General features: G+C 70.9%; 102 protein-coding genes and 1 CRISPR repeat array (1 of these 103 cut by a window edge). Of the genes, 63 read left to right on the top strand and 39 right to left on the bottom strand.

The window, feature by feature from the left end:
* Positions 1-43: 43 nt before the first annotated feature.
* The 4 genes from TSO352_RS01805 to TSO352_RS01820 are packed head-to-tail and all read left to right on the top strand — an operon-like array spanning position 44 to position 3,560.
* Positions 44-1,435 (top strand): GntP family permease, encoded by a 1,392-nt coding sequence (locus TSO352_RS01805; RefSeq protein WP_109105683.1) that lies wholly within the window; start codon positions 44-46, stop codon positions 1,433-1,435.
* Positions 1,435-2,094, top strand: coding sequence for a 3-oxoacid CoA-transferase subunit A (locus tag TSO352_RS01810; protein ID WP_109105684.1), 660 nt, complete (start codon positions 1,435-1,437; stop codon positions 2,092-2,094). Before TSO352_RS01805 ends, TSO352_RS01810 begins: the two co-directional genes overlap by 1 nt.
* Positions 2,095-2,111: 17 nt before the next feature.
* The gene (locus tag TSO352_RS01815) at positions 2,112-2,765 is read left to right on the top strand and encodes a 3-oxoacid CoA-transferase subunit B (RefSeq protein WP_109105685.1); all 654 of its coding nucleotides are present in this window, start codon (positions 2,112-2,114) and stop codon (positions 2,763-2,765) included.
* 6 nt (positions 2,766-2,771) lie between these two features.
* On the top strand, positions 2,772-3,560 hold the full coding sequence (locus TSO352_RS01820) for a 3-hydroxybutyrate dehydrogenase (RefSeq protein ID WP_109105686.1): 789 nt from the start codon (positions 2,772-2,774) through the stop codon (positions 3,558-3,560).
* Between the two features lie 78 nt (positions 3,561-3,638).
* On the opposite strand, the gene TSO352_RS01825 is transcribed toward TSO352_RS01820, so the two are convergent.
* The 4 genes from TSO352_RS01825 to dnaE all read right to left on the bottom strand — a co-directional run bounded on the left by TSO352_RS01825 (position 3,639) and on the right by dnaE (position 12,695).
* Positions 3,639-4,952, bottom strand: a complete 1,314-nt coding sequence (locus tag TSO352_RS01825; protein ID WP_109105687.1) for a hypothetical protein — start codon at positions 4,950-4,952, stop codon at positions 3,639-3,641.
* Positions 4,953-5,449: 497 nt separating this feature from the next.
* Complete coding sequence (locus TSO352_RS01830) at positions 5,450-6,403, bottom strand: heparan-alpha-glucosaminide N-acetyltransferase (RefSeq protein ID WP_109105688.1); 954 nt, start codon at positions 6,401-6,403, stop codon at positions 5,450-5,452.
* Complete coding sequence (locus TSO352_RS01835) at positions 6,400-7,308, bottom strand: hypothetical protein (protein ID WP_109105689.1); 909 nt, start codon at positions 7,306-7,308, stop codon at positions 6,400-6,402. The genes TSO352_RS01830 and TSO352_RS01835 overlap by 4 nt, the downstream gene beginning before the upstream one ends.
* Positions 7,309-7,778: 470 nt before the next feature.
* A CRISPR array of direct repeats spans positions 7,779-8,942; the repeat unit is 37 nt; unit sequence GCTTCAATGAGGCCCAGGCATTACTGCCCGGGAAGAC.
* A 261-nt stretch (positions 8,943-9,203) separates the two neighbouring features.
* Positions 9,204-12,695: a DNA polymerase III subunit alpha gene (dnaE, locus tag TSO352_RS01840; RefSeq protein WP_109105690.1), complete on the bottom strand. Its 3,492-nt coding sequence runs from the start codon at positions 12,693-12,695 to the stop codon at positions 9,204-9,206.
* Positions 12,696-13,006: 311 nt separating this feature from the next.
* Here dnaE and TSO352_RS01845 point away from each other — a divergent pair, with 311 nt between their 5' ends.
* The 7 genes from TSO352_RS01845 (at position 13,007) to TSO352_RS01875 (ending at position 20,519) form a co-directional block, all read left to right on the top strand.
* Positions 13,007-13,594, top strand: coding sequence for a hypothetical protein (locus TSO352_RS01845; RefSeq protein WP_247871844.1), 588 nt, complete (start codon positions 13,007-13,009; stop codon positions 13,592-13,594).
* A 118-nt stretch (positions 13,595-13,712) separates the two neighbouring features.
* The gene (locus TSO352_RS01850) at positions 13,713-14,594 is read left to right on the top strand and encodes an EamA family transporter (RefSeq protein ID WP_109105692.1); all 882 of its coding nucleotides are present in this window, start codon (positions 13,713-13,715) and stop codon (positions 14,592-14,594) included.
* 193 nt (positions 14,595-14,787) lie between these two features.
* A complete protein-coding gene (locus TSO352_RS01855) occupies positions 14,788-17,010 on the top strand; it encodes a hybrid sensor histidine kinase/response regulator (RefSeq protein ID WP_247871845.1) in 2,223 nt (740 codons plus the stop codon).
* Between the two features lie 81 nt (positions 17,011-17,091).
* A complete protein-coding gene (locus tag TSO352_RS01860; protein WP_109105693.1) occupies positions 17,092-17,406 on the top strand; it encodes a DUF2892 domain-containing protein in 315 nt (104 codons plus the stop codon).
* Between the two features lie 192 nt (positions 17,407-17,598).
* A complete protein-coding gene (ggt, locus tag TSO352_RS01865; RefSeq protein WP_109105694.1) occupies positions 17,599-19,386 on the top strand; it encodes a gamma-glutamyltransferase in 1,788 nt (595 codons plus the stop codon).
* Positions 19,387-19,576: 190 nt separating this feature from the next.
* A complete protein-coding gene (locus TSO352_RS01870; protein ID WP_109105695.1) occupies positions 19,577-19,972 on the top strand; it encodes a hypothetical protein in 396 nt (131 codons plus the stop codon).
* Between the two features lie 139 nt (positions 19,973-20,111).
* The gene (locus TSO352_RS01875) at positions 20,112-20,519 is read left to right on the top strand and encodes a hypothetical protein (RefSeq protein WP_109105696.1); all 408 of its coding nucleotides are present in this window, start codon (positions 20,112-20,114) and stop codon (positions 20,517-20,519) included.
* A gap of 22 nt (positions 20,520-20,541) precedes the next feature.
* On the opposite strand, the gene TSO352_RS01880 is transcribed toward TSO352_RS01875, so the two are convergent.
* Positions 20,542-21,603 carry an HD domain-containing phosphohydrolase gene (locus tag TSO352_RS01880; protein WP_109105697.1) on the bottom strand — a complete coding sequence of 354 codons (1,062 nt, stop codon included), beginning with the start codon at positions 21,601-21,603 and terminating at the stop codon, positions 20,542-20,544.
* Positions 21,600-22,070: a response regulator gene (locus TSO352_RS01885; protein WP_109105698.1), complete on the bottom strand. Its 471-nt coding sequence runs from the start codon at positions 22,068-22,070 to the stop codon at positions 21,600-21,602. The genes TSO352_RS01880 and TSO352_RS01885 overlap by 4 nt, the downstream gene beginning before the upstream one ends.
* A 282-nt stretch (positions 22,071-22,352) precedes the next feature.
* Between TSO352_RS01885 and TSO352_RS01890 the strand changes: the two genes are divergently transcribed.
* The 4 genes from TSO352_RS01890 to TSO352_RS01905 all read left to right on the top strand — a co-directional run bounded on the left by TSO352_RS01890 (position 22,353) and on the right by TSO352_RS01905 (position 30,816).
* On the top strand, positions 22,353-23,084 hold the full coding sequence (locus TSO352_RS01890; protein ID WP_109105699.1) for a response regulator transcription factor: 732 nt from the start codon (positions 22,353-22,355) through the stop codon (positions 23,082-23,084).
* Between the two features lie 226 nt (positions 23,085-23,310).
* Positions 23,311-25,107 carry a PAS domain-containing protein gene (locus tag TSO352_RS01895; RefSeq protein WP_158284506.1) on the top strand — a complete coding sequence of 599 codons (1,797 nt, stop codon included), beginning with the start codon at positions 23,311-23,313 and terminating at the stop codon, positions 25,105-25,107.
* Complete coding sequence (locus tag TSO352_RS01900; RefSeq protein ID WP_247871846.1) at positions 25,104-28,544, top strand: PAS domain S-box protein; 3,441 nt, start codon at positions 25,104-25,106, stop codon at positions 28,542-28,544. The genes TSO352_RS01895 and TSO352_RS01900 overlap by 4 nt, the downstream gene beginning before the upstream one ends.
* A 202-nt stretch (positions 28,545-28,746) precedes the next feature.
* A complete protein-coding gene (locus tag TSO352_RS01905) occupies positions 28,747-30,816 on the top strand; it encodes a methyl-accepting chemotaxis protein (protein WP_109105701.1) in 2,070 nt (689 codons plus the stop codon).
* Between the two features lie 22 nt (positions 30,817-30,838).
* Here TSO352_RS01905 and TSO352_RS01910 read toward each other — a convergent pair whose 3' ends face one another.
* Together TSO352_RS01910 and TSO352_RS01915 are read right to left on the bottom strand one after the other, a co-directional pair.
* A complete protein-coding gene (locus TSO352_RS01910; protein WP_109105702.1) occupies positions 30,839-31,549 on the bottom strand; it encodes a ChrR family anti-sigma-E factor in 711 nt (236 codons plus the stop codon).
* Positions 31,546-32,184: a sigma-70 family RNA polymerase sigma factor gene (locus tag TSO352_RS01915; RefSeq protein ID WP_109105703.1), complete on the bottom strand. Its 639-nt coding sequence runs from the start codon at positions 32,182-32,184 to the stop codon at positions 31,546-31,548. Before TSO352_RS01915 ends, TSO352_RS01910 begins: the two co-directional genes overlap by 4 nt.
* 193 nt (positions 32,185-32,377) lie before the next feature.
* On the opposite strand from TSO352_RS01915, the gene TSO352_RS01920 reads away from it, so the two are divergent.
* The 4 genes from TSO352_RS01920 to TSO352_RS01935 are packed head-to-tail and all read left to right on the top strand — an operon-like array spanning position 32,378 to position 36,506.
* Positions 32,378-33,796 carry an FAD-dependent oxidoreductase gene (locus TSO352_RS01920; protein WP_109105704.1) on the top strand — a complete coding sequence of 473 codons (1,419 nt, stop codon included), beginning with the start codon at positions 32,378-32,380 and terminating at the stop codon, positions 33,794-33,796.
* Positions 33,796-34,623, top strand: a complete 828-nt coding sequence (locus tag TSO352_RS01925) for a DUF1365 domain-containing protein (RefSeq protein ID WP_109105705.1) — start codon at positions 33,796-33,798, stop codon at positions 34,621-34,623. The genes TSO352_RS01920 and TSO352_RS01925 overlap by 1 nt, the downstream gene beginning before the upstream one ends.
* Before the next feature lie 25 nt (positions 34,624-34,648).
* Positions 34,649-35,884 (top strand): cyclopropane-fatty-acyl-phospholipid synthase family protein, encoded by a 1,236-nt coding sequence (locus tag TSO352_RS01930; protein ID WP_109105706.1) that lies wholly within the window; start codon positions 34,649-34,651, stop codon positions 35,882-35,884.
* Between the two features lie 16 nt (positions 35,885-35,900).
* Positions 35,901-36,506 (top strand): DUF3833 domain-containing protein, encoded by a 606-nt coding sequence (locus tag TSO352_RS01935; RefSeq protein ID WP_109105707.1) that lies wholly within the window; start codon positions 35,901-35,903, stop codon positions 36,504-36,506.
* On the opposite strand, the gene TSO352_RS01940 is transcribed toward TSO352_RS01935, so the two are convergent.
* The 3 genes from TSO352_RS01940 to TSO352_RS01950 all read right to left on the bottom strand — a co-directional run bounded on the left by TSO352_RS01940 (position 36,457) and on the right by TSO352_RS01950 (position 38,006).
* Positions 36,457-36,918 (bottom strand): nuclear transport factor 2 family protein, encoded by a 462-nt coding sequence (locus TSO352_RS01940; protein WP_109105708.1) that lies wholly within the window; start codon positions 36,916-36,918, stop codon positions 36,457-36,459. The genes TSO352_RS01935 and TSO352_RS01940 overlap by 50 nt on opposite strands.
* Complete coding sequence (locus tag TSO352_RS01945; RefSeq protein WP_109105709.1) at positions 36,915-37,676, bottom strand: SDR family NAD(P)-dependent oxidoreductase; 762 nt, start codon at positions 37,674-37,676, stop codon at positions 36,915-36,917. The genes TSO352_RS01940 and TSO352_RS01945 overlap by 4 nt, the downstream gene beginning before the upstream one ends.
* A gap of 75 nt (positions 37,677-37,751) precedes the next feature.
* Entirely contained in the window at positions 37,752-38,006 is a 255-nt protein-coding gene (locus tag TSO352_RS01950; RefSeq protein WP_109105710.1) for a hypothetical protein, read from the bottom strand.
* 434 nt (positions 38,007-38,440) lie between these two features.
* Here TSO352_RS01950 and exbB point away from each other — a divergent pair, with 434 nt between their 5' ends.
* The 4 genes from exbB to TSO352_RS01970 all read left to right on the top strand — a co-directional run bounded on the left by exbB (position 38,441) and on the right by TSO352_RS01970 (position 41,849).
* Entirely contained in the window at positions 38,441-39,250 is an 810-nt protein-coding gene (gene exbB / locus TSO352_RS01955; RefSeq protein ID WP_109106623.1) for a tonB-system energizer ExbB, read from the top strand.
* Between the two features lie 5 nt (positions 39,251-39,255).
* Positions 39,256-39,684 (top strand): TonB system transport protein ExbD, encoded by a 429-nt coding sequence (exbD, locus tag TSO352_RS01960; RefSeq protein WP_109105711.1) that lies wholly within the window; start codon positions 39,256-39,258, stop codon positions 39,682-39,684.
* Positions 39,681-40,556, top strand: coding sequence for an energy transducer TonB (locus tag TSO352_RS01965; RefSeq protein ID WP_109105712.1), 876 nt, complete (start codon positions 39,681-39,683; stop codon positions 40,554-40,556). Before exbD ends, TSO352_RS01965 begins: the two co-directional genes overlap by 4 nt.
* A 69-nt stretch (positions 40,557-40,625) precedes the next feature.
* Positions 40,626-41,849 carry a PepSY-associated TM helix domain-containing protein gene (locus TSO352_RS01970; protein ID WP_109106624.1) on the top strand — a complete coding sequence of 408 codons (1,224 nt, stop codon included), beginning with the start codon at positions 40,626-40,628 and terminating at the stop codon, positions 41,847-41,849.
* Between the two features lie 34 nt (positions 41,850-41,883).
* Here TSO352_RS01970 and TSO352_RS01975 read toward each other — a convergent pair whose 3' ends face one another.
* The 4 genes from TSO352_RS01975 to TSO352_RS01990 form a co-directional block, all read right to left on the bottom strand.
* On the bottom strand, positions 41,884-42,357 hold the full coding sequence (locus TSO352_RS01975) for a hypothetical protein (RefSeq protein ID WP_109105713.1): 474 nt from the start codon (positions 42,355-42,357) through the stop codon (positions 41,884-41,886).
* A 120-nt stretch (positions 42,358-42,477) separates the two neighbouring features.
* A complete protein-coding gene (locus TSO352_RS01980; RefSeq protein WP_109106625.1) occupies positions 42,478-43,254 on the bottom strand; it encodes a phosphatase PAP2 family protein in 777 nt (258 codons plus the stop codon).
* Between the two features lie 25 nt (positions 43,255-43,279).
* A complete protein-coding gene (locus TSO352_RS01985; protein ID WP_109105714.1) occupies positions 43,280-44,248 on the bottom strand; it encodes a D-2-hydroxyacid dehydrogenase family protein in 969 nt (322 codons plus the stop codon).
* A 12-nt stretch (positions 44,249-44,260) separates the two neighbouring features.
* A complete protein-coding gene (locus TSO352_RS01990) occupies positions 44,261-45,241 on the bottom strand; it encodes a phosphoribosylaminoimidazolesuccinocarboxamide synthase (RefSeq protein WP_109105715.1) in 981 nt (326 codons plus the stop codon).
* A 132-nt stretch (positions 45,242-45,373) separates the two neighbouring features.
* Here TSO352_RS01990 and TSO352_RS01995 point away from each other — a divergent pair, with 132 nt between their 5' ends.
* Positions 45,374-46,147, top strand: coding sequence for a 4'-phosphopantetheinyl transferase superfamily protein (locus TSO352_RS01995; RefSeq protein ID WP_109105716.1), 774 nt, complete (start codon positions 45,374-45,376; stop codon positions 46,145-46,147).
* Between the two features lie 217 nt (positions 46,148-46,364).
* Here the strand turns inward: TSO352_RS01995 and TSO352_RS02000 are convergent, their stop codons facing one another.
* Positions 46,365-48,254 carry an FHA domain-containing protein gene (locus TSO352_RS02000; protein ID WP_109105717.1) on the bottom strand — a complete coding sequence of 630 codons (1,890 nt, stop codon included), beginning with the start codon at positions 48,252-48,254 and terminating at the stop codon, positions 46,365-46,367.
* Between the two features lie 144 nt (positions 48,255-48,398).
* Between TSO352_RS02000 and TSO352_RS02005 the strand changes: the two genes are divergently transcribed.
* The 4 genes from TSO352_RS02005 to TSO352_RS02020 all read left to right on the top strand — a co-directional run bounded on the left by TSO352_RS02005 (position 48,399) and on the right by TSO352_RS02020 (position 52,188).
* Positions 48,399-49,880 carry a D-alanyl-D-alanine carboxypeptidase gene (locus TSO352_RS02005; RefSeq protein ID WP_109105718.1) on the top strand — a complete coding sequence of 494 codons (1,482 nt, stop codon included), beginning with the start codon at positions 48,399-48,401 and terminating at the stop codon, positions 49,878-49,880.
* A gap of 131 nt (positions 49,881-50,011) precedes the next feature.
* On the top strand, positions 50,012-50,662 hold the full coding sequence (locus TSO352_RS02010) for a chemotaxis protein (protein WP_109105719.1): 651 nt from the start codon (positions 50,012-50,014) through the stop codon (positions 50,660-50,662).
* Between the two features lie 70 nt (positions 50,663-50,732).
* Positions 50,733-51,713, top strand: a complete 981-nt coding sequence (locus TSO352_RS02015; protein ID WP_109105720.1) for an endonuclease/exonuclease/phosphatase family protein — start codon at positions 50,733-50,735, stop codon at positions 51,711-51,713.
* A 103-nt stretch (positions 51,714-51,816) separates the two neighbouring features.
* Positions 51,817-52,188, top strand: coding sequence for a hypothetical protein (locus tag TSO352_RS02020; protein ID WP_109105721.1), 372 nt, complete (start codon positions 51,817-51,819; stop codon positions 52,186-52,188).
* Between the two features lie 81 nt (positions 52,189-52,269).
* Here TSO352_RS02020 and TSO352_RS02025 read toward each other — a convergent pair whose 3' ends face one another.
* The 3 genes from TSO352_RS02025 to TSO352_RS02035 form a co-directional block, all read right to left on the bottom strand.
* Positions 52,270-52,872, bottom strand: coding sequence for a hypothetical protein (locus tag TSO352_RS02025; protein WP_109105722.1), 603 nt, complete (start codon positions 52,870-52,872; stop codon positions 52,270-52,272).
* A gap of 81 nt (positions 52,873-52,953) precedes the next feature.
* Complete coding sequence (locus TSO352_RS02030; protein WP_109105723.1) at positions 52,954-53,184, bottom strand: hypothetical protein; 231 nt, start codon at positions 53,182-53,184, stop codon at positions 52,954-52,956.
* A 205-nt stretch (positions 53,185-53,389) separates the two neighbouring features.
* A complete protein-coding gene (locus TSO352_RS02035) occupies positions 53,390-54,391 on the bottom strand; it encodes a LysR family transcriptional regulator (RefSeq protein WP_109105724.1) in 1,002 nt (333 codons plus the stop codon).
* A gap of 168 nt (positions 54,392-54,559) precedes the next feature.
* Here TSO352_RS02035 and TSO352_RS02040 point away from each other — a divergent pair, with 168 nt between their 5' ends.
* Positions 54,560-55,732: a mandelate racemase/muconate lactonizing enzyme family protein gene (locus tag TSO352_RS02040; protein WP_109105725.1), complete on the top strand. Its 1,173-nt coding sequence runs from the start codon at positions 54,560-54,562 to the stop codon at positions 55,730-55,732.
* Positions 55,733-56,327: 595 nt separating this feature from the next.
* Positions 56,328-56,894, top strand: a complete 567-nt coding sequence (locus TSO352_RS02050) for a carbonic anhydrase (RefSeq protein WP_109105727.1) — start codon at positions 56,328-56,330, stop codon at positions 56,892-56,894.
* A gap of 45 nt (positions 56,895-56,939) precedes the next feature.
* Here the strand turns inward: TSO352_RS02050 and nadC are convergent, their stop codons facing one another.
* The 3 genes from nadC to nadA are packed head-to-tail and all read right to left on the bottom strand — an operon-like array spanning position 56,940 to position 60,475.
* On the bottom strand, positions 56,940-57,773 hold the full coding sequence (gene nadC / locus TSO352_RS02055) for a carboxylating nicotinate-nucleotide diphosphorylase (RefSeq protein ID WP_109105728.1): 834 nt from the start codon (positions 57,771-57,773) through the stop codon (positions 56,940-56,942).
* Positions 57,758-59,410: an L-aspartate oxidase gene (locus TSO352_RS02060; RefSeq protein WP_109105729.1), complete on the bottom strand. Its 1,653-nt coding sequence runs from the start codon at positions 59,408-59,410 to the stop codon at positions 57,758-57,760. The genes nadC and TSO352_RS02060 overlap by 16 nt, the downstream gene beginning before the upstream one ends.
* Before the next feature lie 54 nt (positions 59,411-59,464).
* Positions 59,465-60,475 carry a quinolinate synthase NadA gene (gene nadA, locus TSO352_RS02065; protein ID WP_109106626.1) on the bottom strand — a complete coding sequence of 337 codons (1,011 nt, stop codon included), beginning with the start codon at positions 60,473-60,475 and terminating at the stop codon, positions 59,465-59,467.
* A gap of 202 nt (positions 60,476-60,677) precedes the next feature.
* Here nadA and TSO352_RS33385 point away from each other — a divergent pair, with 202 nt between their 5' ends.
* From TSO352_RS33385 to TSO352_RS02130, 14 genes are all read left to right on the top strand, one after another.
* Positions 60,678-60,854 carry a hypothetical protein gene (locus tag TSO352_RS33385; protein ID WP_199231458.1) on the top strand — a complete coding sequence of 59 codons (177 nt, stop codon included), beginning with the start codon at positions 60,678-60,680 and terminating at the stop codon, positions 60,852-60,854.
* 98 nt (positions 60,855-60,952) lie between these two features.
* Positions 60,953-61,579 (top strand): molecular chaperone TorD family protein, encoded by a 627-nt coding sequence (locus tag TSO352_RS02070; RefSeq protein WP_109105730.1) that lies wholly within the window; start codon positions 60,953-60,955, stop codon positions 61,577-61,579.
* A complete protein-coding gene (locus tag TSO352_RS02075) occupies positions 61,576-61,773 on the top strand; it encodes a twin-arginine translocation signal domain-containing protein (protein ID WP_109105731.1) in 198 nt (65 codons plus the stop codon). The genes TSO352_RS02070 and TSO352_RS02075 overlap by 4 nt, the downstream gene beginning before the upstream one ends.
* Before the next feature lie 65 nt (positions 61,774-61,838).
* On the top strand, positions 61,839-64,736 hold the full coding sequence (locus TSO352_RS02080) for a formate dehydrogenase subunit alpha (protein ID WP_109105732.1): 2,898 nt from the start codon (positions 61,839-61,841) through the stop codon (positions 64,734-64,736).
* A gap of 23 nt (positions 64,737-64,759) precedes the next feature.
* A complete protein-coding gene (gene fdh3B / locus TSO352_RS02085) occupies positions 64,760-65,395 on the top strand; it encodes a formate dehydrogenase FDH3 subunit beta (RefSeq protein ID WP_109105733.1) in 636 nt (211 codons plus the stop codon).
* A gap of 173 nt (positions 65,396-65,568) precedes the next feature.
* The gene (locus tag TSO352_RS02090) at positions 65,569-66,567 is read left to right on the top strand and encodes a formate dehydrogenase subunit gamma (protein WP_247871847.1); all 999 of its coding nucleotides are present in this window, start codon (positions 65,569-65,571) and stop codon (positions 66,565-66,567) included.
* A 194-nt stretch (positions 66,568-66,761) separates the two neighbouring features.
* On the top strand, positions 66,762-68,282 hold the full coding sequence (gene adh, locus TSO352_RS02095; RefSeq protein WP_109105734.1) for an aldehyde dehydrogenase: 1,521 nt from the start codon (positions 66,762-66,764) through the stop codon (positions 68,280-68,282).
* A 91-nt stretch (positions 68,283-68,373) separates the two neighbouring features.
* Entirely contained in the window at positions 68,374-68,751 is a 378-nt protein-coding gene (locus TSO352_RS02100) for a DUF779 domain-containing protein (protein ID WP_109105735.1), read from the top strand.
* 121 nt (positions 68,752-68,872) lie between these two features.
* Positions 68,873-70,081 carry a nitric oxide-sensing protein NosP gene (gene nosP / locus TSO352_RS02105; RefSeq protein WP_247871848.1) on the top strand — a complete coding sequence of 403 codons (1,209 nt, stop codon included), beginning with the start codon at positions 68,873-68,875 and terminating at the stop codon, positions 70,079-70,081.
* A gap of 3 nt (positions 70,082-70,084) precedes the next feature.
* Positions 70,085-71,923 carry a NahK/ErcS family hybrid sensor histidine kinase/response regulator gene (locus tag TSO352_RS02110; protein WP_109105737.1) on the top strand — a complete coding sequence of 613 codons (1,839 nt, stop codon included), beginning with the start codon at positions 70,085-70,087 and terminating at the stop codon, positions 71,921-71,923.
* A gap of 44 nt (positions 71,924-71,967) precedes the next feature.
* Positions 71,968-72,687 carry a Fe-S cluster assembly protein HesB gene (locus TSO352_RS02115; RefSeq protein ID WP_109105738.1) on the top strand — a complete coding sequence of 240 codons (720 nt, stop codon included), beginning with the start codon at positions 71,968-71,970 and terminating at the stop codon, positions 72,685-72,687.
* Positions 72,688-72,782: 95 nt separating this feature from the next.
* Complete coding sequence (locus TSO352_RS02120) at positions 72,783-73,016, top strand: DUF2281 domain-containing protein (RefSeq protein WP_109105739.1); 234 nt, start codon at positions 72,783-72,785, stop codon at positions 73,014-73,016.
* Positions 73,013-73,375, top strand: coding sequence for a type II toxin-antitoxin system PemK/MazF family toxin (locus tag TSO352_RS02125; RefSeq protein WP_109105740.1), 363 nt, complete (start codon positions 73,013-73,015; stop codon positions 73,373-73,375). The genes TSO352_RS02120 and TSO352_RS02125 overlap by 4 nt, the downstream gene beginning before the upstream one ends.
* 171 nt (positions 73,376-73,546) lie before the next feature.
* Positions 73,547-73,732, top strand: a complete 186-nt coding sequence (locus TSO352_RS02130; protein ID WP_109105741.1) for a hypothetical protein — start codon at positions 73,547-73,549, stop codon at positions 73,730-73,732.
* A 63-nt stretch (positions 73,733-73,795) separates the two neighbouring features.
* On the opposite strand, the gene TSO352_RS02135 is transcribed toward TSO352_RS02130, so the two are convergent.
* The 5 genes from TSO352_RS02135 to cobA all read right to left on the bottom strand — a co-directional run bounded on the left by TSO352_RS02135 (position 73,796) and on the right by cobA (position 80,691).
* Positions 73,796-75,304 (bottom strand): acetyl-CoA hydrolase/transferase family protein, encoded by a 1,509-nt coding sequence (locus TSO352_RS02135; RefSeq protein WP_109105742.1) that lies wholly within the window; start codon positions 75,302-75,304, stop codon positions 73,796-73,798.
* Positions 75,305-75,504: 200 nt separating this feature from the next.
* Entirely contained in the window at positions 75,505-77,550 is a 2,046-nt protein-coding gene (locus TSO352_RS02140; protein ID WP_109105743.1) for a GGDEF domain-containing phosphodiesterase, read from the bottom strand.
* A 354-nt stretch (positions 77,551-77,904) separates the two neighbouring features.
* Entirely contained in the window at positions 77,905-78,555 is a 651-nt protein-coding gene (gene bluB / locus TSO352_RS02145; RefSeq protein WP_109105744.1) for a 5,6-dimethylbenzimidazole synthase, read from the bottom strand.
* Positions 78,556-78,575: 20 nt separating this feature from the next.
* The gene (locus TSO352_RS02150; protein ID WP_109105745.1) at positions 78,576-79,901 is read right to left on the bottom strand and encodes a cobyrinate a,c-diamide synthase; all 1,326 of its coding nucleotides are present in this window, start codon (positions 79,899-79,901) and stop codon (positions 78,576-78,578) included.
* Positions 79,894-80,691 (bottom strand): uroporphyrinogen-III C-methyltransferase, encoded by a 798-nt coding sequence (cobA, locus tag TSO352_RS02155; RefSeq protein WP_109105746.1) that lies wholly within the window; start codon positions 80,689-80,691, stop codon positions 79,894-79,896. Before cobA ends, TSO352_RS02150 begins: the two co-directional genes overlap by 8 nt.
* Between cobA and TSO352_RS02160 the strand changes: the two genes are divergently transcribed.
* On the top strand, positions 80,690-81,901 hold the full coding sequence (locus tag TSO352_RS02160) for a cobalt-precorrin-5B (C(1))-methyltransferase (protein ID WP_247871849.1): 1,212 nt from the start codon (positions 80,690-80,692) through the stop codon (positions 81,899-81,901). The two genes, cobA and TSO352_RS02160, sit on opposite strands and share 2 nt — an antisense overlap.
* 125 nt (positions 81,902-82,026) lie before the next feature.
* Here the strand turns inward: TSO352_RS02160 and cobM are convergent, their stop codons facing one another.
* The 3 genes from cobM to cbiE are packed head-to-tail and all read right to left on the bottom strand — an operon-like array spanning position 82,027 to position 84,475.
* Positions 82,027-82,788, bottom strand: a complete 762-nt coding sequence (gene cobM, locus TSO352_RS02170; RefSeq protein ID WP_109105748.1) for a precorrin-4 C(11)-methyltransferase — start codon at positions 82,786-82,788, stop codon at positions 82,027-82,029.
* Complete coding sequence (locus tag TSO352_RS02175; RefSeq protein ID WP_109105749.1) at positions 82,785-83,249, bottom strand: cobalamin biosynthesis protein; 465 nt, start codon at positions 83,247-83,249, stop codon at positions 82,785-82,787. The genes cobM and TSO352_RS02175 overlap by 4 nt, the downstream gene beginning before the upstream one ends.
* Positions 83,237-84,475, bottom strand: a complete 1,239-nt coding sequence (cbiE, locus tag TSO352_RS02180; protein ID WP_109105750.1) for a precorrin-6y C5,15-methyltransferase (decarboxylating) subunit CbiE — start codon at positions 84,473-84,475, stop codon at positions 83,237-83,239. The genes TSO352_RS02175 and cbiE overlap by 13 nt, the downstream gene beginning before the upstream one ends.
* Here cbiE and TSO352_RS02185 point away from each other — a divergent pair.
* Positions 84,474-85,259, top strand: a complete 786-nt coding sequence (locus TSO352_RS02185; RefSeq protein WP_109105751.1) for a cobalt-precorrin-6A reductase — start codon at positions 84,474-84,476, stop codon at positions 85,257-85,259. The genes cbiE and TSO352_RS02185 overlap by 2 nt on opposite strands.
* 164 nt (positions 85,260-85,423) lie before the next feature.
* On the opposite strand, the gene cobJ is transcribed toward TSO352_RS02185, so the two are convergent.
* Genes cobJ through cobN form a run of 5 tightly spaced genes read right to left on the bottom strand, consistent with a single transcriptional unit; the run spans position 85,424 to position 92,354 of the window.
* Positions 85,424-86,188, bottom strand: a complete 765-nt coding sequence (gene cobJ, locus TSO352_RS02190; protein WP_247871850.1) for a precorrin-3B C(17)-methyltransferase — start codon at positions 86,186-86,188, stop codon at positions 85,424-85,426.
* A 20-nt stretch (positions 86,189-86,208) separates the two neighbouring features.
* Positions 86,209-86,949, bottom strand: a complete 741-nt coding sequence (locus TSO352_RS02195) for a precorrin-2 C(20)-methyltransferase (protein ID WP_109105753.1) — start codon at positions 86,947-86,949, stop codon at positions 86,209-86,211.
* Entirely contained in the window at positions 86,946-87,584 is a 639-nt protein-coding gene (locus TSO352_RS02200; protein WP_109105754.1) for a precorrin-8X methylmutase, read from the bottom strand. Before TSO352_RS02200 ends, TSO352_RS02195 begins: the two co-directional genes overlap by 4 nt.
* Positions 87,577-88,965, bottom strand: a complete 1,389-nt coding sequence (gene cobG / locus TSO352_RS02205) for a precorrin-3B synthase (RefSeq protein ID WP_109105755.1) — start codon at positions 88,963-88,965, stop codon at positions 87,577-87,579. Before cobG ends, TSO352_RS02200 begins: the two co-directional genes overlap by 8 nt.
* Entirely contained in the window at positions 88,962-92,354 is a 3,393-nt protein-coding gene (cobN, locus tag TSO352_RS02210) for a cobaltochelatase subunit CobN (RefSeq protein ID WP_109105756.1), read from the bottom strand. Before cobN ends, cobG begins: the two co-directional genes overlap by 4 nt.
* 253 nt (positions 92,355-92,607) lie before the next feature.
* Between cobN and TSO352_RS02215 the strand changes: the two genes are divergently transcribed.
* The 5 genes from TSO352_RS02215 to egtB all read left to right on the top strand — a co-directional run bounded on the left by TSO352_RS02215 (position 92,608) and on the right by egtB (position 99,210).
* Positions 92,608-93,216, top strand: coding sequence for a hypothetical protein (locus TSO352_RS02215; RefSeq protein WP_109105757.1), 609 nt, complete (start codon positions 92,608-92,610; stop codon positions 93,214-93,216).
* Positions 93,217-93,264: 48 nt separating this feature from the next.
* Positions 93,265-95,433: a ribonuclease R gene (gene rnr, locus TSO352_RS02220; RefSeq protein ID WP_109105758.1), complete on the top strand. Its 2,169-nt coding sequence runs from the start codon at positions 93,265-93,267 to the stop codon at positions 95,431-95,433.
* Between the two features lie 259 nt (positions 95,434-95,692).
* Positions 95,693-97,351: a S41 family peptidase gene (locus tag TSO352_RS02225; protein WP_109105759.1), complete on the top strand. Its 1,659-nt coding sequence runs from the start codon at positions 95,693-95,695 to the stop codon at positions 97,349-97,351.
* Between the two features lie 148 nt (positions 97,352-97,499).
* Entirely contained in the window at positions 97,500-97,667 is a 168-nt protein-coding gene (gene rpmG, locus TSO352_RS02230) for a 50S ribosomal protein L33 (protein ID WP_109105760.1), read from the top strand.
* A 250-nt stretch (positions 97,668-97,917) separates the two neighbouring features.
* Positions 97,918-99,210: an ergothioneine biosynthesis protein EgtB gene (gene egtB, locus TSO352_RS02235; RefSeq protein WP_109105761.1), complete on the top strand. Its 1,293-nt coding sequence runs from the start codon at positions 97,918-97,920 to the stop codon at positions 99,208-99,210.
* A 4-nt stretch (positions 99,211-99,214) separates the two neighbouring features.
* Here the strand turns inward: egtB and TSO352_RS02240 are convergent, their stop codons facing one another.
* Together TSO352_RS02240 and TSO352_RS02245 are read right to left on the bottom strand one after the other, a co-directional pair.
* A complete protein-coding gene (locus tag TSO352_RS02240; RefSeq protein ID WP_109105762.1) occupies positions 99,215-100,540 on the bottom strand; it encodes a DNA polymerase III subunit epsilon in 1,326 nt (441 codons plus the stop codon).
* A gap of 112 nt (positions 100,541-100,652) precedes the next feature.
* Positions 100,653-100,838: a hypothetical protein gene (locus tag TSO352_RS02245; protein ID WP_109105763.1), complete on the bottom strand. Its 186-nt coding sequence runs from the start codon at positions 100,836-100,838 to the stop codon at positions 100,653-100,655.
* Between the two features lie 375 nt (positions 100,839-101,213).
* Between TSO352_RS02245 and TSO352_RS02250 the strand changes: the two genes are divergently transcribed.
* From TSO352_RS02250 to TSO352_RS02290, 9 genes are all read left to right on the top strand, one after another.
* On the top strand, positions 101,214-101,663 hold the full coding sequence (locus TSO352_RS02250; protein ID WP_109105764.1) for a hypothetical protein: 450 nt from the start codon (positions 101,214-101,216) through the stop codon (positions 101,661-101,663).
* 121 nt (positions 101,664-101,784) lie between these two features.
* Entirely contained in the window at positions 101,785-102,138 is a 354-nt protein-coding gene (locus TSO352_RS02255; protein WP_109105765.1) for a CidA/LrgA family protein, read from the top strand.
* Entirely contained in the window at positions 102,135-102,857 is a 723-nt protein-coding gene (locus TSO352_RS02260; protein WP_109105766.1) for an LrgB family protein, read from the top strand. Before TSO352_RS02255 ends, TSO352_RS02260 begins: the two co-directional genes overlap by 4 nt.
* A gap of 449 nt (positions 102,858-103,306) precedes the next feature.
* The gene (leuA, locus tag TSO352_RS02265) at positions 103,307-104,974 is read left to right on the top strand and encodes a 2-isopropylmalate synthase (protein ID WP_199231512.1); all 1,668 of its coding nucleotides are present in this window, start codon (positions 103,307-103,309) and stop codon (positions 104,972-104,974) included.
* A 153-nt stretch (positions 104,975-105,127) separates the two neighbouring features.
* Positions 105,128-106,114 (top strand): ADP-glyceromanno-heptose 6-epimerase, encoded by a 987-nt coding sequence (rfaD, locus tag TSO352_RS02270; protein WP_109105768.1) that lies wholly within the window; start codon positions 105,128-105,130, stop codon positions 106,112-106,114.
* An 11-nt stretch (positions 106,115-106,125) separates the two neighbouring features.
* Entirely contained in the window at positions 106,126-106,935 is an 810-nt protein-coding gene (lgt, locus tag TSO352_RS02275; protein WP_109105769.1) for a prolipoprotein diacylglyceryl transferase, read from the top strand.
* Positions 106,936-106,942: 7 nt separating this feature from the next.
* Positions 106,943-108,070, top strand: coding sequence for an SAM-dependent methyltransferase (locus TSO352_RS02280; protein WP_109105770.1), 1,128 nt, complete (start codon positions 106,943-106,945; stop codon positions 108,068-108,070).
* Between the two features lie 84 nt (positions 108,071-108,154).
* Positions 108,155-108,922, top strand: coding sequence for a peptidoglycan editing factor PgeF (pgeF, locus tag TSO352_RS02285; RefSeq protein ID WP_109105771.1), 768 nt, complete (start codon positions 108,155-108,157; stop codon positions 108,920-108,922).
* A 204-nt stretch (positions 108,923-109,126) separates the two neighbouring features.
* Positions 109,127-110,065 carry a ribose-phosphate pyrophosphokinase gene (locus TSO352_RS02290; RefSeq protein ID WP_109105772.1) on the top strand — a complete coding sequence of 313 codons (939 nt, stop codon included), beginning with the start codon at positions 109,127-109,129 and terminating at the stop codon, positions 110,063-110,065.
* Between the two features lie 75 nt (positions 110,066-110,140).
* Here TSO352_RS02290 and TSO352_RS02295 read toward each other — a convergent pair whose 3' ends face one another.
* Positions 110,141-110,341, bottom strand: a complete 201-nt coding sequence (locus TSO352_RS02295; RefSeq protein ID WP_109105773.1) for a helix-turn-helix transcriptional regulator — start codon at positions 110,339-110,341, stop codon at positions 110,141-110,143.
* 93 nt (positions 110,342-110,434) lie between these two features.
* Here TSO352_RS02295 and TSO352_RS02300 point away from each other — a divergent pair, with 93 nt between their 5' ends.
* Together TSO352_RS02300 and TSO352_RS02305 are read left to right on the top strand one after the other, a co-directional pair.
* A complete protein-coding gene (locus TSO352_RS02300) occupies positions 110,435-111,106 on the top strand; it encodes a LexA family transcriptional regulator (protein WP_109105774.1) in 672 nt (223 codons plus the stop codon).
* A gap of 121 nt (positions 111,107-111,227) precedes the next feature.
* A complete protein-coding gene (locus TSO352_RS02305) occupies positions 111,228-111,536 on the top strand; it encodes a hypothetical protein (protein WP_109105775.1) in 309 nt (102 codons plus the stop codon).
* Between the two features lie 4 nt (positions 111,537-111,540).
* On the opposite strand, the gene TSO352_RS02310 is transcribed toward TSO352_RS02305, so the two are convergent.
* On the bottom strand, positions 111,541-111,930 hold the full coding sequence (locus tag TSO352_RS02310) for a carboxymuconolactone decarboxylase family protein (RefSeq protein ID WP_109105776.1): 390 nt from the start codon (positions 111,928-111,930) through the stop codon (positions 111,541-111,543).
* Positions 111,931-112,227: 297 nt separating this feature from the next.
* On the opposite strand from TSO352_RS02310, the gene TSO352_RS02315 reads away from it, so the two are divergent.
* Positions 112,228-112,389, top strand: the 5' portion of a protein-coding gene (locus TSO352_RS02315) for a molecular chaperone TorD family protein (protein WP_247871851.1). It continues 588 nt past the right edge of the window; 162 of the gene's 750 nt are visible here — the first part of the coding sequence; it begins with the start codon at positions 112,228-112,230; its stop codon lies off the right edge, out of view.

Genomic DNA, 112,389 nt, shown 5'->3' on the forward strand with positions numbered 1-112,389 from the left:
CAAGACAACACCTCAAGAAAAACACCGAGGGAGCATCGTCCACATGAGTTTCCTGATCTGCGTGGGAGCGCTCGCGTTCCTGATGCTGGTCGCGTACCGCGGCTTCAGCGTCATCCTCTTCGCGCCGGTGGCGGCGCTGGGGGCCGTGCTATTGACCGACCCGTCCGCCGTGCCGCCGGTCTTCACCGGCCTGTTCATGGACAAGATGGTCGGCTTCGTGAAGCTGTACTTCCCGGTCTTCCTGCTGGGCGCCGTGTTCGGCAAGGTGATCGAGCTGTCCGGCTTCTCCAAGTCGATCGTCTCGGCCGTCATCAAGCTGGTCGGGCGCGAGCGGGCGGTGACCTCCATCGTGCTGGTCTGCCTGCTGCTGACCTACGGCGGCGTGTCGCTGTTCGTGGTGGTCTTCGCCGTCTACCCCTTCGCCGCCGAGATGTTCCGGCAGGGCGACATCCCCAAGCGCCTGATCCCCGGCGTCATCGCGCTGGGCGCCTTCACCGTCACCATGGACGCGCTGCCGGGCACGCCGCAGATCCAGAACATCATCCCCACGACCTTCTTCAAGACCGACGCCTACGCCGCCCCCTGGCTGGGGCTGATCGGCGCCGCCTTCATCCTGGTGGTCGGGCTGGCCTATCTGGAATGGCGCGTGCGGTCCGCCATCGCCCGCGGCGAGGGCTATGGCAGCGGCCACACCAACGAGCCGGAGACGGTCGCGGCCGAAGCCCTGCCGAACCCGCTGCTGGCGCTGTCGCCGCTGGTCGCGGTCGGCGTGCTGAACAAGCTGTTCACCCTGGCGATCCCCGGCATCTACGGCGCGACCAGCGAGGTGGCGCTGACCCCCGGCGCCAAGCCGCTGGTCACCCAGGTCTCCGGCGTCGCCGGCATCTGGGCGGTGGAAGGGGCGCTGCTCTGCGGCATCCTGATCGTGCTGGCCTTCGCCTGGAAACCGGTGTCGCAGCGCTTCGCCGAGGGCACCAAGGCCGCCATCGGCGGCTCGCTGCTCGCCTCGATGAACACGGCGTCGGAATACGGCTTCGGCGCGGTGATCGCGGCGCTGCCCGGCTTCCTGGTCATCCGCGACGCGCTGCAGTCGATCCCCAACCCGCTGGTGAACGAGGCGGTGACCGTCACGGCGCTGGCCGGCATCACCGGCTCGGCCTCGGGCGGCATGAGCATCGCGCTGGCCGCCATGGCCGACCAGTTCATCACCGCCGCCAACGCCGCCGGCATCCCGATGGAGGTGCTGCACCGCGTCGCCGCCATGGCCAGCGGCGGCATGGACACGCTGCCGCACAACGGCGCCGTCATCACCCTGCTGGGCGTCACCGGTTTGACCCACCGGCAATCCTACGGCGACATCTTCGCCGTCACCTGCATCAAGACCCTGGCGGTCTTCGTCGTGATCGCCGTCTACTACCTGACCGGAATCGTCTGATGAAGAACAAACTGATTTCCCTGGAGGACGCGGTCGCGCTCATTCCCGACGGCGCCTCGCTGCTGATCGGCGGCTTCATGGCCGTCGGTGGTCCCAACCGCCTGGTGGACGAGCTGATCCGCCAGGGCAAGCGCGACCTGACCATCATCGCCAACGACACGTCGCGCCCGACCTACGGGCTCGGCAAGCTGGTGGTGGAAAAGCTGGTGCGCAAGGTCGTCACCAGCCACATCGGCCTGAACGCCGACACCCAGAAGCAGATGATCGCCGGCGCGATCGAGGTGGAGCTGGTGCCGCAGGGCACGCTGGCCGAGCGCATCCGCGCCGGCGGCGTCGGGCTGGGCGGCGTCCTGACCCCCACCGGCGTCGGCACCATCGTGGAGGAGGGCAAGCGCACGGTCGAGATCGACGGCACCACCTATCTGTTGGAACTGCCGATCAAGGCCGACTTCGCGCTGGTGTCCGCCAAGCAGGCCGACCTGTACGGCAACCTGACCTACGCGCTGACCGCCCGCAACTTCAACCCGCTGATGGCGATGGCCGGCGCCACCGTGATCGCCGAGGCCGAGGACATCCTGCCGGTCGGCTGCATCCCGCCCGACGCCGTGATGACGCCGTCGGTGCTGGTCGACCACATCGTCACCACCGCAGCGCGCTGATTGGGGAGAACACAGTCATGGATGAAAAGACCCTGATCGCCAGGCGCGTCGCGCTGGAGCTGATGGACGGCGACCTCGTCAACCTGGGCATCGGCCTGCCGACGCTGGTCGCCCGCTACGTCCCCGCCGGCCGCCATGTGTTCTTCCAGTCGGAGAACGGCATCGTCGGCATGTCCGGCCCGATCACCGGGGCGGAGAACCACGACCTGACCGACGCCGGCGGCTCGCCGATCTCGGCGCTGCCGGGGGCGGCGTCCTTCGACAGCGCGCTGTCCTTCGGCCTGATCCGCGGCGGCCACCTGGACGTCACCGTGCTGGGCGGCCTGCAGGTCGACCGTGCCGGCCGTCTGGCCAACTGGATGGTGCCCGGCAAGATGGTGCCCGGCATGGGCGGCGCCATGGACCTCGTCACCGGCGCCCGCCGGGTGATCGTCGCCATGCAGCACAGCGCCAAGGGCGAACCGAAGATCGTCGAGCACTGCGCCCTGCCGCTGACCTCGGTCCGCCGGGTCGATCTGGTGGTAACCGACCTTGCGGTGATCGAGCCGACCGACGCCGGGCTCGTCTTGAAGGAAACCGCCCCCGGTGTCACGGTGGAGCAGGTCCTCGCCAACACCGGCTGCGAGCTGATCATCGCGCCGGACCTCCGTTCCATGCCGATCGAAGGATAAAGAACAATGACCAGTCTGAAGGGGAAGGCCGCGCTCGTCACTGGGTCCACCAGCGGGATCGGCCTTGGAATCGCACGGCAACTGGCGGCGCAGGGCGCCGACCTGATGCTGAACGGCTTCGGCGACGCCGCCCACATCGCCGAGCTGTGCCGGTCGCTGTCGACCGAATTCGGCGTGCGCGTCGCCCACAACGGCGCCGACATGTCGAAGCCGGCGGAGATCGAGGCGATGGTCGCCGCCGCCGAGGCGGCCTATGGCCGGGTCGACGTGCTGGTGAACAACGCCGGCATCCAGCATGTGGCGCCGGTCGACGCCTTCCCGGTGGAGCGCTGGGACGCGGTGATCGCCATCAACCTGTCGGCGGTGTTCCACGGCACCCGCGCCGTGCTGCCGGGCATGAAGGCGCGCGGCTGGGGCCGCGTCATCAACATCGCCTCGGTCCACGGGCTGGTGGCCTCGGTCAACAAGTCGGCCTACGTCGCCGCCAAGCACGGCGTCATCGGCCTGACCAAGGTGACGGCGCTGGAGCTGGCGGAGACCGCCATCACCTGCAACGCCATCTGCCCGGGCTGGGTGCTGACCCCGCTGGTGCAGAAGCAGATCGACGCGCTGGCGGCGACCCGCGGCGTCTCGGTGGAGGAGGCCGGCCGCGAGCTGCTGAGCGAGAAGCAGCCGTCCAAGTCCTTCGTCACCCCGGAGCAGTTGGGCGAACTGGCGGTGTTCCTGTGCTCCGACGCCGCCGGCAACATGCGCGGTGCGTCGCTGACCATGGACGGCGGCTGGACGGCGCAGTGAGCGTGGCGCTCTGATACCAAGACCGTGGGGCCGGCAGCGTGTGCCGGCCCCACGGTCTTGGCCCCTTGAAGGCCCCGATCAGCTCGCCGGCTGGATGGTCCGCGTCACCTGCGTCGGATCGATGCCGAAGAACTGGAAATAGTGCCAGACGTGGATCAGCGCCACGGCGTCCAGGAACGGCCCCGACGTGGTGACCGTGCTGGTCGGCAACGAATACTGGCTCCAGCCGCCGGTGCCCCCGGTGCCGCCCGTCTTGTTCCAATAGGTCAGCGGGAAGCTGCCGGTCAGCCCCTTGGTGTTCAGAAGCCGCGCCACCAGCGCCGCGGTGCCCAGCCCCTGGGCGGCGGTGGCGATGCCGCCGAAATAGGTCGCGATCTTGTTGGTCGACGAGCTTTCCTCGTTGGCCAGCTCCATCGTCTGGGTCTGCAGGGTGACCGGAACGCTCTTGGTGTTGAAGTCGTAGAAATAGGCTTGGCAGGCCGGGTTGGGGTAGGTGATGGTCGTGTAGCTGTCGATCAGGTCGATGACGTGCGCCCAGGCGCAGGGGACGACGTCCTGCACGTCGAAGATCGGCGTGTTCAGGGTCGTGACCTGGTTGCCGGTGTTGCTCGTGACCGGCGTCGGCCCGAAATGCAGGCCCCATTTCAGCGCGAACATGCCGTTGCCCGGGGTGGGGCCGGCGGTCGGCATGGCGCAGACGCTGCCGCCGTTCGTGGTCCAGCTGGTCAGGCTGGGCAGCAGCTGGTAGGCCAGCGTCGGCGACAGGGCGCCGCCCAGGCTGTGGCCGGTGAAGATGATCTTGCTGCCGGAATGGCCGCTGGCCGGCTTCAGCGCGGTCAGGTAGCCGGCGAGGTCGAGCGTGTCGCCGTTCTGGTCGACCATCTGGGTCAGCAGGTTGTAGATGCCGGTCGCCGTGCCCAGCGTGACCTGCTGGACCAGCGGGTTGGTGAGGCCGCCGACCGGAGGGGCGCTGAGGTCGGTCAGCGGGAAGTCGACCATCGCCTTCGGCCCGACCTTCGCATCCTCCAGCACCCAGTCGAAGGCCGACGCCGGGTTGGTGCCGGCCATCGCGACGACGTAGCTGTCCTGCGACGGGCTGTAGACGACGACCAGCGCGTTGTCGGCTTCGTTGTCGTCGTTGTTCTGGTAGACGGCGGGGCCCCAGGTGATTTCCCAATCCTGGCCGATCAGCTGGCTGCCCATGCTGTCGATCAGGCCGTTGACCGTCAGGGTCGGCGAACCGGGGCCGAGGGTCCAGGTCCAGCTTCCGCCCTTGCCGAAGGCCAGGGACAGGAACTGCGCCAGTTGCGGCGCCGTGCCGGTGACGTTGCTGGCCGCGTTGGACACCCAAGAGAACAGGAAGCTGGTCTGGGTCAGATCATAGCTGGGCATGGAACCCTCCCGGTTCAGATGCAAGGTCTCGCCCCTCCGTTTTGGAGGTGAAAAACCTATATGCGTCTCCCGCAGTGAGAGTGAGTCGCAAATTGAGTCTTTTTGCGACGGTAAACTTTGCAGAAATGCAACTGATGAAATAGATGGTTGGGGCAGTTGACGGGAGTGGCTGTGTTTTCCCGGAAACACTCTTTCGCCAGGCGCAGATCGGCGCATCTTTTCAATGAGCGGACTTGCGTGTATTGCAATTTTCTGTTGCGCGGTCCCGGCCAGGTGGGTGTAGGGCAATCGCGTGAAGGCGACGGCGATTTCTCGGAAGGAATGACGCAGGCGGATTGCACGGATCAGGCCGGATCAGAGATGCCAAGGCCCATCGGTACGGAGCGCGCGGCACCGAGCCGTTCCGTGACATCCGATCTCGATTCGTGCACTCCGTGTCGAGCCCTGTCCGTGCGGCCCGCGCGTCGCGTTCAGGCGATGGACCTGCGGGCGGGTGGTCAGGGCTTGCGGCAGGCCGCCACCGCCGCCTCCAGCCCCGCCTGTCCGCGCGGGTCCAAACGACCGGCCGGGCGATCGGCCGGCCGGTTGGCGACGAAGCCGTCCCACATCCCCGTCCGCATCAGTTCCGACTGCACGCAGCGGCAATTCGTCGTGCAGGTGGCGGGCGCCACGCCGGCGCTTTCGCAGCTCGCCACGCAGGACGCCAGGAAGTTCCGCACCACCGGCGGTTCCGCCGGGGCGGCGTGCGCCAGCAGCCACATCAGGCCGAACAGCAGCGGCTGGTGGATCAGGTAGACCGCCAGGCTGTGCCGCCCGGCCCAGGCCAGCCCGCGCCCGGCACGGCCGGACACCGCCACGCCCGTCCCGATTCCCGGCCACAGCCGCCCGAGGCCGATGCCGGCGAGCACGCCGCCGATCCAGGGCAGCAGCGGCACGAAGTCGTTGGAATCCGGCGCCACCGTCGTCAGGCCGATCCAGCGCAGCGCCGGGTTGTCGAAGACCGGGAAGGACAGGATCTGCCCCGCCAGCACCGCCGCGGCGGCCAGCACCAGGGTCAGCCACGCCGGCAGGCGGACAAAGGCGAGGCCGATCACGCTCGCCACCGCGATGTGGTGCAGCACGCCGAAGAAGATCGGGCTGTCGGGAAACAGCGCGTAGGACGCCGCCGACACCGCCGCGGCCCCCGCCGCCACCCGGCCGAGCCGGCGCAGGAAGCGCCCGCGGTCCAACCCGCCCTGTGTGGCGAGCACCAGCCCGAGCCCCGCCAGCAGCAGGAAGCTCGACAGGATCGCCGTGCGGGCGGCGAGCCACAGCGGGTCGCCCAGCAGGTCGAACCGGGCCAGCCCGAAGAAGCTGGCGTCCCAACTGGCGTGATAAGCCGCCATGGCGACCAGCGCCAGCCCGCGGGCGACGTCGATCGCCGGCCGGCGCGTGGAAACCGAAAGGCTCATTCCCGGAAGGTTCCTCTTGTGTCGTCGCTGGCGAGTCCCACGCCGAAAATCCAGCCCTCGCGCCGGCGCGCCGTGTCGTCGAGGCCGGGCGGGCTCCACGCCTGCGGCCGGGCGGCCAGCCAGCGCAGGCCCGCCGCCGACACCAGCGCGTCGCTGTCATGGTCGCTGACCGCCCCGGTCCGCTCCAGCGGCCGGGAGCCGAGTGGCACCAGCGCGCCGTCCAGATCGGCGGCGTCGCGGATCTTGCGCTGGCCGAAGCCGGTGTGTTTCAGGAACAGGCGGGGGTAGATCTCGACCATCACGCTCCGTCCCGGAGCCGGATCGTCGAAGGGCCAGACCGCCAGCCGCCCCGGCAGCGCCGCCCGCAAGGCGCGCAGCACCCGCATCCCGGCGAGCGCCCCCTTGCCCACCTGTTTGGAGCCGATCAGCTTGTAGGGGCTTTGCGGGTGGCCCAGCCCGTCGGCCCGGCAGGCCCATTCGGTCGCGCGGTGCGGGTCGTCGTACCAGTCCGGCTGCGGCCCGCCGCGCCAGAATCCGGCGCCATGGACGGCGTGTTCGACGAAGGGGGCGCCGCCGAAGTCCGGCTCGTCCGCGCAGGCCGCCTCCACCGCGTCCCACAGCTCGAAGGCGGTGGCGTCCCCGCCGGGAAAGCCGCGCCCGGCCACCGCGAAGGGCAGGGAAAAGGCGCAGTCGATGCCGACCAGCGCCGGCCCGCGCGCCAGCTCCGCCCGCAGCCAGTCGAACACGGCGGTCCGCGACCACCAGCCGGCGGCCGCCTCGACCAGCGTTGGCGCCTCATCACCCGGCCCGCACGCCGCCACGGCGACGCCGGCGTAGCGTTTGCCGCGTGCCCCCGACCAGTCGATGGCGATGAAACGGCTGAAACCGGGCGCGGGATCGGGCATGGGACCGAGGCTGGGGACGAGGATGGGCGATGGCGCCACCCTCACCATTAGCCGAGCACCCGGCACCCGGGCAACCGCCATTCCACCGAGCCCCGACCGGATGTGGGCCGCTCGGCGGAACCGCCAGAACGAAAGCAGGCCGACGTCGCAGCGATGATCAAGGAGCGTCAATGAGGCCCGGGCGTTTGGTGCCCGGGAAGACGGTCATCGAAAACGGGTTGGCCGTCGTCGTGTCACCGCTTCAATGAGGCCCAGGCATTACTGCCCGGGAAGACGGGGATGTCGACGACGGCTCCCATGGCTCACAGCCCTCCGCTTCAATGAGGCCCAGGCATTACTGCCCGGGAAGACGGCTAGGTCGTCCACAATCCTATCCTGCTCGAGTTCCGCTTCAATGAGGCCCAGGCATTAGAGTGCGGATCAGAACCGGTGTGGGGCTGAGGAAAACCAATGGCTTCAGCGCATCGGACCGGGGTTTTGATAGACACTCTTACTGCCCGGGAAGACCCGGAGAACGTCTTCCTTCATGCTGTCCGCGAATTTCTCGCTTCAATGAGGCCCAGGCATTACTGCCCGGGAAGACATGGCGGTGTCCTCAGGCGGAGGGGGTGGCAGCTTCGAGCTTCAATGAGGCCCAGGCATTACTGCCCGGGAAGACGCAAAGGATGCAGTGGATTGCACCGTTTCCGACCCCGAGCTTCAATGAGGCCCAGGCATTACTGCCCGGGAAGACGGCCTGATCCTGGCGCCTTCCTCGACTGCCGGGCGGCGTGCTTCAATGAGGCCCAGGCATTACTGCCCGGGAAGACTGTCCGGGCAATCGAACAGCGGGTCGCAAATGGACGCGCTTCAATGAGGCCCAGGCATTACTGCCCGGGAAGACCAGCAAACCCATCTGAAAGGCACTGCCGGCCAAAGACGGCTTCAATGAGGCCCAGGCATTACTGCCCGGGAAGACCCGGCTGCTCGATACGTGGACGCTGAACAACAATCTGGCTTCAATGAGGCCCAGGCATTACTGCCCGGGAAGACGTGTTCGCCGCCGCCGTCATGGCACATCTCCGGGGGTGAGCTTCAATGAGGCCCAGGCATTACTGCCCGGGAAGACCTTGGCGCAGCAGGATCTGCTCGACGGCTACGACCGCGCTTCAATGAGGCCCAGGCATTACTGCCCGGGAAGACGCCAGCATCGCCGATATCTGGCGCGGCCCAGGTCACCCCAAGCTTCAATGAGGCCCAGGCATTACTGCCCGGGAAGACCCCGCCGCCTGCACCCAGGCCGGCGGCTGCTCGATCGAGCTTCAATGAGGCCCAGGCATTACTGCCCGGGAAGACATGCGCTCGGCTCCCGCGACAAATCCTGGCAACCTGGCGCTTCAATGAGGCCCAGGCATTACTGCCCGGGAAGACCCAGTTGGTCGGGCGGTTCGGGGTCGATGCCTGCTCGGAGCTTCAATGAGGCCCAGGCATTACTGCCCGGGAAGACGGCCACGCCGGCGTGATCAAAGACCTGTCCGCCGCGATGCTTCAATGAGGCCCAGGCATTACTGCCCGGGAAGACGGCGTCGTTCTCCAGCCGGTAGCGGATTGCGGGCGCGCTTCAATGAGGCCCAGGCATTACTGCCCGGGAAGACAGGTCGTTTTCCAATCCCCTGTGCCGGAACGGGGAATCGGTGTGTTTTCGAGCGGTTCCCGATTCTGGCGGGTTGGTCAGGTTTTTCGATCCTGCTTCGTTCTGAACGATGTCAAAGATCCCAGCGAAATCAACGGCCGAGCCCGCGCGAGCGGTGCCGGAGGTTTCGGGTGTGCCGGACCGCTCGCATCGGCGGGCGGCGGTGCATGCTAGCACGCGTGCCGCTTGCGGTTCCATCGCGGTGTCGCAGCCGGGGGATGCCTCACAGCTCCGCCACCTCCACCACGCCCGGCACCGCCTTCAGGGCGGAGCGGCTTTGCGCGGTGATGGTGTAGCTGCCGGGCAACTCGATCTCGACCTCCTTCAGCGGGTCGATCTCGACCAGCAGGTTGATGCGGCTGCGGCCGCGCGACAGCCGTTCCAGCGTGGCGCGCAGCGGCTCGATCGGGGCCTCGTCGCGCAGCACCACGCGCAGGCCGGCGCTGACCGAGGCGACGGCCTCTTCCAGCGGCTTGATCTCCTGGCAGGTCAGGCGGACCTCTTCGCCGTTCAACTGGGCGTCGACGGTCATCAGCACCGGGCGGCCGGGTTCCAGCAGGTCGCGGTTGGCGGCCAGCACCTCGGAGAACAGCGTCACCTCATAACCGCCGGTGGCGTCCGACAGCTCGACGAAGGCGAAGCGGTTGCCGGACTTGGCGGTCTTCTCCTTCTTCGACACGACGATGCCGGCCATCTTGTAGCGGGTCGAGCCGCCCCGGGCGATGGCGGTCTGCAGCTCGGCGGAGCGCACCACCTTCATCCGGCCGAGCGGCCCGGAATAGGCGTCCAGCGGGTGGGCCGACAGGTAGAAGCCGATGGAGCCGAACTCGTGCTTCAGCTTCTCCAGCGGTTCCCAGTCCTTGACCTTGGGCAGGTCGGGTTCCGGCAGGCCGCCGCCACCGCCGCCGAACAGGTTGCCGATGCCGCTGTCGCGCTCCGCCGCCTCGGCCTGGGCGTAGCGGATGATGGTCTCCAGCGCGGCGTGGACCTGGGCGCGGTTGGGGTTCAGCCCGTCGAAGGCGCCGGCGCAGGCCAGGTTTTCCAACTGGCGCTTGTTGATGGTCTTGAGGTCGAGCCGGCGGGCGAAGTCGAACAGGCTCTTGTAGGGGCCGTTCTTCCGCCGCTCCTCCACCACCGCGCGCATGGCCGGCTGGCCGACGCCCTTGACCGCGGCGAGCGCGTAGCGCACCGCCTTGCTGCCGTCGGGCAGCAGCTCCACCCCGAAGATCGCGTCGGACCGGTTGATGTCCGGCGTCAGCAGCCGGACGCGCAGCCGCGCCAGCTCCTGCCGGAAGACGTTCAGCTTGTCGGTGTTGCCGAGGTCGAGCGTCATCGACGCCGCCATGAACTCCACCGGGTGGTTCGCCTTCAGGTAGGCGGTGTGGTAGGCGACCAGCGCGTAGGCGGCGGCGTGGGACTTGTTGAAGCCGTAGCCGGCGAACTTGTTGACCTGATCGAAGATCATGCTGGCGCGGTCGGGGTCGACGCCGCGCCCGGCGGCGCCCTCGATGAACTTGCCGCGCTCCTTGTCCATCTCCTCCTTGATCTTCTTGCCCATGGCGCGGCGCAGAAGATCGGCGCCGCCCAGCGAATAGCCGGACAGCACCTGGGCGATCTGCATGACCTGTTCCTGGTAGATCATGATCCCGAAGGTTTCCTTCAGGATGCCTTCCAGGCTGTCATGCATGTAGTCGGGCTTTTCCTCCCCGTTCTTGACCCGGATGTATTTCGGGATGTTGTCCATCGGGCCGGGGCGGTACAGCGACACCAGCGCGATGATGTCCTCCAGCCGGTTCGGCTTCATCCGGCGCAGCACGTCGCGCATGCCGGAGCTTTCCAGCTGGAACACGCCGGTCGCCTCGGCGCGGCTGAGAAGCTGGTAGCTCTTCTCGTCGTCCAGCGGGACGGTGGTCAGGTCGGGCTTCTCGGCGATCAGGTCGACCGCGGTCTTCAGCACGGTCAGCGTCTTCAGGCCGAGGAAGTCGAACTTCACCAGTCCGGCCTGCTCGACATACTTCATGTTGAACTGGGTGACCGGCATGTCCGACCGCGGGTCGCGGTACAGCGGCACCAGGTCGTGCAGCGGCCGGTCGGAGATCACCACGCCCGCCGCGTGGGTCGAGGCGTGGCGGTACAGCCCTTCCAGCCGCAGCGCGATGCCGATCAGGTGGCGGACGGTGTCGTCGCTGTCGCGCGCCTGCCGCAGCATCTCCTCGCTGTCCAGCGCCTGCTGCAGCGTGACCGGGTTGGCCGGGTTGTTCGGCACCATCTTGCAGATCTTGTCGACCTGCCCGTAGGGCATCTGCAGCACGCGGCCGACGTCGCGCAGCACGGCGCGCGCCTGCAGCTTGCCGAAGGTGATGATCTGGGCGACGCGGTCGTAGCCGTACTTGTTCTGGACGTAGCGGATGACCTCTTCGCGGCGGTCCTGGCAGAAGTCGATGTCGAAGTCGGGCATCGACACGCGTTCCGGGTTCAGGAAGCGTTCGAACAGCAGGCCGAAGCGCAGCGGGTCGAGGTCGGTGATGGTCAGCGCCCAGGCGACGACGGAGCCGGCGCCCGAACCGCGGCCCGGCCCGACCGGGATGTCCTGGTTCTTCGCCCATTTGATGAAGTCCGACACGATCAGGAAGTAGCCGGGGAACTTCATCGAGACGATGACGTCCAGCTCGAACTCCAGCCGGTCGAAGTAGGTCTTGCGGGTCTCATCCCGCTGTTCCGGCGTCATCTCGGGCGTGTAGACGACCTTTTCCAGCCGCATCTCCAGCCCGGCGCGCGACTGGGCGCGCAGCTCGTCATCCTCGGTCCGGCCGCCTTCGCAGGCGAACGGCGGCAGGATCGGCTTGATCGGCTTCAGCAGGAAGGAGCAGCGCCGGGCGATGGCCACCGTGTTGTCCACCGCCTCCGGCAGGTCGGCGAACAGCAGCCGCATCTCCTCCGCCGACTTGAAGCGGTGGTCGGGGGTCAGGCGGCGGCGGTCCTCCTGGCTGAGATAGGCGCCCTCGGCGATGCAGAGCAGCGCGTCGTGCGCCTCGTACATGTCCTCGGTGGCGAAATAGCAGTCGTTGGTGGCGACCAGCGGCAGGTCGTGGGCGTAGGCGAGGTCGATCAGCGCCGGCTCGATGGCGTTTTCCAGCGTGGCGAAATGGCCGCGCCCGCCCTCGTGCCGCTGCAGCTCGACATAGAGCCGGCCGGGGAACAGCGCCTTCAGCCGTTCCAGAACCTCCAGCGCCAGATCCGCCTGCCCCTCGCCCAGCAGCCGGCCGACCGATCCGCCGGGGCCGCCGGTCAGCGCGATCAGCCCGCCGGAATGACCCTCCAGCGCCTCCAGCGGCACCTGGGGGCCGGCCAGCGGGTCGGATTCCAGGAAGGCCTTGGACACCAGCTTCATCAGGTTGCGGTAGCCCTCGTCGTTCTGGCAGAGCAGGACGATCTGGTCGGGGGTGGACGCCGCCTTGCCGGGCAGGCCGGGCCGGGTCTGGGCCGGGCCGACGCGGGTGATGCCCAGCACGGTGCCGATGATCGGCTGGATTCCGGTGTCGGCGGCGGCCAGGGCGAACTCCAGCGCGCCGAACAGGTTGCCGGTGTCGGTGACCGCGACGGCCGGCATCTGCTGCTTGTGGCAGAGCTTGACCAGCTCCTTCACCTTGATGGCGCCTTCCGACAGCGAATAGGCGGAGTGGACGCGCAGGTGGATGAAGTCGGCGTGGGGCATGACGACCGTGGGGCATCGTGACGGGGCCCCCGGTTCTAGCACAGCCCGGGCGGTTCCCGCGACCGTGAGGTCGCCACTGCCCGCGACCGTGAGGTCGCCGCCGCCCGCGACCGTGAGGTCGCCGCCGCCAGCGACCGTCGCCCGACGGATGCGAACGTGGTATGCAGGACGCCGCAACGGGACGCCGTAACAGACGCCGTAACGAAACCAGGGATGGGGAGGACGCCGCGATGGATCGGCCGCACCTTGCACCCGTCGCCCGACCGCGGTTGGCCCTCCGGGGCCGCCGGACCGTCCGGGCGGCGACGCCTTTGACCCTGCTGACCGGCCTCGCGCTGGCGCTTGCCGCCTGCGAGACGGTGCCGCCGCCGCCCGCCGCCCCGCCCGCCGCCGCCGGGCTGGCGGACGGCCCGGCCAAGCCGTTCGGCACCGGCAAGGGCTGGACCGTCACCGTCCACACGCCGCCCGGCGGCAAGCCCTTTTGCGTGGCGGAACGCGGCCGGCCGGGGGAGGCGCCCGATGGTGCGCCCGCCGGCACGCCGCCGGGCACGCCGCGTCTGGCCTTCCGCGCCGGGGCGGCGGAGTCGGGCTTCATCCTGTCCGGCTTCACGCCGTCCGACAGCGGCGCGACCGTCAAGCCGGGCGAACGCTACGACCTGGTCGCCAGCCTCGACCAGGGGGCCCGCCTGACGCTGAGCGCCCGCGGCCTGCCGGACGGCAGCCTGTACGTCGCGGTGCCGACCAAGAGCTACCTGGACGAGTTCGAGGCGCTGGCCCGCGGCCGCCGCGTCGGCTTCCGCAGCACCGGGCTGGGCGAACTGGGCACGGCGCTGCTGTCCGGCACTTCCTGGGCGATCAACGCGTCCGACGAATGCCGGATCCTGCACGCCGATTCGTGACCACCCCGTCGCCGCCCCCGCCCGTGGGCGGCAACCCCGGCGCGCAGGCCAGCCACGCGATGGACGCGAGGTGGTGACGCATTGACCATTTCGGGGATGCCCGTTTAGCCTCTCCACCATGCGCGCTTCCCACATCCTGCTCGCCGTGGCGGTCGCCGCCGTCTGGGGCTTCAACTTCGTCGCGATCAAGGTCGGATTGCGCGATTTCCCGCCGCTGCTGTTCTCGTGCCTGCGCTTCGCGCTGGCGGCGCTGCCGCTGCTGGTGCTGGGCTGGCGGCAGGGGCCGCCGGTGCCCTGGCGCCTGGTGATCGGCATCGGCGTGATGCTGGGGGTGGTGAAGTTCCCGCTGCTGTTCCTGGGCATCGATGTCGGCATGCCGGCGGGGCTCGCCTCGCTGGTGCTGCAGGCGCAGGCCTTCTTCACCGCCATCTTCGCGGCCTTCGCGCTGGGTGACCGGCCGGGACCGCGCCAGATCCTGGGCATGCTGGTGGCGTTCGCCGGCGTCGGCCTGATCGCGACCGAGCTGCCGGCCGGCGAATCGTTGCTCGGCCTTGGCCTGACGCTGGCGGCGGCGGCGGCCTGGGGGGTGTCCAACATCCTGATGAAGCAGGCCAAGGCCCCCGACCTGTTCCGCCTGATGGTCTGGGTCAGCCTGATCCCGCCGCTGCCGCTGCTGATCCTGTCGGCGGCGCTGGAGGGGCCGGACCGCATCGTCCATGCCTTCACCACCCTGACGCTCGTCGGGGTCGGCTCGCTGCTCTACATCGCGGCGGCGGCGACCCTGTTCGGCTTCGCCGCCTGGGGTTTCCTGATGCGGCACTACCCGGCCAGCCTGGTGGCGCCCTTCTCGCTGCTGGTGCCGATCTTCGGCATGAGTTCCAGCGCGCTGTTCCTGGGCGAGACCTTCACCACCGCCAAGCTGGCCGGCGGCGTGCTGGTCTTCGCCGGCCTTGCCCTGTCGGTGCTGAAACTGCCGGCCCCGGCGCGGGTGCGGGCCTGAGCCGTCGTCCGGTAAAGGTCCTATTAACCTTGACGCTCTTGACGGGGCGTTGTGGCCTCCAGATCATCGCGGCCGAGCAGGCCCTTCAGATCGCCGGCACACCGTGAGACCAAGCGACAGCTCCGCACCTCCCCCAGACGCGCGGCCCGCCGCGCCGCCGGACGCGCAACCGGGCACCCCGCCGACGCGCTGGATGGCCGATCTGCGCGCCAGCCGGCCGCTGCGCATCCTGCTGTTCATCGGCATGGTGTCGGTCGCCGTCGTGCTGGCGGCGACCGTCCACTACATCGGCAGCATGCGCGCCCGCGAACTGGCGGGGGCCGAGCGCGAGCTGTCGACCCTGAACCTGTCGCTGGCGGAGCAGACGGCGCGCGCGATGCAGAGCGTCGATCTGGTGCTGACCAACATCATCGACCAGTTGAAGGCCGACCGGATCACCAGCGCGGAGGATTTCCGCCGCCGGCTGGCCGGCTCCGACACCCATCTGATGCTGAAGGCGCGGATCACCGGGGTGCCGCAGCTCGACGCGGTGACGATGATCGACGTCGACGGCCGCCTCGTCAATTTCTCGCGCTATTTCCCGATCCCGACGGTCGACGTGTCCGACCGCGACTATTTCGCCTATCTGCGCGACCACGACACCGACCAGCCCTTCATCAGCGAGCCGGTGCGCAACCGCGGCAACGGCAGTTGGACGATCTATCTGGCCCGCCGGGTCAGCGGGCCGGACGGCGCCTTCGCCGGCCTGGTGCTCGGCGCCATCGAACTGAGCTATTTCGAGGCGCTGTACAAGGCGCTGCAACCCGAGGCGGACGGCAGCATCAGCCTGTGGCGGCGCGACGGCATCCTGCTGTCCCGCTACCCGACGCTGCCCGGCGTCGGCGAGCCGCTGGGGCGACGCCACTTTCTGGAAGTGCTGTCGCAACGGAACAACGGGGTGTTCCTTGCTCCCGGCGGGCTGGACGACGGCGTCGCCCGGTTGGTGGCGACGCGGGCGCTGCCCGACTATCCGCTGGTCGTCAACGTGACGCGGACGCTGGACGGGGTGCTGGCCGGCTGGCGGTTGCAGGCGTGGTCGTTCGCCGCCGCGGGGCTGGTCGGGATCGCGGCGCTGCTGCTGGCGCTGTGGGCGCTGGCCCGCCAGTTCCGCGCCTACGAGGCGGCGACCCAGGCGATGGACGCCGCCCGCCGGGCGGTGGAGGGTCGCGAGCAGGCCGAGCACGCCCTGCGCCAGAGCCAGAAGATGGAGGCGATCGGCCAGTTGACCGGCGGCGTCGCCCACGACTTCAACAACCTGCTGCAGGCCATCGGCATCAACCTCCACGTCATCGAGAGCCGCAGCGACGACGAGCGTGTCGTCGGTCCGGCCCGGCTGGCCTTGCAGGCGGTGGAACGCGGCGCCACCCTGACCCAGCATCTGCTCGCCTTCTCGCGCCGGCAGCAGTTGCGGCCGGCGATGGTCGACGTCGACGAACTGGTCGGCCGGCTGTGCCGGCTGCTCGACCGCACGCTGGGCTCGTCGGTGCGGCTGGAGGTGCATGTCGATCCCGCCCTGTGGCCGGCGATGATCGACCCGACCCAGTTGGAGATGGCGCTGCTGAACCTGGCGCTGAACGCCCGCGACGCCATGCCCGGCGGCGGCACGCTGTGGATCCTGGCGGAAAACCGGACGAGCGGCGGCACCGATCCGGCCACCGGCCTCGCCGCCACCGGCTTGGCGCCGGGCGACTATGTCGCGGTGCGGGTGCGCGACACCGGCACCGGCATGCCGCCGGAGGTCGCGGCCCGCGCCTTCGAGCCCTTCTTCACCACCAAGGAGGTCGGGCGCGGCACCGGACTCGGCCTCAGCATGGTGCATGGGCTGGCCACCCAGTCCGGTGGCGGCGTCACGCTGGACAGCCGGCCGGGCAAGGGGACGACGGTGACGCTCTACCTGCCGCGCGCCCACCGCGGCAGCGGCGCGGAGGACGGCGCCGCCCAGGCCGCGGCCCAAGCCGGGGACGGCGAGCCGAACGCCGCGTTGTCCACCGATCCGGTGACCGGAGGCGGCTGCGTCATCCTGCTGGTGGAGGACGAGGAGCTGGTGCGCACCGCGACCGCCGACTATCTGGTTCAGGCCGGCTTCTCGGTGCGCGAGGCGGCCGACGCGCACGGAGCGCTGACGCTGCTCGACGGCGGCTTCCAGCCGGACGTGATCGTCACCGACCACATGATGCCGGGCATGACCGGGCTGGACATGGCCCGGGCGCTGCGCACCCGCGGCGACGCGACGCCGATCCTGATGGTCACCGGCTATGCCGAGGACCTGACCTTCTCGGCCGCCGGGAGGGAGGTCGGGATGACCGTGCTGTCCAAGCCGATCGAGCCGTCCCGGCTGGCGCGCTCCATCCGCGACCGGGTGCAGGCGGCCGGCTGAAACAAGGGGCCGGCGGGAACAGACGGGCGCCATCCGGCGTTGGAAGGGGCGACCTTCCCCCAACCTGGAATCGGAGCCGCCATGAGCGCCCAATCGACGATCCGCCATGCCTACGACAGCATGACCGAAGGCAGCACCAACCTCAGCATGGGCGAGCGCATCGTCTCCACCGGCCTCGGCCTCGCCGTCGCCGCCGGCGGCCTGCGCAAGGGGGCGAGCGTCCCCGGCGCCATCATGGGGCTGGTCGGCGCCGCCCTGGTCGCCCGTGGCATGAGCGGTCATTGCCCGATCAAGGAACGGCTGTCCGGCGACCATCAGGACCATATCGGTCACGACGACGGGTCCTATGGCGCCTCGCCAGGCGTCGGGCGTTCCGTGATGGCGGATCAGCACTGACCGGCGGCGTGGGGCCACAGCCGTTCACCAATGGTCGCACCCCATTCACCGGGATGAGCCACGCCATTGACCCTTATGGTGAATTGTTGGGCAGACCAGCGACAGGCTGATGGCGGGGCCCCGCGGGTGTGTCATCCTGCCCACCCGTGCCGGCGCCCCGCACCTGTCGTCCCGTTCAGGAGATTCACCCCCATGCGGTTCCCCGCTTTCCGGTCCCGATCCGCCGTTGCGGCCGTGGTGGCGCTGTGCGTCGGGTTGCCGACGGCGCTGCCGGTGCCGGCCTTCGCGCAGACGGCCCCCACCGCCGCGGCGCCGGCCGCGGCGCTGCCGCCGGTCCGCTACGACGTCGACGACGACATCTTCCATCCCGCCCGCGCGGCGAACGGGATGGTCGCGTCGGAGCACCGGCTGGCGACCGAGATCGGTGTCGACATCCTCAAGCGCGGCGGCAACGCCGTCGACGCGGCGGTCGCCGTCGGCTTCGCGCTGGCGGTGGTGCTGCCGAACGCCGGCAACGTCGGCGGCGGCGGCTTCATGATCGTCCATGATGCCAAGACCGGGAAGGACGTCGCCATCGACTTCCGCGAGATGGCCCCGGCCAAGGCCTTCCGCGACATGTACCTGGACGACCAGGGCAAGGTGGCGGCCGACCGCTCGCTCTACACCCATCTGGCGGTCGGCATCCCCGGCACCGTCGCCGGGCTGACCCACGCCCAGGAAAAATACGGCACGCTGCCGCTGGCCGAGGTTATGGCGCCGGCGATCAAGCTGGCGCGCGAGGGCTACACCGTCACCCCGCAGCTCGCCGGCCTGCTGGAGGTCGAGCGTGACCATCTGGCCAAGTGGGACGCCACCCGCGCCATCTTCTTCAAGGGCGACCGCCCGCTGACCGCGGGCGAGACGCTGGTCAACACCGACCTCGCCGACTCGCTGGAGATGATCGCCCGGCAGGGGGCGAAGGCCTTCTACGAGGGGCCGATCGCCGACAGGATCGCCGCGGAGATGGCGGCGCACGGCGGCGGCATCACCAAGGACGACCTGAAGGCCTACAAGGTGGTGGAGCGCGAGCCGGTGTCGGGCACCTACCGCGGCTACACGGTCAAGTCGATGCCGCCGCCCAGCTCCGGCGGGACGCACATCATCCAGATGCTGAACATCCTGGAACGCTGGCCGCTGAAGGATTACGGCCCCGACAGCGCCAGGACGATCCACCTGATGGCGGAGGCGATGAAGCTGGCCTACGCCGACCGCTCCGAGTATCTGGGCGATCCCGACTTCATCAAGGTGCCGGTGAAGGGGCTGACCTCGCGCGCCTACGCCGACGAGCTGGCGGCGAAGATCGACCCGGAGAAGGCCACCCCGGCCGGCAGCATCAAGCCCGGCAAGCCGGCCCCCTATGAAAGCGACCAGACCACCCATTTCTCGGTCGCCGACGCCCAGGGCGACGTGGTCAGCACCACCTACACCCTCAACCTCAACTTCGGCAGCGGCATCGTCGCCGCCGGCACCGGCATCCTGCTGAACAACGAGATGGACGACTTCTCGGCCAAGCCGGGCGTGCCCAACGCCTTCGGGCTGATCGGCGGCGACGCCAACGCGATCCAGCCCTACAAGCGGCCGCTCAGCTCGATGTCGCCGACCATCGTGCTGAAGGACGGCAAGCCCTGGCTGGTCACCGGCAGCCCGGGCGGCAGCCGCATCATCACCACGACCATGGAAACCGTGATCGACCACATCGATTTCGGCTTGAACCCGGCGGAAGCCGCCGCCCTGCCGCGCGTCCATCACCAATGGACCCCCGACGAGCTGCGGGTGGAGAAGGGCCTGAGCCCCGACACCGTCCGGCTGTTGCAGCAGATGGGCCACAAGGTGGTGGTGAAGCCGACGATGGGCCGCACCCAGACCATCCAGCGGCGCGACGACGGGCTGTACGGCTATTCCGACCCGCGCAACCCCGACGGCATGACCCTCGGGTACTGACCGGATGGCCGGACCGGCGCCCGCGACCGCTGCGGGTGCCGGTCCGCCGTTACAATTCCCGTATACAAAGAAAAAACGGCGTGCTTTGGTACCCGGTGATCCGCCGTGCCCGATGGGCGCGGCAACGGAACAGTTGGCTTAAGGCGGGCCGGTCGGTTAGCCTTTGCAGGAGTGAACCGGAGCATTTGCCGTGGATAAGGCCTTGGTCGAAAAGAACCGCGAATGGACCTTTCAGCGTGAAGGAAGGCCGCCCGTCAGCATCCGGGTCGCCGATTTCGAACGCGAGGGAAAACGCATCGTCGCCTTCCTGGAGCAGACGGACATCGCCAAAGCGGCGGGGACGCCCCAGCCAGCCGTGAACGAGTGGCCGGGCATCGCCGAAGCCTACGCGAAGGAGCAGGGCGTCACGCTCGGCGACATCTATTGGTACGAGCTGCACCCGCGCCGCTTCGCCAACGGTCGGCCCAACGTGTCGGAATACCGGCCCGGCAACGCCGAATGGCGGTTCGAAACCAGCATCCCGCTCGCCCGCGCCATCGTCGAGCAGCTGGGCTTCGATCCCGACAACCTGCCGCTGGATATCTGAGCCGGCCCCGAACCGGCGCTGCCCCCGTGCCCCGATCGCACTGTGATGCGTCGGGGAAGCGGTGTACAATAGTGGCCTTGCGCGTGCCGGGCGGGCCTCCCGAAGGGGTGCCGTCGCACGCGCGATCGGGAGATGGACGATGAAGACGGTGCGGAGGGCGATCGCCCTGGGTGCTGTGATGCTGGCGACCGTGGCGGCCGCCGGGGTGTCCGCGCTGCCGGCGCAGGCGCGCGGCGCATCGGTGTCGATCGGCGTCGGAATCGGACCGGTGTTCCCGGCCTTCGGCTATTACCATCCCTACCGCTACTACGCGCCGCCGCCGGTGGTGATGTACGCCCCGCCGCCGCCGGTCGTGTACGCGCCGCCACCCGAGGTGGTCTATGCCCCGCCGCCGATGGCCGCCGACCCGGCCGGTCCGGTCTATCTGTCGCGCAGCGGCCAGCAGTGCCGCGAGTACCAGAGCCGGGCGACGGTCGGCGGACGGATGCAGTCGGTTTACGGCACCGCCTGCCTGCAGCCCGACGGGACCTGGCGCATCGTCAACTGATGCACCGGTGCGGCGCCGCGCCTCACGCGTCGACGGGGTGGAGGTCCGGCAGTTCGTCGGCGTAGGTGCGGTGGATCTCGCAGACCTCGTCCCAGCGCGACAGGAAGGCGTCGAGCAGGGCCGGGTCGAAGTGGCGGCCGCGGTTCTGCACCATGAAGGCCCGCGCCTCGTCCAGCGACCAGGATCGTTTGTAGGGGCGGGCGGAGGTCAGCGCGTCGAACACGTCGGCGATGGCGACGATGCGGCCGGACACCGGGATGGCCGTCCCGGCCAGAGCGTTGGGATAACCGGTGCCGTCGAACTTCTCGTGGTGGTTCAGCGCGATTTCCGCCGCCAGCCGCAGCAGCGGGATGGCGCTGTCGGCCAGGATGCCGTGGCCGATCGCCGCATGCTGGCGCATCACCGTCAGTTCCTGCGCGGTCAGCCGCCCCGCCTTCAGCAGGATCATGTCGGGGATGCCGATCTTGCCGATGTCGTGCATCGGGGCCGCCTTCTCCAGCTCCAGGCCGAAGGCGGTGCCATAGCCGGCCGCCTCGGCGATGATGCGCGAGTAGAGGGCCATGCGCTTGATGTGGGCGCCGGTTTCCGGGTCGCGGTATTCGGCGGCGTTCGACAGGCGGTGGACCAGCTCCTCGCCCTGGCGCTGAAGCGCGGCGGTCACCCGCTCAACCTCCTCGGCGAGCAGGGCGGCGCGGTCGCGCAGCAGGGCGCGGCTGTGGCGCAGGGCCAGCAGGTTGCGCAGCCGGGCCTGCACCTCCGGCAGGATGATCGGCTTGGTCAGGAAATCGTTGCAACCCTCGTCGAGCGCCAGCACGCGGATGTCCACCGCGGTGTTGGCGGTGATCATCACCACCGGCACGGTGTCCAGCCGGCTGTCGCCGCGGATGTGGCGCAACAGGTCGATGCCGTCCATGTCCGGCATCATCTGGTCCAGCAGGACCAGATCGGGCTCGTGGTCGCGCAGCCAGGCCACGGCGTCCAGCGGGTTGTCCATCGTGACCGGGTCGGCATCGTCCAGGCGACGGACCACGGCGGCCATGATGAGCAGGTTGGTGCGGTCGTCGTCGACGATCAGGATCTTCATTCCGCCCCCCCGGTCCGGCGGGCGTCGATCAGCCGCCCGGCTTCCGTCAGCAGCGCGCCCAGGTCGACCGGCTTCTCGAAGGCCGCCTCGGCGCCCAGCAGGCGGGCCATGCCCGGCAGTTCCATGCGCAGGCGCAGGCTGCCGCCGGACACCGCGATCAGCGGCGGGCGCGAGGGCTGCTGCTTCAGCCGCAGGATCACTTCGTAACCGTCGGCCTCCGGCATGATGATGTCGGTCACCACCAGATCGACCCTGTGGTCGCGCAGGACCGCAAGCGCCGCGTTGCCGTTGTCCGCCTCATGCACCGTGTAGCCGGCGCGGGTGAAGGCGACGCCCACCACGCCGCGAAAATCGGGATCGTCGTCGACCACCAGGACCGTACCGGCCGACGAGGGAGCCGGAGAGGGTGCCGGCGACGATGCCGAGGGCACGCGGGGGGCGCGCAACTCGTAAAGTGTCATGTCCATCGTCGCAGCCTTCGTTCGTTCCGCCTCGCCGCCGCCGTCTCGTGGGTGTCGGCGTGTGGATGCGCACGATAGCGGAAGGCCGCCGGACGCGCCCCGCGCGCGTGGGATAGCCGGTTCGGGAAACGGGATAGTGGGGATACTATCCCGCCCACGGGAGCGATCCGGCGGAAAATGAACGGCGTGAAATATGCGCAGCCACGAAAACTTAAGATTTTGGCAGGCATATATTGGTTGGTTGAATATGATAGGATGGTCGGTAGCCGGAGGCGGCGGAGGCGCTTGATGAGAATTTTGGTGGCGGACGACCATCCCCTGTTTCGGGATGCGCTGGAGCTGTCGGTCCGCCAGGCATGGCCGGATGCCGAGGTCGTGTGCATCGGCTCGTTGCTGGATCTGCCGGCCGATCCGCCGGGTGCCCTGCCGGGCGCTTCGTCGGCTGCCGCGGTCTTGCGGTACGACCTGATCGTGCTGGACTGGCGCATGCCGGGGGCCGAGGACGCCAACCCGGTGAGCGTGCTGCGCCGTGCCGGAATCGAAGGGCCGGTGGCGGTGGTCACCGGGGCCGAGGATCCGGTCACCGCGCTGGAGGTGCTGCGCTGCGGCGCCGAGGCCTTCCTGCCGAAGACCACGCCGCGCCGGATCCTGGCGCAGGCGTTGCGCCTCGTGGCGGAGGGCGGCAGCTTCGTGCCGAAATGCGTGGCGCTCGACCTCCTGCAGATGGCCGACCTGACGCTCGACATCGAGGACGCGGAGGAGGGGGAGGCGCCGGCCCTGGATGCCGACGGCACCTTGTCCTCCCCCCTGACCGAACGCGAGCAGCAGGTGCTGACGATGCTCGCCACCGGCGCCACCAACAAGGAGATCGGGCGGCATCTCAGCCTGCAGGAGGTGACGGTGAAACTGCACACCCGCCGCATCCTGCGCAAGCTGGGCGCCCGCAACCGCACCGACGCCGTCCGGCGTGCCCAGACCGCCGGCCTGCTGTCCCAGGGGCTGGACGCCACGGCGCACTGACTCCGGCCGGTCTTCGCCGCCCGTGTTCCCCCCGGATGGAATGGGGCGTGATGGAGGAGCGTCTAGGGCTGGTCCCAAGAGCCGCCGGCGCGATGCGTCTGCTACTCTGCTCCCGCCATCTCGCCGCGATGTCCGTCTGGTTCAGCGGGGGTGCCGCCGGCCCTATTCCGAGTGTCTGATGAGACCGTCCGATCACGCGTTTCCCCGACCTTCCGTCCAACCGGCCATGCCGCAGCCCCCCTCCGCACGGCGCCGGGTTCCGGCGATGGTGACGGCGACGCTGGCTGCGCTCGGCGGGGCGGTGGTGTTCTGGGTGGCGGCGATGGGCCCGCTGCGGGGCGCCGCGCCCTGGATCGCAGCCACCGTGGGCGGGATGGCGGCGGCGGCGGCGCTGCTGGCCTGGACCTGCCGGCGCCGGGTGGCCGGTCCGGATGCGGCGGTACGGGATACGGGACCACAGGGCACTCTGGCATCGGAGGCATGGATGCTCCAGCCGAACAGCGGGGATGCGGCGACCGGTGACGTGGCGGCGGCCCTGCGCGCCGCCTTCGACGCGGCGGCGGAGCCGATGATCCGGATCGGCCGCGACGGCCGGGTGCTCGACGCCAACCAGGCGGCGCAGATGCTGCTGGGGCCGGCCTCGGCGCCGGGGGCGGCGTGGGACGGCACGGCGGAGGCGACCGTCCCCTGGCCCGCCTGGATGACGCCGGAGCGGCGGCCCCTGGCCGACGGCGGCGCGTTGGTCGTCGGCCGCCATCACACCGCCGAACGCCTGCGCGCCCAGCAGATCGAGGCGATGGACGCCCGCGCCGAACTGGCCGGCGCCATCGTCCATGACATGAACAACGCCCTGGGCGCGGTCGCCGGCTATGCCGACTTCCTGGTCACCGACCTGCCGACCTGTCTGCCGCCCGGCGCGCCCCAGGCCGATTACGCCGTTCGCATCGTCAACGCGGTCGACCGCAGCCGGACCGCGCTGCGCCGTTTGATGAGCGCCGCCCGCCTCGACCCGCTCGACCTGCGCCCTGACCGGGCCGCCCGCGTGCTGTCCAGCACCGCGGCCCTGCTGCACACCGCTCCGGCGATTCCGGCAAGCCTGTCGATCCGTGACGAGCCGGGCGCGCCGGACGTGATCTGCGACACCGGCCTGCTGGCGCGCACCCTGGCCGGGCTGGCGCTCGACCTGACCGACGCCGCCGGACGGGCGCCGGAGGCGCGGCTGTGCCTGCGCGTCGCGGCCTGGAACGGGGAGTGCGGCCCGGCCGCCGCCGCCGATGCCGACGTCGACGCCGCCGCCATCCGGGCGGGCTGGCGCGTGCGCACGCTGCTGGCGCCGCGACCCGGTCTGCACGCGCTGTTCGAATTGCGGATCGACGGGCCGCCGCTGGCCGACGAGGTGCTGTTCGCCCTGGTCGACCCGCTGCTGTCCGCCCGTGCCCGCGCCCGCCGGGGGGGCGACCGGGCGCGGGGCGATGCCGACGCGGTGCCCGCCGCGCTGCTGGTCGCCCGCCGCCACGACGGCGGTCTCGAGCTGCGCACCCACCCGGCGGAGGGGACGGTGGTCCGCATCCACATCCCCGGCGTGCCGTCGGCGCTGCCGTCCCCACGCCCCGTTCCCGCCGTGCCGGACCGTTCCGTCCGCGCCGCGCCGGTCATCCAGGTGCTGGTGGTCGACCGTGACCCCGCGGCCGGCGACCGGCTCCAGAGCGGACTGGAGCGCCAGGGCTGCGAGGTGTCGGTGTGCGACGACGCCGGGGATGCGCTGGAGATCGTCGCCGACGAACCCGCCTTCTTCGATGTGGTCGTCGTCGGGCCCGGCCTCGGCGCGTCGTCGGTCGGACGGACGCTGGTCGCCCGCCTGAAGGCGCTGCGGCCCGACCTGCCCTGCGTGCTCTACGGCGCCGGGCCGGCCGACCTGACGCTGCCGCCGCCGGTCGACCTGCCGCGGCTGGCGCGGGGGGTGGCGGCGCTCGCGGCCGGTCATCCCGCGGTCGGGCCAGTCGTCGGCGAAGACCGGGCATGATGGGGCAACGGCTTCAGCAGCACGGGTTCGTGGTCGCCGTCTGGGCGGCGACCCTGGTGATGGCGGCCGGCCTGTGGGTGGTGGCGCTGATGCTCGCCCGCTACGACGAGGCGGAGGCGATGGCCCGGGCCGAGCGCGACGGCGGCAATCTTGCCCGCGTCGTGGCCGAACAGGCGACGCGGGCGATCGCCGAAGCCGACCAGGTCATGCTGTTCCTGATCGACGACTTCCACGAGCATGGCGACGTCTGGGGGAGCGGTGCGCCCCGCCAGTTGCGCCAGGCGGTGGAGCGGTCGAGCATCCTGATCCAGCTCGGGGTGATCGACGAGCATGGCGACCTTGTCCGCACCAGCGTGGAAGACGCGCCGACCCGTGTCCATCTCGCCGACCGCGACCATTTCCGTGTCCATGCGAACAACCCGAACGCCGGGCTGTTCATCGGCAAGCCGGTGTTCGGCCGGGCTTCGGGCAAATGGTCGGTCCAGCTGACCCGCCGCATCAACGACAGCGCCGGCCGCTTCGCCGGCGTGCTGGTCGCGTCGATGGATCCCTTCTATTTCAGCCGCTCGCTGGAGCAGCTCGACGTCGGCCCCAACGGCGCGGTGGCGATCATCGGCACCGACGGCATCCTGCGCGCCCGGTCGCTGATGAACGACCGCATCGTCGGGCGCGACATCGGCGAATCGCCGACCCTGCTGATGGCGCGCCGGCAACCGACCGGGTTCCTGCGTGCCACCAGCGTCATCGACGGCATTCCGCGCCTGCAATCCTTCCGCACCTTGCCCGACTACCCGCTGATCGTGACCGCCGCCTTCGACGAGGGGGCCTTTCTGAGCGACACGCGGCGACGGCAGCGGATCTACCTGCTGGGAGCGGCGGCCTGCAGCTTCGGCCTGGCCGGGCTTGCCCTGCTGGCGACGCGGCAGACGGCGCGGCTGACCGCGCTGGCCTGGCGGCTGGCCCTGAACGAGGAGCGGTTCCGCGACCAGGCGGAGACCGCGTCCGACTGGTTCTGGGAGATGGACGCCGACCTGCGCTTCTCCCAGCTGGTCGGGCCGCTGGTGCCGCACATCGCCGACGGCGCCCTGCCGATCGGGATGCGGCGCGAGGACGTCGCGTTGCGCGAGCCGGGCGACGCCGCGAAATGGGACGAGCACCGCCGCATCATGGAACGGCGGGAGCCGTTCCGCAATTTCCGCTACCGGGTGATGACCGCCGCGGGCCTGCGCTATTTCAGCGTCAGCGGCCGCCCGATCTTCGACCAGCGCGGCGCCTTCCGCGGCTATCGCGGCTCCGCCACCGACATCACCGAACGCGAGGTGGCGGCCAACCGGCTGGCGTCCAGCGAATCGCGCTACCGCGCGATGTTCGAGGCGGTGGGCCAGCCGATCGTCACCATCGACGAGAACGGCACGCTCGACACCTTCAACCGGGCGGCGGAGCGGCTGTTCGGCTACAGCGCCGCCGAGGTGGTCGGCGGACCGATGACCCGGCTGATGCCGACGGTGGTCGGCGCGGTCCATGACGGGCTGCTGGCGACCTACCGCGGCAGCGGCCGCGACACGCCGCGGTCGGAGGTGCGGGAGTTGACCGGCCGCCGCAAGGACGGCAGCGAGTTCCCGCTGGAGGCGACGCTGGCCGGCTGGCGCGAGGGTGAGCGCCGCTACGTCACCGGCGCGTTGCGCGACGTCACCGCCCAGCGCGAGATCGAGGCCAGCCTGCGCCGCGCCAAGGAGGCGGCCGACCAGGCCAACCGCGCCAAGGGCGAGTTCCTGGCGACGATGAGCCACGAAATCCGCACCCCGATGAACGGCGTCCTGGGCGCCCTGGCGCTGGTCGACGGACCGAACCTGGACGACGAGCAGCGCCAGTTGCTGGACGTTGCCAAACGGTCCGGCAACGCGCTGCTGCAGATCATCGACGACATCTTGGACCTGTCCAAGCTGGAGGCCGGCAAGGCGGAGGTCGAGCCGGTGGATTTCGAACTGCGCGCCATGCTGAGCGACTGCGTCGACCTGCTGGAGCCGACCGCCGGCGGACGCGGGCTGATCCTGACGCACGAGGTGGCGCCGGTGGTGCCGGAGCGCGTGCGCGCCGACCTGCGGCGCATCCGGCAGGTGCTGGTCAACCTGATCGGCAACGCGGTGAAGTTCACCCACCGCGGCGGCGTCGCCCTGCGGGTGGGGCTGGAGGAGCGGCCGGACGCCGGCGCGTTCTTCCTGCGGTTCGAGGTCGCCGACACCGGCATCGGCATTCCGGACGAGGTGCAGCCGATCCTGTTCCGCCGCTTCACCCAGGGCGACAGCTCCACCACCCGGCGCTTCGGCGGCACCGGGCTGGGGCTGGCGATCAGCCGGGAACTGGTGACCCTGATGGGCGGGCGGATCGGCGTCGTCAGCGCCGAGGGCAAGGGCAGCACCTTCTGGTTCACCGTGCGCTGCGAGGCCGCCGCCGCGGCCGCGGGCGGTGTCGAACCGGCGCCTTGCGCGCCCGCCGCCCTGGCGGCGTCTGCCGGAAACGAGCCGGCGACCGGCCTCAACGTCCTGGTGGCCGAGGACAACGAGATCAATCGCGACATCGTGGTGACGATGCTGCGCCGTGCCGGGCACCGGGTCACGGCGGTGGAGGACGGGTTGCAGGCGGTGCGGCTGGTCGGTGAGACCCGCTTCGACGTCGTGCTGATGGATGTGCAGATGCCGGTGATGGACGGCGTGACCGCCACCCGCCACATCCGCGCCATGGCGGGGGATGCCGCGTTCCTGCCCATCATCGCGCTGACCGGCAACGTCATGCCCGGCCACCGCGCCGAATATCTCGCCGCCGGCATGACCGCCTACCTGACCAAGCCGATCGTGTCGGCCGACCTGCACGAAACCCTGGCGGCCGTGGTCGGGACCAGGAATGGGGCCAACAATGGGCCCGACAATGGGCCGGACAATGGGGATGCGGGCGGTGCCGAGCCCGCGGGGCCGTCCCGGACCGCGCCCGGCGGGCCGGCCGGGACCGGCGACGACGGCTGGCGGGCGACGCCGCTGCTCGACCGCGTCCAGGCCGATGCGCTGCGCGCCGTGATCGGCGGCGGCGTGTGGGAACAGACGGTCGCCGCCTTCCAGCGCACCGTGCGCGACAGCGTCGTCGCCATCCGGTCCGATGTCCGTGCCTCCGCCGGGATGCCGGGCCGGTCGGCCGGTTTCGGCCAGGCCCCGGTCCCGCTGGCCCGTCTGGCCCACACCCTGAAGGGAACGGCGGCCAACGTCGGCGCGGCGCGGCTCAGCCGGCTGGCGGCGCTGTTCGAACAGCGGGCGCTGGCATCGGAGGATTGGCGGGCCGGGGAGGAGCTGTGCGATGCGCTGGAAGAGACGGCCTACGCCACCATCGACGCCCTGGCCGCCCTCGCCGAGCCGGCGGAGGCCGGCGCCGGGAACGGGGCGGCGTGAAGGCGGTCTGCCGAGCGCTTGAAGTATTCGTTTGTTTCGCCAAGTCTTCTCATAAATTTTCCGACAGCAGTTGGGCGTGAGGTGCGGCGTTTTGCGCAGGACTTCGCCTTTCCCGTGACGATCCACTCTGACACCTTTATTATGATTATAGATAAATACGATTGAAAATCGTTCACACTCTTAAGCGATCAAGCGTCCAATCATGATCACTGCCGGCAACATTCTTCACGCCATCTCGATCCGTGCGAAGGTCGTCGCGGTCGCGCTGTTCGTCTTTGCCGCGGTCGGCCTGTCCTCGGTCCTCACCATGCGCGACATGGACCGCCAGAGCGCGCATCTGGCCGAGGTCCAGCGCGAGACCGGCGACGTGGTCGGCCGGGTCGTCCCGCTGGTGTCGCTGGTGGCGGAGATCCGCTACGACGTCGCGCAGACCCAGCAATGGCTGACCGACATATCGGCCACGCGCGGCCTGGACGGGATGAACGACGGTCCGGAAAAGGCCGCCGGCTACGCCCGCCGCTTCGACGAGCACACCGCCGCCGCCATCGGGCTCGCCCGCGACCTTGGACTGCCCCGGGTGGTTGCCGAGATCGAGAACGTGCGGAAGTCGTTCGGCCCCTTCTACGAGTTGGGGCGGCGGATGGCGCAGGCCTATGTCGACGGCGGGCCGGCGGCCGGCAACCGGATCATGGGCCAGTTCGACGGCGTCGCCGACACCATGGGCGACAGCCTGGAGACGCTGGGCGCCAGCGTCGTCGGCATCAGCGGCGACCAGTTGAAGGCGCTGACCGCCGGCATCGACATGGTACGGGCGACCACCACCGGGCTGCGCTTCACCCTGATCGGCGCCGGGCTGATCATCGCCCTGATGGCGGCGGCCTGCGTCGTCTTCCTGGAGGGGGCGGTGATCCGGCCGGTGGCGCGGCTGCGCCGGGTGATGGTGGCGCTGGCCGGCGGCACGCTGGACGTCGATGTCGGGCTGGAGAACCGGCACGACGAGATCGGCAGCATGGCCGACAACGTCCGCGTCTTCCAGCAGAGCGCGCAGGAGAACGCCCGCCTGCGCGCCGCGCAGGAGGAAACCCGCCGGCGTGGCGAGGAGGAGCGGCGCCAGGCCCTGGAGGCGATGGCGGACAAGGTGGAGCAGGAGACAGCCGTCGCCGTCGACCGCGTCGCCGAGCGCACCGCGCGCATGAGCAGCAACGCCGGCGCCATGGCCGAATCGGCGCTTCAGGTCAGCGGCAACGCCCAGAACGTCGCCGTCGCCGCCCAGCAGGCGCTGAGCACCGCCGAGGCCGTGGCCTCCGCGACGGAGGAGCTGTCGGCCTCCATCGGCGACATCGGCCTGCAGGTGTCCAACTCCACCCAGGTCACCGGCCGTGCGGTCGAACGGGCGGGCGTCGCCCGCACCACCATCGAGCAGTTGTCGGCCTCGGTGGAGCGCATCGGCGCCGTCGCCCGGCTGATCGGCGACATCGCCAGCCAGACCAACCTGCTGGCGCTGAACGCCACGATCGAGGCGGCGCGGGCCGGCGAGGCCGGGCGCGGTTTCGCCGTCGTCGCGCAGGAGGTGAAGAACCTCGCCAGCCAGACCGCGCGTTCCACCGAGGAGATCGGCTCGCTGATCGCCGAGGTCGAGGCGGTGACGGAGTCCGCCGTCGGCGCCGTGGCCGAGGTGTCGGACACCATTCACGAGGTGGCGACCATCTCCTCCTCCATCGCCGCGGCGGTGGAGCAACAGTCGGCGGCGACGCAGGACATCGCCCGTTCGGTCGCCCAGACCAGCGCGGCGGCCAAGGAGGTGTCGGTGCGCATCGGCCGCGTCTCGGCCGAAGCCGACGCCACCCAGAGCCGCGCCGGCGAGGTGCGGACGGTGGCCGACGACGTGGCGGGCGGCATCGACACGCTGCGCAACATGCTGGTCCGCGTGGTCCGCACCGCCACCAGCGACGTCGACCGCCGGCGGCGGCCGCGCTTCGCCGTGACGCTGGGCTGTTCCGTCGAACCGCCGGGCGGGCGTCCGGTCCGCGCCACCGTGTGCAACCTGTCGTCCGGCGGCGCCATGCTGACCGGTGCGCCCGACGGCCGGCCCGGCGCGCCGCTGGTGCTGCGCATCGACGGCTCTTCCCGCCCGCTGACCGCGCGCATCAAGTCGAGCGAGCACGGCCGCCAGCATCTGCGGTTCGAGTTGAGCGAGGCCGACCAGGAGGCGTTCGACCGCGACCTCGCCCACCTGACGCGCGGCCTGACGCCGATGGAAGCGGCTGCGTAGGGCCGGGTAGGGTCGCGGTTTCCTACAGCCCGATGAAGGGCTGCATCAGCCGGCCCATCAGGCCGGTGAAGCGCAGCGGGGCGTCGGTGGCGATCAGGCAGACGCAGTCGCGGTGGCTGTCGGCGATCGGCTGGTGGCGGGTGTCACCGTCGACCTCGGCGAGGTCGCCCGGGCCGTAGCGCCCCAGCTCGTCGGCGAAATGGCCGCTCAGCACCAACGTCAGCTCCACCCCGCCATGCCCGTGGTGGGGCAGGGCGGTGCCCGGCGCGATGCGCAGCAGTTGCGCCGCGCCGCCCGACGCGGTGCGCGGCAGCAGTTCCACCCGGCGTACGCCGGGGGCCAGCCGCTGCCACGCCAACCCCTCCAGCGACGGCACATAGGGGCGCAGCGGCGCCGGCAGCGCCGGGTCGCGCCCGCTCGCCGCCGGGCGGGGAGGGGTGGCGGTGGCGCTCTCGCGGTCGAGGCGGGCCAGCGTGCCGGCCAGCGTCAGGCCGTCGAGCGGGGCGGGCGGCAGGTCGTCGAGCAGGACGCCGCCCACCGCCTCCACCCCGGCCAGCGTGGCGCGGCAGTCCGGGCAGCGGGCGAGGTGCAGCGCCACCGCCAGCGACAGCCCCTCGCCCAGGCTGCCGGAACCATAGGCGACCAGCAGCGCGTCGCTGGGGTGGTGGTTCGGCCGGGCGGTCCGCCAACTGGTCCAGCCGGCGGTCGGTGATGGGGCGTTGCGGGCGGTCATCGGTCGTCGTCTCCCAGCGCCTTGCGGATCTTGGCCATGGCCAGACGCAGGCGCGATTTCACGGTGCCCAGCGGCACGTCCAGCCGTTCGGCGATGGCCGGGTGGGCGAGGTCGGCGAAGAAGGACAGCCGGACCACCTCCGCCTGTTCCGGCGTCAGCGTCGCCAGCGCGCCGCGCAGGCGGCGGGCGCGGCGGTCGCCGTCCAGCAGGTCGTCGGCACGGGGCCGTTCGTCCTCATGCTCCAGCAGCTCGTCGTCCGACACCTCGGGATGGCGTTCGCGGCGCAACGCGTCGATGCGCAGGTTGCGGGCGATGGTGAACACCCAGCTCGCCGGCTCCGCCCGCGCCGGGTCGTAGAGCGACGCCTTGCGCCACACCGTCAGCAGGGTGTCCTGCGCCAGATCCTCCGCCTTCTGCGCCGGCATGCCGAGCTTCAGCATGTAGGCCTTCACCCGCGGGGCGAAATGGGCGAACAGCCGGGCGAAGGCCGCCCGGTCGCCGGCCGCCGCCACCGCGACCAGATCGGCCGCCAAGCCGGCCGCCAAATCGGCAGCCGGTTCGGTGCCCGGCGCGCGGGCCCCGCCGGGGTCCGGGTCGGCGGTCGGTGACAGCACGGAGGCGAGTGAGGCGATCATGGCCGCAGTACGGCGGCTCCGACGCGTCGGATCACTCCCCGCAGCGGCTTTTCGCCGGCTTTTCGGCCGCATCGCCCAAAATTGCGAAAGCGTGACCTGGGCGTGATCCGGCGGCGGTGCGTCGGCGTATTGGGTGCACAACCTGGACACACAGTTCAGGCACGATCCCCCAAGACCCGGATAGGGCCGCCCCATGCCGCTTCCCGACGCTTCCGCCACCGTCCACCAGCTCCGCCCGCCGGCCGGAGCGGCACCGCTCGACATCGCCGTGATCGGCTCGGGCATCGCCGGCCTGTCGACGGCCTGGCTGCTGTCGAAGGCGCACCGCGTCACCCTGTACGAGAAGGAGGACCGGCCGGGCGGCCACGCCAACACCGTGGACGCCGACGGCGCCGGGCCGGTCGACACCGGCTTCATCGTCTACAACGCGCCCTGCTACCCCAACCTGGTGGCGCTGTTCGACCATCTCGGCGTGGCGACCCGGCCGACCGACATGAGCTTCGCCGCCTCGCTCGACGGCGGGCGGGTGGAGTATGCCGGCACCTCGCTCCGCACCCTGTTCGCGCAGAAGCGCAACCTGTTGCGCCCGCGCTTCTGGCGGATGCTGGCCGACCTGCTGCGCTTCTACCGCGAGGCGCCGGGGCTGCTGGCTCATCCCGACGCCGGCACGCTGACGCTGGGCGCCTTCCTGGAGCGCGGGGGCTATTCCGACGCCTTCGTGCGCGACCACCTGCTGCCGATGGCCGCCGCCATCTGGTCGACCCCGGCGGAGGCGATGCGCGACCATCCCGCCGCCGCCTTCGTCCGCTTCTGCGAGAACCACGGGCTGCTGAAGATCGCCGACCGCCCGGTCTGGCGCACGGTGGAGGGCGGCAGCCGCGCTTATGTCCGCCGCATCCTGGACGACATGCCCGCCGTGCTGCGCCTGAACTGTGCGGTGGAGGCGGTGACGCGGGAGAGCTTTCACGGTGGCGGGAGTGGCCAGCCGTTCGGCCGCGTCCTGGTGCGCGACCGCCGCGGCGGCGTGCGGGCCCACGACCATGTGGTGTTCGCCACCCACGCCGATCAGGCGCTGGCCCTGCTGGAGGAGCCGACGCCGCTGGAACGCCTGCTGCTCGGCTCCATCGGCTACGAGCGCAACCTCGCCATCCTGCACAGTGACGCCGGCCTGATGCCGAAGCGCCGGGCGGTGTGGTCGAGCTGGAACTACCTGTCGCAGCGCGGCGATGCCGGCGCCGACGCGGTCTGCGTCACCTATTGGATGAACCGCCTGCAGGGCTTCCTGCCACCGGACCGCGACCTGTTCGTCACGCTGAACCCGGTCCGCCCGCCGCGCGAGGGCACCATCCTGCGCAGCGTCCTCTACGACCACCCGGTGTTCGGGATGGAGGCGCTGGCGGCGCAGAAGCAGCTGTGGAGCCTGCAAGGCCGCCAGAACACCTGGTTCGCCGGTTCCTACTTCGGCGCCGGTTTCCACGAGGACGGGCTGCAGTCCGGGCTGGCGGTGGCGGAGGCGCTGGGCGGGGTGCGGCGGCCCTGGACGGTCGCCGACGAGTCCGGCCGCATCCATCTGGGCCCGGCGCCGCTGCGCGCCGCGCGTGAGGCGGCATGATGGCCGGCCTTCCAAACGGGGCGCCCTTCGCGTCCGGCCTCTATCCCGGCGTGGTGACGCACCACCGGGTCCGGCCGGTGCGCCATCGGCTGTCCTACCGGGTGTTCAGCCTGCTGGTCGATCTCGACGAGCTACCGCGGCTGGACCGCGCGCTGCGGCTGTTCGGCCACGACCGCTTCGGGCTGATCGGCTTCCGCGACCGCGATTTCGGGCCGCTGGGGGAGGGGGGTGCGCTCTCGCTGAAGGCGTGGGCCGAAGGCCAGCTCGCCCGTGCCGGCATCGCCGCGGGTGGGCCGGTGCGGCTGCTGTGCTTTCCGCGGGTGCTGGGCTTCGCCTTCAACCCGCTCTGCGTCTGGTTCTGCCACCGGCCGGACGGCGGGCTGGCCGCCACCATCCACGAGGTGACCAACACCTTCGGCCAGCGCCACGCCTACCTGATCCCGGCCGAGCCGGGGGCGGACGGGCTGGTGCGCCAGCGCTGCGACAAGCGGTTCTACGTCTCGCCCTTCATGGACATGGACACCGCCTATCACTTCCGCATCCGCCCGCCCGCCGGCGTGGCCGACGAGCCGCTGGCGCTCGCCATCCGCCAGACCGACGCGGCGGGGCCGGTCCTGCACGCGGCGCTGACCGCCCGGCGAATGGAGCTGACCGACGGCGCCATCCTGCGCGCCTGGGCCCGCCACCCGCTGATGACCGCCAAGGTGGTCGCCGGCATCCATTGGGAGGCGCTGCACCTGTGGCGCAAGGGCATGGGCATCCGCCCGCGCCCGCCGGCCCCGGACGAGCCGGTGACCATCGTCGGCGCCACCCCGACCCACAACTGACCCGCAAAGAGCCAGGGGATCCTTCATGACCGACATCGCAGCGCCCGCTTTCCGTCCACGCCCCTGGTGGCTGCGGCTGATGACCGGACGCGACCTGTGGACCGGCGCCCTGCTCGGGCTCGCCGCCCGGCTGCGCCATGGCGAGTTGAGCCTGCGCCTGCCCGATGGCCGCCTGCTGCGCTTCGGCGACCCGGCCGGGGGCTTGCGCGCCGACCTGGCGCTGACCGACCCGGCGGCGGCGCGGCGCCTGCTGCTGGGCGGCGACATCGGGCTGGCCGAGGCCTACGGCGACGGGCTGTGGCGCACCACCGACCTGCCGGCGCTGATCGAGCTGGCGATCCGCAACGAGGCGGAATTGCAGGACGGGCTGGACGGCAGCGCGCTGGCGGTGATCGCCAACCGGCTGTTCCACCGCAGCCGAGCCAACTCGCGCGGCGGCAGCCGGCGCAACATCGCCTTCCACTATGACCTGGGCAACGACTTCTACCGGCTGTGGCTCGACCCCGGCATGACCTATTCGTCGGCGCTCTACGAGCACGCCGACCAGAGCCTGGAGGACGCGCAGGACGCCAAGATCCGCCGTGTCGCCGAGCTGCTGCGGGTCCGGCCGGGCGACCGCGTGCTGGAGATCGGCTGCGGCTGGGGCGGCATGGCGGAGCATCTGGCCGGCCGGCACGGCGCCTCGGTCGTCGGGCTGACCCTGTCGTCGGAACAGCTCGGCTTCGCCCGCGACCGGGTCGCCGCCGCCGGGCTGGCCGGTGCGGTGGAGCTGCGGTTGCAGGACTACCGCGACGCCGGCGGCGCCTTCGACCGCATCGTCTCCATCGAGATGATCGAGGCGGTGGGGGAGGAGCATTGGCCGCGCTACTTCGCCACGCTGCGCGACCGGCTGGTCCCCGGCGGGACGGCGGTGGTGCAGGCGATCACCATCGAGGACGCGCGCTTCCCGCGCTACCGCCGCAACTGCGACTTCATCCAGCGCCACATCTTCCCCGGCGGGATGCTGCCCTGCCCATCGGCGCTGCGCGAGCAGGCGGAGCGGGCCGGGCTGGTGGTGGAGCACGCCGAGATGTTCGGCGCCTCCTACGCCCGGACCTGCGCCGAATGGCGGCGGCGCTTCCTGGCGGCCGGGCCGCGGGTGGCGGCGCAGGGCTTCGACGAGCGGTTCCGCCGGCTGTGGGACTATTACCTCGCCTATTGCGAGGCCGGGTTCCGCGCCGGAACCATCGACGTTGGGCTGTGGCGTTTCCGCCGGCCGTGAGCGGAGAACGACGACGATGCCCCGTTCCCGCCCCCTGCTCGCCGCCGTACTGGTTGTCCCACTGGCCGCTGCCCTGCTGAACGGATGCTCCGCCATGAAGGTCGAGGACTTCGCCGGCACGACGCCGGAGCTGAGGATCGAACGCTATTTCGCCGGCCGAACCCACGCCTGGGGCGTGTTCGAGGACCGTTTCGGCACGCTGCGGCGCAGCTTCACCGTGACCATCGACGGGACCTGGGACGGGCGGGAGCTGACGCTGGACGAGCGTTTCCTCTATTCCGACGGCGAGACCGACCGCCGGGTCTGGCGCATCGTGACGACCGGCGACGGCCGCTACGAGGGGCGGGCCGACGACGTCTACGGCACCGCGGTCGGCCACTCGGCCGGCAACGCGCTGAACTGGAGCTACGAGCTGGCGATGAAGGTCGGCGACGACCGCTGGCGCGTGCGCTTCGACGACTGGATGTGGCTGCAGCCCGGCGAGGCGCTGGTCAACCGGGCCAACGTCTACCGCTGGGGCCTGTGGATCGGCACGGTCAGCCTGTTCTTCCTGCCGGAAAGCCGGCTGGCCGCTACACCCCCGGCCGTCCCGGAGGCACCGCGCCCAGCCGCCGCTGAATGACCCGCAGCGGCGCCCCCAGCAGGGGCAGGCGCAGATAGACCTGCTCGCCGGAATCCCAATGGTCGATGTGTTCGGTCACCCGGCCGTCCGCCGCCTGCCGAACCTCGCTGGTGCCGATCACGTCGAGCCGGCCGATGGCGGTCACCGTCGCCTCGAACCGCCAGCGCAGGATCGCCAGATCGGGGGCGAACAGCCGGTGGGTGACGGTGAAGCGCAGGTCGCGGCAGCCGTCCAGCGTGTGGGCCAGCACCGCGCGCACCGCGTCCCGGCCGCGGGCGTCGTTGAAGGGGTCGCGGAAACGCACCTCCGGCGCCGTCAGGTCGGGCAACCGGTCGAGCGTGGCGGGGCTCAGCGTCTCGAAGAAGGCCGCCCAGGCGTCGAGGCCGCGGCGGCGGGCATCATCCTGCGTCATGCGCCGGTCACCTTGCGGACCAGGGGGAAATAGAGCCGGTAGGGCAGGCAGCGCGCCATCTTGACCTTGCGGGTGAAGCGTTTGGGGAAGCTGATCTCGAAGCGGTCGCTGTCCAGTCCGGCGGCGAGTTCCTCGGCCGCCGCCTCCGCTGGCATCAGGTCGGGCATCGGGAAGGGGTTGCGCGCGGTCAGCGGCGTGTCGACGAAGCCGGGGCAGACCAGTTGCAGCCGGATGCCGGCGCGGTCGCAATCGGGTTTCAGCGATTCGCACAGGTTGATCAGCGCCGCCTTGGACGGGCCATAGGCCGCCGCCGTCGGCAGCCCGCGGTAGCCGGCGACCGAGGCCACCACCGCGATCTGTCCGCCGCCGCGGGCGCGCAGGCGAGGCAGCAGCGCCTCCAGCCCATGGACGACGCCCATATAGTTGACCTCCATCAGCCGGCGCGCGGTGTCGGCGGAGAAATCCTCCAGCGACATCGGGGTGTGGGTCCCGGCGTTCAGCACCGCGCGGCCGATGGGGCCGACCCGCTCTTCGACGGTGGCGACAACCGTGGCGGTGGCGGCGCGGTCGGTCACGTCGAGCGGGAAGGGGGCGATGCGGTCCGGCGCCGACAGCGCCACCGCCGCCAAGTCCGCGGCCGAGCGGGCGGACAGCGCCACCCTGGCCCCGCCGCCGGCGAGCCGCAGCGCCAGCGCGCGGCCGAGGCCGCTGCTGCCGCCGGTGATCCAGGTGACGGCTCGGCGCTGTTCGCTGGCCATGGCGCAACTCCGCAAGGTTCAGGTCGGTACGCGCCGACCAAGCCGGTGGATCACCCTCCGGCGCGGATCCCCCGCCTACAGCATCCGGCGGGCGAGCTGGTTGCCGCGCTGGACCAGATCGCGCATCAGGGCCCGCGCCTCGTCCTCGCCGGTCCAATGGGCGACCCGCTCGATCCCCTCGTCGCTGTCGGCGGCGCCGTCGCGGCCGCCGTCGCGGTCCTGCGGCATGCCGAAGACCTGGCCGGCGCGCGCCTCGACCACGGCGAACCGGCCGTCGCAGGCGACCAGCCGGAAGCTGCCACTCTCTTCCACAACCGACACGCGGCTCATCGGATTTCTCCCCTGGATGGCGGTGATGCGCGTGTCAACCGCCGGGACGGGTGGAAGGTTTCGCGCGCCGACCGATTCGGTCTGGTGCCGCGGGGTGAAATTTCGCACGACAGGCGGGGTTTGCGATGGTATTGAGACTTATTCGCACCTGGGATCCTCCGTCCCATCGCGCTTTCCCCGCGCCCGGTGCCGGTGGCGATTGGCCGCACCCCCTCGCTGCGGCGCAAGATTTTCAGTGCGATTGAGACTCATTCGCACTATAACCGCGGTGGGGGCTTTGCTCTGGAGCGTCTTCGGGTTTTTGCACCGCGCGTGGTGGACACGCGTTGAGGGGGAGTTCGACCGCCATGCCGACATCGTTTCGCCGCCGTCCCGCGCCGTCCGCAGCCCGACAGGGGGCTCACGCCGGGATTTTCGCCGGGGCCGTGGCGCTGATGACCAACGCCGCCGCATGGGCGCAGGAGGCGGCGGCGCCCACCGCACCCGCCGCCGCCGCGCCGGCCACGACGGACGCCGCGGCGGCGTCGTTGGCGACGCTGCCGCACGACCTGTCGCCTTGGGGCATGTTCGTCACCGCCAGCCCGGTGGTGCAGGCGGTGATGGTCGGGCTGGCGCTCGCCTCCGTGCTGACCTGGACCATCGCCATCGCCAAGAGCGTCGAGGTGACCTCGGCCAAGCGCAAGGCGCGCGCCGCGCTCGCCATGCTGGAGGAGGCGCGGTCGCTGGCCCAGGCGGCGGAGCGGGTCGGTTTCAGCCAGGGCACCGCGGCGACGCTGGTGCGCGCGGTGATCGCCGAGACCCACCTGTCGGCCGACGCGCCGTCGCGCGACGGGCTGATGGACCGCGCCGCCTCGCGGCTGGAGCGGATCGAGGCGGCGGCCGGCCGGCGCATGGCGCGCGGCACCGGCATCCTCGCCACCATCGGCTCGACCGGCCCCTTCATCGGCCTGTTCGGCACGGTCTGGGGCATCATGACCAGCTTCATCGGCATCTCCAAGGCGCAGACCACCAACCTCGCCGTCGTGGCGCCGGGCATCGCGGAAGCGCTGCTGGCGACCGCCATCGGCCTGGTCGCCGCCATCCCGGCGGTGGTGGTCTACAACGCCTGTTCGCGCGCCATCGGCGGGCACAAGGCGCAGCTGACCGACGCGTCGGCCGCGGTGCTGCGGTTGCTGAGCCGCGACATCGACCGCCACGCGCTGCCGCGCACCGCCCCGGCGACCAAGTCCCAAGCGGCGGAGTGACGGCGATGGGCGCGCGCATCGGCTCCGGCAACGACGACGATCTGACCGAAACCCACGAGATCAACGTCACCCCCTTCATCGACGTCGTCCTGGTCCTGCTGATCATCTTCATGGTCGCGGCGCCGCTGGCGACGGTGGATGTGCCGGTCGACCTGCCGGCCTCCACCGCCACGCCGACGCCGCGGCCGGACAAGCCGCTGTTCCTGACCATCCAGGCCGACAACAGCCTGTCGCTGGGCGACGCCAAGACCAGCAAGGAGGCGCTGGGCGCCGCGCTGGACGCCGCCACCCACGGCGACAAGACCCAGCGCGTCTTCCTGCGCGCCGACAAGACGGTCGATTACGGTGCCCTGACCGAGGTGATGAACAGCCTGCGCGGCGCCGGCTACCTGAAGATCGGCCTCGTCGGCCTGGAAGCGGCGCCGACGCCATGAGCGCGCAAACGACCGCGCTGCCGGACTTCGCCGACTGGGCGGAGGAGGAGCGGCCGGCCGGCGGCCTGACCCGCTGGGGCGGCAGCCTGCTGCTGGCGCTGGGCGTCCACGCCGCGGCGGGGCTGGCGATGATCGCCTGGCACGTCCCGCTGACCCCGAGCGACGCGGAGCCGCCGGCGGTGCTGCTGGAGCTGGCGCCGCTGCCGGTCGCCCCGCCGGAGCCGACGCCGGCGATCGACATCCCGCTGCCCGAACCGATGCCGGAGCCGGTTGTCGAGCCGTTGCTGGAACCGGAACCGCCGCCGCTTGACCCGGTGCCACCCCAACCTGTGATCGAGGAACCGCCGCCGCCGCCGGAGCCGCCGCCCGTGGTGGAGCCGGAGGTCGTGCTGCCGAAGCCGCCCCCCGACCGGCCCAAGCCCAAGCCGGAGGTGAAGAAGGAGGCGCCGAAGCCCAAGCCGGAGAAGCCGAAGCCGCCGCCCCGCCCGGTCGCCCAGCCGGTGCAGCCGGCCCCGGTCGCCGCCCCCCCAGCACCACCGGCCCCCGCACCGGCGGCCCCGGCGCCGGCCGCAGCGCCCAGCCGGGCGGTGCCGAGCTGGCAGGGGCGGGTGCTCGGCCATCTGGAACGGCACAAGCGCTACCCGCGCGCCGCCCAGGCCCGCCGTCAGGAGGGCGTCGCCCAGGTCCGCTTCACCATCGACCGCGACGGGCGGGTCCTGTCGGTCCAGCTCGACCGCAGCTCCGGCCACGACGTGCTGGACGAGGAGACGGTGGAGATGGTGCGCCGTGCCTCGCCGCTGCCGGCTCCGCCGGAGGAGATGGCGCAGGACCGCATCGAGCTGGTGGTTCCGGTCCAGTTCTTCCTGAAGTGAAGGCTGCGGCGCCTCGCCGTCCCCATGCCTTGCCCGTTCCTCTTGCCGTCCTTCACCAGGGTCGACGCCATGGCCAACGCCAGCACGCCGCGCAGCCAGCGCCTGTGGTACCGCACGCTTCAGAACATCCATCTGTGGACCGGGCTGGTCCTCTGCCTGCCGCTGGTCCTGCTCGGCATCACCGGATCGATTTTGGTGGTGGAGGACGAGTTGCGCGACCTGACCGGCGACCGTCCCAACCTCGTGCTGCCGACCGGGCCGGCGCAGCCGATGTCGGCGATCCTGGCCGCCGCCCGCGCCGCCGCCCCGTCCGGCACCCAGCCGGGCTTCATCACCCTTCCCGAGGAGCGGGGCCAGCCGGCGACCGTCCGTCTGGTCGCCGCGCGCAACGGTGAGAAGGGTGGCTTGCAAGGCGCCCCGCAAGCGGCGCCGCAAGGCCCGGTCGGTGCGCTGACCATCGACCCGGTGTCCTTGGCGGTGCTCGACCGTTCCACCCCCGGTCAAGTCGCGAACGGCGGCTTCCTGCGCACCGTCCACACGCTGCACGCCAACCTGCTGGTCCGCGACCGCAGCGGGCGCGAGGCGGTCGGCTGGCTCGGCGTGGCGATGCTGGCGCTCGGCGTCAGCGGGCTGGTGCTGTGGTGGCCGCGGCCCGGCCGTTGGAAGGCCGCCTTCACGGTGAAGGCCGGCGCGCGCGGCGCCCGTTTCCACCGCGATCTACATGGGGCGGTCGGCATCTGGTCGCTGCTGGTCTTCCTCGTCGTCAGCTTTTCCGGCGTCTACCTCGCCTTTCCGCAGACGCTGGGGGCGGGGGTGTCGGCGCTGCTGCCGGCGCGCGACCTGCGCGCTCCGGTGACGGTCCAGCCGGTCCGCGGCGCCACCCCGACCGACGTCGATCGCGCGGTGGAGCTGGCCCGTCAGGCGCTGCCGGGGGCCGACCTGCGCTTCGTCGCGCCGCCGGCCCGTCCGGACCAGGCCTACCGCATCGGCCTCGCCCCGGCCGGCCACCCGCAAGGCGCGCCGATGGCGACTGTCTTCGTCGACCCCTGGACCGACCGCGTCGTCGAGCTGCGCGACCCCGCCGCCTATTCGGCCGGTGAAACCGTGCTGGCGTGGCAGCGCCCGCTGCACGCCGGCGAGGGGCTGGGGCCGTTGTGGAAATGGGCGGTGTTCCTGTCGGGCGTGCTGCCGCCGCTGTTCGCCGTCACCGGCACCCTGATGTGGTGGCTGAAGCGCAAGGCCCGCCGCGCCAAGGACGCCGAACGCGCCGCCGCCCTCGCCGCGGCGGGCTGACGGCGGAGCCGCTTATCGACCGGAGCCGCCGGTATCAGTCGAGCGTCGGTTCCAGACGCTCGTCGAGTTTGCGCTGGTTGTCGACCGCGGCGCGCAGCCGGTCCTTGGCGGCGCCGCGGCTGCTCTTGCCCGACGCGGCCGGGCGCAGGCCGTTCAGCGCCGCGAGGAAGTTGGAACCGGCGCTGCCCTTGGCCTGCTGGGGACGGCGGGCGGTGACCGGCGGAACTTCGACCGTGACCGCGTCGGGCCGGAGGGCGTGGGACCGCGCCTGGGCCTGGGCCTCCACCCGGGCGCGGGCGACGATGCGCTCGCGCAGCTCGGCGTCCAGGGTGCGGAACACGCGCGACGCCTCGGTCAGTTCGCGCTCGCGCCCCGAATCGAGCGTGCGGCGCAAGGCGTTCACCAGCAGCCGGCATTCCAGCACGCCGGGCACCCGCTCGCGCTCCACCGCACGGGCGAGCACGCCGACGGCTTCCAGGGTTTCGCGGTCGAGAGTGCCCTGCGGCATGAAAAGGTCCGGTCCGAAAGTGGTATGGACGCCGACTATTCACGGCCGCGCTTCCGTATTCAACCCACTTGTGCGCCGTGGCGGCGCAAGGCCGCCATGACCGGTCCGGCCCCGGCCCCGTCAGTGTTTTTCCGCCGGTTCCGGCTGGTCCTGCTCCACCGCGCCGCGCCGCTGCAGCCATTCCGCGATGATCCAGCACAGCGCCGCCCAGGCGGCGCCGACGCACCAGCCGGCCAGCACGTCGGTCGGCCAATGGACCGCCAGATAGACCCGGCTGGACCCGATCACCAGCGTCAGCACCATCGCCCACACCAGCAGATAGGCCTTGATCCGCCGCCCGCGGACGAACTGTCCGATCAGCGCCCCCAGCGTCAGGTAGACCACCGCCGACAGCATGGCGTGGCCGCTGGGGAAGCTGGCGGAGATCACCTGGTCGCCGTGCGGCACCAGATCGGGGCGGGCGCGGTCGAACAGCGCCTTCAAGACTGAACTCAGCACGCCGCCGCCGCCGATCGACACCAGCACCAGCAGTGCCGCCGCCCTCTTGCGCAGCAGCAGCAGGAAGCCCAGCGTGGCGATGGTGACCAGCGTCAGGACGGTGGTGCTGCCGAGCGCGGTCAGGTCGCGCGCCACCCGCGCCAGCCACCAGGGGCCGCCGGGCTGGTCGGGGTCCAGCGGGTTGCGCAGGGCCAGCAGCACCGCCCGGTCGAAGGTGGAGGTCTCGCCCTCCATCACCTCGCCGGCCAGTTCGGCGAAGCCGAACAGCAGCCCGGCGGACAGCGACAGCCCGATCAGCAGGCCCAACTGGTGCCGGCCGAGCCGTGACCACAGGCTGCCCTCGCCATTGCCCCGGGGGCCTTCCCGGCCGTTGTTCCCGACCCCGTCCGTCCAGCCCACCGGCACTCTCCCACGCGGTTTCCGTCTAGCCCGCGGTCAGGAGCCGCACCGGCGCCCCGGCCGCCCAGGCCAGGATGTCCTCCAGCGCGTCACGGTAGAACACCGCGTAATTCTCCCGCGTGACGTAGCCCAGATGGGGCGTCAGCACGGTGTTGGGAAGGCTGAGCCAAAGGCTATCCGCCGGAAGAGGCTCGACGGGGAACACATCGATGCCGGCGCCGCCGATGTGGCCGTGGCGCAGCGCGTCGGTCAGCGCCGTCTCGTCGACCAGCCCGGCGCGCGAGGTGTTGACGAACAGGGCGGTCGGCTTCATCGCCCCGATCTCCGCCGCGCCGACCACGCCGCGGGTCCGCTCGCTCAGCACCAGATGGACGCTGACCACGTCCGCCGTGGCGAACAGCGCGCGCTTCTCCACGCGGGTGACGCCGGCCGCCGCCGCCCGCTCGTCGGTCAGGTTGGGGCTCCAGGCCACCACCTCCATGCCGAAGGCCTGACCGACCCGCGCCACCTTGGTGCCGAGCTTGCCCAGCCCCACCAGCCCCAGCCGCTTGCCGGCGAGGTCGCTGGTCAGCCCGGTCTGCCAGCGCCCGTCGCGCAGCGCCCGCTCCTCCGCCGGGATGCGCTTGGCCAGCGCCAGAATCAGGCCCCAGGTCAGCTCGGCGGTCGGCGTGCCGACCATGCCGGTGCCGCTGACCGGGATGCCGCGCGCCGCGCACGCCGTCAGGTCGATGGCGTTGTTGCGGGCGCCGGTGGTGACCAGCAGCTTCAGGTTCGGCAGCCGGTCGATCAGCGCCGCCGGGAAGGGCGTGCGCTCGCGCATCACGACCAGCGCGTCGAACGGCTCCAGCGCCGCCGCCACCGCGTCGATGCCACCCGTGTTTCCATCGGCGAGCGGCTCGTTGAACACCGTCAGCGTGCTGCCGGCGGGCAGGCGCGACCAGTCGGCGAGGTCGCGGGCGACGTCCTGGTAGTCGTCGAGGATGGCGACGCGCATCGCTCCCGCCCCTTACTTGCTGAAGTAGGGCGCCAAGTTGGCGCGGATGCGGTCCAGCACCGGCACGGCCTGGGCCGGCACTTCGAACGGGCGGCCGGTGATGGTCTCGCCGGCTTCGATGTAGACGCGGGCGGCTTCCAGCACGACGTCGCCGGGGATTTCCGGAATGTCCTGGGTGTAGGGATCGCAGCGGGCGACGACCCAGTTGCGGACGAAGTCCTTGTCGAAGCTGTCGGGCTTGCCGCCGGTCTCGAACCGCTCCTGGTAGCTGCCGGCGAACCAGTAGCGCGAGCTGTCGGGCGTGTGGATCTCGTCGGCCAGCAGGATGTTGCCGTCCTGGTCGAAGCCGAACTCGTACTTGGTGTCGACCAGGATCAGGCCGCGCTCCGCCGCCATCGTCTGGCCGCGGGCGAACAGCGCCAGCGCCTTGTCCGACACCTCGTCCCACTGGGCGCGGGTCAGCAGCTTGCGTTCCACGATCTCGGTCGCGGTCAGCTCCTCGTCGTGGCCGGCGTCGAAGGCCTTGGTGGTCGGCGTGATGATCGGGGTGCCGAGCTTCTGGTTCTGGCGCAGCCCGTCGGGGAAGATGTGGCCGTACATCTCGCGCCGGCCCTGCTTGTACATCGACCAGATCGAGGTGCCGGTGGTGCCGGCCATGTAGTCGCGGACCACCACCTCCACCGGCATGATGGTCAGCCGCTTGGCGACCACCACGTTGGGATCGGGGTATTCCAGCACATGGTTGGCGCAGATGTCCTTCGTCGCCTCGAACCAGAAACGGGCGGTCTGGGTCAGCACCTGGCCCTTGAACGGGATGGCGGTCAGGATGCGGTCGAAGGCCGACAGCCGGTCGGTGGTGATGAGGATGCGCCTGCCGTCCGGAAGGTCGTAGTTTTCACGCACCTTGCCGCGGTAATGATTGGGCAGCTCCGGGATGAAGGCGTCGCGAAGAACGTTGGTCAGGTGCGGGGCGAGCAGGGCGGTGTCAACCATGGGGTCCGGATCCGGATGCGGGGGCAGAACAAGAGGGGCGCATGATACCCGAAACCCCAGCGGGAGCCAGGACGCTAATTTCCGGGGCCCCCTATGCCGAGGCCCCCTATAACACGGGAGGAACGCTGTCCGATGCATGACGACGGCACCAGCATGGCAACCGGCGGGACAGCCGGGCCGATCGACGACTTCATCATTCCGCCGGGGGTGATCCGCGTCTGGTTCGCCGATCTCACCGGCTTCGCCGCCCACCGCGCCGCGTTGCGCGCCCTGCTGGCCGAGGACGAGCTGGACCGCGCCGGGCGCTTCCTGATGGAACGGCTGACCGACCGCTTCATCCTGCGCCGTGGGCTGCTGCGGCTGCTGCTCGGCCGCTGCACCGGGCGGGACCCGGCGTCGCTGCGGTTCGACTATGGCACCCACGGCAAGCCGTCGCTGCCGGGAGGGCCGTCCTTCAACCTCGCCGACAGCGAGGATTCGCTGGCCATCGCCGTGGCGGTGGACGGGCTGGTCGGCGCCGACATCGAGCGGCTGCGCCCGATCGAGAGCGCCGAAGGCATCGCCGAGCGCTTCTTCCACGCGAGCGAGCGCGCGGCGTTGCAGGCGCTTCCCCCCGACCAGGGCGACGAGGGGTTCCTGCTGGCCTGGACGCGGAAGGAGGCCTTCATCAAGGCGGCCGGTGTCGGGCTGTCGATGCCGCTCGACCGTTTCGCGGTGGCGGTGACGCCGGGCGAGCCGCCGGCCGTGCTGGCGATCGACGACCGCCTGCGCGCCGACGTCGGCACCCCCGACGGCTGGAGCCTGTTCGACCGCCGCGTCCTGCCCGGCACCATCGCCGCCGTCGCCGCCCGCGGCACCGGCTGGACGGTGGAGACCCGGGTGATGGAGGCCGGCTTCCTGGGCTGAGCGGCCGTCATAGACGCTGACTTTGAAGTGTTCAGCCTCACGATGCCGACCACTCTCGTCATCGACCGTCATTCCCGCGAAGGCGGGAATCCAAAGTTCCCAATGGGTTCTCTCCTGGGGAAGCCTTGATTCCCGCCTTCACGGGAATGACGCTGAAAGACGGGATTGCCGGTCTGGAAACGATGCGAAGCACCTAAGTTGGCGCCTATGAGGCCCCCTACCGCCCGGTGATCTCCCAGGCGATGCGGGCGGGGTGTTCGCCGAGGTCGAGCGAGCCGATGATGATCTCGCCACGGCCGGACAGCGCGGCGACATCGCCCTGCTTCAGCAGGCGCGACTCGCCGCCCTCCCGCGACAGCCGGGTGCCGTTGCGGCTGAGATCCTCCAGCACGCCGCCGCCATCGCCCAGCCGCACCGCCGCGTGCCGGCGCGAGGCCGAGGCGTGGTCCAGCACGATGCCGCAATCGGCGGCGCGGCCGATGACGATCTCCGCCCCGGCATCGGGCAGCACCACGGTCCGGCCCTGGTAGCGCAGGGTCAGGCGGGCGCCCGCGGGCGGCGGGTTGTAGACGTCGACCGTCATCACCTCCATGCCACCCGCTGCCATGCCACCCGCCGCCATCCCGGCATCGCCCAGGCGCTGGCCGGGCGGCACGCCGGTGCCCGCCACCGACACCCGCTGCTCGTCGGGGATGGTGGCGATCTTGGCGATCAGCCCGTCGGCCAGCGCCCGCGGGATGCCGGCGGCGCGCAGGCGGCGGCCCAGCCCGTCGCGCACCTCCTGCACCGACACGCCGGGGGCGGCCAGTTCGGCGGCCGACTTGACGCGGTTGAATTCCTCGGCCACCCGCTGGATGACGAAGCTGATCTTGTGGTGGCCATAGGCGCTGGCGCCGAGGTCGAGCAGATAGCCCAGCCGTCCGGCCGCCGTGCCGTGCCGGCCGGCCAGCCGCATCACCGTGTCGGCGAAGGGCAGGTCGATGCCGCCGGTCGCCCAGACGGTCTTGCCGCGGCGGGTCAGCGTCTCCGCCATCGCCGGGCCACCCATGAAGCCGTCGAAGGCGATCATGCCGTCGACGATCGCCTGGAAGGCCCTGGCGTCGCTGCCGGCGCCGGTGCGGGTCAGCGGGGTCAGCCCGTCCAGCCCGCCGCGGATGCGGCGCAGCACCGCCTCGCGCGTCTGGACGAAACCGCCGCCGCCGATGGCGTTGGACAGCGCCAGCAGCGGTTCGGTGTGCGGCAGCCGGTCGTCCAGGTCGCCGCGCAACGTCGCCAGCAGCGCCAGAATGGCCGAGCCCAGGTCGGGCGAATAGCCGATCAGCGCGCGGATCGGCTCGCGACCGTCGACGATCTCGGCGGCGAACTCGTCGACCAGCCGGGTGTTCTCGCCGTCGCCCTCCTGGTGCAGGCGCAGCACCGCGGACAGCTTGGCGCCCCAGTCGCGGTGCGGTTCCAGCAGCGAGCCGACGGCGTGGCTGACGATGCGGTCGCGCTCCTCCACCGGGCGGTCGACCGCCGCCAGCAGCAGGCCGGCGATGCCGCCGCGCATCAGCGCCTGGTCGAAGGGCGCCAGCGTGTCGGCCTTCTGCGCCAGATCCTTCAGCGCGGTGAACAGGCGGATGATCTGGTCGTAGCGTTCGTGCGGTTTCAGCCCCAGCATCGGCGCCTGGATGCTGGCCAGCCGGCTGACCGCCGGGTTGAACAGCAGCGCCTCGCGTTCGAAGTAGCGCAACGGATAGTAGCGGTGGAGCTGTTCGCACGGAACGACGCCCTGGTCGTCCCAATAGCCGCGCAGCAGCCGCAGCAGCGTCATCCGGCTGTCGAAGGAAAAGACCTGGAGCACATCGGTGCACAGGTTGGCGTCGGTGATCGGCGAGATGGTGGTCAGCGTGCCGCCGCCGCTCGACGACTTCTGGAAGACGGTTTCCTCGCGGCCGGAGCCGGTGATGCGCACGACGCGGACGACCGGGAACTTGGCGAGGCGCAGCAGATAGTTGGCGCGTTCCGTCGCCGCCTTCTCATCGTCGAAGACGCCGTCGATGTTCGGCTTGCCGCCCTGTTCGACCACCACTTCGAAGCGCGTCTCGCGCCGCTTGGACATCGCCATCCCGCCCCCCGGCCGGTCTGTGCCCGGCTCCCTGTCCAACAGCGTTTTCCCGCAATTTTTCTCCAAAATACTTTATCAAAGGTTCTTTCAGAAGCGGAAAGCCCCTGACTGGCGCCGCAAGATGGCATTTCCGGCCCGTTGCCCATGACCGCATGTTTCCAGATCGCGCCCATCCGGCGGCGCCTGTCCGCCCGGTGGCTCGCCGCGCTGCTGCTGACCATCCTGACCTCGGCGGTTGTGGCCGCCGGTCCCGTTCATGCCGGTTCCGCCGGGGCCGGCTCCGGCCGCACCGCTGCGGAGAGCGCCGCCGTCGGCTTCCTTCTGTTCGACGTCGAAACCGGCGGGGTGGTGGAGGCGCGCGACGCCGACCGGCCCTTCATCCCGGCGTCGGTGGCCAAGCTGCCGACGGTGGTGGCGGCGCTCGCCCTGCTGGGGCCGGACCACCGCTTCACCACGCGGCTGCTCGGCGCCGGTCCGCTGCGCGACGGGGTGCTGCACGGCGATCTGGTGCTGCAGGGCGGCGGCGACCCGTCGCTGGCGACCGAGGGGCTGTTGCGGCTGGTCGAGGGGCTGCGCGCCGTCGGGCTGCGCCGGGTGGAAGGGCGGTTGCTGTACGATGGCGGCCCGCTGCCCGAATTGCCGGAGATCGACGCCGGCCAGCCCTGGGCGGCGCCCTACAACACGGGCGTCGGCGCCCTGTCGCTGAACTACAACCGTGCATTGCTGGCGTGGCGGCGCGGCGCGGACGGTCGCCTGGCGCCGGAGGCGCTGACGGTCGCCGACGCCGGGCGGCTGCCGCTGGACAGCGTGACGGCGTTGCCGGCCGCCGCCGGCGCCTTCCCGCTGCTGCCCGATGGTGCCGATCGCTGGCGGGTCGCCGCTGCGGCGGCGGCCGGGCCCGAGTCGGGGGCGGTCTGGGTGCCGGTGGCGCGGCCCGGGCTGGCCGCCGCCACGCTGTTCCGCCGGCTGGCCGCCGACGCCGGCATCGCGCTGGCGCCGCCGCTGCCGGGCCGTGCCCCGCCCGGTGCCGCGGTGCTGGCGGCGCTCGACAGCCCGCCGCTGACCGATCTGGCGCGCGGCCTGCTGCGCCATTCCAACAACCTGTCGGCCGAGGTGATCGGGCTGGCCGCCGCCCGCCGGCTCGATCCCAGTGTGACGACGCTGGAGCGGTCGGCGGCGCTGCTCCAGGGCTGGCTGACGCAGCGGCCGGCGCCGGACGGCCATGGGGCGGCGGGCGGTTGGGCCGGGTTGCGGCTGGCCAACCATTCCGGTCTCGGCACCGGTTCGCGCGCCACGCCGCGCCAGATGGCGGCGCTGCTGCGGGCCGGCGGCCCGGCGCTGTGGGAGCTGTTGCCGGGGGAGGAGGACGGCAAGGCGCTGCCCGCCGGCGTCCACGCCAAGTCGGGAACCCTGGCCTACGTCAAGGGGCTGGCTGGGGTGTTGACGGCGTCCAGCGGGCGGCGGCTGGGCTTCGTCCTGTTCATCGCCGACCCGGAACGCCGCGCCGCGCTCGACGCCGCGCTCGACCGCCGGGTGACGGCGACGCCGCCCGAGGCCCGCGCCTGGGCGGTCCACGCCCGCGCGGTGCAGACGGAAACACTGGACCGTTGGGTCGCGGGCTATTGACGATGAACGTCATACGACGGAGGATGTGTCTTTATGCTGAAAAGCCGATAAACGCTTCTTAGGCCAACGATCGTCGCGGCGATCCTTCCGCGATGCTCTCCTCAGACACGGTCCAAGGATTTCCGGCCCCGATGATGTCCAACCCCCTCCGCAGCAACACCGCGCGCACCGTTCTGCGCCGTACGCTGGAACGGCAGGACGTCGCCGCCAACCGCTACCATGACCGCCGCCTGGGGGCGGAGGTGGTGAACATCGTCGTCGGCGGCTGCGTGGTCACCGACGATCCGAACGTCGTCATCACCACCACGCTGGGGTCCTGCGTCGCCGCCTGCCTGTACGATCCGGTCGCGGAGATCGGCGGGATGAACCATTTCCTGCTGCCCGACGCCGGGCTGGACACGGTGTCGCTGTCCTCGCGCTATGGCGCCACCGCGATGGAGCAGCTGATCAACCGGCTGCTGCGCGTCACCGGCCGGCGCGACCGGCTGCGCGCCAAGCTGTTCGGCGGGGCCAACGTCAACCTGAACACGCTGCGCACCGCCAACATCGGCCAACGCAACGTCGAGTTCGTGATGGAGTATCTGGCGACCGAAGGCATCCCGACGGTCAGTTGGGACGTCGGCGGCGCCGCCCCGCGGGCGGTGCGGTTCTTCCCCACCTCCGGACGCAGCCAGCGCCGGCTGATCGGCGACGAGTCGCTGCACGACATCGCCCGCAGCGAATCCTCCTACATGGAGCATCTGCGGAAAACGCGGATCGAAGGCGACATCGAGCTGTTCTGATAAGCTCGCTGTCCGGCGTCCTCCCGTCCGGCGCCCTCATCGACACGCCCTCCGTCCGCGGGAGCCCGCCATGGCCGACACGCTGTTCAGGATCGCCACCTTCAACCTGGAGAATCTGGACGACGACACCGACGATCCGCCGTTCGCGGCGCGGATCGCCACCCTGCGCCCGCAGTTGGAGCGGCTGGACGCCGACATCCTCTGCCTGCAGGAGGTCGACGCCCAGCATCCGGTGAAGAGCGAGCCGCGCGTGCTGCGGGCGCTGGGCCGTCTGCTGGAGGGCACGCGCTACCAGGACTATGCGGTGACGGCGGGCGACTCCGACTCGCCGGCCGACCGCCACAACCCGGTGATCGTCAGCCGCTGGCCGATCGCCGCGGCCCGGCTGCTGCGCCACGATCTGGTTCCGCCGGCCCGGGTGCGTCTGGCCACCGCCGACCCGCCGCAGGACGAGGCGATGGAGGTCGGCTGGGACCGCCCGGTGCTGCACGCCGAGGTGGCGTTGCCCGGCGGGCGGCCGCTGCATGTGTTCGACCTGCATCTGCGCGCGCCGATCGCCGCCCCGGTGCCGGGGCAGAAGATCGACGCCTCGACCTGGAAGACGCCGTCGGGCTGGGCCGAGGGCTTCTACCTCGCCTCGATCAAGCGGGCGGGGCAGGCGCTGGAAACCCGGATGGCGGTCGACCGGCTGTTCGACGCCGATCCCGACGCGCTGATCGTCGTCGCCGGCGACTGCAACGCCGACCTGGAGCAGACCGCGGTGCGCATCATCCGCGCCGGCCTCGACTTCACCGGCAACCCGGAGCTGGCCGCCCGCGTGCTGGAGCCGCTGGAGCAGGCGATCGCGGAGGAGCGGCGCTACACCGTGCTGCACGCCGGCACGCCGGTCCTGCTCGACCACCTGATGGCCTCGCCCCGGCTGGCCGAACGGTTGCGCGACGTCGCCATCCACAATGAAGAATTGATGGACGAGGTCCATCATCCCGACACGCCGTCGCCGGTCAGCTACCACGCGCCGGTCGTGGCCAGCTTCATTCTGCCGGAAGGATGAAACCCGCTGGATTTGCCGGCGCGCATCGTGGAAAAGAACGCTTTGGAATCTTGCGGCGCCCCGTCGAGCCGACGCTGGGCCGGGCGCCATTCGGGGAGACAGCATGTTCACTGCCGCCAGCTTCCACGTCGGCGACCGCGTGACCATCCACACCGGCCAGTCCGGCCCGCAATCCATCGCCACGGTGGAGCGCTACAGCCATGACGGCCGCTGCATGATCCTGTCCGACGGCAGCGAGTGGCGCTCCGACGGCCGCCGCCAGTGGGGCTTTCGCGGCAGCTACTACAAGGGCCCGGTGGTGGAGCCGGCCCAGCCCGGCGACGAGGACCACATCGGCAAGCGCCGCGCCATCGGCGCGCTCCGCAAGTTCGCGGACAGCCTGAACATGGACACCCCCCTGTCGGCCGAGGCGCTGCGCCGGATTCTGGACGTGGTGGAGCGGGAAAAGGCGGCGCTCGGCAAGGATGGGCAGTAGGGCGGAGCGGCAAGCCGCTGCCGCTCGGCAGAGGACGCGGCCGCCGCCGGCGTCTCGACCCGACGTCTCGACCCGATGGCCTCAGACCGTCACCGACACCAGTCCGCCGGTCGAGGCGCCGTAGCTGCCGCCACCGGTCGCCGCCGGGGTGAAGCCGCCGCCGGTGGTGGCGGTGGATGACCCGGTCCCGGTGCCCACCCCGCTGGTGGAGCCGCCGGATGAGGTGCCCGAGTACCCGCCGGTCGCGGCGAAGGAGGTGCCCGCCACCGCCGCTGCCGCCGCCGCGGTCACTGTCGTCACGGCGTCCGTCCGGCTGCCCGACCCGGTTCCGGCACCCGCCGTCCCGGACCGGTCGTTGGCGCCGTCGCCCGATTTGGCAACGCTGTCCGACGCCAGGCGTCCGGCGGCGCGGCGGTATTCCTCGACCACCCGTCGGGAGGGGATCTGGTCCTGGGTTTCGCCGGTGTCGAAGTCGCGGAAATAGAGCACCGCGACCCGGGCGCTCTGGTCGTAACGCAGGAGCGGGCTGACATAGCCGCCGCCGGAGGATGCCTTCTCCGCCGCGCCCGCGGTCGAACCGTCGGCCGTCGAGCCGCCCGCGGCCAGCGCATCGGAGGCGGAATCGGTCGCACCGGACGAGGTCGGCCGGAACACCGTCGTGCTGGAAACGCCACGGATCTCCATCGGTGCCTCCCGCCCTGCTCGGTTTGGCCGCCTGTGGCCCGAACCCCCGGTTCAGTCCCCCGTCGGTTCAGACGGGTCGACTCAGACGGTGATGTTCAGGTTCTGCCCGCGCGTCGGCGTGGTGTTGCCGCCCGACGTGCTTTGCGTGCTGCTCTGCGCTTCCTGCTGGCGGCGCGTGCGCTCCGTCTGGTCTTCCTGCGCGCTTTCGACGGGCGAGGTGGACCGCTGCGCGGCTTCCGGACCGCTGCTGAGCGGGGTGACGTAAGGCTGCGGCTGATAGCCGCCGACTCCGCCGATGCTGCTGACGCCCATGGTGGCTCCTCCGGTCGCTGTCGCGACGCTTCTTCGGCAAGCCGGCCGAACCGATCCCACGTGGGTTGCCGCGGTCGCTGGAGTCCGGCTTGAACCCCCAGCTCGGCAAATTTTGCCCTATCGAAAGGGTTAGCGCCAGCGAAATCGACTCCTGGAACACCACCTGCGAAAATGTCAACGGTCAAAGCGTGGCGGCAAGCAATGATCACAACTCTTTTTCTGCGGTCGTCTCCACTCCGGCAACCACCCCGCCGGACTCCGCGGGCGACTCGGCGTTGCGCCACAGCGCCGCCTCGACCGCCAGCGTCCAGAAGCTTTCGGCCGCCTTGGTCTGGCGCGCGCGGGGGCGGACCAGCCGGATCTGCACCGGCACGGTCCAGCGGTCGTCGCCGGCCGGCACCAGCGCGCCGCGCGCCAGATCCTCGGCAATCAGGCTTTCGGGCAGCCACGCCACCCCGCGCCCGTCGCGCGCCAGCGTGCGCAGCACCGCTGCCAAGTGGGAGGTGAAGACGGTGTCGAGCGTCGCCGGCGCCGGCTGCACCGCGCGCACCGCCTCCAGGATGCGGCCCATGCCGGATTCGCGGCTGTAGGACAGGTGCGGCAACGGCGCGTCGTCGCTGCCCGGCAGGGCGTGGCGCGGCTGCCCCGGGCTGTCCGCCCCCAGCCCGGCGCTGAACGGCGCCGTCACCGCGACGAGCCGGTCGCCGCCGACCACCACCGAGCGGAAGGATTCCGCCTCCAGCCGGCCGGCGGCGGCGGGGTGGGCGTGGCACAGCAGGAACTGCGCCTGCCCGGACAGCATCAGCCGCTCGCAGGCCTCCATGCTGTCCGACGACAGGGTGATGGCGCCCAGCCGGGCGCGGGCCTCCAGCGCGCGCAGCCAGGAGGGGAAGAAGGTCAGCGACAGCGCGTGGGTGGCGGCGAAGCGCAGGGTCGCCGCCTCCGACTGGGCGGCCAGCCGCGCCTCCTCCCGGCCCTGCAGCAGGCGGCGGACGGTTTCGTCGGCGAAGGGGCGGAAGCGGCGCCCGGCCTCGGTCAGGGTCACCGGTTGGCCACCGCGGTCGAACAGCGGCGTGCCGGCCCAATCCTCCAGCGCGCGGATGCGGCGGCTGAAGGCCGGCTGGGTCAGGTGGCGCGCGTCGGCGGCGCGGGAGAAGTTGCCGCTGTCGACCAGCGCCAGGAAATCGTCGAGCCAGGAGAGTTCCATTGCCCAGCTTTCATCACGTCAAGCGTCGTCATCAGGTCGCGCACCTTCGGTCTCATGGCCCATGCCGGATGCGCATCATGCGTTCCGACCTTGGCATTGGCCGTGCGGCCGCGTCCATCCCTACAGTGCCGCCACGCCACACGCCACCACGCCGCAGGAGGAGCCGCCATGCGCATCGTCGAGATCCGCGAGAAGACCGCCGGCATCAAGTCCGACATCGCCAACGCCTTCATCGACTTCAGCCAGATGACCTGCAGCGTCGTCGCCGTCGTCACCGACGTGATCCGCGACGGCAAGCCGGTGATCGGCTACGGCTTCAACTCCAACGGCCGCTACGCCGCGGGCGGGCTGCTGCGCGAACGCTTCATCCCCCGGCTGATGGGCGCGGCCCCCGACAGCCTGCTCGACGATGACGGCGGGAACCTCGACCCCTTCCGCATCTGGGCGCGGCTGATGACCAACGAGAAGCCGGGCGGCCATGGCGAACGCTCGGTCGCCGTCGGCACCATCGACATGGCGGTGTGGGACGCCGTGGCCAAGATCGCCGGCCAGCCGCTCTATCGCCTGCTCGCCGACCGCTACCGCGGCGGCGTCGCCGACGACAGCGTCTGGGTCTACGCCGCCGGCGGCTATTACTACCCCGGCAAGGATGTGAAGGCGCTGCAGGACGAGATGCGCAGCTACCGCGACCGCGGCTACACGGTCGTGAAGATGAAGATCGGCGGCGCCCCGCTGGACGAGGATCGGCGCCGCATCGACGCGGTGCTGGAGGTGGTCGGGTCGGGTGCGAACCTCTGCGTCGACGCCAACGGCCGCTTCGACCTGAAGACCGCCGTCGCCTACGCCGAGGCGCTGAAGCCCTACGGCCTGTTCTGGTACGAGGAGGCCGGCGACCCGCTGGACTACGCGCTGCAGGCCGAACTGGCGACGCATTACGACCGGCCGATGGCGACCGGCGAGAACCTGTTCTCGCACCAGGACGCCCGCAACCTGATCCGCCACGGCGGCATGCGGCCCGACCGCGACTGGCTGCAGTTCGACTGCGCGCTGAGCTATGGCCTGGTCGAGTACATGCGCACGCTCGACATGCTGGCGGAGAACGGCTGGTCCAGCCGGCGCGTCGTGCCGCATGGCGGGCACCAGATGTCGCTGAACATCGCCGCCGGCCTGCATCTGGGCGGCAACGAGTCCTACCCCGACGTCTTCAAGCCCTTCTGCGGCTTCGCCGACGGCATCGCGGTGGAGGACGGCCGCGTCCGCCTGCCCGACCTGCCCGGCATCGGCTTCGAAGCCAAGTCGGAGCTGTTCGCGACCATGAGCGGGCTGCTGGAAACCCGATAAACCGGGTCGGGTATGAATGCTCCACCTGTTCCGATGGCAGAGCGTATGACGGGCCATTGACCCAGCGCGGCGCTGTGCCAATCTAAGGCTGGTCGCAACGTTTCAGAAAGGAGGTGATCCAATGTCTCATGGAGCCAGTCCGGTCGTCGCCGCATTGTTCGGTCTCGCCGCTCTCCTGACGGCGGGGATCGCCAACGCGGACTGTTCGTCCAACCACAGCGCGAGCGCTTCGCCGCCGCCGGCCTCCGACACCGTCGGATCCGCCGGCACCCCGGCACCGAGCAGCACGCGCGGCTGACGACCGGTACCGTCCATGCCTGGAACGGGCCGCCCCTTGCAAAGGGGGCGGCCCGTTTCGTTTTGTCCGGTTTTCAAAAAAACCCTATTGGTCCGAAGGGTAATTTATGAGCAATGCATATCCTGGTGTGAGCAGGCTGTTTTTATGTTGCGGTGGTTGGAAAGAAAGATAGCGGAGTCCTGTAACTTTTCTGTTTATTTCTACAATACGGAAATCCCTTACTGTCGAACCTTGTAGATAGAATTTTAGGGAATGCGTGATTACCCTCCGCCGGACTGACATTCGAGGGAGGGCATCATGAAGGATTTGACGACGCACCAGTCCGCCGGGCACGGCGATGAGTGCTGCCACGCCCCGCACAACTCGCGCCGCGGCTTTCTGAAGCTGGCGACGCTGGGGGCCGGCGTGACGCTGATGACGCCGATGCTGGTGCGGCCGGCGCAGGCGGGCGGCGTCGACACGCTGCTGTTGACCTGCATGGATTACCGGCTGATGGCTCACGTCGCCGAATACATGAACGGGCGCAATCTGAAGGAAAAATACGACCACATCGTTCTGGCCGGCGCCAGCCTGGGCGCGCTGAACGACAAGAAGCCGTCCTGGGGCGAAGCCTTCTGGGACGAGGTCGAGATCGCCCGCGACCTGCACCACATCAAGCGGCTGATCGTCATCGATCACCGCGACTGCGGCGCCTACAAGGCCTTCCTCAACCTGGATCTGGCCAGCGACGTCCCGCGGGAAACCGAAGTCCATGGCCAGTACCTGACCAAGCTGAAGGCGATGGCCAAGGAACGCCACCCCGAGCTGGAGGTCGAACTGCTGCTGATGAAGCTCGACGGCCAGGTCGAGACGCTGGCGGCGTAAGCGAAAGCACCCTCTCCCGCCCCGGGAGGGGGTGCTTGTTTCGCCTCACATATCCAGCCCCAGATCCAGGTTCGGCGCGCTGTGGGTCAGCCAGCCGCAGGAGATCATGTCGACGCCGGTGTCCGCGATGGCGCGCACCGTCGCCAGCGTGACGTTGCCCGACGCCTCGGTCAACAGGCGGCCGTCGACCATCCGCACGGCGCGGCGCAGCGTGTCGGGGTCCATGTTGTCGAGCAGCACGACGTCGACCGGCAGGCCCAGCAGCTCGTCGAGCTGATCCAGCGTGTCGACCTCCACCTCCACCTTCACCATGTGGCCGATGGCGGCGCGGACGCGCTCGACCGCCGGACGAACGCCGCCGGCGACCGCGATGTGGTTGTCCTTGATCAGCACCGCGTCATCCAGCCCGAAGCGGTGGTTGAAGCCGCCGCCGAGCCTCACCGCGTGCTTTTCCAGCACACGCAGGCCGGGGGTGGTCTTGCGGGTGCAGACGATGCGGGCATTGGTGCCCTCCACCTCCCGCACCAGGGAACGGGTCGCGGTGGCGATGCCGGACAGCCGGCCCATCAGGTTCAGCGCGGTGCGCTCCGCCGTCAGCAGGGCGCGGGCCTTGCCGGTCAGGCTGGCGATGGTGCCGCCCGGCGCCACGTCGCTGCCGTCCTCGCGCTCCACCGTGACCGACACGGCGGGGTCGAGCAGGCGGAAGGCGATCAGCGCCGCCTCCAGCCCGGCGACGCGGCCGTCCTTGCGGGTAGCGATGCGGGCGGTCGCCACCGCGTCGGCCGGGATGATGCTGTCGGTGGTGATGTCGCCGGCCCGGCCGAGATCCTCCGCCAGGGCGGCGCGGACGATGGGCTCGACGGTCAGAGGATGCAGCATGCGGCGTCTCCGGGCAGGGGGCCGGCGGTGCCGGCCAGATCGCTGAGGGTCAGGACCCGGCGGTCGGCGTCGCGGCCGAAGGCGGGGTCGGGCAAGGGATGGTCGCTGCGGCAATGGGCGCCGCGGCTCTCGTTGCGGGACAGCGCGGCGTGGACGACCAGCCGGCCGACCAGCAGCCGGTTGCGCGCCTCGCCCCACCGCCGCACCAGCGACGGCGGCGCTTCCGCGGCGTCCCCATCCTCGCCGCGCAGCGTGTCGAGCGCCGCCGCCAGCCGGTCGAGCTTGCGCCGGGCGGCGCGCAGCCCCAGCCCGTCGCGGACCAGCCCGGCGCCCTCGTACAGCGCGGCGCGCGCTGCCGCCCCGATGGCGTCGAGCAGCGCGTCGCCGACGTCGGCCGCCACGGCGGGCGGGTCGGGCAGGGCGAAGGGCGGCAGCGGCGCCAGCGGCCGTTCCGCCACGTCGCGGGCGACGCGGGCGCCGAACACCAGCGCCTCCAGCAAGGAGTTGCTGGCCAGCCGGTTGGCGCCGTGGACGCCGGTGCAGGCGACCTCGCCGCAGGCCCACAGGCCGTCCAGGCTGGTGCGGCCGTCGGCGTCGGTGACCACCCCGCCCATGTGGTAATGCGCGGCGGGCGCCACCGGCATCGGCGCGGCGAATGGATCCAGCCCATGCGCGGCGCACAGCGCCAGCACGGTGGGAAAGCCGCCGGGCTTGGCGGCGAGCGCCGGGCGCAGGTCGAGGAACACCGGCTCCCCCGCCGCGACGCGCCGGCCGATGGCGCGGGCGACGACGTCGCGCGGCGCCAGCTCGGCCAGCGGGTGCTCGTCCGGCATGAAGCGCCGGCCGGCGCGGTCGAGCAGGACGGCGCCGGCCCCGCGCAACGCCTCGGTCAGCAACGGCACCGGGTCGGCGTCGACGTTCAGCGCCGTCGGGTGGAACTGCACGAACTCCAGGTCGGCCAGCCGGGCGCCGGCCCGCGCGGCGATGGCCAGCCCGTCGCCGGTCGCCTCCGCCGGGTTGGTGGTGCGGGCGAAGGCGGCGCCGATGCCGCCGGTCGCCAGGATCACCCGCGGCGCCCGGTGCAGCACCCAGCCCTCCGGATGGCAGGCCAGCAGGCCGCAGACCCGGCCATTCCGCATCGCGAGATCGACGGCGAAGGCGTCGGTCTCCACCCGGACCGACGGGGTGGCGCGCAGCCTTGCGGCCAGCGCCGTCACCAGCGTCCGCCCGGTGGCGTCGCCGCCGGCGTGGACGATGCGCGCGGCACCATGCGCCGCCTCGCGGCCCAGCAGCGGCGCGCCGTCGGGCGCCCGGTCGAAAGGCAGCCCGTCGGCCAGCATTGCCCGCACCGCCGCGGCGCCGTCGCGGGTCAGCAGGTCGGCCATCGCCGCGTCGACCAGCCCGGCCCCGGCCGCCACCGTGTCGGCGGCGTGGTCCTCCGGCCGGTCGCCGGGACCGATGGCGGCGGCGATGCCGCCCTGGGCGTGGGCGCTGGAGCCGCCGGGCAGGTCGGCGGTCTTGGTGATGAGGGTGACGGCCCGCGGCGCCAGCCGCAGCGCCGCGGTCATCCCGGCCAGGCCGGACCCGACGACGATCACGTCGGCGTCGCGGACATCGTAAGGCGTGCTGGAGATCATGGGGGAACTCCTGACTCTCCCTCTCCCGCCCCGGGAGAGGGCTTTTCTAATCGCTCACTTCGGCTTCACCGCCAGCATGCGCTCCACCGAGCGGCGGGCGCGGGCGGCCAGGGCGTCGGGGATTTCGACGCGCGGTTCCAGGGTCTGCAGCGACTCCAGGATGCCCGACAGCGTCACCGTCTTCATGTGCGGGCACAGGTTGCAGGGCCGCACGAACTCGGTGTCCGGCGACGCTGCGGCGACGTTGTCGCTCATCGAGCATTCGGTGACCATCAGCACCCGCGGCGGCTTCTCGGTGCCGACGAAGTCGATCATCCGGGCGGTCGAGCCGACGAAATCGGCGGCGTCCAGCACGTCGGGCGGGCATTCCGGGTGGGCGATCACGGTCAGCCGGTCGAAACGGCGGCGGAAATCCTCGATCTCGGCGCCGGTGAAGCGCTCGTGCACCTCGCAATGGCCCTTCCAGGCGATGATCTGCACCTTGGTCTGCGTCGCGACGTAGGCCGCCAGATACTCGTCGGGCAGGAAGATCACCCGGTCGACGCCCAGCGATTCCACCACCTCCACCGCGTTGCCCGATGTGCAGCAGATGTCGACCTCCGCCTTCACCTCGGCCGAGGTGTTGACGTAGGCGACCACCGGCACGCCGGGATGCGCCTCGCGCAGCAGGCGGACGTCGGCGGCGGTGATGCTGTCGGCCAGCGAGCAGCCGGCGTTGCGGCTGGGGATCAGCACCGTCTTGGCCGGGTTCAGCAGCTTCGCCGTCTCCGCCATGAAATGAACGCCGGCCAGCACGATGACGTCGGCGTCGGTCTGGGTCGCCTTGGCCGCCAGCGCCAGACTGTCGCCGACGATGTCGGCCACGCCGTGGAAGATCTCCGGCGTCTGGTAGTTGTGCGCCAGGATGACGGCGTTGCGCTCCCGCTTCAGCGCGTTGATGGCGTGGATCAGCGGCGCGTGGAAGGGCCATTCCACCGCCGGCATCACGCGCTTCATCCGCTCGTAGATCGGCGCGGTCGCCGCCGCGACCTCGGGCGTGTAGGCGAGTTTGGTGGCCCCCGTCATCTCCGCGACCCCAGTCATCGTGGCGCTCCGTTAAATGCTCGTTTCGAGCAAAACCATATGTGCTCGATTAGAGCATATCAAGCGGAAAAATAACGGGCGCGGAAACAATCGGACGCCGGCGGTGTTGTGCCGGGGATGGACGCCACCCGCGCGGGCGTTCTGGGAACCGTCCTTTGGGGAGCCGTCCTTTGGAGAGCCGCCGATGAAAGCCTTTCTCGCCGCCCTGTGCGCCATTGTCGTGCTGGCCGTCGGCGCGCGGGTGGCGCTGCCCGGCCTGTTCGCGCGCTCCGCCGACGAGACCTTCGCCAGCGTCGGCGCCCGGGTGGGGGAGGAGGCGTCGATCGAACACCGCAACTTCTCCGGCCGGCCGCCGCAGTGATCGGCCTGCCCGAACGGGCAACCCCGATCGGAACGCGAAACAAACGTTCGTGTGCGGCGTTATCCGACTTCGGGCCCGCTGTGGCGAGCAGGAGTGCAATGACGGTCCACGATCTGGGAAGCGATGCCGACGGCCTGTGCGCCGACGCGTTGCGGGCGGATGTCTACCGGCTGCTGGCGCTGACGCTCGCGGCGCCGCCCTCGGCCGAGCTGCTGGGGCTGCTCGGCGGGTTGAGCGGCGACGCGACGCCGCTCGGCCGGGCCTTCGACGATCTGGCCGCCCGCGCCCGCGCCACCGACCCGCAGCGGGTGGAGCGCGAGTTCAACGCGCTGTTCATCGGCGTCGTCCAGGGCGAGCTGGTCCCCTACGCCTCCTTCTACCGCACCGGCTTCCTGACCGACCGGCCGCTGGCGGCGCTGCGCGCCGACCTCCAGGCGCTGGGGCTGGAGCGCGCGCCCGGCGTGTCGGAACCGGAAGACCACGTCGCCGCGCTCTGCGACGTCATGGCCACCCTGATCCGGGAGGACGCCGATGGCGCGGTGCAGCGGCACATGGTCGACAGCCACCTGACGCCCTGGGCCGGCCGCTTCTTCCACGATCTGGAGCGGGCGGAGGCGGCCGACCTCTACCGCCCGCTCGGCACCATCGGCCGCCTGTTCCTCGCCATCGAACAGGACGCCTTTCGCATGCTCAACGACCCTACGCTCGAGGACGCCGACGCATGAAGACGGAACCCGTTCCGCAGCTGCAACGCCGTGACCTGCTGAAATCGCTGGGGCTGGGGGCCGCCGGGGCGGCCGCCGCGACCGTTCTGCCGGGCGGGGAGGCGCAGGCGGCGGAATCGCCGCAGGAGCAGGTGAAGACCCGCTACCGCGAAACCGAACACGTCAAGCGCTTCTACGCCCTGAATCGCTTGTGAGTTGAACCGCCTGTAAGCCCGATCGCCTGCAAGCGCCGCCCAGGGCCGCGCGCCGGAGACCATCCATGCTCGTCAAACGTTCGTCGGGAAAAACGTCGCGTGGCGGGTTGGCCCGCTCGCTGGCCGGGAGCCTCGATTCCGGGGTCAGCCGCCGCGGCTTCCTGCGCCGCTCCGGCCTTGCCGCCGGGGGCATCGCCGCGGTCGGCGCGTTGCCCGGCGCCATGATCCGCAAGGCCGAGGCCGGCCCGGTCCTGCCGAACGTCGAGGTGGTGACGCGCAAGAATGTCTGCACCCACTGCTCGGTCGGCTGCACCGTGATCGCCGAGGTGCAGAACGGCGTCTGGGTCGGGCAGGAACCGGGCTGGGAAAGCCCGATCAACCAGGGCACCCACTGCGCCAAGGGCGCGTCGGTGCGCGAGCTGACCAGGGGCACCCGCCGGGTCAAATACCCGCTCAAGCTGGTCGACGGCGCCTGGCAGCGCATCGGTTGGGACCAGGCGATCGAGGAGATCGGCAACCAGCTGCTGGAGATCCGCAAGGCGTCGGGTCCCGACGCGGTGTTCTGGCTGGGCTCGGCCAAGTTCTCCAACGAGGGCGCCTATCTCTACCGCAAGCTGGCCGCCTTCTGGGGCACCAACAACGTCGACCATCAGGCGCGCATCTGCCATTCGACCACGGTCGCCGGCGTGGCGAACACGTGGGGCTACGGCGCCATGACCAACAGCTACAACGACATCCAGAACTCCAAGGCGCTGGTGATCGTCGGCGGCAACCCGGCCGAGGCGCACCCGGTGTCGATGCAGCACATGCTGCGCGGCAAGGAGCACAACCGGGCGCCCTTCATCGTCATCGACCCGCGCTTCACCCGCACCGCCGCCCACGCCACCGAATATGTCCGCATCCGCCCCGGCACCGACATCCCGATCGCCTGGGGCCTGCTGTGGCACATCTTCGAAAACGGCTGGGAGGACAAGGAGTACATCCGCCAGCGCGTCTACGGCATGGACGAGATCCGCGCCGAGGTGAAGAAGTGGAACCCCGACGAGGTGGAGCGGGTGACCGGCGCCCCCGGTTCGCAGTTGCGCCGGGTGGCGGAGGCGCTGGCGAAGAACAAGCCCAGCACCGTCATCTGGTGCATGGGCGTCACCCAGCACACCGTCGGCACCGCCAACGTCCGCGCCCTGTCGATCCTGCAGTTGGCGCTGGGCAACATCGGCGTGGCCGGCGGCGGCGCCAACATCTACCGCGGCCACTGCAACGTGCAGGGCGCCACCGACTTCGGCCTGGATGTCAGCACGCTGCCCGCCTATTACGGGCTGGCGGAAGGGGCGTGGAAGCATTTCTCCCGGGTCTGGGACGTCGAATACGACTATCTGAAAGGCCGCTTCGGCTCCAAGGAGCTGATGGAGGCCAAGGGCATCCCGACCACCCGCTGGTTCGACGCCGTGCTGGCCCAGCCGGGGCAGATCGACCAGCCCAGCCCGTTGCGGGCCATGATGTGCTTCGGCCATGGCGGCAACACCGTCACCCGCATGCCCGACATGGTGAAGGGGCTGGAGAAGCTGAGCCTGCTGGTCGTCGCCGACCCGCACCCGACGACCTTCGCCGCGATCAAGGAACGGCGGAACGGCACCTACATCCTGCCGACCTGCACCCAGTTCGAGACCGACGGGTCGCGCACCTGCTCCAACCGCTCGATGCAGTGGGGGGAGAAGGTGGTGGAGCCGATCTTCGAATCGAAGGACGACTACACCATCATCTACCTGCTGGCCCGCAAGCTGGGCTTCGCCGAGCCGATGTTCAAGCACATCACGGTGGAGGACACCCGGCCGGTGCCGGAGGACATCCTGCGCGAGATGAACCGCGGCTGTCTCGCCATCGGCGCCACCGGCCAGTCGCCGGAGCGGCTGAAGCTGCACATGAAGCATCAGGCCGATTTCGACAAGATCACCATGCGCGCCACCTCCGGCCCCTGCGCCGGCGATTACTACGGCCTGCCCTGGCCGAGCTGGGGCCATCCAGAGCTGAAGCATCCCGGATCGGCGGTGCTCTACGACACCTCCCGCCATGTGATGGACGGCGGCGGCGTCTTCCGCGCCCGCTTCGGGGTGGAGCGCAACGGCGTCTCGCTGCTCGCCGACGGCTCCTATTCCAAGGGGTCGGAGATCGAGGACGGCTATCCCGAATTCACCATGGCGGTGCTGCGCAAGCTGGGCTGGGACAAGGACCTGACGGCCGAGGAGATGCGCGTCATCCAGGCCATTGGAGGCAAGGACATCGACACCGTCAGCTGGCAGACCGACCTGTCGATGGGCATCATCCGGGTGGCGCTGAAGCATGGCTGCGTGCCGCACGGCAACGCCAAGGCGCGCGCCGTCGCCTGGAACCTGCCCGACCCGGTGCCGGTCCACCGCGAGCCGATCTATTCGCCGCGGCCCGACCTGGTGAAGGCCTATCCGGCGATCGAGGACCGGCGCGACTTCCGGCTGGTCCAGCTCGCCCGCTCGCTCCAGTTCCGGGTGGCCGACAGCGACCTGCGCCAGAAATTCCCCATGGTGCTGACGTCGGGCCGGCTGGTCGAGTATGAGGGCGGCGGCGAGGAAACCCGCTCCAACCCCTGGCTGGCGGAGTTGCAGCAGTCGATGTTCGCCGAGGTCAACAGCGCGGACGCCGAACGGCTGGGCATCAAGGATGGGGCGTGGGTCTGGGTCTATGGCCCGGAGGACGGCAGCAAGGCCAAGATGCGCGCGCTGGTGACCGAACGGGTGGGCAGCGGCACGGTGTTCATGCCCTTCCACTTCTCCGGCTTCTGGCGCGGCGACAGTCTGCGCGGCAACTACCCGCCCGACACCGACCCGATCGTGCTGGGCGAACCGGCCAACGGGGTGACGACCTACGGCTACGACCCCGTCACCTTCATGCAGGAAACCAAGGTCACCTTGTGCCGGGTCGAGCCGGCATGACGACGCGCAGGAGTGCTTGAGCCATGGCCCGGATGAAGTTCCTGTGCGATTCGGAACGCTGCATCGAATGCAACGCCTGCGTCACCGCCTGCAAGAACGAGCACGAGGTGCCGTGGGGCATCAACCGCCGCCGCCTGGTCACGCTGAACGACGGCAAGCCGGGCGAGCGGTCGATCTCGATGGCCTGCATGCATTGCAACGACCCGCCCTGCGCCGCGGTCTGCCCGGTGGACTGCTTCCTCCAGACGGCGGACGGGGTGGTGCTGCACAGCAAGGACCTGTGCATCGGCTGCGGCTATTGCTTCTACGCCTGCCCGTTCGGCGCGCCGCAATACCCGCGCACCACCGATTTCGGCAGCCGCGGCAAGATGGACAAATGCACCTTCTGCGCCGGCGGCCCCGAACCCGACGGCAGCGTCGAGGAGTACCAGAAATACGGCGCCAACCGGCTGGCCGAAGGCAAGCTGCCGCTGTGCGCCGAGATGTGCTCCACCCGCGCGCTGATGGCCGGCGACGGCGCGGTGCTGGCCGACATCTACCAGGAACGCTCGCTGCGTCGCGGCTACGGCTCCGGCGCCCCGGGCTGGTCCACCGCCTATGGCCGCAACGACCGCGGCTCCCCCTTCGCCCCCGGCGGGCCGGCCACGGGCGGGGGGTGAGTGTCGCGCCGGAGCCCCCTCCCCATCCCTCCCCCGCTCCGCGGGAGAGGGGGCAGGACGCTTGGTGAGGTTTCGCAAATGAGCGGCGGCAGTTCCCTCTCCCTCGAAGAGGGGGAGGGTTAGGGAGGGGGCATTCGGTGCCCCCACATGAAAGACCATTCCGGGAGACCACCATGCGCCCCCTGCGCCCCCTGCACGCCTTGCTGCTGCTGATCGCCCTGCTGGCCGCTCCGACGTTTGCACAGGCCCAGCTCTATCAGGTGCCCGGCCCCAGCTCCCCCACCACGAGGGAGCAGGTGCCGCTCTACGTCCCGCAGGACGACAAGGTGATCGGCCGCGTCAGCATCCCGGACGAGAAGCTGGCGGTGCTGGTCCAGCCGGAAGGGCGGGAGTGGCGGGAGTTCCGGACCCACACGCTGCGGCTGGTGATCGGCGGGCTGGCCATCGCCGTGACGGTGATCCTGGTGGCCTTCTACCTCTACCGCGGCACCATCCGCATCCATGACGGGCTGTCGGGCCGGCTGGTGCTGCGCTTCAACGGGCTGGACCGCTTCGCCCATTGGACGACGGCGGTCAGCTTCCTGCTGATGGCGCTGACCGGGGTGGTGCTGACCTACGGCCGGCCGTTGCTGATCCCGCTGCTCGGCCATCAGGCCTTCACCACGCTGGCCGAGACGTCGAAGTCGATCCACAACTTCGTCAGCGTGCCCTTCGTCGTCGGGCTGCTGATGATCATCGCGCTGTGGCTGCGCGACAACATTCCGGAAAAGGCCGACTGGACCTGGATCAAGAGCGCCGGCGGGCTGTTTTCCAAGGCCGGCGGCCACCATCCGGAGGCCGGGCGCTTCAACGCCGGGCAGAAGGGGGTGTTCTGGGGCGTCGTCCTGGGCGGCATGGCGATGGCGGCCACCGGCTACCTGATGATGGTGCCCTTCGCCGTCAGCGGGATCGGCGGCATGCAGATCCTGCACGTCATCCACGGGCTGATGGCGGCGCTGCTGATCGCGGTGGTCATCGGCCACATCTACATCGGCACCATCGGCATGGAGGGCGCCTTCGACGCCATGGGCAGCGGCGAGGTCGACGAGAACTGGGCGATCGAACACCACCGCCGCTGGTACAAGGAGCAACTGCGCAAGGGCTATGTCGAGGACCGGCAGCCGGCGGAATAGGCCGGCCCGAAGGCTGTGCCCGTGGTGTGTGGCGTCGCCGGCGGCACAATGGGTGGTGGGCGAACAATCGCCCCATCCACCCGTCTCCTTCCATAGTACAATTTACCGTGAGCCTCTCGAACGGGATTAATGGCGTCAGACAAACGCGCCAAACCGGAACCTGACCGGTTCGCCACACTGAGAGGAACGGCCCAATGCTCCACCAGGCTCTCGACACGCTCCAGAAGCAGATCGCCCTCCGCCCCCGCTATGACAACTACATCGGCGGTCAGTGGGTTGCTCCGGTGGACGGCCAATACTTCACCAACATCACCCCGATCACCGGCAAGCCGCTGTGCGAGGTTGCCCGCTCCCAGGCCGCCGACATCGAGCTGGCGCTCGACGCCGCCCACGCCGCCCGGACCGCCTGGGGCCGCACCTCGCCGACCGAGCGCTCGAACATCCTGCTGAAGATCGCCGACCGCATGGAAGAGCGGCTGGAGGTCATCGCGCTGGCCGAGACGCTGGACAACGGCAAGCCGATCCGCGAGACCCGCGCCGCCGACGTCCCGCTCGCCATCGACCATTTCCGCTACTACGCCGGCTGCATCCGCGCCCAGGAAGGCTCGATCGCCGAGATCGACCACACCACCTACGCCTACCACTTCCATGAGCCGCTGGGCGTCGTCGGCCAGATCATTCCCTGGAACTTCCCGCTGCTGATGGCCGCCTGGAAGCTGGCCCCGGCGCTGGCCGCCGGCAACTGCATCGTGCTGAAGCCGGCCGAGCAGACCCCGATGGCGATCATGGTGCTGATGGACATCGTCGGCGACCTGCTGCCGCCCGGCGTCGTGAACGTCGTCAACGGCTTCGGCATCGAGGCCGGCAAGCCGCTCGCCACCAACAAGCGCATCGCCAAGATCGCCTTCACCGGCGAGACCTCGACCGGCCGCCTGATCCTGCAATACGCCGCGGAAAACATCATCCCGTCGACCGTCGAGCTGGGCGGCAAGTCGCCGAACATCTTCTTCGAAGACGTGATGGCCGAGGACGACGAGTTCCTGGACAAGGCGCTGGAAGGCTTCGCGATGTTCGCGCTGAACCAGGGCGAGGTCTGCACCTGCCCCAGCCGCGTCCTGATCCAGAAGTCGATCTACGACCGCTTCATCAAGCTGGCGGTCGAGCGCGTCGCCAAGATCGTCCAGGGCCACCCGCTGGACGGCGGCACGATGATCGGCGCCCAGGCGTCGCAGGAGCAGATGGAGAAGATCCTCTCCTACATCGAGATCGGCAAGGCCGAGGGCGCCAAGGTGCTGCTCGGCGGCGAGCGAGCCCATCTGGGCGGCGAGCTGGAGGGCGGCTACTACGTCCAGCCGACCATCCTGGAAGGCAACAACAGCATGCGCATCTTCCAGGAGGAGATCTTCGGCCCGGTCGTCGCCGTGACCACCTTCGAGACCGAGGAAGAGGCGCTGGCCATCGCCAACGACAGCGAGTTCGGCCTGGGCGCCGGCGTGTGGAGCCGTGACGGCAGCCGCTACTTCCGTATGGGCCGCGCCATCCAGGCCGGCCGCGTGTGGACCAACTGCTACCACCTGTACCCGGCGCATGCCGCCTTCGGTGGTTACAAGAAGTCCGGCATCGGCCGCGAGACGCACAAGATGATGCTCGACCATTACCAGCAGACCAAGTGCCTGCTGGTCAGCTACAGCCCGAAAGCGCTCGGCTTCTTCTGAGCGTCCTCCTCCCTATCGGGCAAATCTGGGCCGGGGGTGCGTACCCCCGGCCTTTTTTCTTTCGTCGGGATCGCCTATCAGGAACACCATCATGACCGACCGCGTCACCGCCACGCCCGAAGCGCTTGCCCTGCTGGACCGCCTGTCGGCGAAGCATGGGCCTTTGGTGCTGCACCTGTCCGGCGGCTGCTGCGACGGGTCGGCGCCGCTCTGCCTGCCGCGCGGCGAGTTCCGCATGGGCGGGCGGGACCTCCTGGTCGGGCAGGCGGGCGACACGCCGCTGTGCATGGCGGATGACACCTTCGTCTGGTGGCGCAACACCCAGGTTATCCTGGGCGTTATCCAGGCGCGCGGCGGCGGCTTCTCGCTGGAGGTGCCGGACGGCGTGCGCTTCACCGCCACCGCCCGGCTGTTCACCGACGAGGAGCTGGCCGGCCTGCCGGAACCGGCCACGGCCGCCACCCTGTAACGCGTTTCTTTCAGGAGCCGCTTCGACGATGCCCGCCTTCACCGGTCCCCGGATTGGCCTTGCCCGCCGCCACCCCTGGAGTACCCTTGCCGGATCGCAGCCGCGGACGGAGGGAGACGCCGTGTCCGCACGGGGACAGGACGGCACGGGGCAGGCCGGCAGCGGTGAGCCCGGCGGCGGGTCCGGCGACGGGCTGCCGCGCGCGGTCACCCACGCCGAACGGCCGGCCGACGCCGCGCGCGAACTGCGCGCCGGGCTGGGCGACACGCCGCTGGATCTCGTGGTGGTCTTCAGCGCGCCGAGCTACGACCGCAAGGCGCTGGCCGACGCGCTGGCGGAGCAGTTCGGCACGGTGCCGGTGATCGGCTGCACCACGGCGGGGGAGATCGGCCCCGGCGGCTACACCACCGGCGCGCTGGTCGCCGTCGGCTTCCCGTCGGAGGATTTTGTCGTGGTGACCGCGCTGGTCGACCATGTCGACCGGTTCGAGATCGCCGACAGCACCGCCATCGCCCGGTCGCTGCTGTCGCGGCGCGACCGCGCGCTGGCGTCGCGGCCGGTGCCGCTGGGCGACAACGCCCGCAGCTTCGCCATGCTGCTGATCGACGGCCTGTCGATGAGCGAGGAGACGGTGGTCAGCGCGCTGCACAACGCGCTGATCGACGTGCCGCTGTTCGGCGCCTCGGCCGGCGACGACCTGCATTTCGAACGCACCTTCGTCCTGCACGAGGGCGCCTTCCACCCCAACGCCGCGGTGGTGGCGCTGTTCACCACGACGCGGCCCTTCACCGTCTTCCGCACCCAGCATTTCGTCAGCTCCGACCGCAAGATGGTGGTGACCGGGGCCGACCCGCAGCACCGCATCGTCACCGAGATCAACGCCGAGCCGGCGGGCCGCGAATACGCCCGGCTGGTCGGGCTGGAGGGCGAGCCGCTGACCCCGATGATCTTCGCCTCCCACCCGGTGGTGGTGCGCGTCGGCGGCCAGTACCATGTCCGCTCGATCCAGAAGGTGAACGACGACGAGAGCCTGACCTTCTTCTGCGCCATCGACGAGGGCATCGTCCTGACGGTGGCGGAGGGGGTCGACCCGGTCGCCAACTTCGACGGCCTGATCGACGGCATCCGGGCGGAGGTCGGCGCTCCCGACCTGATCCTGGGCTGCGACTGCATCCTGCGCCGGCTGGAGATGGAACAGCGCCAGTTGAACGCGGTGATGTCGGAACGGCTGGCGCGCCACCGGGTCGTCGGATTCTGCGCCTACGGCGAGCAGGTGAACGGCATGCACGTCAACCAGACCTTCACGGGCGTCGCCATCGGAGGGCGCTAAGCCATGGCCGGCATCCCCAACCTCACCTGGACCACCGGGACGGGCGACCCACACGGCCGCATCGCCGAGCTGGAGCGCGAGAACGCCAAGCTCCAGCGCATCAACAAGGTGCTGATGGATCGCGTCGAGCGCTCCATGGACTTCCAGGGCGGTGCCTTCTCGCTGTTCCAGACCGCCATCGTGCTGGAGCAGAAGATCCGCGAGCGCACGCTGGAGCTGGAACGCGCCCTGCACAAGCTGGAGGACAGCAACCGCGACCTCGCCCGCGCCAAGGAGCTGGCCGACACCATGCGGACCCGGCTGTTCGAGGCGATCGAGTCGGTGAACGAGGGCTTCGCCCTGTTCGACTCGTCCGACCGGCTGGTGCTGTGCAACCGCAAATACCTGTCCTACTGGCCGGCGGTGGCGGACCGCATCCAGGCCGGCATCCGCTTCAGCGAGCTGGTCGCCATGGTCGCCGGCGCCGCGGCGGTGATCGACCCGCCGCCCGACCTCTGGTGGCGCGAGCGGATGGACCACCGCCACGACCTGAGGGGTGTCTTCATCAACCAGCTGGCCGACGGCCGCTGGGTCCAGGTGAACGAGCGCCGCACCCGCGACGGCGGCATCGTCGGCGTCTACACCGACATCACCGACATCAAGCAGGACGAGGCGCGGCGCCGCGAGTCCGAGCAGGCGGAAAAAAGCGCGCTGATGCTGCTGAACGACCAGTTGCAGCAGGCCAAGGCCGAGGCCGACCGCGCCAACCTGTCCAAGACCCGCTTCATCGCCGCGGCCAGCCACGACCTGCTGCAGCCGCTGAACGCCGCCCGCCTGTTCGTCTCGGCGCTGGCCGACCTGGAGCAGCCGGCCGGCAACACCGAACTGGTGGAGAACATCGACGTCGCCCTGGCCTCGGTCGAGGATCTGCTGTCGGCGCTGCTCGACATCTCCAAGCTCGACGCCGGGGCGGTGACGCCGGAGGTGACCGACTTCCCGCTGCGCGGCGTGCTGGCGCCGCTCGCCACCGAATACGCCGCGGTGGCGGCGGAGCGCGGCATCGACCTGAAGGTGGTCGGGTCGGGCGCGGTGGTGCGCAGCGACATGCGGCTGCTGCGCCGGATCGTGCAGAATTTCCTGTCCAACGCGCTGCGCTACGTCCAGGGCGGCCGGGTGGTGGTCGGCTGCCGCCGGGTCGGCGACGGCGTCCGCATCGAGGTGTGGGACAACGGCCCCGGCATTCCACCCGACAAGATCGCCGAGATCTTCCAGGAATTCCGCCGGCTCGACACCCCAGTCACCAAGGGGCGTGACCGCGGCATGGGGTTGGGGCTGGCCATCGTCGATCGCGTCGCCCGCATGCTGGGCCACCCGATCACCGTGCGGTCGGAGCCGGGGCGCGGCTCGGTCTTCGCCGTCACCGTGCCGCGCGGCACCGAGCGCCGGGCCGCCCGCCCGGCCAGCGTCGCCGCCCGCCCGCTGACCAACCGGCTGGCCGGCACCTCGGTGCTGGTGCTCGACAACGAACCGGCGGTGGTGGCGGGGATGGAGGCGCTGCTGCGCGGCTGGGCCTGCAAGGTGGTGTCGGCGACCAACGGCGACGAGGCGCTGGCGCTGCTGGCCGGCATGCCGCAGCCGCCCGACCTGCTGATCGCCGACTATCACCTCGACGACGGCGCGCTCGGCGTCAACGAGGTCGCCCGGCTGCGCGCCGCCTGCGGCCGCATCCTGCCCGCCGTGATCGTCACCGCCAACCGCACCCCCGAACTGGCCGAGGAGGCCAAGGCGGCCGGCTGTCTGGTGCTGAACAAGCCGGTCAAGCCGGCGCAGCTCCGCGCGGTGATGTCGGGGCTGGTGGGCTGATGATTTACCGGTAACGCCTTACCCTTTCGGCTGTTGTCGGTTGCATGACCGACCCCGCGGCGTTGCGCGACAAGGCGCTCGAGATCCATCGGCTGCTGTGCGCCGTCTACGGCTGCCCGGTCGCCTATTTCCACAACCTCGACCCGCTGAGCGAGCTGGTGTCGTCGCTGCTGTCGCACCGCACCCGCAACGCCGCCTCCGGCGCCGCCTTCAAGGCGCTGCGGCGGCGCTGGCCCGGCTGGGAGGCGGTGCGCGACGCCCCCGTCGCCGAGGTGGAGGCGGCCATCGCCGGCGTCACCTGGCCGGAGCAGAAGGCCCCGCGCCTCCAGGCGGTCCTGCGCCGCATCACCGAACGCGCCGGGACCCTGTCGCTCGACTTGCTGTCCGGCATGCCGGTGCCCGCGGCGCGCGCCTGGCTTGAGGACCTGCCGGGGGTGGGGCCGAAGACCAGCGCCGCGGTGCTCAGCTTCTCCACCCTGCGGCAAGCGGCGTTGCCGGTGGACAGCCATCACCACCGCGTTGCCGTGCGCACCGGCCTGATCCCCGCCAACCTCGCCGTCGGCCCCTCCCACGCGGTGCTGGCGGCGCAACTGCCGGCCGAGTGGGATGCCCAGCGGCTCTACGACAACCACGAGGTCATGATGCTGCACGGCCAGCGCTGCTGTTACTTCCAGGCCCCGGCCTGCGACCGCTGCGTCCTGCTGCGGCTGTGCCCGACCGGGCAGGCCCTGCGCCCATCCGAGGAGGAGCGGGAGAGGGCATGACGGGCAGCCTTCGGGTCGGGTGAGGGCTGCCGGGTCGGCGCGATCCTGCTATCATGCACCGTTGTCGGGCGGATGTTGCCAGGAGGGAGGTCGTCATGGGCTATGCTGAGCTGATCGAGAAGCTGCAAGCCTTGCCCGAGGACAAACAGGCCGAAGTCTTCGACTTCGTCGAGTTTCTTGCCGCACGCTTCGCCGCGTCCAAGACGGGTGGCAAAGCGGATTGGGCTGACGGTGAATTCGCCGAGTTCAGCATGGAGCAGGCGATCCGCGGAATGGAAGACGATCCCGTCACCTACAGCCGCGAGGATCTGCGGGAAACCTGGCGGTGAAACGGGCGGGCCAGATCGCGCTGGTGCCATTTCCCTTCACGGATCTCAATGGAAGCAAGCTGCGTCCCGTACTGCTGCTCAGGAAGACATCGACCCATTTCGATGACTGGCTCGTCTGCATGATTTCGTCGCAGCTTCGCCAAGCGGAACCGGGGCTTGATGAAATCCTGACGGCGGAAGACGACGACTTCGGCGACACCGGTTTGAAAGCATCCAGTGTGTTGCGATTGGGCCGCCTTGCCGTGGTCGACGGGGCGATGTTCAACGGGCAAATTGGCGCGATCAGCGGCGAGCGATTGGACCGGCTGCTTCATCGGTTGGCCGCTTGGTTGACCGAAACGCCGAAGCCCAGTGGTTGACGAGGCCCTGCCTGTCCGCAGAGTGACCAAAATGCCTCCAATGCCAGATGTTTTGTGCATTGCAACACGCAGCCATTCCCAGAACGCAGGGCCATTCACCGTCAACTGGGCCATATAAGAACCTGAGGGCGACGAAGACGCCGACCCGGTTCTGACAAGACGAGGCCCGAGGTGATTCACAAGATTCTGGACGCAATCGATACCATCATCGCGGAAAAGCGTGAGAATGGCCAACTTGAGGAATGGCTCAAGAGTGGCGCAGCTCGCCGGTTCTGCGAAAAGATTTCGTCCGATCGCAAGCACTATTATCCCGCTCTGATGCTCTATTTGGAGCGATCCGACGGGCGGCACGGATGACAGGACAGGGGTAACGGGAACGGGCCGCGGCATTCCGCGGCCCGCCCGTTTTTTGAGGGCTGCTTATTCGGCGGCCAGCGCCTTCGGCATCATGCTGCCGGACTGCTGGAACCGGGTGTGCCAGGCGAAGGCTTCCTCCAGCAGGTGCGGGGTGTGGCCGCCGCGCTGGAGCGCCCGGCGGTGATAGTCCGCCGCCAGCTCGCGGTAGCTGGGGTGGACGCAGTTGCGGATGATGGTTTCCGCCCGCTCGCGCGGCGCCAGCCCGCGCAGGTCGGCCAGCCCGACCTCCGTCACCAGCACGTCAACGTCGTGTTCGTTGTGGTCGACATGGGTGACCATCGGCACGACGCTGGAGATGGCGCCGCCCTTGGCCAGCGACTTGGTGACGAAGATGGCGAGGTGGCTGTTGCGCGCGAAATCGCCCGAGCCGCCGATGCCGTTCATCATCTGGGTGCCGTTGACGTGGGTGGAGTTGACGTTGCCGTAGATGTCGCACTCCAGCGCCGTGTTGATGCCGATGACGCCCAGCCGCCGGATCACCTCCGGATGGTTGGAGATCTCCTGCGGGCGCAGCAGCAGCCGGCCCTTGTAGGAGCCGATCTTCGGCAGCACCTCGGCATACTTGCCGGCGCTGAGCGTGATCGAGGAGCCCGAGGCGAAGTTCAGCTTGCCGGCGTCGAACAGTTCGAAGGTGCTGTCCTGCAACACCTCGCTGTACATGGTCAGGTCGTGGAACGGCCCGTCGATCAGCCCGTGCAGCACCGCGTTGGCGATGGTGCCGATGCCGGCCTGCAACGGCGCCAGCGACCGGCCCATCCGGCCCAGCTTGACCTCGTGGCCGAGGAACTCGATCAGATGACCGGCAATCGCGTTGGTCTCGTCGTCCGGCGGCAGGATGCTGGCGGAGCTGTCCTGCTTGCGGGTCACCACGATGGCGGCGATTCTCGACGGGTCGATCGGGATGTAGGGCAGGCCGGCGCGGCTTTCCGCCGTCACCACCGGGATCGGCTCGCGGAACGGCCGGCGGGTCGGGATGTAGACGTCGTGCATCCCCTCCAGATCCAGCGGCTGGGTCAGGTTCAGCTCGATGATGATCTTCTCGGCCAGGATGGCGAAGGTCGCCGAATTGCCGATCGAGGTGGTCGGCACGATGCCGCCATTCTCGGTGATGGCGCAGGCCTCGATCACCGCGACGTCGACCGGACCCATCTGGCGCGAGCGCAGCAGTTCCACCGTTTCCGACAGGTGCTGGTCGACGAACATCACCTCGCCGCGGTTGATCGCCTTGCGCAGGACCGGGTCGGCCTGGAAGGGCAGGCGGCGCGACAGAACACCGGCCTCGGTCAGGATGCGGTCGACGTCGTTGCCCAGCGAGGCGCCGGTCATCAGCGTGATCTTGATGTTTTCCGACGCGGCCCGCTCGGCCAGCGCCAGCGGCACCGCCTTGGCGTCGCCGGCGCGGGTGAAGCCGCTCATGCCGATGGTCATGCCGTCCTTGATGAGGAAGGCGGCTTCCTCCGGCGTCACCACCTTGCCCCACAGGGATTTCAGGCGAATGCGATCTCGGTACATCGGGCGTTCCTTATGAATGTGCTTTTTTGGTGCGCCAGGTGAACGATCCGTTCCCAAAGCGGTGCTTTTCTTCTTTAAAAATACTCATAAGGACCCATGCCACGCGGTCGCAACCCACGCTGCGGAATATCAGGTCATCCTGATGAGAATGGATGGGCGAGGATTATCAATGATGTGCGAATAACGAACGAACATGGGTTTCACGCCGACAGCGGCAGCGCCTCGTTGCAGGCGAACGCCGTCATCACCATCGCTTCGGCCGCGTCGGCCGACAGCGGCCGCGAGATCAGATAGCCCTGCAGGCAGTCGCAGCCGGCCTCGGCCAGCCAGCGCCGCTGTTCCATGGTCTCCACCCCTTCCGCCACCGTGGACAGCAGCAGGCGCTGGGCGAGCGCGATGACGGTGGAGGCGATGTCGGGCGCGTGCGGCAGGTCGTTGACGAAGCTGCGGTCGATCTTCAGCACATCGACCGGCAACTGCCGCAGATAGGCCAGCGAGGAATAGCCGGTGCCGAAATCGTCGATGGCGATCCGCACCCCCAGCGCCCGCAGCCGGTTCAGCGTCGGCAGATGATGGTGGACGTCCTTCATGATGACGGTTTCGGTGATCTCCAGCTCCAGCAGGCCGGGCGGGGTGCCGTGGCGTTGCAACAGCTGCTCGACCAGCCGGGCGAAGCCGGGGTCGGCGAGCTGGCGGGCGGAGACGTTGACCGCCACCGGCACCGGCCCATGGTCCAGTGCCCAGCGCGTCGCCGTGCGGCAGGCCTCCTCCAGCACCCAGCGGCCGATCTCGATGATCAGGCCGGTGTCCTCGGCCACCGGGATAAAGTCGGCGGGGGGGACCATGGCGCCGTCGTGGCGCCAGCGGATCAGCGCCTCGAACCCGGTCAGCCGGCCGCCCGCCGCCTCGATTTTCGGCTGGTAGACCAGCTCGAAGGCTTTTTGCGCCGTGGCGTCGCGCAGGCCGGCCTCCAGCCGCAGGCGGGCCAGCGCCCGGTCGGTCATGTCGCGGGTGTGGAAGACGAAGCGGTTGCCGCCCTCGCCCTTGGCCGTCTGCATCGCCGCGTCGGCCATCCGCATCAGTCCCGCGCTGTCCGGCCCGGTGTTGCCCGCGCCGGCGGGATGAAGGGCGATGCCGATGCTGGCGGTGATGTGGACGCGGTGGTCCGCCGCCAGCGGCAGGCCGGACAGGGCGTCCAGCAGCCGCCGGGCCACCATCGCCGCCTCCTCGGCGTCGGCGACGCGCTCCAGCACCACCAGGAACTCGTCGCCGCCCAGCCGGCCGACGGTGTCGCAGCGCCGCACGCTGGCGCTCAGCCGCTCCGCCACCCGGCAGAGCAGCGCGTCGCCGACGCTGTGCCCCAGGCTGTCATTGATCCGCTTGAAGCGGTCGAGGTCGACATACAGCACCGCCAGCCGTCCGGATGCTCCTCCATTGGCGCGGCCCGCCAGTTCGATGGCGTGGTCCAGCCGGTCGAGCAGCAGCGCCCGGTTCGCCAGCCCGGTCAGCGGGCAGCGGGTCGCCATCCGCCGCAGCTCCGCATGCTCGCGGTCGAGCAGGGTCAGCGTCTGGTTGAAGCGGCCGATGACGTAGCCCAGCTCGTCGTCGGCATGACCGGGCGGCACCGCCAATGGCTGGCCATAGGGCTTCTCCGGGTCGATCTCCGCCACGGCGCGGCCGATCTGAAGCAGCGGCCGGGTCAGCAGCCGGTGGAACACCGCGGCCATCGCCAGCCCGATCAGCAGGTTGCGCAGCGTCCCGGCGACCAGCGCGGTCGAGGCGTAGGCCAGGAAGCCGGCCGCCGCCGCGCCGGTGTCGATGCCGATGACCAGCCGCGCGACGGTGGCGCCGTCCGGCCCGCGCAGCGCCTGCGCGACCACCGGCTGGTCGATGAACAGCAGCGCCGTCGCCGCGCGCTCCAGCAGCCCGGCCGGCGCCAGGGGCCGCTCGCGGTGGGCCAGCACCCCGCCGTCGGCCAGCCGGATCTCCGCCCAGGCCGCGTTGGTCCGCACCACCCCGTCCAGCACCTCTTCCGCCAGCGCCCGGTCTAGCGTCCGGGCGGCGTTGGCGGCCGGCCCGTCGAGCAGCGTGGCGACATCGGCCGCCCGGCCCAGCGCCGCCGTCCGTTCACGGGTGGCGGTCCAGGCGAACTCCACCGCGGTGATGGCGAATCCGATGACGAAGGCGGCGAGGGCCGCGTGAATCGCCTGCTTCAGCGTCAGGCTGCGCAGGACTGGGATCGCCATCGCGTCGTTCCTCGACCGGGGTGTTTCGCAACGCCACACGACCCCCGCGGGTGGTGTCCCATGGGAGGTGTAGCAAACCGAAGCATAGTAGGGCGGGCGATGACGCCGGCGCGGCGGTTCTGTGAAATTTTTGTAACCGGCCAGCGGTTCGTGTTGCTGACAATGCATATTGCCGCATAGGGCTATGCGGACGCTGCATGGCTACCATTCAGCATTGGTAATACCACTTGGTGTGCGCCGCAGCATACTCTGCCCTTGCCCATTCTCGGGGCGTTTCCTCCCTAAACTTGAAGGCCGCGCTTGTCGCGGCCTTTTTTCTTTTGGGGAGGACGACGGGGTGGGCCGACGCGCCGCCTACCCCTGCCAGCGGTCGCGGAACACCAGATCCTCCAGCGGCAGGCGTTGGCGCCAGCCCTTGGTTTCCAGCTCCGGCGTCGTCTCGAAATGGCTGACGGTGCCCAGGCACAGATAGGCGATCGGCACGATGCGCTCGGGGATGCCCAGTGCCTGTTTCAGCGCGTCCTCGTGCAGGATGCTGACCCAGCCCACCCCCAGCCCCTCGGCGCGGGCGGCCAGCCACAAATTCTGCACGGCGCAGACGCAGCTGTAGAGGTCCATCGTCGGCATGTGGGTGCGGCCCAGCACCACCGGGCCGGCACGCTCGCGGTCGCAGGTGATGCAGAGGTTGACCGGCGCCTCGCGGATGCCTTCCAGCTTCAGGCGGCTGTAGAGGTTGCGGCGCTCGCCCTCGAACAGGGCGGCGGCCTCCTCGTTGGCCTGGGCGAAGTCGGCGTGGATGCGGGACTTCACATCCTGGTCGGTGATGACGATGAAGTTCCAGGGCTGCATGAAGCCGACCGACGGCGCGTGGTGGGCGGCCAGCAGCACCCGGTTCAGCACCTCGTCCGGCACCGGGTCGGGGCGGAACTGCCCGCGCACGTCGCGGCGGGAGAAGATCGCCTTGTAGAGCGCGTCGCGCTCCGCCTCGGTGAACGCGTCGCCCATTCCGCTATCCCCCCGTGTGTTCAACCGCGTGCGATCAGGTGGACGAACGACCCCAGCGCCAGCCCGCGCCGCCCGCCCAGGTCGCCCAGCGCCCCGCCGTCCGCCGCCGTCGCCTTCAGCAGCGGCGCGTCGTCGCCGCGGCCGAGGGTGGAGGCGTAATGGAACTCGTGCCCCATCAGCACTGTGCCCGCCGGCCCCAGCGGCCCGTCGGCCAGCAGTTCCGCCCGGCGGTAGCCGAGATGCAGCTTGCGCTTGGCGAAGGAGGTGCGGACGCCCAGCAGGCCGGCCATCGCGTGGGTGACGCCGTCGGCGTCCTCCAGCGTCTCCCCCATCACCATGTAGCCGCCGCACTCGCCGAAGACCGGCACCCGCTCCGCCGCGGCGCGCAGGCCGGCGTGGAAGCGGTGGTTGGCGGCCAGACGGCCGGCGTGCAGCTCCGGATAGCCGCCCGGCAGATAGACGGCGTCGGCGTCCGCCGGCGGCGGCTCGTCGGCCAGGGGCGAGAAGGTCAGCAACTCCGCCCCGGCGGCGCGCCAGCCCTCCATCAGGTGCGGGTAGGCGAAGGTGAAGGCGGCGTCGCGGGCGATGGCGACCCGCTGGCCGAGCGGCGGCAGGGCCGGGGCGTCGGTCCCCGTCCCGGCGCGCGACGGCCGGGCCAGCGCGGCGACGCGGTCGAGGTCGACATGCTCGCCGACGAACCGGCCGAGCGCGGCCAGCCGCTCCCCCAGCCCCTCCGTCTCGTCGGCCTGGACGAGGCCGAGGTGGCGTTCCGGCAGCGTCAGGGCCGGGGCGCGGGGCAGGGCGCCCAGCAGCGGGATCCCCAGCGCCTCGATCGCGGTGCCGGCCAGCGCGGTGTGGCGCGGGCTGCCGACGTTGTTCAGCACGACGCCGCCGATGGTGACGTCGTCGCGGTAGGTGGCGAAGCCCTTGACCAGGGCGGCGGCCGACTGCGACTGGCCCTTGGCGTTGACCACCAGCAGCACCGGCCAGCCGGTGCGCGCCGCGATCTCCGCCGTCGAGCCTGTGCCGGTGGCGCCGATGCCGGCGACCCCGTCGAACAGGCCCATCAGCGCCTCGCACACCAGCAGGTCGGCGCCGTCGCCGGCGCGGGCGGCCAGCCCGTCCAGCAGGTCCGGACCCATCGCCCAGCTGTCGAGGTTGACGCTGGGCCGGCCGGTGGCGGCGCGGTGGAAGGCCGGGTCGATGTAGTCCGGCCCCGACTTCACCGCCCCGACCGCCAGCCCGCGCTCGCGCAGCGCCACCAGCAGCCCCAGCGTCAGCGTGGTCTTGCCCGAGCCCGACGCTGGCGCGGCGATGATCAAGCCCTTGGCCAGTCCCTTAGCCATGATTGGCCTGCTGCGCCGGCAGCCAGTCCAGCGCCGGGCGCAGCCGCACCACCTCGCCGATGACGATGATCGCCGGCGGCTCCAGCCCGCTCGCCGCCAGATCGGCGACGCAGGCGCCGAGGCTGGTGACCAGGGTCTTCTGGCCGGGGGTCGTCGCCTCCGTCACCACGCCGACCGGCGTGCCGGCGGGCAGGCCGCCGGCCATCAGCTCCGCCGCGATGGTCGGCAGCGCCTTCCACGCCATGTAGAGGATCAGCGGCGCCCCGGTCGCCGCCAGCGCCCGCCAGTCCGGCCCGCCGCCCAGCGAATGGCCGGTCGCCAGGATCACCGCCTGGTTGGTGTCGCGGTGGGTCGCCGGGATGCCGGCGTAGGCCGGGCCGGCGATGCCCGAGGTCAGGCCCGGCACGATGCGGAAGGGGATGCCGTGGGAGGCCAGCGCCTGCGCCTCCTCGCCGCCGCGGCCGAAGACGAAGGGGTCGCCGCCCTTCAGCCGCAGCACCCGGTGGCCCTCCTGCGCCAGTTCGATCAGGCGGTTGGTGATGTCGTCCTGGTGGGCGGAGGGCCGGCCACCGCGCTTGCCGGCGAACTCCAGCCTTGCCGCCGGGCTGGCCAGTGCCATGATCCGTTCACCGACCAGCGCGTCGTGGACGATGACGTCGGCTTGCCGTAGACCTTGCAGCGCCAGCAGGGTCAACAGCCCCGGGTCGCCGGGGCCGGCGCCGGCCAGCCAGACGCTGCCAGGGGCGAAGGGGACCTGAACGGATTCGGGAATGGACGACTCAAACGACATGGACGCGGACTCGGGTTCGGAGAGGAACGGGGGCGCGGAGGCGAACGGGGCGGACGGCAGCGGTGGCACGCCGGAGCATGCTACACCCTTGCGCCGCGGCTGGACGACGGGAACCTGCGCCACCGCGGCGGCGCGGGCGGCGGCCGAGGCGCTGTTCGGCAACGACTTTCCCGACCCGGTCACCGTGACCCTGCCCGGCGGCCAGACGCCGGCCTTCGCGCTGGCGGTCACCGGGCGCGGCGAGGGGCCGGAGGGGCCGTGGACGGCGGCCGGCGTGGTGAAGGACGCTGGCGACGACCCCGACGTGACCCACGGCGCGCTGGTGCGGGCCCGGGTGTGGCGCGGCCCGGCCGGCAGCGGCGTCGGCTTCTGCGCCGGCCCCGGCGTCGGCACCGTGACCCTGCCCGGCCTGCCGCTGCCGGTCGGCGAGCCGGCGATCAACCCGGTGCCGCGCCGCATGATCGCCCAGGCGGTGGGGGAGGCCGCGGCGGCGGCCGGCCAGCCCGCCGACCTGGTGGTCGAGATTGGGGTGGAGAATGGCGAGCAGCTCGCCAAGCGCACGATGAACGGGAGGCTCGGCATCCTCGGCGGCCTGTCGATCCTGGGGACGACCGGCATCGTCGTGCCCTATTCCTGCGCGGCCTGGATCGCGTCGATCCAGCGCGGCGTCGACGTGGCCCGCGCCGCCGGCCTGACCCACGTCGCCGCCTGCACCGGCGACGCGTCGGAACAGGCGGTGGTCGCGCGCTATGGCCTGACCGAGCAGGCGCTGATCGACATGGGCGATTTCGTCGGCGGCACGCTGAAGTATCTGCGCCGCCACCCGCTCCCGCGCCTGACCCTGTGCGGCGGCTTCGCCAAGTTCGGCAAGCTGGCGCGCGGGCTGATGGACCTGCACTCCAAGCGCAACAGCGTCGACCTCGACTGGCTGGCCGACCGGCTGGCCGAGCTGGGCGCCGGGCCGGAGCTGGTCGCCGACGCGCGGGTCGCCAACACCGCCGCGCAGGTGCTGGGCATGGCCGAGGCCGCCGGCCTGCCGCTGGCCGACCATGTGGCGGAGCTGGCACGGCAGGCGGCGCAGGCGGTGCTGGAGGATGCGCCGGTGGCGGTCGAGGTGCTGGTCACCGACCGCCAGGGCTGCATCGTGGGTTGTGCGCCCTCTCCCGCCCCGGGAGAGGGAGGGGACCCGCGCGGAGCGCGGGGAGGGTGAGGGGTTAGGCAAGAATCCCGAACCGGATGGTTCCTTGGCGCACCCCTCACCCTTCCCAAGCTTCGCTTGGGCCCCTTCCCTCTCCCGGGGCGGGAGAGGGTGATGTTTTCCGGGGAAGAGGAAAATCACTCCCCCAGCCCCCGGTAGCGGCGGACGTGGCTGCCGTCGTACAGTGCGCTGCAGCGGAAGTCCTCGTGCCCCAGGGCCGGGCCGACCAGGATCAGCGCGGTGCGCTCCATCGGCGAGGCGGCGACCTGTCCGGCGATGTCGGCCAGCGTGCCGCGCAGCACCCGCTCATCGGGCCAGGTCGCGCGGTAGACCACCGCCGCCGGGCAGTCGGCGCCGTAGAGCGGGGTCAGCCGTTCCACCACGCTGGCGATGACGTGGATCGACAGGTGGATCGCCAGCGTGGCGCCCGACGCGCCCAGCACCTCCAGCGTCTCATTCGCCGGCATGGCCGAGGCACGGCCTTCGGTGCGGGTCAGGATCAGCGTCTGGCTGACCTCCGGCAGGGTCAGTTCCCGCCCCAGCGCGGCCGACGCCGCGGCGAAGGCCGGCACGCCGGGGGTGATGGTGTAGGGGATGCCCAACTCGCGCAATGCCCGGGTCTGCTCGCCGAGCGCGCTGTAGACCGACAGGTCGCCGGAGTGCAGCCGGGCCACGTCCTGGCCCGCCGCGTCGGCGGCCTTGAACTCGGCGACGATGGCGTCGAGCGTCAGCGGCGCGGTGTCGACGATGCGGGCGCCGGGCGGCGCGTGGGCGATGATCTCCTTCGGCACCAGCGAGCCGGCGTAGAGGCAGACCGGGCAGGCGGCGATCAGGTCGCGGCCGCGCAGCGTCAGCAGGTCGGGGGCCCCCGGTCCGGCGCCGATGAAATGGACGGTCATGAACGGGTCTCCGACAACGGAACGAAGGGCAGGGCAACAGCGGGCAGGGCGAGCGCCACGGTGGCGCGCGGGGTGGAGCGGCGGGGCAGCAGCAGGCCTGATCCCGGCCCGGCCGCCGCCAGCGCCGCCGCCTCCGCGACCGAGGCGAGGCCGACCGCCGCCAAAACGGTGGCGGAGCGGGTGTGGACGCGGTCCTGCGCCGCCAGCATCGCGTCCTCGCCGATGAAGCGCAGCGGCAGGCCGAGCGCGCGGGCGGCCTCGGCCAACCCCGGCTCGTCGGCCTTCAGCGCCGGGGCGGCGAGCGCGGCCCGTTGGCGGGCCTCGTCGGGCACGGCGGCGGCGTCGAAGGCGTCGGCGACCAGGGTGGCGATCTCCTCCCAGCCGCAGCCGCGGCGGCAGCCGAGCCCGACGAAGACCGGGCCGAACAGCCGCGAATCATCGGCCATCATCAGGCGGTCCATGCCACCTCCGCTTGGGGCTTTTCCACCCGCCACAGCGTGACCGGCATCAGCGGGCGCCAGCCGCGGAAGCCGCCGACCGCCGAGGCGCGCGACACCGCGATCTGCGACAGCTCGCCGCCGAAGCGCTTATGGGCGTCGATCAGCACCGCCTCGCTCTCCAGCGTCACCGCGTTGGCGGCGAGGCGCCCGCCGGGGGGCAGCGCGCTCCAGCAGGCATCGAGCACGCCGTCGGCGGTCAGGCCGCCGCCGATGAAGACCGCGTCGGGCCGCTCCAGCCCCTCCAGCGCCGCCGGGGCCTTGCCGCGCGCCAGCGTCAGGCCGGGCACGCCGAAGGCGGCGGCGTTGGCGAGGATGCGGGCGATGCGCTCCGCGTGATGCTCGACGGCGACGGCGCGGTTGGCCGGGTCGCGCAGCATCCACTCGATGCCGATCGAGCCCGAGCCGGCACCGACGTCCCACAGCAGTTCGCCCCGGCGCGGCGCCAGGAAGGACAGGGTAACGGCGCGGATCTCGCGTTTGGTGATCTGGCCGTCATGGTCGAACCAGTCGTCGGGCAGGCCGGGCGCCAGCGGCAGCACGCGGGCGTCGGCGGCGGCGACGCAGTCCAGCGCGATGGTGTTGAGATCGGCGACGCGCTCGGTGCTCCAGGTGTCGGCGGTGGCCTCCAGCCGGGCCTCGCGCGGGCCGCCCATCGCCTCCAGCACGCTCAGGCGGGAGGCGCCGAAGCCGCGCGCCCGCAACAGCGCCGCCAGCGTGGCCGGAGTCGTTCCGTCCCAGGAAAGAACCAAAAGCTTTGCGTTCGGTTGCAGATGCGGAACGACCAGCTCCAGCGGGCGGCCGTGCAGGGTCAGGCACCGGCAGTCCTGCAGCGGCCAGCCCAGCCGCGCGGCGGCGAGGCTGAAGGCGGAAGGCGCGGGAATCACCATCGTTTCCGCAGCCGGAACGAGGCGCGACAGCGTCGCCCCAACCCCGTACCAGGACGGATCGCCGCTCGCCAGCACGCACACCCGCTGCCCGCGCCGAGCCAGCAGGCCGGGAAAGGCGTCGGTCATCGGCGACGGCCACGCGACTCGTTCCTGTCCCGCAACGGCCGGCACCAGTCCGAGATGGCGGGTGCCGCCATAAAGCACGGCGGCGTGCTCGACCGCGGCGCGGGCGGCGGGCGACAAACCGTCCCAGCCATCCTCTCCGATGCCGACGATGGTGAGCCAACGGGCGGTTCCCATGCTATCCATGGCGCCGATCCTGACAAACGGGGAGGGGGACGCGGTGCTGAAGGCGCTGATTCTGGGCGGCACGACCGAGGCGACGGCGCTGGCGAAGCGGCTGGCCGGCCATCCGCGCATCGACGCCCGCGTGTCGCTGGCCGGACGGACGAAGAACCCGGTGCTGCCGCCGCTGCCGACCCGCATCGGCGGCTTCGGCGGGGCGGAGGGCTTGGCCGACTATCTGCGGGCCGAGGGCATCGCCGCGGTGATCGACGCCACCCACCCCTTCGCCGCGCAAATCTCCGCCAATGCCGCCCTGGCCTGCGCGCGGGCCGGCGTGCCGTTGCGGCTGCTGACCCGCCCGGCCTGGGCGGCCGGGCCGCGCGACCGCTGGATCGCCGTGCCGGACATGGCGGTCGCGGCGCTGGCCGTGCGCGACCTGGGCGACGCGGTGTTCCTGACCATTGGCCGGCAGGAGGTCGCGGCGTTCGAGGCGACGCCCGACAAGCGCTACCTGATCCGCGCCGTCGACCCGCCGGAACCGATGCCGGCCCTGCCCCGCGCCACCCTGATCCTCGACCGCGGCCCCTTCACGCTGGCCGGCGAACTGGCGCTGATGCGGGCGCATGGCGTCGAGGTTGTGGTCAGCAAGAACAGCGGCGGCCACGCCACCGACGCGAAGCTGGAAGCCGCGCGGGAATTGGGGCTGCCGGTGGTGATGGTCGAACGGCCGGCGGGCAATGGGGTGGCGGAACTGCGCGGCGTGGCCGAGGCGGTGGAGTGGCTGGAGGGGATGGGCTAAGGCTTCTGCCCCCTCGACCTTGGCCCCCACCCTAACCCTCCCCCGCTGGGCGGGGGAGGGGATTGCCGCCGCCATTGTGGAAATGCACCAGTCCCCCTCCCCCGCCCAGCGGGGGAGGGTCGGGGTGGGGGCAAGTGTGTCCGACCAGCGACCGCCACCCATCCTCACCCCCGGTAATGCCGGGGCGTGTAGACCCAGCTGCCGCCGTCGGCGCGCGGGACCAGACGCGTGTGCGAGGCGCCGATGATCACCAGCGTGCGCATGTCGGCCTGCTCCGCCTGCACCGCGCCCAGCGTGGTCACGGTCAGCGCCTCGTCCGGGCGGCCGATGGCGCGGCCCAGCACGATCGGAGTGTCGGGCGCGCGGACCTCGCGCAACGCGTCGAACGCCGCGCCCAACTGCCAGGGCCGGGCGCGCGAGATCGGGTTGTACAGCGCGATGACGAAGTCCGCCTCCGCCGCCAGCCGCAGGCGCTTCAGCACCACCTCCCACGGCTTGAGGTTGTCGGACAGCGAGATGGCGCAGAAATCATGGCCCAGCGGCGCCCCGGCCCGCGCGGCGGCGGCCTGCATCGCCGACACCCCGGGATCGACCGACAGCGGCACCGCGCGCCACGCCGCGGGCGCCTCCGGGTCGTCGAGCGCCTCGAACACCGCGGCGGCCATGGCGAAGATGCCGGGGTCGCCGCCCGACACCACCGCGACCCGCCGGCCCTGCGCCGCCAGATCCAGCGCGAAGCGGGCGCGGTCCAGCTCCACCCGGTTGTCGGAGGCGTGGCGCACCTGCGGCCCGGCCGGCACGCGCTCGACATAGGGGAAATAGCCGACGAGGTCGGTGGCCTCGGCCAGGTCGCGCCGCGCCTCCGGCGTCAGCCAGTCCTCCGGGCCGGGGCCGAGCCCCACCACCTTCAGCCAGCCGCCTGTCTCCACTTTGACCGTCTCCTGGCCGCTCATCCGCGCTTGCCCTCGCCCGGAATGACGATCTGCGAGAAGTAGGGGGCGACGTCCGGCGCCTCCAGGAACGGCATGAAGCGCTGCTCGTCCATGCTGGCGCGCTCGACGTACCAGGCGCGCTCGGCCAGACCGGCGGTGGCGATGGCGCGGCGGACCTTCGGCAGGTTCTGGCCCAGCTTCATCACCACCGAGGCGTCGGCCGCGGTCAGGGCGCGGACCAGCGCCTCCTCGTCCAGCGTGCCGGGGATCACCGACAGCACGTCGTCGCGCAGCATCAGCGGGCGCGGCAGCAGCGAGGCGCTGCACACCATGCTGGTGACGCCGGGCACCACCTCGGTCGGGAAGCGGGTCGACAGCCGCAGGAACAGATGCATGAAGGAGCCGTAGAAGAACGGATCCCCCTCGTTCAGCGCGGCGACCGAGCGGCCGGCGGCGAGATGGGCCGCGATGCGCTCCGCCGATTCATCGAAGAAGGCTTCGATCTGGCGGCCATACTCCGGATGGTCGGGCGGCAGTTCCACCGTCACCGGGTAGACCATCGGCAGTTCGATGTGGTCGGCGGTGATGGCGCCGTCGGCGATGCGGCGGGCATGGCCCTTGGTGCCGCGCTTGCAGAAATAGGCGACGACCGGGCAGGCCCCGATGGTGCGCACCGCTTTCAGCGTCATCAGCTCCGGATCGCCGGGGCCGACGCCGACGCCGTAAAGACGGCCGGGAGGGGTCAGGTCGCTGCTCATTCGACGTCGCTCGCCAGGGCGTTGACGGCGGCGGCGGCCATGGCGCTGCCGCCGCGCCGGCCCCGGATCGCCAGATAGGGGACGCCGAAGGGGTTGGCGGCCAGCGCCTCCTTGCTTTCCATCGCGCCGACGAAGCCGACGGGGAAGCCCAGGATCGCGGCGGGTTTCGGCGCGCCGGCCGCCAGCCGCTCCAGCAGGTAGAACAGCGCGGTCGGCGCGTTGCCGATGGCGACCACCGACCCGCCCAGTCGCTCGCCCCACAAATCGAGCGCCGCGGCGGAGCGGGTGTTGCCGATGGTCTTCGCCAGATCGGGCACGGCGGCATCGCGCAACGTGCAGACCACCGGGTTGTCGGCCGGCAGGCGGGCGCGGGTCACGCCGTGCGCCACCATCTCGCTGTCGCAGAGGATCGCGGCACCGTTGCGCAGCGCCGTCCGGGCGGCGGTGCCGACGTCGGTGGAGAACAGCAGGTCCCGGGCGGCGTCGACCATGCCGCAGGCGTGGATGACGCGCACCGCCACCGGCTTCAGGTCGTCGGGGATGCCGGACAGGTCGGCCTCCGCCCGGATGGTGGCGAAGGACTGGCGGTAGATGGCCGCTCCGTCGCGGATGTAGTCGTAGAGCGGCTCAGGCACCGGAAAACTCCTCAACAGACAGACCGGCGACGCAGGCGATCGCGTCGTCGGGGGACAGGCCGGCGCGCAACGGGGCGTCGCCGGGCTTGGCGTTGACGGCGACGTCATACAGCCCGTCGCGCGCCGTCAGCGTGACATCGGCGGCGCCGGGGTGGGCGCAGCCCTTGGCGCAGCCCGACACATGCACCATTCGGACACGGTCCAGCAAGGGGCCTGCGCGCTCCGCGATGGCGAGCGCGGTGGCGTGGGTGTCGGTGGTGCCGACGTCGCAGCCACGCACGCCGCTGCACGCCGTCAGCTTCAGGCGGCGGTCGGTGTGGCTGAGGATGGCGCCGCGGGCGCGCGCGGTGGCTTCGGCGTCCGCGGTCGGGTCGACGAGAAGGAGGGCGCGCCAGGGAGTGATGCGGATCTCGGTGCAGACGGACGCCAGGGCGGACAGGGTGGCGCAGGTCAGGCGGCCGAAGGGGAAGGCGACCACTTTTCCGACGCTGATTTCCTTCTCCTCTCTGGGGAGAAGGTTAGGATGAGGGGGTTCGGCGCCGCCGAAGATATCCATGAGGTGCGTCCCCCTCACCTTGATCCTCTCCCCGCTCTCAGCGGACCTTTGGTCCGCCTGCCGCGACAGCGCAAACTTCGTTTGCGCGAAAGCGGGGGGGAGAGGAGAAATCGGTGTGGAGAGGCGCAAGATAAACGGTTCAACCCCAATCGCAGCCACCAGCCCCGCCATGCGGCGCGGCGGCTCGGGTTGTTCCGCGCGCAGGTCCAGGAAGGCGCGGCCGAGCGCCGAGGCCACATCCGCCACGTCCTCCGCCCGGCACAGCCCCAGCGGTGCCGCCTGCGCCAGCGTGCCGCCCAGCGACACCTGGAACCGCCCGCCGTCCAGCGCGTCGAAGCGTACATCCGTGCTGCTGTCCGCCAGATGGCCGAGGCCGCCACCGCAGACCAGCCAGCCGAACTTCGGCGGCAGGCGGTGCAGTACGCTGTCCTCCGCCAGCCGTACGTCCAGTGTACGCGCCACCGGCCGTACGTCGACCCCGCACGGGTCGAGCCCGGCGGTGGGGGAGCACAGGACGTTGCGGACCGCCTCGCTCGCCGCGTCGTCGGCGACGTAGCCCATCGCGCGCAGGGCGTCGGTCACCGGCCCGATCCCCTCCGAAGACACCCCGCGCACTTGCAGGTTGCCGCGGTGGCTGAGGTCGATCAGACCGTTGCCGTAACGATCTCCCAGCTCGGCGATGCGCCGGGCGTGGTCGGCGGGCAGCGCGCCGGCCGGCACGCGCACCCGCAGCAGGAAGCCGTCGCCGACCTCCATCGGCGCCAGCACGCCGGGGCAGGTGCCGCGGCGGCGTGGCTGGTTGCGTGTCGACAGGATGCCGGTCATGCGGCCGTCTTCCCCAGGCGGCGGAGGTCGTCGGCGGTGGAGTTGCGGCGGGGATGCCACAGGCCGCGGTCGAGCGCCTCGCTCATGCGCGCCACGATATGCCGGGCGGCGGCCGGGTTGGCCTGCGACAGGAAGTCCCACACCGCCGGGTCCTCGACATAGGCGTCGAACAGCAGGTCGAAATGGGCCGGGCGCACCGCGTCGGTGGTGGCGGCGAAGGCGAACAGCGTGTCGACGCTGGCCGCCAGCTCCGCCGCCCCGCGGTAGCCGTGGCGCATCATGCCGGCGATCCAGCGCGGGTTGACGGCGCGGCCGCGCAGCGTGCGGGCGATCTCCTCCGCCAGCGTGCGCACGACCAACGTCTCCGGGTCGGCGCTGTCGAGGTGGTAGAGCGCCGGTTCGGACCGCTCCAACGCCGCCGCCGCGGCGAAACCGCCCTCGAACTGCATGAAGCCGTCGGTGGACAGCACGTCGTGCTCGCGCTGGTCCTGATGGTGGACCAGGGCGTCGGCGCCACCGACCCGGCGGCGGAACTGCGCCGGCAGGGCCAAGCCCTCCAGCCCGGCGCCGTAGGCGTGGCAGCCGCCGTCGAGATAGGCGGCGCCGAAATCGGCCTGGGTCTGCCAGTCGCCCCGCGCGATCATGCCGGACAGCGCGGTGCCGTAGACGCCGGGCGCGGCGCCGAACACCCGCGCGGTGGCCCAGCGGCGGGCGTCGTCGGGCGGAGTGCCGGCGGCGGCCAGACGCGCTTCCTCGGCGCGGGCGGTCGCCGCCAGCGGGTTGACGTCGTCGGCCTCGTCCAGTCCGGCGATGGCGCGCACCGCCTGGTCGAACAGGGCGATCTGCTGCGGGAAGACGTCGCGGAACAGGCCGGAGATGCGCAGCGTCACGTCGACCCGCGGCCGGCCGAGCACGCCCGCCGGCATGATCTCGTAGCCGGTGACGCGGCCGGAGCCGTTCTCCCAGATCGGCCGCACGCCGAGCAGGGCCAGCGCCTGGGCCAGCTCGTCGCCGCCGGTGCGCATGGTGGGGGTGCCCCAGCAATCGACCACCAGCCGCTGCGGCCAGTCGCCATGGTCCTGCAGATAGCGGGTGATCAGCGCGTCGGCCGCCTGCCAGCCCAGCGTCCAGGCGGTCGGCGTCGGCACCCCGCGCGGGTCGAGGGCGTAGAGGTTGCGGCCGGTCGGCAGCGTGTCGGCCCGCCCGCGCGCCGGCGAGCCGCCGGGGCCGGGGCGGACGAAGCGGCCGTCCAGCCCGTCGAGCAGCGCCGCCATCTCGGCCTCGCCGCAGGCATCGAGCGCCGCTGCAATGGTTGTCGGGTCGGCGGAGCGGGCGACGGCGGCGGCCAGCCGGTCGCGGCGCTCCCCCGCCGGGCTGAGGCCGAAGACGTGGAGGCCGTCGCGGATCTGCAACTCCTTGATGTCGCAGAGATGGGCGTCGAGGCGCGACAGGATGGCGTCGGGATCGTCGTCGGGCCGCAAATTGCAGTCGGCGGCGACGCCGGATTTCCAGGCGAGGTCGAGGATCGTCTCGCGCAGCATGCCGAGCCGCCGCGGGTCGAGCCCGGTCGCCTGGGAATACTCGTCGATGGCGGTTTCCAGGCTGGCGAGGTCGCCGTGCAGCCCGGCTTCGACCGGCGGCGGCGTCAGGTGGCCGATCAGCACGGCACCCAGCCGGCGACGGGCCTGCACCCCCTCGCCGGGGTTGTTGACGATGAAGGGGTAGAGCACCGGCAGGGCGCCGCCGACGATCTCCGGCCAGCAGTCGGCCGACAGCGCCACCGCCTTGCCGGGCAGCCATTCCAGCGTGCCGTGGGCGCCGATCTGCACCAGCGCCTGGGCGCCGAACGCATGGCGAAGCCAGAGGTGGAAGGCGACATAGCCGTGGCTGGGCGGGGTGTCGGGGTCATGGTGCTGGGCGGTGGTCAGCGGGCCATGGCCGCGGCTGGGCTGCACCGCCACCACGGCGTTGCCGCAGCGGTGGAGGCGGAAGGCGAAGGCGCCGTTGGTCACCGCCGGGTCGGCGGCCGGCTCGCCCCACTGCGCGGCGATGCGGGCGCGGACCTCTGCCGGGGCGAGGCGCTCGTACTCGGCCAGCGTCAGGGCGGGGGTGGGGGCGGCGGTCAGCCGGTCCATCAGCGCGGCGCCGCCGTCCGGGATGGCGGACAGCGTGTAACCCTCGGCGGACAGCCGGGCGAGCATGGCGACGGTGCTGGCCGGGCTGTCCAGCCCGACCGCATGGCCGATGCCGCCGCCGGGGCCGGGGTAGTCGGACAGCACCAGCGCCAGCCGCCGCTCCGCCCGCGGCGTGCGCGCCAGCCGGACCCAGGCGGCGGCGAGGTCGGCGGTGACGGCGACCCGGTCGGCGATCGGGCGCAGGGTCGGGGCGGCGAATTGCAGGTCGGGGTCGGGCTCCCCCGCCGCCTTGAAGGCGATGGCGCGGGCGATGATGCGGCCGTCCATCTCCGGCAGCACGACGTTCATCGCGAGGTCGGACGGCCCCAGCCCGCGCGACGAGGCGCGCCAGCCGGCTTCCGGCGTGGTCGACAGGATGGCTTGCAGGACCGGCGTGCCGTTGGCCTCCAGCGGCGAGCCGTCGTTGCGCGCGGCGGAGAAGGCGGTGGTGTTGACGACCACGGCGGCGCCTTGGGCGGTCAGGCTGGCGCGCATCCAGGCGGCGCAGTCCGGCTCCTTCAGGCTGGCGACGAACAGCGGGCGGGGGGCGAGGCCGCGTTCGGCCAGCGCGTCGCACAGCGCGTGGATCGGCGCGAGGTCGCCGGCCAGCAGGTGGGAGCGGTAGAACACCACCGTGGCGACCGGGGCGTCTTGATCGACGGCGCCGGACCAGCCGTCATAGGCGCCGAAGCGCGGCACCGGGGCCGGGTCCTCGAAGGCCAACGGCGTGCCGGCCAGGGTGGCGGCGCAGGCCAGCAGATGGCCCATGTTGGCGGGGCCGCCCTCGGTGAAGCCGCGCCACAGCCGGTCGGCGGTGTCCTGCGGGACGGTGCCGTAGGCGGTCAGGTTGGGATCGGGTTGCGCCTCCCCCGGCAGGACGGCCAGCGGGATGTTGCGCTCCCGGCACAAGCTGGACAGGCGGTCGAGGCCGTAGCGCCAATAGCCGCTGCCGCCCAACAGGCGCAGCACCACCAGTTTCGCCTTCGCAACGACGCTGTCGGCGTAGAGGTCGACCGAGAGCGGGTGGCCCAGGCGGTTGAGGTTGGCCAGGCGCAGCGTGGGCAAGCGGTCGCGGTCGGCTCGCCACGCGGCGGCGAGCGCGGTCAGGTCGCTGTCGGAAAAGGACAGCATGACGAGGTCGGCCGGCGTCTGCCCCAGGTCTTCCGCCTGGGGGCCGGCGTCGAGTTCGTCCTGACGGGCGGCGAGCAGATGCATGTGTCGTTACTGTTCCGGGGGTGTTTGCCCCCTCCCTCCCGCTCTTGCGAGCGGGTCCCTACCTCCCCCGCTTGTCAGCGGGAGAGGGCCAAATGTGCAGTGCGGCGGCAGTCCCCTCTCCCGCCGCTCTCGCGCCAGCTACGCTGGCGCTGCCGCGTCAGACGGACCTTCGGTCCGCTGAGAGCGGGGGAGGGTTAGGGAGGGGGCAACGCCCGCCTCCGTCGATGCACCACCAAGACCACAGGACCGTCCCATGACCGGCGCCCGCCACGGACAGCGTTTGATCCTCGCCCTGGCGATGCTGATCGCCGCCATGCTGCCGGCGAGCGCGCAGCCAGCCACCGCCACCGCCACCGCCACCGCCACCGACGACCGGCCCTTCCGGGAGTTCGACGAAACCTTCAAGTCCTGGCGGCTCTATTGCCAGGTCTGGACCGCCACCCGACAGGTGGAGTGCGAGCTGTCCAGCCGCGGCATCAACGACCGCACGGCGCGGCTGGTCTGGCTGCGCTCGACCGATCGCTGGCGCGAGGGGCTGCGCTTCCGGGTCGCCGCCGAGGCTTTGGATCTCGACAAGCTGGTGCGGGTCTGGTCCGACCGGGCGGTGTTCAAGCCGGACTCCCCCTGCAAGCCCTACCGGTTCGAGACCAACACCTGCGCGGTGACCGATCCCGAGATCAACCGCCGCATGGTGGAGAAGATCGCCCCGGCGCCGGAAATCTCCATCGTCGGCCAGTCGCCGGCGGGCGGGAAAACGGAGGTGCGGTTCCCGCTGGCCGGCTTCCGCGAGGCGGTGGAGCGCAGCGAGGCCCTGCGCGCGATGGCCGGCCGGCCCTGGGCGACGAGCCCCGGCGGCGATTGATCCCCATATCGTTCCTTCTCTGACAAAAACCGACGGACGCCCAGCCCCGTGACCGACAGCCGTTTCCCCAGCAAGGACACCGTCCTCGCCTTCATCCGGTCCAGCACCACCCCGGTCGGCAAGCGCGAGATCGCCCGCGCCTTCAAGCTGTCCGGCTCGGCCGACCGCGAGGCGTTGAAGGACCTGCTGCGCGAGCTGGAGGCCGACGGCGCGGTGGAGCGCGGCCGCAACAAGCGCGTCGCCCCGCCGCAGGCGCTGCCGGAAGTCGCCGTGCTGCTGGTCACCGGCGCCGATGCCGACGGCGAGCTGTCCGCCCGCCCCCTGACCTGGACCGGCGAGGGCAACCCGCCGCGCATCTTCCTGCCGGCAAACCGCAAGACCGATGGTGACCGCAAGGCTGGTGGCGGGGACAGGCCGCTGGCGGTGGGCGACACGCTGCTGGCCAAGCTTGCCCGCATCAACGACCGGCTGTATCAGGCGCGCGTCATCCGCCGCATCGACGGCGAGCGCGAGGGCCGCGTGCTGGGCGTCTACCGCCCGGCGGCCGACGGTGGACGCATCGTGCCGACCGACCGCCGCCACAAGACCGAGTTCCTGGTGCTGCCGCCCAACCGGGGCGAGGCGGAGGCCGGCGACCTCGTCTTCGCCGACCTGCTGCCGGCCGGGCGGGCCGGGCAGCCGCAGGCCCGGGTGGTGGAGCGGCTGGGCTCCACCGACGAGCCGCGCGCCTTCAGCCTGATCGCCATCCACACCCACGGCCTGCCGACCGTTTTCCCGCACGCCGCGCTGCGCGAGGCGGAACTGGCGGCTGTGCCGGCGCTGATGCAGCGCGAGGATCTGCGCGGCATCCCGCTGGTGACCATCGACGGTTCCGACGCGCGCGACTTCGACGACGCGGTGTGGGCGGAGGCCGACGACGACCCCGCCAACCCGGACGGCTGGCACCTGCTGGTCGCCATCGCCGATGTTTCATACTATGTCCGCCCCGGTTCGGCACTGGACCGCGCCGCGTATGAGCGCGGCAACTCGGTGTACTTCCCCGACCGCGTCGTGCCGATGTTGCCGGAGGCGCTGTCGAACGGCCTGTGCTCGCTGCGGCCGGGGGAGGACCGCGCCTGTCTGGCCTTCCACCTGTGGATCGACCGCAACGGCGCGCTGATCCGGCACCGGCTGGTGCGCGGCCTGATGCGCTCCGCCGCGCGGCTGACCTATGAACAGGTGCAGGATTGCCGCGACGGCCGGCCGGACGAGGTGACGGCGCCGCTGGCCGACACGGTGATCACCCCGCTCTACGGCGCGTACACCCGCCTGGCCCAGGCCAGGGGCCGGCGCGGCACGCTGGAACTCGACCTGCCGGAGCGCCGCGTCCGCATCGACGAGCGCGGCCGGGTCGCCGCCATCACCGCGCGCGAGCGGTTCGACAGCCACCGCCTGATCGAGGAGTTCATGATCGCCGCCAACGTCGCGGCGGCGGAGGTGCTGGAAAGCCGGACCATGCCGGGCCTCTACCGCGTCCACGACCGCCCGTCGATGGACAAGATGGAGGCGTTGCGCGGCTTCCTGGCCGGGATCGGCCACCCGCTGGCCAAGGGGTCCGACCTGAAGCCGGAGCATTTCACCCGCATCCTGCGCAAGGTGGAGGGCACGTCGCACGCGCCGCTGGTCAGCGAGATGGTCCTGCGCGCCCAGGCCCAGGCCGCCTACAGCCCGGACAACATCGGCCATTTCGGGCTGGCGCTGCACCGCTACGCCCATTTCACCTCGCCGATCCGCCGCTACGCCGACCTGATCGTCCACCGGGCGCTGATCCGCACGCTGGGCCTCGGCGTCGGTGGGCTGGACGACGAGACGCTGGGCCGGCTGGCGGAGATCGGCGAGCATCTGTCGGGCACCGAACGCCGCGCCGCGACGGCCGAACGCGACGCCGTCGACCGCTACACCGCCGCCTTCCTGGCCGACCGGGTCGGCGAGCGGTTCACCGGCCGCGTGTCCGGCGTCAGCCGCTTCGGCCTGTTCGTCCGGCTGGACGAGAGCGGCGCCGATGGGCTGATCCCGGCCAGCACCCTGCCCGACGATCGCTACGAGCATGACGAGGCGGCGCACGCCCTGGTCGGGCAGCGTCACGGCCGGACCTACCGCCTCAGCGACCGGGTGGCCGTGGTGCTGGTGGAGGCCGATCCGCTGACCGGCAGCACCCTGTTCCGGCTGGTCGACTGAGGCGCGCCGCCCGCCACCCGTGTCTTTTCGGCCACGCTTGCGCTTGGCGGCAAAAGCGTGGCCCTGCCAGGGATTTGGCAGGCCGCGCCATACCAGCGTGACCTTGGCGCCACAGATTTGGACATTTCGCAACATTGTGGTGCGGACCGCAATTTTGTCCCGCTCCGCCTCTGAACGAAGGTGCTATCTCTTACCCATCCGGGATCGGGAACATCCTCGTCCGGTCCGGTCGCAGGAAAGGGAGGCCGCGGTTAGCCCCATGGCCAAGTGCGCTTGCAACGCGCCGCCGCGCGTGTCGCCGTTTCGGATCCCGGCGTTTCCGACCCAGCCCGTCTGGACCGTGGCGCAACGGCTGGGCCGCTCCCTCCACCATTCCCTGAGACGTACGGCGCTGCAACTCGGCGCCGCGTCCGTCCTGTTCACCCTGTCCACCGGCCCGGCGCCGGCGCTGACCCCGGCGACCCCGCCACCGGTCAGCGAGCAGGTGTTCGCCGTCGGTTTCAACAAGATCGCCGAGGTCTATCTGGACCCGGTGTCCTTCGACCGCCTCGGCCTCGACGGGCTGAAGGGGTTGACCGGCATCGACCCCGCCGTGACGGTGGAACGCGCCGGCAGCACCGTACGCCTGTACGTGTCGGGCGCGCTGAGCGCGGAGTACGGCATGGCCGGCGCCGCGGACGCCGGCGGCTGGGCCGCGCTGACCGCCCGGGTGATCGACCGCGCCCGCATCTTCTCGCCGGTGCTGGCCAAGGCCACGCCGGAACGGCTCTATCAGGTGGTGTTCGACGGCGTCACCGCCGACCTCGACGGTTATTCCCGCTACACCGGCGTCCAGCGCGCGACCAACGAACGGGCGCAGCGCGAGGGCTATGGCGGTGTCGGCGTCACGCTGGACAACGCCAACGGCCGCGTCACCGTGCATGACGTCATGGCGCACAGCCCGGCCGACCGCGCCGGCGTCGTCGACGGCGACCAGTTGCTGGCGATCGACGGCGACCTGACCACCCGGCTGACCGCGTCCGAAATGCGCGACCGGCTGCGCGGCCCGACCGGGACCGTCGTCATCCTGACGCTGGCCCGCGACAGCGCGGCCCCGCGCCGGCTGCCGCTGCGGCGCGAACGGGTGGTGCCCAACACCGTGACCTATTCGCTGTCCGGCGACATCGGCGTCGTCAAGCTGGATCGCTTCAACGCGACCACCGCGTCGAGCCTGCGCACCGCGGTCACCGCCATCCGGCAGGGCGCCGGCAGCACGCTGCGCGGCATGGTGCTCGACCTCCGCGGCAACCCGGGCGGGCTGCTGGACCAAGCGGTCGCGGTGGCCGACCTGTTCATCCGCCGCGGCCGGATCATCTCGACCGAGGGCCGCAACCCCGACAGCCGCCAGCGCTTCGACGCCAACCCCGACGACCTGCTCGACGGGCTGCCGCTGGTGGTGCTGGTCGACGGCCGCTCCGCCTCGTCGGCGGAGGTGGTGGCGTCGGCGCTGCAGGACTCCGGCCGCGCGGTGGTGGTCGGCGCCTCCAGCTACGGCAAGGGCAGCGTCCAGACGGTGACCCGCCTGCCCAACGACGGCGAGCTGTTCCTGACCTGGAGCCGCATCTACACCCCGGCCGGCTACACCCTGCACCGCCAGGGCGTGCAGCCCACCGTTTGCACCAGCCACGCCGGCCAGACCGACCCGGACGCCCTGCTGGCCGACCTGCGCGAAGGGCGGCTGCGCCCGGCGCAGATCGCCAGCTGGCGGTCGAAGGCGGCCGACGACGAGCAGGCGCTGAACAGCCTGCGCGAAACCTGCCCCTGGAAGGAGCATGAGCCGGAGCTGGACCTGAAGGTCGCGATGCGGCTGCTGTCCGACCCGGCGCTGTACCAGCGGGCGGTCGCCATGGCGGTCGTCAACACCGTCGCCGAACGCTGATCGCGGCGGTTGGGGCATTGATGGGGCGTTGGCCGAATTGGCCGCCCATAACGCTTGACATCACGGCGTCAGACGGTATCTTCCGCCGCTACGACGCCGCCCCCGCCGGGCCGGCGGGGCACGGATTTTATTTGTCGGGATCGAGATCATGGCCAAGCAGAACACCGTCCTCATCAAGCTGGTGAGCACGGCTGACACCGGTTTCTTCTACGTCAAGAAGAAGAACCCGAAGAAGACCACCGAGAAGCTGTCGTTCCGCAAGTACGACCCGGTGGCGCGCAAGCATGTCGAGTTCAAGGAAAGCAAGATCAAGTAAGGCTTTCCCGACACGTTGCTGTGCTTCGAATGAACAGGCCGCCTTCCGGGCGGCCTTTTCGTTTTTCTGCCTGAGGTCCTGCGATCGGGCCGGGTGGAGCGGGCGGGCGCTCCTGCGCAATTGCGGTGATTGTCGCACCTCTCATGCGTGCATTCCAACCGAAGGCCGGCGGGAGGACACTTTCCGGGTAGGCCCCAGATAGGCCCCAGATAGGCCATTGAGCCGGGCCTCTCATCCGGAGGGACCGATCGTGCCCGACACGCATCCCACCCAGATCGCCGATTCCATTGGGCCGGAGCGCCGCGCGGCGCTCGCCACCCGTTTCCAGAAGGCGCGGTCCCGCACCGCGGAACTGGTGGCTCCCCTGTCGCCGGAAGACCTGATGGTGCAGACCGCACCCTACGGCACCCCGGCGAAATGGCACCTCGCCCATACCAGTTGGCTGTTCGAGGTGGCGGTGCTGATTCCCTTCAGTCCCGGCTACCGCCCCTGCGATCCGACCTTCCTCGACCTGTTCGCGGCGCGCGGCAACCACCCGCATCCACCACCCCGCGCCCTGTCCCGCCCCACCGTGGCGGAGATCATGCGCCACCGCGACCACATCAACGCGGCGGTGCTGCACCTGATCGACCAGGCCGAGGATGGGCGGTGGGAGGCGGTGGCGGCGGCGGTGACCATGGCCGTCGCCCATGAACGCCGCCACCAGGAGCGCATGCTGCTGCACATCAAGCACGCGCTGTGGTGCAACCCGCTGCGCCCCGCCTTCGAACCGCCGCCCGACATTCCCCCGGCCGGCACCCGCCAGGACGGGTGGGTCGAGAAGGCGGGTGGCCTGATCGAGATCGGCCGGCCGACTCCGGTTCCGGGGTTCGACCATGAGGGGCCACGCCACCGCGTCTGGCTCGATCCCTACCGGCTGGCCGCCCGCCCGGTGTCCTGCGGCGAGTTCCTGGACTTCATCAAGGCCGACGGCTACAGCCGCCGCGAACTGTGGCTGTCCGACGGCTGGGACACCGCCCGCGCCGAGGGCTGGAGCGCCCCGCTCTATTGGGAACGCACCGGCAGCGGAGGGGCGGGCGGCTGGCGGATCTTCACCCTCTACGGCATGCGCCCGCTCGACCCGGACGAGCCGGTCTGCCATGTCAGCTGGTACGAGGCCGACGCCTACGCCCGCTGGGCCGGCGCCCGCCTGCCTTACGAGGCCGAATGGGAAGCGGTCGCCGCCGACTGCGACAGCATGGGCAACCTGCTGGGCACCGGCCACCGTCACCCATGCGCCGGGGCCTGCCACGGCGCCGGGCCCTGGCAGATGTGCGGCGACGTCTGGGAATGGACCCGCGACGCCTTCACCCCCTACCCCGGCTATCGCCAGCCCGACGGACCGGACGAGGCGGTGCATGGTCGCTTCGCCATCAACCGCATGGTCCTGCGCGGCGGCAGTTGCCTGACCCCGTTCGACCACGCCGGTCCCTGGACCCGGCACCATCTGCGCCCCGAAAGCCGGCTGTCGGTGACGGGGATCCGCTTGGCGGAGGACGGCTGACCGGTCAGGACGCCGCCGCGCCGCCGGCCATCAGGGCGCGGGCCTGCCCGTGGGTGACGATGCCGCGCTCGCCGAGGCGGGTGAACAGGACGGCGGCCAGTTCGGCCTGCGCCAGCGCTTCGGCCTGCGGCCCGCTCCGCGGCCGGCGCGGCACGGCGAACGCATCGGCCAGTTGGTCGATGGAGGCCCCTGCCAGATTCGGGTCGAGCGCCGCCGCGAGCGCCGCCAAATCCAGCCCTGGCGGCAGCGCCGCTTCGGCCAGCCCGGCCTGCGCGGCGGAGCGCGCCAGCGCAGCCAGCGCGGCGTCGACGCCGACGCCGACGGCGATGCAGTGGTGCAGCGCGTCCTGGATCGCCGGCCACGCCTCGGCAAAGGGACGCTCGCCCGCCACCATGGCGGTGCCGATGCCGTGACGCGCCACCGCCTCGCCCGACACCGGCTCCGCCGGATCGATCAGCAGCGCCATCGAGACGGTGCGGAAGACGCGCGCGCCGGCCAGCCGGACGGTGCCGACCGCGATCACCGGCCCCGATCCCGGCTCCACCCCGGCGGTCGCCACCCACAGCGCCACGAAGGGCAGCGCCGCCAGCGGTTCCTCGTCGCCCAGCGGCGCCGTCGCGTGGGCCGACCGCAGGCTGAGCGTGCGCTTGCCGCTGAGCCCCGGGGCGTGCGCCATGCCGCGCGCCGGAAAGGACAGGATCACCCCGGCGTTCAGGCCGAGATCGGCGACGCGCGCCGACAGCTCGCCCTCCTCCGTCCGCCGCAGCACGGCGGTGACCGGCGCACCGCTGCCGCGCGCCCGTTCGATGGCGCGGGCCAGATCGTCGCGGACCAGGGTCTTGCCGATGTCGGCCCCCTCCTCCACCTCCAGCAGCCGGGCGGCGCCGGGGTTCAGCCGCTCCACCCGCCCCTGTTCGTCGAGCAGCAGCAGCGGGTCGTCGGCCAGCGCCAGCACCGCCAGCACCCCCTTCTCCCAGCGCCCGCCACCGCCCAGCCCCGCGGCCGGACCGTCGGCCCGCGTCAGGCCGGACAACAGCTCCGCCAGACGCGCCACCTCGCCGCCCCGCCCGGTGGCCCAGGGTTCGAGATCAACCCGGCCGCGACCGCCCGACAGACGGTCCGCCAAGCGGCCGAGATCGCCGAAATGGCGGGTCAGCTTGGCGAAGGCGTACCACAGCGCCAGCAACCCGACGCCGCAGATCGACAACCCGCGCACGAAGGCGGTGCGGTCATCGGCCGCCACCTGCGTGATCTCCACGCCCAGAAAGACCAGCGCCGCCGCTGCCGCCGCCAGTGCCAGCATCACCACGCGCCACACCCCGCCCATCATCGGGCCGTCTCCCTGCCGTCAGCCGCCGGGTCTCGTGTCCCGAGTCCCGCGTCGGAGTCTACTTGGCGGAAGCCAAACGGAGAAGCATGGCGGTCGTTCGCCGCGGCAACCGTCAGCGCACGGGCCCGGCACCGCCGGTTCCGGCGACCTGGGCCACCTCCACCGCCAGATCGCCGAGCGCGCCGCGCACCTCGCCCGACAGCGCCAGCAACAGCAGGGCAACGACGGCGACCAGCAGCGCATGGTCCAGGGCGGGAAGGTTCAGGCGGTTGCGCAACAGGCTGTAAAGACGCGGCATCGCGCGAACCTCTTCGGGACAAAAGGAAACGGGTGCGGCGAGGCTCGGTTATCGGCCCGAACAATCCCTTAACGGTGCGACGCTCTTTGCCGGTTGCCCGGTTTTTGTCCCGCCGGCGCACGCCGCGCTATGATTTATGCTGTTCGGCCAAGTTGACGCTGCCGCCTGTTCCTCATCCGATTGGATGCATCTTTTGTTGCCGGATGTGCAAAGCGGGATTACCGCCTTTGCGTAAAATACATAGCAACTCCCGGTCACGCTTTTGCTGTAACTCTGCTGCATTTCCGGGTTTGCCTGTTTGACGGATGATGCTAAGAGTCATCCATCCAACGATATCATTCCTTTCCGCATAGATAATTGCTTGGGAGGCCGGCAATGACTTTGGTCTATCGTCCCCTGCCCTATGGCGGGCACGAAGACCGGCGCACGGGCCGCCACCTGTTCCTGGTGGTTGCCCTTGTCCTCGCCGTTCCGACCGCGGTCGGTGCCGGCTGCACCGTCGACGCCCTGCGCAGCTACGCGGTGGAGGCGCGGCTGTCGCAGGCCGTCGACGCCGCGGCGCTGGCCGGCGGCCGGGTGATGTTCGACACCCAGCGCGACGGCCACATCCGCAGCTTCTTCGACAAGGCTTTCCCGAACGGCTTCCTTGGATCGAACCTGTCGCCGCTGACCATCGCGGAGGACGCGGCGGCCGGGACCCTGACGGTCAGCGCCCACGCCACCGTCAACGCGATCTTCCTGCGCATGTTCGGCAAGAAGGAAGTGACGGTGGAGGCGCAATCCATCGTCCGCCGCGTCGCCCAGCACGCCCGCAAGGTGCAATAGCCGCGGCCCGTCCCGAGCCGCTTGGACGGATTCGGGACTCTCGCATTCGCGGAATGCAGCCCGCGGTCTTCGCGGCTGCGGTAGAAGAACGGGGACCACCCTTCTTCTTCCGGAGTCCGCGATGCTCGGAACGCTGACGCTTCTGCTGCTCTGTCAATTGGCCGGGGAACTGGCCGCCCGCCTGCTGCATCTGCCGGTGCCGGGGCCGGTGCTGGGCATGCTGCTGATGTTCGCCGGCCTGCTGTGGCGCGGCCATGTGCCGGCGGCGGTCCAGGAAACGTCGAGCGGGCTGCTGCGGCACCTGTCGCTGCTGTTCGTTCCCGCCGGCGTCGGGGTGATGACCCACGCCGCCCGGCTGGAGGCGGAAGCGCTGCCCATCCTGATCGCCCTGTTCGGCAGCACCCTGTTCGGCGTCGCGGTGACGGCCAAGGTCATGGCCGCCCTGCTGCGCCGTACCGAGGGGGACGAGCCGTGAGCGCCGATCTCCACCAGATCTGGGTCTATCTGTCGGCCAGCCCGCTGGCCGGGCTGACGCTGACGCTGGTCGCCTACCAGATCGGCCTGTGGGTGTTCGAACGGCTGGGCCGGCGCCCGCTGTTCAACCCGGTGCTGATCGCGGTCGTCCTGCTGGCGGCGGTGCTGACGCTGACCGGCGTCGACTACCGCACCTATTTCGACGGCGCGCAGTTCGTGCATTTCCTGCTGGGGCCGGCGACGGTCGCGCTGGCGGTGCCGCTCCACAACCAGTTCGAACAGGTGCGGCGGTCGGCGGTGGCGCTGCTGGTGGCGCTGCTGGTCGGGTCCGCCGCGTCGGCGCTCAGCGCGGTGGCGCTGGTCTGGGCCTTCGGCGGGTCGCTGGTGACGCTGCTGTCGATCGCGCCGAAATCGGTCACCTCGCCGATCGCCATGGGCGTGTCGGAGCAGATCGGCGGCCTGCCTTCGCTGACCGCGGTGTTCGTCATCATCACCGGCATCATCGCCGGCACCTTCGGCAGCTGGGTGCTGAACCTGGTGCGGGTGAAGGACTGGCGGGCGCGCGGCTTCGGCATGGGGGTGGCGGCGCACGGCATCGGCACCGCCCGCGCCCTGCAGGTCAACGAGGTGGCGGGCGCCTTCGCCGGGCTGGGCATGGGGTTGAACGGGCTGGCGACCGCGCTGCTGCTGCCGACGCTGTATCATCTGTTTTGGGGCTGATCCGGATGAATCGTCCGCGCCACGCACAATCCGGTTGTCGCAATCGAGGCTTGACAGCGTTGCCGCACCTGCGCACAGTGCCGTCCATGATCACCATCGACCGCACGAACGCTCTTCTTCGACTTTTTGGCCCGGCGCTCTGAAGCGTCCGGGTTTGTCGCGTTCGTCCTTCCGTGTCTTCCGGTCGAAGTGTCTGTTCCATGAGCGATGTTTTCAAAGGCGCCGTGTCCGGCGTCGCCCGGCCGGGGCCGGGGCTGCGACTTACCGACGGTCGCTGAGCCACAATCCGGCGGCTCCGCGGCCGTACCCCTCGCCGGTCCCCGCCCTGACAATCCGATCCCGCCGCCCCGGTTTACGAGTCCGGTCTCGACACCGACCTCCCGGGGCCGCCACAGGAGCCGAACGACGCCATGAGCACCGCGACCCAGACCAGCACCGCCATCCCGACCTTGCCGAAGTCGCCCTCCAAATACGCCGCCTTCCCGGCGGTGCAACTGACCGACCGCCAATGGCCGTCGCGCACGCTGGACAAGGCGCCGGCCTGGTGCTCGGTCGATTTGCGCGACGGCAACCAGGCGCTGATCGAGCCGATGGGCCCCGACCGCAAGCGCGCCATGTTCGACCTGCTGCTGCGCATGGGCTTCAAGGAGATCGAGGTCGGCTTCCCCGCCGCCTCGCAGACCGACTTCGACTTCTGCCGCGAGATCATCGACGAGGGCAAGATCCCCGACGGCGTCACCATCCAGGTGCTGACCCAGTCGCGTGAAGAGCTGATCCGCCGCACCTTCGACGGCATCAAGGGCGCCAAGCGCGCCATCGTCCACCTGTACAACTCGACGTCGGAGCTGCAGCGCCGCGTCGTGTTCGGGCTGGACCGCCAGGGCATCGTCGACATCGCCATCGCCGGCACCAAGCTGATCAAGCAACTGGCCGCCGAGACGCCGGACACCGAGATCGTCCTGCAATATTCGCCGGAAAGCTTCACCGGCACCGAGTTGGACTTCGCGGTCGAGATCTGCGAGGCGGTGATGGAGACCTGGGGGGCGTCGTCCACCAACAAGGTCATCCTGAACCTGCCGGCCACGGTCGAGATGTCGATGCCGAACATCCACGCCGACCAGATCGAGTGGTTCTGCCGCCACCTGAAGAACCGCGAGTCGGCGATCATCTCGCTGCACCCGCACAACGACCGCGGCACCGGCGTCGCCGCGGCGGAGCTGGGCCTGCTGGCCGGCGCCGACCGCGTCGAGGGCACCCTGTTCGGCAACGGCGAGCGCACCGGCAACGTCGATGTCGTCACGCTGGCGCTGAACATGTTCACCCAGGGCGTCGATCCGCAGCTGAACATCGACGACATCAACGAGATCGTCCGCGTGTCGGAATACTGCACGCAGTTGCCGGTCCACCCGCGCCACCCCTACGCCGGCGAGCTGGTGTTCACCGCCTTCTCCGGCTCGCACCAGGACGCGATCAACAAGGGTCTGAAGGCGCTGACCAAGTCCAACACCGGCAAGTGGGAGGTCCCGTACCTGCCCATCGACCCGCAGGATCTGGGCCGCAGCTACGAGGCGGTGATCCGCATCAACAGCCAGTCCGGCAAGGGCGGCATCGCCTACATCCTGGAAAAGGACTACGGCCTGCAGATCCCCCGCCGTCTGCAGATCGAGTTCTCCAAGGTCGTGCAGCGCGTCGCCGACGTGTCCGGCAAGGAGCTGTCGCCCGCCGACATCCACGCCGCCTTCAAGGCCGAGTATCTGGACGCCGACACGCCGCTGGAACTGGTCGAGCATTCGACCGAGCCGCGCGGCCCCAACTCCGGCGCCCGCAGCATGAGCGTGGTGATGCGCCGCAACGGTGAGACGATCACCGCCAAGGGCAAGGGCAACGGCCCGATCGACGCCTTCCTCGACGCCCTGCGCCAGGGCTGCGGCACCGACCTGCACGTCGTCGACTACCGCGAGCACGCCATCGGCGCCGGCGAGGACGCCCAGGCCTGCGCCTATGTCGAGGTCAAGACCGGCGACGGCAGCACCCTGTTCGGCGTGGGCATCGACGCCGACATCGTGACCGCCTCGCTGCGCGCGCTGGTGAGCGCGGCGAACCGGTCAGTTCGGTAGGCTGTCGGCACGGCGGCCCCCTCCCTATCCCTCCCCCGCTTTGCGGGAGAGGGGACTGCCGTCTAAGAGCGGGAGGGTGGGGGCACCACCTTGCCCCGCCCGCCCCAGCCGCCTATAAGTCCCGCAGTGCGTCAAGCAACAGCGGGCAGCGGCATGATCGTGGTCACCGGCGGGGCCGGCTTCATCGGGTCCAACCTTGTCGCGGCGCTGGCCGCGCGCGGCGTCACCGACGTGGTCGTGGTCGACCGCTTCCTCGATGGCGAGAAGTGGCAGAACCTCGCCAAGCGCGAGGTCGCCGCCCTGGTGCCGCCCGAACAGACCCTGGCCTTCCTCGACCAGCACGCCGCCGAGATCGACACCGTCTTCCATCTGGGCGCCATCTCCGCCACCACCGAACGCGACGTCGACAAGATCGTCGCCAACAACGTGGCGCTGACGCTGGAACTGTGGCGCTGGTGCGCGTGGCGCGGCTGCCGGCTGATCTACGCGTCCTCCGCCGCCACCTATGGCGACGGGTCCGCCGGATTCGAGGATGACGGGTCGTGCGCGGGACTGGCGCGGCTGCGGCCGCTGAACGCCTATGGCTGGTCGAAGCATCTGGTCGACCGCCGCATCGCCCGCGCCGTCGCCGACCAGGATCTGGTGCCGCCGCAATGGGCCGGGCTGAAGTTCTTCAACGTCTATGGCCCCAACGAAGCCCACAAGGGCGACATGATGAGCGTCGTCGCCAAGCTGCACCCGCAGCTGATGGCCGGCCGGCCCGCCCGCCTGTTCAAGTCGCACAAGGGCGGCTTCGAGGATGGCGGCCAACTGCGGGACTTCATTTACGTCGACGACTGCGTCGCGGTGATGCTGTGGCTCTACGACCATCCGGAGGTCAGCGGCCTGTTCAACGTCGGCACCGGTAAGGCGCGCAGCTTCAAGGATCTGGCGCTGGCGACCTTTTCGGCGCTGGGGCAGCCCCCCCGGATTGAGTACTTCGACATGCCCGAGCATTTGCGCGGCAAATACCAATATTTCACGCAAGCGACGACGGATCGCCTGCGCGCCGCCGGATACGACCAGCCCTTCACCGAGCTGGAAGAGGGTGTCCGGCGCTATGTGCAGGATTTCCTGTCGCAGCCCGACCCGTACCGCTGACCGGAGCCCGCATGCTCGCCATTCCCTTTCCCACCATCGACCCGGTGGCGCTCGCCGTCGGGCCGGTCGTCGTCCGCTGGTACGCGCTGGCCTATCTCGCCGGCTTCGTGCTGGGCTGGCGCTATTGCCTGGGGCTGGCGCGGCTTGACGCCGACCGCCGCCCCTCGCCGGAGGATTTCGACGATTTCCTGACCTGGGCGGTGATCGGCACCATCCTGGGCGGGCGACTGGGTTACGTGCTGTTCTACAACCTGCCCTATTACCTGGAAAACCCGATGGACGCCGTGCAGGTCTGGCACGGCGGCATGTCCTTCCACGGCGGCATGACCGGCGTGCTGGTCGCCATCGGGCTGTTCTGCTGGCGCCGCGGCATCTCCGCCTTCACCTTCGGCGACATCATCGCCGCCTGTGCGCCGATCGGGCTGTTCTTCGGCCGCATCGCCAACTTCATCAACGGCGAGCTGTATGGCCGGCCGGCGCCCGACTTCGCCTACGCCATGGTGTTCCCGCGCGACCCGCTGCAGGTGCCGCGCCACCCCAGCCAGCTCTACGAAGCGGCGCTGGAAGGGCTGGTGCTGTTCATCCTGCTGGCCGTCGCCATCCGTGTCCCGGCGATCCGCCACCGGCCCGGCACCGTCGGCGGGCTGTTCCTGATCGGCTACGCCCTGTCGCGCATCGCCGTCGAGTTCTTCCGCGAACCCGATCCGCAGCTGGGCTTCCTGTTCGCCGGGGCGACGATGGGCCAGCTGCTGTCGCTGCCGATGCTGGCGATCGGGCTGTGGCTGGTCCTGCGCGGTCGCCGCCACGCCATCACGGCCTGACCCGGCGATGACCGCCGACACCGACAGCCTGGCGCGTCTGCTGGCCCGCCGCATCGTCATCGACGGGCCGCTCAGCGTCGGCGCCTTCATGGCGGAGGCGCTGGGGCATCCGCGCTTCGGCTACTACATGCGCCAGGACCCGTTCGGCGCCGGCGGCGACTTCACCACCGCGCCGGAGATCAGCCAGATGTTCGGCGAGCTGGTCGGGCTGTGGTGCGTCGACAGCTGGGCACGGCTGGGCGGTCCCGGCCCCTTCCATCTGGTGGAGCTGGGGCCCGGCCGCGGCACGCTGATGGCCGACGCGCTGCGCGCCGCGGCGGTGCTGCCGCTGTTCCGCGACAACGCCATCGTCCATCTGGTCGAAACCAGCCCGACCCTGCGCGACCGCCAGCGCCAGACGCTCCAGCCCATTCTCGGCGACCGGGTCCAGTGGCACGATCGGCTGGAGGAGGTGCCCGAGGGCCCGACCATCCTGGTCGCCAACGAGTTCTTCGACGCCCTGCCGATCCGGCAGGTGCAGAAGACCGCCCATGGCTGGTTCGAGCGGCTGGTCGATCTCGACCCCGCCGCGACGGAGGAGGCTCCGCGCTTCCGCTTCGTGCTGGAGGCGTTCGGCAGTTCCGGCAGCCGGCTGGTGCCGGACCGCCTGCGCGACGCCGCCGACGGCAGCGTGGTCGAGGTCTCTCCCGCGTCGCAGGCGGTGGCCGGGGCCATCGGCGCCCGGCTGGCCGCAGCGCCCGGTGCGGCGCTGGTCATCGACTATGGCTATGCCCACGGGCCGGCGATCGGCGACACGCTGCAGGCGCTGCGCCGCCACGCCTTCGCCCCGGCGCTGGAGTCGCCGGGCGAGGTCGACCTGACCGCGCATGTCGACTTCGCCGCCATCGCCGCCGCGGCGCGGGCGGCCGGCGCCGAAAGCTTCGGCCCGGTCGACCAGGGCGACTGGCTGTGCCGGCTGGGCATCCGCCAGCGCGCCGCCGCCCTGGCCGCCGCCGCCACCCCGGCCCAGGCGCAGGACATCCGCGGCGCGCTCGACCGCTTGATCGAACCGGCGCAAATGGGCACGCTGTTCAAGCTGGTCGCGCTGGCCACGCCCGGCGCCTTCGCCGACGGAAACCCGCCGGCCGGCTTCTGAACGGCGGAAAACGCACGTGGACATCGGCACCGGCGCATCGCGGACCTTCGACGGAAGGCCACAGATTAGGGAAGGACGGCGTTCGTGATCACACTCGGCGCGCTGAACGACATCACCCACATCCGCCACGCCTTCTTCACCCGCACCGGCGGGGTGTCGGCCGGGCTGTACGCGTCGCTGAACTGCGGCCTCGGCTCCAACGACACGCCGGCCGCGGTGCATGAGAACCGCGCCCGCGCCGCCGCCCGGATGGAGGTGCCGGCCAGCCACCTCGTCACCTGTTATCAGGTCCACAGCCCGACCTGCGTCGTGGTCGAGGAGCCGTGGACGCCGGAAACCGCGCCCAGGGCCGACGCCATGGCGACCCGGCAGGCCGGCATCGCGCTGGGCATCCTGACCGCCGACTGCGCGCCGGTGCTGTTCGCCGACAGCAAGGCCCGGGTGATCGGCGCCGCCCACGCCGGCTGGAAGGGCGCCAAGGGCGGCGTCATCGAGGCCACCGTGGCGCGGATGGTCGAGTTGGGCGCCAAGCCCGGCCGCATCGTCGCCTGCATCGGCCCCTGCATCGCCCAGCGTTCCTACGAGGTCGGGCCGGAGTTCCCCGCCCCCTTCGAAGCAGAGGACGAGCGCAACCGCGACTATTTCGCCCCGGCGCGCAAGCCCGGCCATTTCCTGTTCGACTTGGCGGCCTATGTCACCCGCCGGCTGGGCGATTCCGGGGTGACGGTGATCCAGCGTTGCCCGAACGACACGGTCGCCGAGGAAGACCGCTTCTTCAGCTACCGCCGGTCCTGCCTGCGCGGGGAATCCGACTATGGCCGCGGGCTTTCGGCCATCGTCCTGCAGAGCTGAAACCATCACGTTTTAGAGGATTTCCGGGGTTGCGGTCATGCCGTCGGTGCAGGGCCGCCTTCCCCAATGGGGAAACCCCTCACCGTCATGGAACGTTTACATGGGCACAGCCCTTTGTTATGGTCCGCCCCGTTTTCAAGGGGCGGCGACGCGCAAGCGGCGGACGTGCCTTGAGCCGTACCCCTGCAAAGAGAGCCGACCCCGATGAAGGTGCTTGCCGGCAACAGCAACCGTCCGCTGGCCGAGGCGATCTCCACCTGTCTCGGCGTGCCGCTGACCAAGGCCAGCGTCCGCCGTTTCTCCGACATGGAGGTGTTCGTCGAGATCCTGGAGAACGTGCGCGGCGAGGACGTGTTCGTCGTCCAGTCGACCTCGTTCCCGGCCAACGACAACCTGATGGAACTGCTGGTGACGATCGACGCGCTGCGGCGCGGGTCGGCCCGGCGCATCACGGCGGTCATCCCCTACTATGGCTATGCCCGGCAGGATCGCAAGACCGGCCCGCGCACGCCGATCTCGGCCAAGCTGGTCGCCAACCTGATCACCCAGGCCGGCGCCAACCGCGTGCTGACGATGGACCTGCACGCCGGTCAGATCCAGGGCTTCTTCGACATCCCGACCGACAACCTGATGGCGGCCCCGGTGTTCGAGAAGGACATCCGCCACGCCTTCGAAGGCAGCGTGGACGAGGTCACCATCGTGTCGCCGGACGTCGGCGGCGTGGTGCGCGCCCGCGCCCTGGCCAAGCGTCTGGATGCCGACCTCGCCATCATCGACAAGCGGCGCGAGCGCGCCGGCGTGTCGGAGGTGATGAACATCATCGGCGACGCCCAGGGGCGCCGCTGCATCCTGATCGACGACATCGTCGACTCCGGCGGCACCCTGTGCAACGCCGCGGTCGCGCTGATGGAAGCCGGTGCCAAGTCGGTCCACGCCTACTGCACCCACGGCGTGCTGTCCGGCGGTGCGGTCGCCCGCGTCGCCGTGTCGCCGCTGGTGCAGCTGGTCACCACCGACAGCATCCAGGCGACCGAGGCGGTGCGCGTGTCGCGCAACACCCGCCAACTGACCATCGCCCCGCTGATGGCCGAAGCGATCATGCGCATCAGCGAGGAACGGTCGGTTTCCAGCCTGTTCTCGTAAGAGCGTCGCGTCCAGGAAAAGGCCCTGTCCCGGTGGGACGGGGCCTTTTTTGTTGCCCGGCGCCGCGCCCCGCCCTTACCCCTCCCCCGCCAAGCCATGGAAGTCGTTCGCCGTCACCTGTCCGCCGGTGGCGGCGGCGATGCGCGCCATCACCGCCGGGCGCGGGACACGGCGGCCATGGCGGTAGCGGTTGACCGTGGCCTGACTCGTCCCGATCAGGGCGGCGAAAGCCTCTTCCTTCGTTGCGGTCCGGGTGAGCCAATCGTCGAGCGTCATACCGCAATGGTTTAAACCAAGGTGGGTTCTGCGCGCAACCGGATTTATTCCACGGCCATGGACTTTCCAAAGCCGTTTTGGTATGAAGGCGGCATGACCACCATGCGTGAACTGCGGCAGGCCGCCGGCTTGAGCCAGGAGAAGCTGGCCGAACTGGCGGGCACCTCGCAGCCCCAGATCAACAAGCTGGAAACCGGCCAGCGCAAGATGACCGTCGATTGGGCGGTGAAGCTGGCCCAGCCGCTGGGGGTGGAGCCGACGGCGCTGCTTGGCCTCGATGCACCGGCCGTTGCCGCGACGCCGCGCACCGCCCGCAAGCCGGTGCCGGCGCTGCTGCGCACCGTCGCGGCCCCGGCCATCGACGGCTCGGCGGCGTCCCAGATCGCGCCGATGCCGGTGCGCGCGGCGGCACGGGGCGGCGTCGACCAGGAGATGTTCCTGGAGGACGGGCCGATCGACTGGATCGCCCGGCCCGACTATCTGAAGAACGCGCGCGATCCCTACGCGATGTATGTCGTCGGCGAATCGATGATGCCGCGCTTCCGTCCGGCCCAGTTGCTGCACGTCAACCCGCACAAGCCGCCGGCGCCGGGGGCCGGCGTCGTGGTGGTCAAGCGCAACAAGGCGGTGCTGGTGAAGGAGTTCGTCCGCCGCGGCCCGGACGCGGTGACGCTGCGCGAATACCAGCCGGCCGACCGCGAGTTCGCGGTGGCGCTGGAAGACCTCGACACCCTGCACACCGTCGTCGGCCTGCAGGAACCCTGATCGCGGCGGCCCGCCCGTCATACCGATCCGGTATCGGCTTCTTCTGGAAATAAAAGTCCGTTTTGGACTATTCCTTGTGCAGCGGCCCGATGGGCGGGCCGCTGCACAAGGAGACACTGCGATGCCCCAGCCCTACCCCCGCTTCCATCCCGGCCCGTCGGGCGGGCGCCTCGACGGCTTCAGCGAGCGCGGCGCCCGCGAACTGGCGCGCCGCATCCGCGACGCCTGGGCCAGGATCGGCTGGGACGTCGAGGTGCGCGTCGAGCGCATCGCCAGCGAGGAGCTGAACGACGGCCGCAGCATCGCCCATTTCACCGTCCGCAGCGACCTGATCAACGGGCTGCCGCAGCGGCGGCTGAGCGACGCCCCGGCCCGACCGGCACCGCAACCCGCCGTCCGGCCGGTCCGCGTCGGGGAACTGGCCGCCTGACCGCTCACTTCAGGCGGTCGTCCAGCTCCACCTGATAGCCGACGGCCAGCCGGTTGGTCTCGTTGGCCATGCCCACCACCGCCAGCAGCTCGCCGAACTGCGCGTCCGTCATCCCCAGCCGGCGCGCCGCCGCCTCGTGCGAGCGGATGCAATACTGGCAGTTGTTGGTGACGCTGACCGCGACGAAGATCAACTCCTTCACCAGCGGGTCGAGCGCGCCCGGCGCCATCACCTCCTTCAGGCTGTCCCAGGTCCGCTTCAGGGTCGGCGGGTGGTGGGCGATCATCTTCCAGAAATTGTTCACGTCCGGGACGTCGCGCGTCGCCTTGATGTCGTCGTAGACGGCGCGCACCTCGGGCCCGGCGTCGGCCTGCTCGATCGGGGGCAGCGGCATGATGGCGGTTCTCCTGTTGGAAAGGGTCCGCCGATAAGGCCGGACAAAATGCCGCAAAGCAATCATCGGCCTATACCCTCGGCATCCCGTACAACCAGTCCTTCGGCCACATTGACCGCCGCTCGCCCCGCTGGTAGTACATGCGGCCAATCAGTCGCGCAAACAGTCGGGCCGCCACACCCGGCGGCCGTCGACAAAAACGAAGACGTTCAGAACACGAAGTCCATTCGTGCAGCGTTCCCATGCGGCCCGGTTCCGGCTCCCGCCCGGCTTGGCCCGAACGCCGGGAGGAACAGCGTGGAGAGCACGGTTCTGCAGGCGGCGGCACTGCCGCCCTGCCATGGCGATTTCCCGTTCCCAGCATCCCGCGACACCGCCGAGGCGCTGCGCCGGCTGGCCCTGTTCCACGCCGCCGAGCCGACCCCCGCCTTCTTGGAAGAGTTGCGGCGCAAGCCGGTC

Origin of the sequence: Azospirillum sp. TSO35-2 (genome assembly GCF_003116095.1) — a bacterium.
GTDB lineage: Bacteria > Pseudomonadota > Alphaproteobacteria > Azospirillales > Azospirillaceae > Azospirillum.

What these genes read in the sequence shown, in the direction of transcription:
- TSO352_RS01805 (WP_109105683.1), top strand. Translation starts at nt 44, where the DNA reads ATGAGTTTCCTGATCTGCGTGGGAGCGCTCGCGTTCCTGATGCTGGTC.
- TSO352_RS01810 (WP_109105684.1), top strand. Translation starts at nt 1,435, where the DNA reads ATGAAGAACAAACTGATTTCCCTGGAGGACGCGGTCGCGCTCATTCCC.
- TSO352_RS01815 (WP_109105685.1), top strand. Translation starts at nt 2,112, where the DNA reads ATGGATGAAAAGACCCTGATCGCCAGGCGCGTCGCGCTGGAGCTGATG.
- TSO352_RS01820 (WP_109105686.1), top strand. Translation starts at nt 2,772, where the DNA reads ATGACCAGTCTGAAGGGGAAGGCCGCGCTCGTCACTGGGTCCACCAGC.
- TSO352_RS01825 (WP_109105687.1), bottom strand. Translation starts at nt 4,952, where the DNA reads ATGCCCAGCTATGATCTGACCCAGACCAGCTTCCTGTTCTCTTGGGTG.
- TSO352_RS01830 (WP_109105688.1), bottom strand. Translation starts at nt 6,403, where the DNA reads ATGAGCCTTTCGGTTTCCACGCGCCGGCCGGCGATCGACGTCGCCCGC.
- TSO352_RS01835 (WP_109105689.1), bottom strand. Translation starts at nt 7,308, where the DNA reads ATGCCCGATCCCGCGCCCGGTTTCAGCCGTTTCATCGCCATCGACTGG.
- dnaE (WP_109105690.1), bottom strand. Translation starts at nt 12,695, where the DNA reads ATGCCCCACGCCGACTTCATCCACCTGCGCGTCCACTCCGCCTATTCG.
- TSO352_RS01850 (WP_109105692.1), top strand. Translation starts at nt 13,713, where the DNA reads ATGCGCGCTTCCCACATCCTGCTCGCCGTGGCGGTCGCCGCCGTCTGG.
- TSO352_RS01855 (WP_247871845.1), top strand. Translation starts at nt 14,788, where the DNA reads ATGGCCGATCTGCGCGCCAGCCGGCCGCTGCGCATCCTGCTGTTCATC.
- TSO352_RS01860 (WP_109105693.1), top strand. Translation starts at nt 17,092, where the DNA reads ATGAGCGCCCAATCGACGATCCGCCATGCCTACGACAGCATGACCGAA.
- ggt (WP_109105694.1), top strand. Translation starts at nt 17,599, where the DNA reads ATGCGGTTCCCCGCTTTCCGGTCCCGATCCGCCGTTGCGGCCGTGGTG.
- TSO352_RS01875 (WP_109105696.1), top strand. Translation starts at nt 20,112, where the DNA reads ATGAAGACGGTGCGGAGGGCGATCGCCCTGGGTGCTGTGATGCTGGCG.
- TSO352_RS01880 (WP_109105697.1), bottom strand. Translation starts at nt 21,603, where the DNA reads ATGAAGATCCTGATCGTCGACGACGACCGCACCAACCTGCTCATCATG.
- TSO352_RS01885 (WP_109105698.1), bottom strand. Translation starts at nt 22,070, where the DNA reads ATGGACATGACACTTTACGAGTTGCGCGCCCCCCGCGTGCCCTCGGCA.
- TSO352_RS01890 (WP_109105699.1), top strand. Translation starts at nt 22,353, where the DNA reads ATGAGAATTTTGGTGGCGGACGACCATCCCCTGTTTCGGGATGCGCTG.
- TSO352_RS01895 (WP_158284506.1), top strand. Translation starts at nt 23,311, where the DNA reads ATGCCGCAGCCCCCCTCCGCACGGCGCCGGGTTCCGGCGATGGTGACG.
- TSO352_RS01900 (WP_247871846.1), top strand. Translation starts at nt 25,104, where the DNA reads ATGATGGGGCAACGGCTTCAGCAGCACGGGTTCGTGGTCGCCGTCTGG.
- TSO352_RS01905 (WP_109105701.1), top strand. Translation starts at nt 28,747, where the DNA reads ATGATCACTGCCGGCAACATTCTTCACGCCATCTCGATCCGTGCGAAG.
- TSO352_RS01910 (WP_109105702.1), bottom strand. Translation starts at nt 31,549, where the DNA reads ATGACCGCCCGCAACGCCCCATCACCGACCGCCGGCTGGACCAGTTGG.
- TSO352_RS01915 (WP_109105703.1), bottom strand. Translation starts at nt 32,184, where the DNA reads ATGATCGCCTCACTCGCCTCCGTGCTGTCACCGACCGCCGACCCGGAC.
- TSO352_RS01920 (WP_109105704.1), top strand. Translation starts at nt 32,378, where the DNA reads ATGCCGCTTCCCGACGCTTCCGCCACCGTCCACCAGCTCCGCCCGCCG.
- TSO352_RS01925 (WP_109105705.1), top strand. Translation starts at nt 33,796, where the DNA reads ATGGCCGGCCTTCCAAACGGGGCGCCCTTCGCGTCCGGCCTCTATCCC.
- TSO352_RS01930 (WP_109105706.1), top strand. Translation starts at nt 34,649, where the DNA reads ATGACCGACATCGCAGCGCCCGCTTTCCGTCCACGCCCCTGGTGGCTG.
- TSO352_RS01935 (WP_109105707.1), top strand. Translation starts at nt 35,901, where the DNA reads ATGCCCCGTTCCCGCCCCCTGCTCGCCGCCGTACTGGTTGTCCCACTG.
- TSO352_RS01940 (WP_109105708.1), bottom strand. Translation starts at nt 36,918, where the DNA reads ATGACGCAGGATGATGCCCGCCGCCGCGGCCTCGACGCCTGGGCGGCC.
- TSO352_RS01945 (WP_109105709.1), bottom strand. Translation starts at nt 37,676, where the DNA reads ATGGCCAGCGAACAGCGCCGAGCCGTCACCTGGATCACCGGCGGCAGC.
- TSO352_RS01950 (WP_109105710.1), bottom strand. Translation starts at nt 38,006, where the DNA reads ATGAGCCGCGTGTCGGTTGTGGAAGAGAGTGGCAGCTTCCGGCTGGTC.
- exbB (WP_109106623.1), top strand. Translation starts at nt 38,441, where the DNA reads ATGACCAACGCCGCCGCATGGGCGCAGGAGGCGGCGGCGCCCACCGCA.
- exbD (WP_109105711.1), top strand. Translation starts at nt 39,256, where the DNA reads ATGGGCGCGCGCATCGGCTCCGGCAACGACGACGATCTGACCGAAACC.
- TSO352_RS01965 (WP_109105712.1), top strand. Translation starts at nt 39,681, where the DNA reads ATGAGCGCGCAAACGACCGCGCTGCCGGACTTCGCCGACTGGGCGGAG.
- TSO352_RS01970 (WP_109106624.1), top strand. Translation starts at nt 40,626, where the DNA reads ATGGCCAACGCCAGCACGCCGCGCAGCCAGCGCCTGTGGTACCGCACG.
- TSO352_RS01975 (WP_109105713.1), bottom strand. Translation starts at nt 42,357, where the DNA reads ATGCCGCAGGGCACTCTCGACCGCGAAACCCTGGAAGCCGTCGGCGTG.
- TSO352_RS01985 (WP_109105714.1), bottom strand. Translation starts at nt 44,248, where the DNA reads ATGCGCGTCGCCATCCTCGACGACTACCAGGACGTCGCCCGCGACCTC.
- TSO352_RS01990 (WP_109105715.1), bottom strand. Translation starts at nt 45,241, where the DNA reads ATGGTTGACACCGCCCTGCTCGCCCCGCACCTGACCAACGTTCTTCGC.
- TSO352_RS01995 (WP_109105716.1), top strand. Translation starts at nt 45,374, where the DNA reads ATGCATGACGACGGCACCAGCATGGCAACCGGCGGGACAGCCGGGCCG.
- TSO352_RS02000 (WP_109105717.1), bottom strand. Translation starts at nt 48,254, where the DNA reads ATGGCGATGTCCAAGCGGCGCGAGACGCGCTTCGAAGTGGTGGTCGAA.
- TSO352_RS02005 (WP_109105718.1), top strand. Translation starts at nt 48,399, where the DNA reads ATGACCGCATGTTTCCAGATCGCGCCCATCCGGCGGCGCCTGTCCGCC.
- TSO352_RS02010 (WP_109105719.1), top strand. Translation starts at nt 50,012, where the DNA reads ATGATGTCCAACCCCCTCCGCAGCAACACCGCGCGCACCGTTCTGCGC.
- TSO352_RS02015 (WP_109105720.1), top strand. Translation starts at nt 50,733, where the DNA reads ATGGCCGACACGCTGTTCAGGATCGCCACCTTCAACCTGGAGAATCTG.
- TSO352_RS02020 (WP_109105721.1), top strand. Translation starts at nt 51,817, where the DNA reads ATGTTCACTGCCGCCAGCTTCCACGTCGGCGACCGCGTGACCATCCAC.
- TSO352_RS02025 (WP_109105722.1), bottom strand. Translation starts at nt 52,872, where the DNA reads ATGGAGATCCGTGGCGTTTCCAGCACGACGGTGTTCCGGCCGACCTCG.
- TSO352_RS02030 (WP_109105723.1), bottom strand. Translation starts at nt 53,184, where the DNA reads ATGGGCGTCAGCAGCATCGGCGGAGTCGGCGGCTATCAGCCGCAGCCT.
- TSO352_RS02035 (WP_109105724.1), bottom strand. Translation starts at nt 54,391, where the DNA reads ATGGAACTCTCCTGGCTCGACGATTTCCTGGCGCTGGTCGACAGCGGC.
- TSO352_RS02040 (WP_109105725.1), top strand. Translation starts at nt 54,560, where the DNA reads ATGCGCATCGTCGAGATCCGCGAGAAGACCGCCGGCATCAAGTCCGAC.
- TSO352_RS02050 (WP_109105727.1), top strand. Translation starts at nt 56,328, where the DNA reads ATGAAGGATTTGACGACGCACCAGTCCGCCGGGCACGGCGATGAGTGC.
- nadC (WP_109105728.1), bottom strand. Translation starts at nt 57,773, where the DNA reads ATGCTGCATCCTCTGACCGTCGAGCCCATCGTCCGCGCCGCCCTGGCG.
- TSO352_RS02060 (WP_109105729.1), bottom strand. Translation starts at nt 59,410, where the DNA reads ATGATCTCCAGCACGCCTTACGATGTCCGCGACGCCGACGTGATCGTC.
- nadA (WP_109106626.1), bottom strand. Translation starts at nt 60,475, where the DNA reads ATGACGGGGGCCACCAAACTCGCCTACACGCCCGAGGTCGCGGCGGCG.
- TSO352_RS33385 (WP_199231458.1), top strand. Translation starts at nt 60,678, where the DNA reads ATGAAAGCCTTTCTCGCCGCCCTGTGCGCCATTGTCGTGCTGGCCGTC.
- TSO352_RS02070 (WP_109105730.1), top strand. Translation starts at nt 60,953, where the DNA reads ATGACGGTCCACGATCTGGGAAGCGATGCCGACGGCCTGTGCGCCGAC.
- TSO352_RS02075 (WP_109105731.1), top strand. Translation starts at nt 61,576, where the DNA reads ATGAAGACGGAACCCGTTCCGCAGCTGCAACGCCGTGACCTGCTGAAA.
- TSO352_RS02080 (WP_109105732.1), top strand. Translation starts at nt 61,839, where the DNA reads ATGCTCGTCAAACGTTCGTCGGGAAAAACGTCGCGTGGCGGGTTGGCC.
- fdh3B (WP_109105733.1), top strand. Translation starts at nt 64,760, where the DNA reads ATGGCCCGGATGAAGTTCCTGTGCGATTCGGAACGCTGCATCGAATGC.
- TSO352_RS02090 (WP_247871847.1), top strand. Translation starts at nt 65,569, where the DNA reads ATGCGCCCCCTGCGCCCCCTGCACGCCTTGCTGCTGCTGATCGCCCTG.
- adh (WP_109105734.1), top strand. Translation starts at nt 66,762, where the DNA reads ATGCTCCACCAGGCTCTCGACACGCTCCAGAAGCAGATCGCCCTCCGC.
- TSO352_RS02100 (WP_109105735.1), top strand. Translation starts at nt 68,374, where the DNA reads ATGACCGACCGCGTCACCGCCACGCCCGAAGCGCTTGCCCTGCTGGAC.
- TSO352_RS02110 (WP_109105737.1), top strand. Translation starts at nt 70,085, where the DNA reads ATGGCCGGCATCCCCAACCTCACCTGGACCACCGGGACGGGCGACCCA.
- TSO352_RS02115 (WP_109105738.1), top strand. Translation starts at nt 71,968, where the DNA reads ATGACCGACCCCGCGGCGTTGCGCGACAAGGCGCTCGAGATCCATCGG.
- TSO352_RS02120 (WP_109105739.1), top strand. Translation starts at nt 72,783, where the DNA reads ATGGGCTATGCTGAGCTGATCGAGAAGCTGCAAGCCTTGCCCGAGGAC.
- TSO352_RS02135 (WP_109105742.1), bottom strand. Translation starts at nt 75,304, where the DNA reads ATGTACCGAGATCGCATTCGCCTGAAATCCCTGTGGGGCAAGGTGGTG.
- TSO352_RS02140 (WP_109105743.1), bottom strand. Translation starts at nt 77,550, where the DNA reads ATGGCGATCCCAGTCCTGCGCAGCCTGACGCTGAAGCAGGCGATTCAC.
- bluB (WP_109105744.1), bottom strand. Translation starts at nt 78,555, where the DNA reads ATGGGCGACGCGTTCACCGAGGCGGAGCGCGACGCGCTCTACAAGGCG.
- TSO352_RS02150 (WP_109105745.1), bottom strand. Translation starts at nt 79,901, where the DNA reads ATGGCTAAGGGACTGGCCAAGGGCTTGATCATCGCCGCGCCAGCGTCG.
- TSO352_RS02160 (WP_247871849.1), top strand. Translation starts at nt 80,690, where the DNA reads ATGGACGCGGACTCGGGTTCGGAGAGGAACGGGGGCGCGGAGGCGAAC.
- cobA (WP_109105746.1), bottom strand. Translation starts at nt 80,691, where the DNA reads ATGTCGTTTGAGTCGTCCATTCCCGAATCCGTTCAGGTCCCCTTCGCC.
- cobM (WP_109105748.1), bottom strand. Translation starts at nt 82,788, where the DNA reads ATGACCGTCCATTTCATCGGCGCCGGACCGGGGGCCCCCGACCTGCTG.
- TSO352_RS02175 (WP_109105749.1), bottom strand. Translation starts at nt 83,249, where the DNA reads ATGGACCGCCTGATGATGGCCGATGATTCGCGGCTGTTCGGCCCGGTC.
- TSO352_RS02185 (WP_109105751.1), top strand. Translation starts at nt 84,474, where the DNA reads ATGCTATCCATGGCGCCGATCCTGACAAACGGGGAGGGGGACGCGGTG.
- cbiE (WP_109105750.1), bottom strand. Translation starts at nt 84,475, where the DNA reads ATGGGAACCGCCCGTTGGCTCACCATCGTCGGCATCGGAGAGGATGGC.
- TSO352_RS02195 (WP_109105753.1), bottom strand. Translation starts at nt 86,949, where the DNA reads ATGAGCAGCGACCTGACCCCTCCCGGCCGTCTTTACGGCGTCGGCGTC.
- cobG (WP_109105755.1), bottom strand. Translation starts at nt 88,965, where the DNA reads ATGACCGGCATCCTGTCGACACGCAACCAGCCACGCCGCCGCGGCACC.
- cobN (WP_109105756.1), bottom strand. Translation starts at nt 92,354, where the DNA reads ATGCATCTGCTCGCCGCCCGTCAGGACGAACTCGACGCCGGCCCCCAG.
- TSO352_RS02215 (WP_109105757.1), top strand. Translation starts at nt 92,608, where the DNA reads ATGACCGGCGCCCGCCACGGACAGCGTTTGATCCTCGCCCTGGCGATG.
- TSO352_RS02225 (WP_109105759.1), top strand. Translation starts at nt 95,693, where the DNA reads ATGGCCAAGTGCGCTTGCAACGCGCCGCCGCGCGTGTCGCCGTTTCGG.
- rpmG (WP_109105760.1), top strand. Translation starts at nt 97,500, where the DNA reads ATGGCCAAGCAGAACACCGTCCTCATCAAGCTGGTGAGCACGGCTGAC.
- TSO352_RS02240 (WP_109105762.1), bottom strand. Translation starts at nt 100,540, where the DNA reads ATGATGGGCGGGGTGTGGCGCGTGGTGATGCTGGCACTGGCGGCGGCA.
- TSO352_RS02245 (WP_109105763.1), bottom strand. Translation starts at nt 100,838, where the DNA reads ATGCCGCGTCTTTACAGCCTGTTGCGCAACCGCCTGAACCTTCCCGCC.
- TSO352_RS02250 (WP_109105764.1), top strand. Translation starts at nt 101,214, where the DNA reads ATGACTTTGGTCTATCGTCCCCTGCCCTATGGCGGGCACGAAGACCGG.
- TSO352_RS02255 (WP_109105765.1), top strand. Translation starts at nt 101,785, where the DNA reads ATGCTCGGAACGCTGACGCTTCTGCTGCTCTGTCAATTGGCCGGGGAA.
- rfaD (WP_109105768.1), top strand. Translation starts at nt 105,128, where the DNA reads ATGATCGTGGTCACCGGCGGGGCCGGCTTCATCGGGTCCAACCTTGTC.
- lgt (WP_109105769.1), top strand. Translation starts at nt 106,126, where the DNA reads ATGCTCGCCATTCCCTTTCCCACCATCGACCCGGTGGCGCTCGCCGTC.
- TSO352_RS02280 (WP_109105770.1), top strand. Translation starts at nt 106,943, where the DNA reads ATGACCGCCGACACCGACAGCCTGGCGCGTCTGCTGGCCCGCCGCATC.
- TSO352_RS02290 (WP_109105772.1), top strand. Translation starts at nt 109,127, where the DNA reads ATGAAGGTGCTTGCCGGCAACAGCAACCGTCCGCTGGCCGAGGCGATC.
- TSO352_RS02295 (WP_109105773.1), bottom strand. Translation starts at nt 110,341, where the DNA reads ATGACGCTCGACGATTGGCTCACCCGGACCGCAACGAAGGAAGAGGCT.
- TSO352_RS02300 (WP_109105774.1), top strand. Translation starts at nt 110,435, where the DNA reads ATGACCACCATGCGTGAACTGCGGCAGGCCGCCGGCTTGAGCCAGGAG.
- TSO352_RS02305 (WP_109105775.1), top strand. Translation starts at nt 111,228, where the DNA reads ATGCCCCAGCCCTACCCCCGCTTCCATCCCGGCCCGTCGGGCGGGCGC.
- TSO352_RS02310 (WP_109105776.1), bottom strand. Translation starts at nt 111,930, where the DNA reads ATGCCGCTGCCCCCGATCGAGCAGGCCGACGCCGGGCCCGAGGTGCGC.